This is a genomic window from Brevibacterium jeotgali (assembly GCF_900169175.1).
Taxonomy (GTDB): domain Bacteria; phylum Actinomycetota; class Actinomycetes; order Actinomycetales; family Brevibacteriaceae; genus Brevibacterium; species Brevibacterium jeotgali.
The window spans coordinates 171,372-286,714 of record NZ_FXZM01000002.1 but is presented as its reverse complement, the minus strand read 5'-3'; the positions used below and the strand labels follow the sequence as shown (position 1 = coordinate 286,714).

The window sequence follows — 115,343 nt, the reverse complement described above, 5'->3', positions numbered from 1 at the left end:
TCCGTGATCCGGCCGGCGAAGCGTGCGATCCGGCTGTTGGTCAGCTGCTCCACCGTCGGCAGCTCGAGCTTCTCGACCGGCTGGCGGGTGGCCTTCTCGATCTGGCGCAGCAGGTGGGTCTCGCGCGGTGTGACGAAGAGGATCGCCTCACCGGAGCGTCCCGCACGACCGGTGCGGCCGATGCGGTGGACGTAGGACTCGGTGTCGTGGGGGATGTCGTAGTTGACGACCAGTCCGATGCGCTCGACATCGAGTCCGCGGGCTGCGACGTCGGTGGCGACGAGGATGTCGATCTTGCCGCCGCGCAGCTGCTCGACGGTGCGCTCACGCGTCTGCTGAGGGACGTCGCCGTTGATGGCGGAGGCGGTGAACCCGCGTGCGCGCAGCTTGTCTGCGAGATCCTCCGTCGCCTGCTTCGTGCGGACGAACATGATGATCGCGTCGTACTCCTCGATCTCGAGCACCCGCGTGAGGGCGTCGAGCTTGTGGGAGTGCATGACGGTGAGGTAGCGCTGACGGATGTTCGGGCCGGTCGTCGTCTTCGACTCGACGCGGACCTCGACGGGGCTGTCGAGGTACTTCTTCGTGATCCGGTGGATGGACCCGGGCATCGTCGCGGAGAAGAGGGCGACCTGGCGCTGAGAGCCGGCCGTCGCGGCGAAGATCTCCTCGATGTCCTCCTGGAAGCCCATCTTGAGCATCTCGTCGGCCTCGTCCAGGACGAGGTGGCGGAGGGATCCCAGCTTGAGCGACCCCTTCTTGAGGTGGTCGATCACGCGGCCGGGAGTGCCGACGACGACCTGGGCGCCGCGACGGAGGCCCGCGAGCTGCGGACCGTATGCCTGTCCGCCGTAGATCGGGAGGACGGAGAAGTCCGACAGGTGCGTGGCATAGGACGTGAAGGCCTCGGCGACCTGGATCGCGAGTTCACGCGTGGGGGTCAGCACGAGGGCGTGCGGTCCGTCGGTGGCACGGCCGAGCTCCGCCATCGCGGAGAGAGTGGGGAGGGCGAACGCGGCAGTCTTGCCGGTGCCCGTCTGTGCGAGGCCGATGACGTCCCGACCTTCGAGGAGCGCGGGGATCGTCCTGTCCTGGATGGGCGACGGGGTCTCGTAGCCCAGGTCGTTCACGGCGGCCGCGACCGCGGGGTGGAGGGCCATCGCGGCGAAGCCGGTGGGGGCCTCGGCGGCTGTCGCGGTCGGCTCCTGGTCGTCGGGCTGGACCGCCGGGGTTTCGGCGTCGATGGTGTGGGGTGCTTCTGGCATGGTTGAGCTCATTCCTAAGACGTAGCGCGCGCACGACCGCAGAGGTCTTGGATGGCGGATGCGCGGGATTCGGCCGAAGGTGCTCGTCTCATGCACGGAGGCCGCGTGAGAATCCTACACGGGGTGCGGCGCCCGGGACGCACGCAGAGGCCACAATCGGTAGGGTTGTGTCCGATCGAACAGCAGCCAGCCGTTCACACCGACCCCCAAGAGGAGCACTTCAGTGGCATCGACCCTTGATTCCGTCATCACCCTGGCCAAGCGGCGCGGATTCGTCTTCCAGGCGGGTGAGATCTACGGAGGGTCCCGCTCCGCATGGGACTACGGTCCGCTGGGAGTGGAGCTCAAGGAGAACATCAAGGCACTCTGGTGGCAGAACTTCGTCCGCGGTCGCGAGGATATGGTCGGGCTCGACTCCTCCGTCATCCTCCCGCGCCGCGTCTGGGAGGCGTCCGGGCATGTCGAGACGTTCGTCGATCCGCTCGTCGAATCCCTCCACACGAACAAGCGCTACCGGTCCGACCACCTCATCGAGGCCTACGTCGCCAAGCACGGTCGCGAGCCGGCCAACGGTCTGGCCGACATCCGCGACCCGGAGACGGGCCAGGAGGGCAGGTGGACTGAGCCGCAGCAGTTCTCCGGACTCGTGAAGACCTACCTGGGCGCCGTCGACAACGAAGAGGGCCTGCACTACCTCCGCCCCGAGACTGCACAGGGCATCTTCGTGAACTTCAACAACGTCGTGACGGCGTCGCGGAAGAAGCCGCCCTTCGGCATCGGCCAGATCGGCAAGGCGTTCCGCAACGAGATCACCCCGGGCAACTTCATCTTCCGCACCCGTGAGTTCGAGCAGATGGAGATCGAGTTCTTCGTCCACCCCGAGGACGCGAAGCGGTTCTACGACGAGTGGGTCGAGGCCTGCTGGGACTGGTTCATCGACCTCGGCATCGATCCGGACAACCTGCGTCGCTTCGACGTGCCGGACGGCGAGCGCGCACACTACTCGGACGCCACGATCGACATCGAGTACAAGTTCGGATTCCAGGGGTCCGACTGGGGCGAGCTCATGGGCATCGCGAACCGCACCGATTACGACCTGGGCCGCCACACGGACGAGTCCGGGACGAAGCTCCAGTACTTCGACCAGGCGAGCGGCGACCGCTACACGCCGTACGTCATCGAGCCCAGCTTCGGTCTGACCCGCGCGATGATGGCCTTCCTCGTCGACGCGTACACGGAGGATGAGGCCCCCAACACCAAGGGCGGCACGGACACCCGCGCCTTCCTCAAGCTCGATCCGCGGCTGGCTCCGGTCAAGGCCGCGGTGCTGCCGCTGTCGCGCAACGAGAAGCTGAGCCCCAAGGCGCGCGAGCTGGCGGCGACCCTGCGCCAGAACTGGAACGTCGACTTCGACGACGCCGGTGCGATCGGCCGTCGCTACCGTCGCCAGGACGAGGTGGGCACACCGTTCTGCATCACGTACGACTTCGATTCGCTCGATGACGACGCGGTCACCATCCGCAAGCGCGACGACATGTCGCAGGAGCGCGTGGCGATCGCCGACGTTCCGGCCTACATCGCCGCAGGACTGCTCGGCGGGAGCTGACGCGGTCGGATACGTCCGGCATTCTCCGATCGGTCGGTCGGAGCAGCGGCCTCGTGCACTCACCGTGCGCGGGGCCGTTCTGCGTCCGGCCGGTCGGACGGTGAGGGTGCGGGCGGGCTGTCCGGTCGGGCGGTCCTGTCGGACTCAGACCGTGAGGGTGAGGGCGACGGCGACGCAGGCCGCGCTGACGGCGGAGAGGCCGACGGTCCAGAGGAGCACGGAGCGCTCGAGCGATTCACGCGTGTGCGCCGCGTCCGCCGGTGCTCCTGCGGGGCTCGGCTCCGCCGAGTGGGCCGAGTCCGGACCGTCGGAGGCGTCGGAATCATCTGCGGCCTCTCGAGCATCCGGGACATCGTGAGCATCGGGGGAGCGGTCCGCCGTCGGAAGCGCGGCGAGTGCCATCGTGACGGCGAGCGCCGCCCGTGCCGGGGAGGCTCCATTGGCGAGCCCCGACGATGCCATGCCGGCGGCGACCACCTGCAGGACCGGTGTGTCCGTGATGGACGCGATGGATCCGAACGTCGTCGCGAACATCGACAGGGAGCCCGTGATGGAGCCTGCGAGGATCGAGCCGACCATGCCGAGCGCGGGGACGGTCCACACGCCGAAGGCGGACAGCGCCTCTCCGATGCGAGTGCTCATGTCGAACACGGACAGCGACCAGCCCATCACCATGAACGATGCGGTCGCCACGCCGACGGGGACCCACGCGCGCACGCCTTCGCGCAGGATGGTTCCGGCGCCGGGTCCCCGGCTGAGCAGGCGCACGATCGCGGCGATGCAGCCGGCGGCCAGCCAGACCGGAGGGGACGTGAGCAGCGTCGTGACCGGGTGCGGCCAGACTGCGGCGATCGCGCTGCAGACCAGGAGCCCGACGGTGAGGACGCCGTAGGGGACGAGTGCGAGTGCGAGCTCGCGGTCGAAGGTCGCTCGTGCTCCGCCGATCCGGAAGACGAGCAGGAGGACGGCGACGACGAGCAGTGTGGCGAGGACACCGGCGAGCGGCGTGCCGATGAGTGAGTTGAAGCCCCAGAGCCCGATGCTCAGCACGGCACCGGCGATGAGGCTGTAGAGGAGCCCCGCGAGCCTGTCGCGCACGGCGAAGGTGAGCACGGCAGCGACGACGCACACCGGGAGGACGTTGTAGTGGGCCGTGGCGATGCCGAGCTCGGTGAGCGGGATGCCGAGGAGCCCGGACGCGACCTTCGCTCCCGGCGCCAGCCCGCCCCACGGTGCGGCGACCATGCCCAGCAGACCCAGGACGCTCGCCTTCCGGATGCCGAAGCCCAGGTGCACGAGGATCGGTATGCCGACGGTGATGCCGATGCCGAATCCCGTCACCGACTCGGCGAAGGGGACGATGCCGAACACGACGAGCACCGCCCCGGCCGTCGCCCCGGGTGACGCGGCAAGCACCCAGTCGCTGATCCGGGCCATCGCGCCGAGTGCTCCCAGGAGCCGTGCGAGCACCACGCCCGTGAGGAGGATGAGCGTCACCTCGACGACGACGGGGAGGAAGCCGAGGCCCTCGGCGGCGAAGGTCCCCACCGCGACGGGGAAGACGCCGATCCCCAGGCCCAGGGCGAGTGCCAGGCCCGCGAGTGAGGAGGTCACGGCGCCGCGGCCCAGCGCCAGCAGGGTGACGACGGCGAGCAGCGGCACGGCAGCCAGGAGGACGGACACGATCACGCGTCAACTCTGTCACCGGCATGTCCGTTTGTCAGCCGCACGGGGCGATCGCGAGACGGGTGGGGTGGGGACGGTTTGACCGATCGGAGACAATGATGCGGTGACTGCTGTGACCGAACCCCGAACCGATGCCTCTGCCCGCCCCGCACTGCGGATCGGCGACATCGAGCTGACCTCACCTGTCGTGCTCGCACCGATGGCCGGCATCACCAACACCGCCTTCCGCCGTCTGTGCCGTGAGTACGGCGGCGGCCTCTACGTGACGGAGATGGTGACGACCCGCGCCCTCGTCGAACGCAATGAGAAGACGATGCGGATCATCCACCACGAGCCGTTCGAGACTCCGCGGTCGGTGCAGCTCTACGGCGTCGACCCGGTCACGACGGGACAGGCAGTGCGGATGCTGGTCGAGGAGGATCGCGCCGACCACATCGACCTGAACTTCGGGTGCCCGGCGCCCAAGATCACGCGGAAGGGCGGCGGGTCGGCCCTGCCGTGGAAGTCGGACCTCTTCTCCTCGATCGTCCACACCGCCGTCCGCGAAGCCTCCCGGGGAGGCGTCCCGCTGACCATCAAGATGCGCAAGGGCATCGACGACGACCACCTCACGTACCTCGATGCGGCGCGCACCGCCGTCGATGCGGGCGTCTCTGCGATCACCCTCCACGGCAGGACGTGCGCACAGCTGTACTCCGGCACGGCGGACTGGACTGCTATAGCCACGCTCAAGGACGAGGTCGCACGGCTCGCGGGCGATTCGATCCCGGTGCTCGGCAACGGCGACATCTTCGCCGCGGAGGACGCGCTGTCGATGATGGAGCAGACCGGCTGCGACGGTGTGGTGGTGGGACGAGGCTGCCAGGGACGCCCCTGGCTCTTCGGCGACCTGGAGAACGCACTCTCGGGCAACCCCCTGCGCAACCAGCCGGACCTGGGCGGTGTCGCGGACGCAGTGCGCAGGCACGGGGAATACATGGTCGAGCACTACGAGGACGAGTTCATGGGGGTCCGCGACCTCAGGAAGCACATGGCCTGGTACTTCAAGGGGTATCCGGTGGGCGGTGACCTGCGCAGCCGCCTCGCGAAGGTGTCGTCGCTCGACGAGCTCGATGCCCTGCTGGGCGAACTGGACCCGACGCAGCCCTACCCCGGAGAGGCGGCCGAGGGCTCGCGCGGCCGGACCACTCGTGCGAAGCGCCCGCACCTGCCGGAGGGATGGCTCGACTCCCGGCAGATGGGCGACTCCTGGTATGCAGAGCTGGCCGAAGCCGAGCTCGACATCTCGGGGGGCTGACGTGGTGACCGGATACCTCTCGACTCCCGTGTTCGACTACGGCTCGAGCGACCGTGAACGCTGGGTCGACGAGCCGCCCAAGAACCCGCGGCGCACGGAGTTCCAGCGGGACCGCGCCCGCGTGCTCCACTCATCGGGCCTCCGACGCCTGGGGGCGAAGACCCAGGTGGTGTCCCCGGGCAGCGACGACTTCGTCCGCACGCGGCTGACCCACTCGCTCGAAGTGGCGCAGGTCGGTCGTGAGCTCGCCCGCTACCTGGGCTGCGATCCGGAGATCGTCGACACCGCGTGCCTCAGCCACGATCTCGGCCACCCGCCGTTCGGTCATAACGGGGAGACGGTCCTCGACGCGCTCGCGACGGATATCGGCGGCTTCGAGGGCAATGCTCAGACCCTTCGCGTGCTGACGCGCCTGGAGCCCAAGGTCGTCACGGACGCCGGCGGACCGGCGGGCCTCAACCTCACCCGCGCGACCCTCGACGCGTGCACGAAGTACCCCTGGCCGCGCAGCGACGCACCCGCAGGGCGGGAAGGCGCGCGGGTGCGGAAGTTCGGCGTCTACGAAGACGATCAGGAGGTCTTCGACTTCTACCGCGATGGTCATCCGAACGCGCAGCGGTGCCTCGAGGCCCAGATCATGGATCTCGCGGACGACATCTCCTACTCCGTCCACGATGTCGAGGACGCGATCGTCGCCGGGCACCTCCGCCTCGAGGAGTTCTCAGGAGACGACGCCATGGCGGGCCTCATCGACATCACCCGCGCCTGGTACCTGCCGGAGGCCCGCGACGAGGACATCGTCAGGGCGCTCGACCGGCTGCGGGCCGCCGCGTACTGGCCCGGGGACGAGTACAGCGGCAGCCGCCGCGACCAGGCGTCGCTGAAGCACATGACGAGCCAGCTGATCGGCCGTTTCGCCGCTGCCGCCGAGGCCGCGACGCGCGAGGAGTTCGGATGGGGTCCGCTGGGCCGGTACGCGGGAAGCCTCGTCGTGCCTGACGCGTCCATGCAGGAGATCGCAGTGCTGAAGGGGCTGGCGACCGTCACCGTCATGGTGGCCGAAGACCGGCTGCGGCTCCAGGAGATCCAGGCCGACGTGCTGCGGACGGTCGCGGAGTACTTCGGTGAGCATCCGGAGGCCATGGACCCCCTCTACACCGCGGATCACCGCGATGCGGACACGGACGCGCAGCGTCTGCGCGCCGTCGTCGATCAGCTGGCCTCCCTCACGGACCACTCGGCGTGGACGCACTACCACCGGCTGCGCGCGGGCCGGGCGGACCTGCTCTGATGGCGGGACTCATCAAGCGGGAGGACATCGACGAAGTCCGTTCCCGCACCCGGCTGGACGACGTCGTGGGCGAGTTCGTGTCGCTGCGCACCGCGGGAGTGGGCTCGCTCAAGGGACTCTGCCCGTTCCACGACGAGCGCACTCCGTCATTCCACGTCCGCACGCAGGTGGGCATGTACCACTGCTTCGGCTGCGGTGAGTCCGGCGATGTGTTCACGTTCCTCCAGAAGCTCGACGGAGTGACCTTCGCGGAGGCGGTCGAGCGACAGGCCGAGCGCGTCGGCGTGCAGCTGCGGTATGAGGAGGGCGAGGGCCCGCCGCGCGAAGAGGTCGGACGTCGCCAGCGACTCATCGAGATGCACCAGGTCGCAGAGGAGTACTACCGTCTCCAGCTGGGCGAGGCGGAGGCCCAGACCGCACGCGAGTACCTGGCGGCGCGCGGCTTCGACGCGGAGTCGCTCGACCGGTTCGGCGTCGGATACTCCCCGCGCGGCTGGGACAATCTGCTGCGGTTCGTGCGCGGGCGCGGTTTCACGACGGAGGAGATCACGGCCTCGGGCCTGGTGTCCGAAGGACGCCGCGGCATCTACGATCGCTTCCGCGGGCGCATCATGTGGCCCATCCGGGACGTCACCGGACGGACCATCGGATTCGGCGCCCGCAAGCTCTACGACGACGATCAGGGTCCCAAGTACCTCAACACCCCGGAGACTCCGCTCTATCGGAAGGCGCACGTCCTCTACGGACTCGACCTCGCGAAGCGGGAGATCGCCCGGACGAAGAGGGTCGTGGTCGTCGAGGGGTACACCGACGTCATGGCGGCGCACCTGGCGGGTGTGGGCCAGGCGGTCGCGACGTGCGGAACCGCCTTCGGAGAGGATCATGCGAAGGTCGTGAGTCGTCTGCTGGGTGACGAGGCCTCCGGATCCGGCGAGGTCGTCTTCACCTTCGACGGCGACGAGGCCGGACAGCGCGCTGCGCTCAAGGCCTTCGAACTCGAGCAGCGGTTCGTCGCCCAGACGTTCGTCGCGGTCGAGGCGGGAGGCCGAGACCCCTCGGACCTGCGGGCCGAGGAGGGCGACGCCGCAGTGCGCGACCTCGTCGACGGTCGACGGCCGCTCTTCGAGTTCGCGATCGCGCAGGCGATCTCCCGCTTCGACCTCTCGACGGTCGAAGGCCGCGTCGGGGCGATGCGCGCGGCGGCGCCCGTCGTCGCCTCCATCCGCGATGCAGCGATGCGGCCCGGCTATGAACGCCTCGTGGCGGGCCGACTGGGCGTCGGGATGGAGGAGGTCGCCGAGGCCGTCCGGCGCGCGAAGCCCGCGTCCGGCGGCCGTGGTCGCACGGGAGAGCGGCGGCCCGATTCGCCGTCGTCTGGCAGGGGCGGTCGGCAGGCCGGCCGGGGGGCTCAGCAGTCCGGGCCTCGGCAGTCCGGGGCTCAGCAGTCCGGAATTCAGCATTCCGGTCGAGGCGGCTGGGAGCGCTCGGCTCCGGCGCCTGCACAGGGTGTCGGATCACCCTCCAGCCCGTATGAGTCCGGCACCGCCGGACGGATCGAGGAGTACGCCGAACAGCTGGGCAGTGCAGCCTCGGCGGTCCCCGACTTCGACCCGGTGGCGGTCCGGATCGAACGAGGCGCGCTGCAGGTGGCCCTGCAGCAGCCGCAGTTCGTGAACGCGACGCTCTTCGACGGACTCAACGGCGAGGTGTTCACCCACCCCGATCTGCGGAACGTCCACGTCTGCATGCAGCAGTCGGGCGGCATCCGCGCGGGCCTCACGGATCCGGCCGGGTGGCCGGAGCGGGTGATGGAGACTGCGTCGGGTCGCGGAGACGAGCGGGTGCGGTCACTGGTGGGCGCACTGGCGGTGGAACCGCTGCCCGCTGAGGACGCAGCCGGTGTGGAGCGGTACTCCCGCGGCATCATCGCGCGCCTCTTCGATTCGGACATGGCCCGCATCGCCTCCGAACTGCACTCGCGCCTGCAGCGGACGGACCCCACGGACCTCGAGACGAGTTCCGCTCTGCTGAACCAGCTGCAGATCCTCGAACAGCAGAGGGCGCGCATCCGACAGCTCATGTAGGACTGTGCTCCGGACCACAGGGCGTGACGCATATCCTGCACTCACTGCACGTTTGCATTTGATGCAAGGATGCATACGGTGCAGAATCGTTGACTGTGAGTACAACGAGCTGTGTCCCCGGAGAAGGCGAGTCCCTGCGCGATCGCAAAGCGCGCCGGACCCGCGAGTCGATCCATCGCGCTGCAGTGCGGCTGTCCTGCGAACGCGGACTCGACGCGGCGACCGTCGCCCAGATCGCGGATGAGGCCGGCATCTCCCAGCGGACCTTCTTCAACTACTTCGCGAGCAAGGAGGACGCGATCATCGGGACGGCGACGAGCGGCCCCGATGAGCAGCTCGTCCGTGACGCCCTCGCGTCGACGGACTTCTCAGCCGGCGTGCTCGAGACGACGGCCGATCTGATCCGCGACATCCTCTCCCGCTCACTGGGCGACGAGGAGACCGAACGCATGCGCAGGGTCCTCTTCATGCGCAATCCCGCGCTCGTGCAGCGCAATGCCGATGCGGGCAGCGCCCTTGCCACGATGCTCATCGATGCGCTCACACCCAGACTCGCCGATGAGATCTCGGCCCTGGATCTGCCGGACGGGACCACTGCGCGGGACGTGGTGCGGATGATCGTCCTCATCGCGCTCGCTCCGCTGCGCCACTCGTTCGTGATCCCCACAGCCCCTCCCGCGCACGGCGATCCTGCCGACGACCCCGCCCCTCAGAACCTGCACGATCGGTTCGATCACTCCCTCACTCTGTTCCGCACAGTCCTGGAAGGCATCAGAATTTGAGACGCGCCCTCGCACTCGACGACTCGCCGAAGCCCGCTGCGGGACCACGATCGGACACTCCCGCCGGCGGCGAGGGATCCGGGACTCCGTCGACCGGGCAGATCGTCGCCCTGTTCGTCGGGCTGATGCTCGCGATGTTCATGTTCTCGCTGAATCAGACCGTGCTGGCCACCGCCCTGCCCACCATCGTGGGCGAGCTGAACGGTGTGGGCCAGATGCTGTGGGTGCAGACCGGCTTCATGCTGGCCTCCACCATCCTCATGCCCGCATACGGCCGACTGGGCGACCAGTTCGGACGCAAGGCCTTCTTCATCGCCGCCATCTCGATCTTCATCGGCGGCTCCTTCATCGGGTTCCTCGCGCCCACGATGGGATGGCTCATCGCCGGCCGGATCGTGCAGGGCGTGGGCGGCGGCGGGATGATGATCCTGTCGCAGGCGATCATCGCGGGCGTCGTGCCCGCCCGCCAGCGCGGCAAGTACATGGGCATCATGGGGTCCGTCTTCGCGGTCTCGTCCGTCGCGGGACCGCTGATCGGGGGCTGGCTCACGGAAGGTCCGGGATGGCGCTGGGCGTTCCTGCTGTCGCTGCCCCTGGGTGTGCTCGCGATCATCTCGACGATCTTCTTCTTCCGGGAGGACGCGAGCACCCGCACGGGAGAGCGCTCTGTGGACGTGCTCGGGCTCGCGCTCATCGCCGTGTTCACCAGCTCGGTCGTCCTCCTGTCCGCTTGGGGCGGCACCCAGTTCGCCTGGGCGTCCCCGGAGATCATCGGACTCATCAGCGCCGGGGTACTCGCGGCGGCGGCATTCGTCGTCGTGGAGCTGCGGGTGAAGGCGCCCATCATTCCGATGTGGCTCTTCAAGGACCGCAACTTCACGCTCGCCTCGATCGCCGGCATCAGCCTGTCCGTCGGGATGTTCGGAGTGATCTCCTACATGCCGACCTACCTGCAGATGACCCACGAGCTCTCACCCGCCAACGCGGGACTGTCCATGATCCCGCTCATGGCCACGATGCTCGTCGTCGGCACCAGCGTCGGCTTCCTCATCGCTCGGACCGGTCACTACAAGAGCTACCCGATCGCCGGCCTCTTCACCGCCACGGTGGGACTGGTGCTGCTGTCGACGGTCGAGCCCGGAACATCCGTCGGGGTCCTCATGGGCTTCCTCGCGGTGTTCGGCACCGGGCTGGGCCTGGCACTCCAGCAGCTGGTCCTCATCGTGCAGAACTCCTTCCCCGTCCGCATGGTCGGCACGGCGACCGCCTCGAACAACTACTTCCGGCAGGTGGGCGGCACGCTCGGCATGTCGCTCGTGGGGACGCTGTTCACCTCGCGGCTCATGGCCAACCTCGAATCGGGCCTCAGCGCTGTGCCCGGCGGTGCGGGGGACATCGGCTCCGCGAACAGCCTCACCCCGGATATCGTGGCGCATCTCCCGGCTCCGCTGTACGACATCGTCGTCACCGCGTACGACGACGCGCTCACACCTCTCTTCCTGTGGGTGGCGCCGCTCACACTGATCGGCGCAGTGATCGCGTGCTTCATCGACCCGAAGCCCCTTGCGACGACGATCGAGGCGGCGGAGGCGCCCCGGTCGACGGTGACGGCCGGCCCGCTCGATGGTGAGAGCGACCGCGACCCGACGACGCGCGGGTGAGAGGATGACGATATGACGATCCTCACCATCCTGACCAGCCCGGACAAGCCCCGACCCGCGGTCTTCGACCGGCTGAGCGCCGACGCCGAGGTCCGCTGGGTCGAGGCGGACACGCTCGCCTCAGCCCTGCCGGGTTCAGACGCACTGCTCATGTGGGACTTCTTCTCGACCGCGCTCGAAGACGCGCTGCCCGCCGCCGACAGGCTGTCGTGGGTCCACGCGGCGAGTGCCGGCGTCGATTCGCTGCGCTTCCGCGGGCTGGTCGACTCCGGCGCCACGGTCACGAATGCGCACGGCGTCTTCGACCAGGCGATCGCGGAGTACGTCCTGGGCGTCGTGCTCATGTTCGCGAAGAAGTCGGTGGAGAGCCTCGAACTCCAGCGGGACCACGTGTGGCACCGCCGCGAGACGGAGACGGTCGCGGGCACCCGTGCGCTCATCGTGGGGACCGGCGGCATCGGCAGACGCACAGCGCGGCTCCTGCGCGCGTTCGGCGTGGACGTCGTGGGGGCCGCGACCCGTGCGCGCCCGGGGGACGCTGACTTCTCCAAGATCATCGACTCCGCGCATCTGCGCGACCACCTGTCCGATGTCGACTGGCTGATCAACGCGGCACCGCTCACCGATGCGACCCGTGGGATGTTCGATGCCCCCGTGTTCGCGCAGCTGCCGAGCACCGCGCGCTTCGTGAGCATCGGACGGGGCGCGTCGACGCGTACGGACGATCTGCTGGCCGCGCTCACGGACGGCACGATCGCCGGTGCGGGCCTCGACGTCGTCGATCCCGAGCCGCTGCCGCCCGGTCACCCCCTGTGGGATGCCCCGAACACACTCATCACGGCGCACCTGTCGGGTGACACAGAGGGCTGGACCGACCGACTCGCACAGCAGTACCTCACCCACTGGGACGCCTGGATCGCGGGGGAGCCGTTCCCGCAGACGGTGGACCTGCGTGCCGGCTATGTGCCCAGCGATTCCTGAGGGGGCACCCAACCCAGGGACCGCTCGACCGCGGCCTCCCAGCGCGCACGACGATGCGCACGGTCCGGCTGGGGCATCGACGGCTCCCAGCGGCCCGTCTCCTCCCAGAGTGACTCCACGTCCTCCGTGCCGGAGTAGATGCCGCGGCCGATCCCGGCGGCGAAGGCCGCACCGATCCCCGTCGATTCGATCCCTCCGCGCACCACGGTGCAATCAGAGATGTCCGCCTGGAACTGCAGGAGGGCGTCGTTGACGGCCATCCCGCCATCCGCGCGGATCTCGTCGATCGCGAAGCCGGAATCGCGGCGCAGCGTCTCGATGACCTCGGTCGTCTGGAACACGGTCGATTCGAGCGCAGCACGGCTGATGTGGGCCTTCGTCGAATATCGCGTGAGCCCGACGATCGCTCCACGGGCGTCGGCGCGCCAGCGAGGGGCGTAGAGCCCCGAGAACGCGGGCACGAAGTAGACGTCCCCGGAATCCTCCACGGAATCCGCGAGCGCCTCGACCTCCGCGGAATCGCGGATGATCCCCAGGTTGTCCCTCAGCCACTGGACCAGGGAACCGGCGACGGCGATGGAGCCCTCCAGCGCGTACTGCGCCGGGAACCCGGTCTGCTGGAACGCCACGGTGGAGATGAGGCCGCCGCTGGCGCGCTCGATGACCGTGCCCGTGTTCGTGAGGAGGAAGCAACCTGTCCCGTACGTGTTCTTCGTAGCGCCGGCGGTGAAGGCGCACTGGCCGAACGCAGCCGCCTGCTGATCGCCCAGGACCCCCGTGATGGCCACGCCCCCCAGGAGGTGGCGCTCGTCGACCGTGCCGAAGTCCCCGATCGACGGGCGGATCTCCGGCAGGATGTCACGCGGTACGCCGGTGAGGGCGAGCATCTCCTCTGACCAGTCGAGCGTGGTGAGATCCATGAGCATCGTGCGCGACGCATTCGTCACGTCGGTCGCATGGAGCCCTCCGTCGACGCCCCCCGTGAGGTTCCAGATGAGCCACGAGTCGATCGTGCCGAACAGCAGGCGTCCCTGATCGACCGCGCGGCGGATCCCCTCATCGGACTCCAGCAGCCACAGCAGCTTCACCGCGGAGAAGTAGGTCGCCGGAGGCAGACCCGTGATCTCCGTGATCCGGTCCCCGGCGCGGTCCGCGAGGCGGGCGACGATCTCTTCGCCCCGGGTGTCCTGCCATACGATCGCAGGCGCCAGCGGACGTCCGGTCGTGGGATCCCAGACGACAGTGGTCTCCCGCTGGTCGGTGATGCCGATGCAGTCGACATCCGATGCGGTGAGCTGAGAGGTGCCGAGCACCTGTCCGATCATCTCGCGGGTGACCCGCCAGATCTCCAGCGCATCGTGCTCGACCCATCCGGGTCGCGGGAACGACTGACGGAACTCGCGCGAGGCAGAGGCGACCGTGCGGCCGCCCTCATCGAGGACGGCCGCACGGGTCGAGGTCGTGCCCTCATCGATCGCGAGGATGTGACCCACTGCGATGACCCCTCAGACGTTCAGATGCTCACGCGGACATGACGGGCAGCGACGGCATATCGAGCCCCGCCATCTGTGCGACGCAGCGGATGACCTGGCAGGAATAGCCGAACTCGTTGTCGTACCAGACGTAGACGACGGCGCGCTTCCCGTCGACGATCGTGGCGAGGCCGTCGACGATGCCTGCGCGCTTGGACCCGACGAAGTCCGTGGAGACGACCTCGGGGGAGTGGATGTAGTCGATCTGGTTGCGCAGAGAGGAGTTGAGCGATGTCTCCCGCAGGAACGCGTTGAGCTCGTCGACCGTCGTCTCGCGCTCGAGGTTGAGGTTGAGCACCGCCATCGACACATTCGGGGTGGGCACGCGGATCGCGTTGCCGGACAGCTTGCCCGCGAACTCCGGCAGCGCCTTCGAGACCGCCTTCGCCGCTCCCGTCTCCGTGAGCACCATGTTGAGGCCTGCAGCGCGGCCGCGACGCGAGCCCTTGTGGTAGTTGTCGATGAGGTTCTGGTCGTTCGTGAACGAGTGCACCGTCTCGACGTGGCCGTTCTGCACTCCGAACTCGTCGCCGATCACCTTGAGGACCGGAGTGATCGCGTTGGTCGTGCAGGAAGCTGCCGACACCACGGTGTCCTCGGGCAGGATCGCGTCCGAGTTCACGCCGTAGACGATGTTCTTCACGGAGCCCTTGCCGGGCGCCGTGAGGATGACCTTCGACGCGCCGGGGCAGGCGAGGTGCCTGCTCAGACCCTCGTCATCGCGCCAGATGCCGGTGTTGTCCACGACGATCGCGTCGTCGATGCCGTGCGCGGTGTAGTCCACCTGCGACGGATCGTTCGAGTAGATGACCTTGATGAGCGTCCCGTTCGCGAGGATCGTCTCGTTCTCCTCATCGACGACGATGTTGCCGTCGAACGTCCCGTGGACGGAGTCGCGGCGCAGCAGGGAGGCGCGCTTGACGATGTCGCCCTCGCCGCCCCGGCGCACGACGATCGCGCGAAGGCGCAGACCCGTGCCTCCGGCACGGTCGATGAGGATGCGGGCGAGCAGACGGCCGATCCGTCCGAAGCCGTAGAGGACCACGTCGCGGGGAGCATCGGAATCGCCCGCGGACTGTCCGAGCGCGGGTGCCAGCTGGTCCGCAAGCAGCACGGCGAGGTCGCCGCCGGTGCTGCGCTGGGCGGCCGCGAGCCGTCCGAGGTCGACCGTGCTGGGTCCCAGCTCCATCTCGCTCAGCTGCCGGGCGATCGCGAGGGTCTCTGCGAGGTCGAGCTCTGCGCCGTCGAAGTGGCGCGCATAGCGGTGGGCCTTGATGATCCCGGTGACGGACTTGTTGAGGAGACTGCGTCCGTACACCGTGAGCAGCACGTCGTTCTCGCGGTACAGGCGTCCGACGAGGGGCGTCAGCCCCTCTGCAGCGCTCTGCTTGGTCGCCCACGTCTGGGCGGCGGCCTGGATCTGGTCGGTCAAGAGACGAAACCTTTCACTCCACGGTGGTGTCCGGGTCATTGTACGCAGGTGGGGCAACCCGTCAGCGACGGCGGGAGGCGTCGTCTCCCCGGGACTGGTAGCGGTTGAAGCCGACGAGCGTCAGGCCGATGAGCGCGGAGGCCGTGAGGAGGGCTCCGATAGTCTCCGTCGGACGGTCCTCCGCGGAGACGACGCGCGCATCGGCCATCGGTGCGGGAGCGCTCGCGACGGTGTGGAACATCGAGTCGTCATCGGCAGTGCCCATCCACGCGGCCACCATGAGGATGATGCGAGCGACGATGTTCAGCGAGAGCATGATCGCGATGACCGGCCCGAACAGTGCTGCGGACGGCGACCCGGAGAACATGTCGATGAGGATCGTGGCGAACTGGACGACGAGCGCCAGCACGATGGCTCCGACGAAGGACCCCATCCGCTTCGTGCGGGGCGGGATCGGAGCGGAGGGCAGCAGGGTGAACACGAGGAACAGCAGCAGCCAGAACGTCGTGGCCATCACGACGAGCGGCACCAGCTGGAAGACCGGATCCATGAAGCCCGGGAGCTCGAGCCATGCCACGATCACGCTGCGCAGGCTCGTCGAGACGATCGAGAGGCTGACCGCGAGTCCCGCACCCACGAGGACGACGAGCAGCGTGACGGTGTTGTTGACGATGCGCGGGACGAATCCGTCCTGATCCTTCTGTACGCCGTCGTTCGACAGCTGGGACCGCACCGCGTCCTTGAGGTTCCCGATGAAGCCCTGTGCGGTGTACAGCGCGGAGACGATCGCGACGAGGCCGACCCCGCGCCAGCCGCTGAGGAACTGCTGGATCATATCGACGACTTCGGCGCTGCCACCCATCTCGGAGATCTGCTCGGTCGCGGCCGTCATGAGGTCCGGTCTCACGATCTCCAGGAAGAATCCCAGCGCGGAGAACGCGAACATGAGGATCGGGACGAGCGCGAGCACGAGGAAGTACGTGATCGCGGCGGCGAACTGATTTCCCAGTCTCTGCCCGTACCTCGTGAGGGTGTCGCGCAGGTGGGCGACGGCGGGTCGCCGCATCAGCCGCTGCGCGGTGCTGCGGCCCGCGGCACGCTTGGACGTCGTGAGGATGCGGTCGGCTGCGTTCGGGGTGGCAGTCATGTGTTTCATACTACGTGCGCGCCCGCTTCACGTGCAGGAACACCTGCCCCTCACCCTCACGAGACGCGCAGGCGGCGGTCGTATGCTTGCGCGCATGCCCGTGTCCCTCATCGCTCAGGTCCGCACTCCGGCGTCCTCCGTGGAGGCAGCCGCCCCGTCGCCCTCTCTCACTGACCGCTTCACGGAGTGGGTCGTGACGGTCATGGAGACCGTGGGCGCACCGGGTGTGGGGCTCCTCGTCGCCCTCGAGAACCTCTTCCCGCCGATCCCCAGCGAACTGATCCTCCCGCTGGCCGGGTTCACCGCCAGCCTGGGGGAGATGAGCCTCGTCTCCGCGATCGCCTGGGCGACGATCGGATCGGTGGTCGGTGCGCTCGCGCTCTACTGGGTGGGCCGTGCCTTCGGGCACGAGCGCATCTCACGCTGGGCGGGGATGCTGCCCCTCGTCGATCCCGACGATGTCGACCGTGCCGTGGAATGGTTCGGGCGCCACGGCCGCAGGGCCGTGTTCGTCGGTCGCATGATCCCGATCTTCCGGTCTCTGATCTCCATTCCTGCGGGCATCGAGCGCATGAGCCAGAGCTGGTTCCTGCTGCTGACGATGGCCGGCTCCCTCATCTGGAACACGGTGTTCGTGCTGCTGGGATTCTGGGTCGGCGAGAACTACACGGTGATCGAGGAGTATGCAGGCTGGTTCCAGCGCGTCGTCATCGTCCTGGTCATCGCGGTCGTCACGTGGTGGATCATCCGGCGAGTGCGCCGGAACCGGGCCCGCCGGCCCGGTGACGGTCCGGGCACACCGGCGACGGGCGCCTGAGCCGACTGACCGAGGCGCAGACTGCCCCAGACTGACTGAGGTCCCAGACTGACTGACGGACTCAGCCGGCCCAGGCGTCTGCGCTGTGCGCGTGGGGGACGACCTCGTCGGCAGGCGGCGGGCCCGGAGGGGTGCCCTCACCGAAGGGCTCGTCGTCCGCCAGCGCCTCCCGGCCGTGGTCCTCCAGCCATCCGGACAGGTCCGGGCCGGTCGGGACGACCCCCGTGGGATTGATGTCCTCGTGGACGATGTAGTAATGCTCCTTGATCTGCTGGAAGTCGACGGTGTCGCCGAACCCGGGGGTCTGGAACAGATCGCGGGCGTAGCCCCAGAGTGCGGGGAAGTCTGCGAGGCGCTGACGATTGCACTTGAAGTGCGAGTAGTAGACCGCGTCGAACCGGACGAGCGTCGTGAACAGTCGTACGTCCGCCTCTGTGATCCGGTCTCCCATGAGATAGCGGCGGGTCGTGAGGCGCTCCTCGATCGTGTCGAGTGCGGTGAAGAGGCGGTCGAACGCCTTCTCGTACGCAGCCTGTCCGCCTGCGAAGCCGCACCGGTACACGCCGTTGTTGATCTCCGTGTAGATCAGGCGCATGACGGGGTCCATCTGGTCGCGCAGCGACTCCGGGTACAGGACCGGGGCGCCTGCGCGGTGGAAGCGCGTCCACTGCGAGGAGAAGTCGAGGGTGATCTGCGGGAAGTCGTTCGTGACGACGGCTCCGGTGGGGACGTCCACCACGGCGGGCACGGTGATGCCGCGGGGATAGTCGGGGAAGCGTGCGAAGAACGCCTGCTGGAGGCGTTCGATCCCCAGCACGGGGTCGACTCCGCCGGGATCCAGGTCGAACGTCCACGAGCGTGCGTCGTGCGTGGGACCCGGCATGCCGAGTGAGATGGCGTCCTCGAGCCCCAGCAGACGCCGGACGATCATCGTGCGGTTCGCCCAGGGACAGGCCCGTGCTGCGACGAGCCGGTAGCGACCGGCCTCGACGGGCCAGTGGGCCTGCGGGTCATCGAGGATGCGGTCCTCGATGTACTGGGTGTCGCGGTTGAACTCCGCGCCCTGCTTCACGTAGTTGCCGCGGGTCGAATGGTCGTCAGCCATGATGCGCTCCTGATCCTGCTCGTGCTTCTGCTCGCTCACCGGCCCTGCTCCCGTGCGTCAGTCGCCGTAGATGTCGTCCAGCACCTCGGAGAAGTCGTCGAAGACGACATGGCGCTTCACCGACTGCTTCGCGGAGAGGTACCCGTTCTCCTCGCTCAGTGTCGCCGGGACGATCCTGAACTCACGGATCGACTCTGCGCGGGAGACCTTCTGATTGACGCGGTCCACGGCCTTCGACACGGCCTTCTGGACCGTCGGATGGGTCGCGGCGTCCTCGATGCTCAGTTCGCCGTGCGCCCCGTGGTTCGACAGCCAGCTCGGGAGCATCTCCTCATCGAGGAAGATCAGTGCGGCGATGAAGTTCCGGTTGTCGCCCACGACCATCGGCTGCCCGATGATGGGGTGGCGGCGCAGTTCGTCCTCGAGCGGTGCGGGCGCCACGTTCTTGCCCGACGACGTGACGATGAGCTCCTTCTTCCGGCCGGTGATGCGGAGGAAGCCGTCCGCGTCGATCTCACCGATGTCGCCTGTGCGCAGCCACTCGTCGTAGAAGGTGTCCGCGGTGGCCTCGTCGTTCTTCCAGTAGCCCTGGAAGACGCTCACGCCCTTCGCCAGGACCTCGCCGTCCGGTGCGATCGCGACCGCGCAGCCCGGCAGCGGCTTCCCGACAGAGCCCATGCGCGCATCGTCGGGGATGTTCACCGTGATGGGAGCAGTGGTCTCCGTGAGTCCGTACCCCTCGATGATGTTCACACCGATGCCGCGATAGAAGTGGCCCAGGTGCTCGCCCAGAGGCCCTCCGCCGGAGACCGCGTACTCGAGGCGGCCACCCATGACCGTGCGCAGCTTGCCGTAGACCAGCTTGTCGAACAGCGCGTGCTGGACCTTGAGGCTCAGCGAGGGACCGCCCTCGTCCAGAGCGCGGGAGTATGCGACCGCGGTCTTCTGCGCCGCGTCGAAGATCCTCCCCTTGCCCTCGGCCTCGGCCTTCGTGCGGGCGGAGTTGAACACCTTCTCGAAGACGCGGGGGACACCGAGGATGTAGGTGGGGCGCACCTCGGAGAGCGTGTCCGTGAGGCGTCCCAGGTCGGAGGTGTGGGCGAGCACGCTGCCGACGTTGATGGCGAGCATCTGGACGAAGCGCGCGAAGACGTGGGCCAGCGGCAGGAACAGGAGGCAGACCGAGCCGGGGGCGAAGACGGCGGGCACGTGCTGCTGCGCGGCGGCGACCGTCTGCACGAAGTTCCCGTGCGTGAGCACGCAGCCCTTCGAGCGGCCCGTCGTGCCGGAGGTGTAGATGAGGGTCGCCATCGTGTCGGCCGTGACGGCGGAGCGGCGGGATTCGAGCTCGTCATCGGTGATGTCCGCACCGAGCGCGCGGAGCTCGTCGAGGCCGTCATCCCCGAACACCCAGACGGGCACCGTGCCCGCCGCGATGCCCGCGTCCTGTGCACCGGAGCGCGCGCGATCCGCGTGCTCGCGCGTGTGGACGAGTCCGAACCCCACCCCGGCGTCCTCGATCATCCAGGCGAGCTGATCGCGTGACGAGGAGTCGTAGAAGGGGACCGTCACCCCACCGGCGAACCAGACGGCGTAGTCGCAGAGCGTCCACTCGTACGAGGTCGCGCCGAACAGTGCGACGCTGCCCTCCGGCTCCAGGCCGGCCGCGATGAGGCCCTTGGCGACGGAGGTGACGTCCTCGACGAACTGAGCGCCGCTCACGTCCTCCCACTCGCCGCGCGACGTCTCACGCAGCATGAGCGGGGCGGACGGCTCCGCACGGACCCGTTCGAGCAGGACGTCGGTGATGGAGGAACCGGTGCGGAAGTCGATCCCGTCGCCCGGCGTCTCGGTCTGCGGCATTGTCGTCGAGCCCATGGTGGTGCCTCTCTGCAGCGGGGGTGTGACACGCGGAACCTTCATGATACTGGGACGTAACCTCCGTCACGAAACGCGTGTGGTCTGCCGTCGTACCGGAGCCCGGCCGACAGCCCGGTCGGGCCGACAGGTCTAGGATGGGGTGGTCTCTACGCCTGCCTCCGGAAGGATCCCCGCTGATGACCGCACCATCCGATCAGTCGAGCCCCGTCGACCATCGGTACGACGCCGCTCTTGCGGATCGGATCGAGGAGAAGTGGCAGCGTCGCTGGGAGGAGGAGAAGACCTTCTCCGCCCCCAACCCGGTGGGAGACCTCGCGAGGACCGCGACCTCGGACGGCGCCGTCGAGGCGGGACGAGCCGACCGGGACCACGTCTATCTCATGGACATGTTCCCCTACCCGTCCGGCAGGGGACTGCACGTCGGCCATCCGCTGGGGTACCTCGCCACCGATGTCTACGCCCGGTACCACCGCATGCGCGGCCACAACGTCATGCATGCGCTCGGCTACGACGCCTTCGGCCTGCCGGCGGAGCAGTTCGCCGTCCAGACGGGCCAGCACCCGCGGGTGACGACGGAGGAGAACATCCGGAACATGCGGCGCCAGCTGTCGCGCCTGGGCCTGGGACACGACGTCGACCGCACCTTCGCGACCACGGACCCCGACTTCGTGCGCTGGACGCAGTGGATCTTCCTGCAGATCTTCAACAGCTGGTACGACCCGGAAGCCGCCGACGGCGCAGGTGCCGCACGTCCGATCGAGGCGCTCATCGGGCAGTTCGAGACCGGGCGCGCGACGGGACGTGACCGCGGATGGTCCGAACTCACCGCCGCAGAGCGCGAGGACGTCCTCCAGGAGCACCGCCTGGCGTACATCTCCGATTCGCCGGTGAACTGGTGCCCGGGCCTCGGCACGGTCCTGGCGAACGAGGAAGTCACTCCGGAGGGCCGCTCCGAGCGGGGCAACTTCCCCGTGTTCACCCGGCGCCTGCGCCAGTGGAACATGCGCATCACGGCGTACGCGGATCGGCTGGCCGATGATCTCGACCTCGTCGACTGGCCGGATGCGGTCAAGCAGATGCAGCGCAACTGGATCGGCCGGTCGACCGGCGCACTGCTGCGCTATCAGGCGGGCTCCTCAGTGATCGAGGTGTACACGACGCGGGCCGACACGCTGTTCGGCACGACGTATCTGGTGCTGTCGCCGGAGCACCCCCTGGTCGACGTGCTCACGCGTGATGCGTGGGACGCCGAGGTGCCGGACTCCTGGCGCGGCGATGCCGCGACCCCGCCCGAGGCCGTCGCCGCCTACCGGCGCACGGCCGCCGCGAAGACCTCGGTCGAGCGGCAGGAGGACCGGACCAAGACCGGTGTCTTCACAGGGACCTACGTCGAGAACCCGGCGACCGGCGCGCGCCTCCCCGTGTTCGTCGCCGACTACGTCCTCATGAACTACGGAACGGGCGCCGTCATGGGCGTGCCCGGCGAGGACGCGCGGGACTGGGACTTCGCGAAGGCCTTCGGGCTGCCCTACATCCGCACGGTGCAGCCGCCCGCCGACCACGACGAGGACACGGTCTTCACCGGCGACGGCGCGAAGATCAACTCCGCGAACGACGAGATCGACCTCAACGGCACGACCATCGGCGAGGCGAAGGACAGGACGCTCGCCTGGCTCGAGGGCAAGGGACTCGCTGAGGCATCGACACAGTACCGCCTGCGCGATTGGCTCTTCTCCCGCCAGCGCTACTGGGGCGAGCCGTTCCCGATCGTCTACGACGAGGACGGCGCGCCCCACGCCATCCCGGACGAACTGCTCCCGGTCGACCTGCCCGAGGTGCCCGACTTCTCGCCGCGCACCTTCGCCGCAGACGACGTGGACAGCGATCCGGAGGCACCGCTGAGCCGCAACCGCGACTGGGTCGAGGTGACTCTGGACCTGGGCGACGGGCCGCGCACCTACCGCCGCGACACGAACACCATGCCGAACTGGGCGGGCTCGTCCTGGTACCAGTTCCGCTATGCGGATCCGCACAATGCAGAAGCATTCGCGGCGCCGGAGAACGAATCGTACTGGCTGGGGCCGACCAGCGAGAAGCCGGCCGGCGGTGCGGACCTCTACGTCGGCGGCGTCGAGCATGCCGTGCTCCACCTCCTGTACTCCCGGTTCTGGCACAAGGTCCTCTTCGACCTGGGGCACTCCTCGTCGTTCGAACCGTTCCACCGACTCATCAACCAGGGGTACATCCAGGCCCACGCCTTCACAGACGCCCGTGGCACGTACGTCCCCGCGGAGGAGGTCGAGGAGAAGGTCGGAGACGACGGGACCTCGACCTGGTGGTTCGCCGGGGAGCAGGTCAGCCGCGAGTACGGCAAGATGGGCAAGTCGCTCAAGAACGTCGTGACTCCCGACGAGATGTACGAGCAGTACGGGGCGGACACCTTCCGCGTCTACGAGATGTCGATGGGCCCGCTCGAGGTGTCGCGCGCCTGGGAGACCCGTGCGGTCGTGGGCGCTCACCGCTTCCTCCAGCGCGTCTGGCGGCTCGTGGTCGATGAGGAGTCCGGCGCTCTGCGCGTGACGGACGATCCGGCTGATGCGGAGACCCTGCGGGTCCTGCACCAGACGATCGCCGGTGTGAGGGACGACTTCGAGAACTTCCGCAACAACACGGCCGTCTCCAAGCTCATCGTGCTCACGAATCACCTCACCAAGGCGGCGTCCGCACCATGTGAGGCCGTGGAACCGCTCACCCTCATGCTCGCCCCGCTCGCGCCTCACCTCGCGGAGGAGATCTGGGAGCTGCTGGGCCACGAGGAGACCCTCACCTACGCGGACTTCCCGCAGGCGGATCCGGCACACCTCGTGGCGGAGACCGTCACAGCCGTCGTGCAGGTGAAGGGCAAGGTCCGTGCGCGGCTCGAGGTCGCCCCCGATATCGGCGCGGACGACCTGGAGCGCCTGGCGCTCGAGGCTCCCGGAGCTGTACGGGCACTCAACGGCGCCGGTGTGCGGAAGGTGATCGTCAAGGCGCCCAAGCTCGTCAACATCGTGCCCGACGCCTGAACGGGTCGGTGCGGGGTCGGGTCTAGGCTGGTGGCATGAGCATCCCGACACCCGCCCAGATCCGCTCCGCACTGGGTGTGCGCCCGCAGCTCGACCCGCACACGGAGGTCGAGCGTCGGATCAGCTTCCTCGTGGAGTACGCACGGCGGACCGGATCCCGAGGATTCGTCCTCGGGATCTCCGGCGGCCAGGATTCCAGCCTCGCCGGTCGACTCTGCCAGTTGGCGGCCGAAGACCTCCGGCAGCAGGGGATGAAGGCCCGCTTCTGCGCGCTGCGCCTGCCGTACGGCTCGCAGCAGGACGCCGCCGACGCATCGCTCGCACTCGATTTCATCCGCCCGGATGACGTCGTCGAACTCGACGTGCGGCCTGCGACCGATGCTCTGGTCGGCACTCATGATGCGTCCACCGGGCGTCCGCTGGCGGATTTCCACCGCGGCAACGTGAAGGCGCGCATGCGCATGGTCGCGCAGTACGCAGTGGCAGGTTCGCGCGGGTCGCTGGTGGTGGGGACCGATCACGCGGCCGAGGCGCTGACCGGATTCTTCACGAAGTTCGGCGACGGCGCGGCGGACCTCGTCCCCCTCGCCGGACTGACGAAGCGGCAGGGGGCCGCGATGCTGCGTGCGCTCGGCAGCCCCGACCGTCTCTGGGAGAAGGTCCCCACAGCTGATCTGCTGGACGATGAGCCGGGACAGACGGACGAGAGCTCGCTGGGCGTGACTTACGACGAGATCGACGACTTCCTCGAGGGCCGCGACGTGCCCGCCGCTGTCACACGGACTCTCACGGAGAAGTTCTCCGTGTCCGAGCACAAGCGCCGCACCCCGCCGGGTCCGGACGACGACTGGTGGTGAGCGCCGGTCCCGGACAGTCCGCGATGCTCGCGGTCAGTCCTCGAGGAGCCGGTTCACGAGCACGACCCGGGAGAACTCCGACCGCGCCACCAGGAAGGCGTCCGCGTGCTCCTCTCCGGAGCGCTTGGCGTCGGCGAACGCCTGCCAGCCGCCCTCACGGGTGTCGCCGGGGACCAGGACCCGCTGGCCGTCGAACTGAGCGGTCTCCGTGCGGATCCACTGATCGAGGGCGCGGGCCGCGCGGTAGAGCGACATGAAGGCACGATGGACCTGGGGCTCGTCGAACCTCGTGTGCGAGTTGTCGGCGAGGAAGGTGGTCAGGGGAGCAGTGAGCTCCTCCGGGAAGTCGGTGACCTCCGCTTCGATCCGGAGTCTGCGGACGATGCCGTCGTCCTCCGGGAACCCGGCGACGATGTCCGCAGCGATCCTCGCGTCTGCTCGTGCCAGCTCCTCCTGAGGCGTCTGGCTCAGCTCGACCGGGATGTAGTCGTCGTGCGCTCCGGCGGATTCGGAGGCGAGCGCGTCGATCCGGTCCTGGAGATGGTTCCACGTGCGCGACCACCCGACGACGGCTCCGAGCACGACCAGGACCGCGAGCAGGAGAAGGACCCAGGCGATCGCGTGCAGCGGCGGGATGAGCGCGCAGACGAACAGGACCGCGGCCGCCGAGGACACGACGACGGCGGACGGAGTGTTCACGAGGAAGTCACCGATACGCTTCACTCCCTCAGAGTACCCGCGCGGTCGGTGTCGCCTAAGCTGAGGCGCGTACCGCGCGTCGCGCCGACGCGAGCATGACGAACGAAGGAGCACCATGACGACTGTGTCCGTGGTGGGTGTGGGATACCTCGGAGCCGTCCACGCGGCATCCATGGCCTCGATCGGTCACACGGTGATCGGAGTCGACGTCGATGAGCGGAAGCTCGCCGAGCTGTCGGCCGCCCGTGCGCCGTTCTTCGAGCCCGGGCTGCCGGAGCTGCTGGTCGAGACCCAGGACAGCGCCCGCCTGACCTTCACCTCGGACCCGTCCGCGGTCGCCGCGGCCACCGTCCACTTCGTCTGCGTGGGGACCCCGCAGAGCGCGGACGGCCTGCACGCAGACCTCACGTACGTCCACGCGGCGGTGGAGTCGATCCTTCCGCACATCGGTCCGGGGCACCTCGTGGTCGGCAAGTCGACGGTGCCCGTGGGCACAGCGGCGGAGCTCGCGGGCACGGTGCGCGCCACCGGTGCCGAACTCGCGTGGAACCCCGAGTTCCTCCGCGAGGGCAAGGCGGTGCAGGACACGCTGCGCCCCGACCGGCTCGTGTACGGGGTGCCGGACGGCGACGCCGGCGAGCAGGCGACGGAGCAGCTCGACGAGGTGTATGCGATCGTCCTCGACCGCGGGACTCCCCGCATCGTCGCGGACTACCCGACCGCGGAGCTCGTGAAGACTGCGGCGAACTCGTTCCTGGCGACGAAGATCTCCTTCATCAACGCGATGGCGGAGCTGTGCGAATCCGCGGGCGGCGACGTCACGGTGCTGGCGGATGCGATCGGGATCGACGACCGGATCGGCCGCAAGTTCCTGAACGCGGGACTGGGGTTCGGCGGCGGATGTCTGCCGAAGGACATCCGTGCCTTCATCGCTCGCGCTGACGACCTCGGCGCGGGGGAGGCCGTGAGCTTCCTCAGGGAGATCGACGCCATCAACCTCCGTCGTCGCGAGCGGATGGTCGAGCTGGCGCTCGGCGAATGCGGCGGCGACATCGACGGGGTGCGGGTGACCGTGCTGGGCGCGGCCTTCAAGCCGGACAGCGACGACACCCGCGACTCGCCGGCACTGGCGGTCGCAGCGGCGCTCCACGCACAGGGTGCGGTCGTCACGGTCACGGACCCGGAGGGACTTGAGAACGCACGTCGTCGCGAGCCGCAGCTCACGTACGAAGAGGACCTCACCACAGCGCTGACGGGAGCGGGCCTCGTCCTGCTGCTCACCGAATGGTCGGAGTACCGGCAGCTCGATCCCGTCACGGTGAAGCGGCTCGTGGAGCACCCGCGTCTGCTCGACGGGCGCAATGTGCTCGATCCCGCTGCATGGCGCGGCGCCGGCTGGACGTACCGCGCGCTCGGCCGACCATGACGGCGGCGGACGCGGCTCACCACGGACGGCCTCGGCGTCCCGGTGAGGATGACGGCGCGTCGGGGATCGGCCTGGTCGTCGATTCGACGGTGCTGCTCACGCCCGCCGAGCGCGCGCGGGTCTCGCGCGCGCTCGGCGGGCGGTTCGCCGTGGTTCCGCTGTCCGTGATCGTCGACGAGGTCGAGCACATCGACGGGGAGCTCGCGCCGTCCGCGCTCTGTGACGCGATGGTCGGCGGCGCACGCGTCAGCACCTCGATGCCCGCAGTCCACGCGTTCACGGACGCCTTCGAGCAGCTGCGCGAGCGCGGGAGCGACCACATCATCGTGCTGACGCTGTCGGCGGCACTGTCAGGGACCCACGGCACCGCGGAGTCCGCCGGACACGGGCTCGATGTGCCCCTCACCGTCATCGACACCCGGACGACGTCCGCCGCGGCCGGGGGAGCCGCCCTCGTCATCGCCGACGGCGTGGCGGAGGGCCGAGGCCCCGCAGCGCTGCGATCCGCAGCAGAGGACTACCTCCGGGATGAGACCTTCGTGGTCTTCTGCCCGGCGACCCTGGAGCACCTCGAACGCGGCGGTCGGATCGGCCGAGCCGCGTCCCTGCTGGGCCGTGCCCTCTCGATCGTGCCCGTCCTCGGCCTGCGCGATGGGCTCGTCGACGCCACCGCACGGGTCCGGACAGTGCGCAAAGCGCACGCGCGGATGATCGCGGATGCACTGGCCGCCGCTCGCGCGATGGGCTCCGTCGATGTGACGGTGCTCGTCTCGGAGGGGTCGCTCGACGATGCGGGTGATGCCGCGCGGGGGGTGCACGCGCAGATGGAGGCGGCGGCGCGCGCGGAAGGCTGGGGAATCAGCGCGGACGTGCTGTCCCCAGTGCTGACCGCGCACGTGGGCCCCGGCGCCGTGGGCATCGTCGTCCGAGGTCGCAGCTGAGTCACTCGCGGTCACAGGACGGTGGAGCGGCGCGGTTCCCACGCGTCGGTCATGCCGGGGATGTGCCGGTGTCCGTCCACCGGTGAGTGTGCGGGATGCGCGGCCGCAGGCGCGGAGGCGACAGTGGGCGCATGAGCCCATCACCCGCAGAGAGGTTCTCGTCGCTGCTGGCCCGCAGCGGCGAACGAGGATGGTCACCCGCAGACGACCTCGGCGACGGATCAGGGGATGTCGCCGGCGAACCCGGCGATGATGCGGCGGATCTCGACGACGGAACCGAGGAGGACGGCCACGCGGGGCCGGGAGCCCGGCCCGGACTGTCCCGGACGGTCCTGCTGTGCCTGCTGGGAGCTGCTCTGACGGGTGTGCTCGTCTTCGTCCTGGCCCCGTCGCTGCTGCGGGGCGAGAGCCCCCTCGCCGCCCAGAAGCATGCAGACACCTGGGAGGCCGCTCAGGCGGATGCGGAGGCCGCCGGGGACGGTGGTGGGAGCGCGGACGGGGGTGAGCGCACGACGGGTGGGGCGGCAGCCACCCCTGCTGCGCCGGTCGTCGTCCACGTCGTCGGTGCCGTGGTCACCCCCGGTGTCGTCGAACTGTCGCCGGGTGCGCGGGTGTCGGACGCACTCGCAGCCGTCGGCGGGGCCTCCGGGAGCGCCGACGTGGACGCGCTCAACCTCGCGCGCGTGCTCGTCGACGGTGAGCAGATCAGGGTGCCCGAGCCGGGGGACGAGACTGCCCTGGGCAGCGGTGGCGGCACGGAAGCGGGCAGCGCGCAGTCCGGTCCGGATCCTGCTGGTGCCGGATCGGGAGGGACGGGCGACGCACTCGTCGACCTCAACAGCGCAGACCTCGCGGCCCTCGAGACGCTGCCGGGTGTGGGGCCCGTGACAGCGCAGTCGATCCTCGACCACAGAGACGCGATCGGTCGCTTCACCACTGTGGACGAACTGCTCGACGTCAGCGGGATCGGAGACGCCACGCTCAGCAGGATCCGTGACAGCGTCACGGTCGGGTGAGGACCGCAGGACCGCGCTGTCCGCAGGCCCCGGCATGAGTGCGGCCCTGCGCGCGTGCGGCTCGCGGTGCGGCAGGATCCTCACAGCGAGGATCGGGACAGCGCGTGCCATCACGGCCGCCGCCGGTGCATGGGCGTCGATCACGTGGGCCGGGCGCCCCGCGATGGTCCTGGGTCTGTGCTGCGCCGTGCTGGGCGCAGTGCTCATCCTGGCGGGCCGACCGGCTGCGTGTGCCGGTCCCGCGAGGACGAGGAGGGCGGTGCGGCCGGCCGGGGCGGTCCTCGGCGGGGTCTTCGCAGCGCTCGGACTGTCCGGGCTCGTCGCGGGTGCGCACGCGCTCGCACTCGACGGGGCTCCGCAGCCTGGGGCCGCGATCGTTCGCGTCGTGACGGATCCTCAGGAGACCGAGTCTGGCCGCTTCCGGAGTGTCGTGACCGGTGAGGCCGGCAGGGTGACGGTCGTCGCCGAGGAGCCGCCCCCGCCTGCAGGGTCGCTGGTGCGCATGCAGCTGGAGTGGTGGGATGACGACCTCACGGGACTCGTGGGTGCCGAGGTGGTCGAGGAGCCCGGCGCGCGGTGGCGGATCCGTGCCGATCTGCGCGCGGGGCTGGCGAAGGTCTCCGGTGTCGGCACGCACGCGGGCGCAGATCTGCTGCCCGGCCTCGTGGTGGGCGACGTCGCCCACATCCGCACCGCGCTCGCAGATGCGATGCGCACGGTCTCCCTGACACACCTCACAGCGGTGTCCGGATCGAACATCCTCATCGTCGCGGGGGTCGTCGTGGCCCTGTGTGCCCGCCTGCGCAGTCCCTGGTGGACCCGCATCCTGCCGGCGGCGGCCGTGACGGCGGGCTACGTCTTCGTCGTCGGACCGGAGCCCAGCGTCATGCGGGCGACAGCGATGGCGGCTCTCGTGGCGGTCGGCATCCTGCGGCCCGCGGGCACACCCACGCTCGCGGTGCTCGCGACGGCCGTGACCGTGCTGCTCATCGGGCGTCCGCACCTGGCGTCGGAGATCGGGTTCGGACTGTCCGTGTGCGCGACGGCGGCTCTCGTCGTGCTCTCGCCGCCGCTCACCCGTGCACTCACCGACAGAGGGGTGCCTCGCCTCATCGCGGTCGCGCTCGCGGTGCCCGCGGCGGCGCAGGTCGGGTGCACCCCGCTGCTCGTCGTCCTCGACCCGACCGTCAGCCCCTGGGCGGTGCTCGCGAACGTCGCGGCCGCGCCGGCGGTCGCACCGGCGACCGTGCTGGGACTCGCCGGTCTCGCGCTCGAGGGAGCGGCGGGTGCGCTCCCTGAGACGCTCGGGACGCCGGCCCACCTGCTCGCACGCACGGCAGGTGCAGTCGGCGCGGCCTCGGCGTGGTGGATCACGGTCGTCGCCCATGGGTGCGCGGCGCTCCCCGGTGCCGCACTCGGCTGGACCGCGGGGCTCGGGGGAGTCGTCGTGGCTGCGGGGATGGTCGCAGGTCTGGCGTGCGCACTCCTGGGCCGGCGCAGCGTCCGCGCTGGCGGTGCGCTCGTGACGATCGTCTGCCTCCTGGCCGGTCTGGCGGTGCCGGTCGTGACCGCGACGGGTCGGGGCGCCTGGTCGGTCGTCGTGTGCGACGTCGGGCAGGGGAGCGCAGCACTCATCCGGAGTCGGGATGCGCCGCGGGACCACGCGCTGCTCGTGGACACCGGAGACGATCCCGCCCTGCTCGCCGCGTGCATGGAGGGTGCGGGCATCACTCGTCTCACGATCGCTCTGTCGCACTTCGACGCCGATCACGTCGCAGCGCTGCCCGCAGCGGTGGAAGCGGTGGACGAAGCCGTCGTCGTCCACCCCCTGGCCCTGGCCGACTCCCCGGACGCGACGAGGACCCGCGCTCTCGCGACGGTGGCTGCACCGGCGGTCGCAGGTGAGGAGCTGCCGGCTGACCTCCTGCCGGACGGGGTCACGGCGCGAGTCCTCTGGCCGCCCGTCGACGGGGGAGGCGTCCGTGACGGCAACGCGGCCTCGCTGGTCCTCCTCGTGCAGGTGGACGGCCTGAGCATCCTCCTGCCCGGTGATGTGGGTGCCGACCAGCAGCTGCGCATGGTCCCACAGATGGCGGTCTACGCGCCGGTCGACGTGCTCGTGGCCCCGCACCACGGCAGCGCGGACACGTCCGCCGCGTTCTTCCGGGCCGCACGTGCCCGTGTGGGGGTGGTCTCCGTCGGAGCCGGGAACACCTACGGTCACCCCGCACGGAAGGCCCTCGAAGCCTTCGGGTCCGTACCGGTGCTGCGCACCGACCAGTGCGGGAGCATCGCACTGACAGCGGAACTCGGGCTGCTGGGCGGCGCGATGGACTGCGGTGTCCCCGGCGGACGATAGTCTGGATCCGTGGCAGCGAAGAAGACGACAGTGGCGTGGCACCGGGCGGCTCCGGCACCCCTGGTGCTCCTGTCCGGCGGCGAGGACGTGCTCCTGCGCAACGCCCGGACCCGGATCGTGCAGGCGGTGAAGAAGAAGCACACGGATGTCGATCCGGTGAATCTCGACGCATCGTCCTATGAGGCCGGCTCCCTCTCCGCCTCCGCGGCTCCGTCGCTGTTCTCCGCCCACGGGCTCATCATCGTGAGTGATCTCGCGACGATGAACGACGATTTCCTGAAAGACGCTCTCGCCTACGCGGAGGATCCGAATCCCGACATGGTCGTGGTCCTCGAGCATCGGGGCGGGCAGCGCGGTGCGCGACTCCTCAAGGCCCTCGCAGCCGCGGGTGCGCCCACCGTCGACGTCGGAGTGCTCAAGAGCGAGGCCGATCGCGCGAAGTACGCACAGGACGCGTTCTCCCGGGCGAAGCGCACCCTCACGTCGGATGGCCTCGCCGCACTGATGAACGCGCTGGGTGCGAACCTGTCCGAGCTCGACGCGGGCGTGCGGCAGCTGCTGGCGGACACGGAGGGCACGGTCGGTGCGGAAGTCGTCGACGCGTACTACGGCGGCAGGATCGAGGCGACGGGCTTCAAGGTCGCAGACGCAGCCTGCACCGGCCGGACCGGGGAGGCGCTCTCACTGCTGCGCCACGCTCTGGCGACCGGGGCGGATCCCGTCCCGATCGTCGCCGCGGTCGCTCTCAAGCTGAGGAACCTGGCGAAGGTGGAGGGGCTGTCGGGATCACCGGGATCGCTCGCCGCAGAGCTGGGGATGGCGCCGTGGCAGGTCGACCGTGCACGGCGGGAATCGCGGGCATGGAATCCGGTGTCTCTGGGGCGCGCGATCCTCGCGGCTGCCGACGCCGATGCCGCGGTGAAGGGCGGAGGACGCGATCCGGTGTACGCCGTCGAATACCTCGTCGCCTACGTGTGCCGCCAATCGCGCGCACGGTGATCGTCGCACCGTGAGGACTGATCGTCGCACCCCCGTGCACGCCGCATCGAACACAGCACAAGGGCCGTCCCCCCGAAGGAGGACGGCCCTTGTCCGCGTGGAACGCGCTCAGAGGATCATGCTCAGAGAGCGTTGACCTTCTTCGCGAGATTCGACTTGCGGTTGGCTGCATTGTTCTTGTGCAGAACACCCTTCGACACGGCCTTGTCCAGAGTGCGCGAGGCATTCTGGAGAGCGGCCTGTGCGGAGGCGCTGTCGCCGGTCGCGAGCTGCTCGCGCACGGCGCGGACTGCGGTCTTCACTTCGCTGCGGACTTCGCGGTTGCGGAGTCGCGCCTTCTCGTTCGTGAGGTTCCGCTTGATCTGCGACTTGATGTTTGCCAACGTCAACACTCTTTCGTGTCAGTGATCATGGTCGTGAGGGCTCTCATCCGATCTGTGCCGGTCCGGCGGGGAAACACCAGCCGACGATCTTCCGAGGTGACGTCCGCCCGACCTGCGGGTGAGACACACCCAGACGGACGTACAGCAGATGATCGTACAGGATGCGCAGCGCTTCGAGCGAACCGCGGACGCCCCGCTCAGTCGGTTCCGCTCACACGGCGCGGACGGAATCGACGACGGTGGAGAATCGTTCCATCCGCATGATCGCGCCCTCGCGGCGGACGGCGGACGGCTCGATCCGGATGATCCGATCCAGGCGCACCTCCGAGGGCCTGCTCTGCGAATCCCAGTCGCCCGTGCCGATATTGATGTACGGGGTGCCGTGCTCGTCTGTACGGGTCTCGCCCACACCGCCGGGGACATTGTCCCTGCTCGTCAGCATGAGACCCAGCAGCCACCTGCCGTCGCGCCCGATGAGGAGGATCGGACGGTCCTTGCCCCGCGAGTGGTCCTCTTCGTAGGGGACCCACCCCCACACGACCTCGCCGGGGTCGGGGCTGCCGTCCAGGTCCGGCGCGTAGATGGGCTTGATCGGACCGCGGAAGTCACCCGGGTAGCCGCCGTCCGGGCGCTTCGGGAAGCGCTGAGCCGGCTTCGGACGAGCGGCGCGGCGCGAGCGGTCGTGTTCAGCGCGCTGGTCCGCTCCGGTCCGGCCTGCGCGGGCGCCTCCGGCAGTGCGGTGCTCTGCGCCGTCGCGGGGGCGTCCCCCGCGACGGCGGGAGCGGTCGGAGTCGGTCGAGGATCCGTCTCCGTTCCGCAGCAGGGAGTCGACGGCGCGCAGGGCGGACGAGTCCTTCCCTGACCTGCGCATGTAGCCGATTCCCTGCCGAACTCCGACACGTACGGCACGCTGAGCGAGGCTCTTCCAGTTCATGCCGTCAGCCTACTCGTCCGCCTTCCCATCTCAGGAGTGCCTGGACGGGGAAGTGATCGCTGGGGAAGCGTCCCCCGCGTGCGAAGGTGTTGGTCCCCACCGCAGTCGGTGTGAGTCCCGCAGAGTGCAGGATCCAGTCGATCCGCCGCCCGCTCCGCGTGACGCCGCGGTAGACGTGGAACGTGTCGACGTCTCCATCGCGCACGGATCCTTCGGGGGCACTCAGTGCGGCGTCTGCGATCGTTCCGTCCTGAGTGAGCATGCGGTGCAGGTCGTGGTCCTGGTCCGCGTTGAAGTCGCCGGTGACGACCACGTCCCGGCCCTCCTCGAGCGCCTGGTGAGCTTCGCCGAGCAGCATGCGCGCCGCATGCGGGCGTGCACGATTCGAACGATGGTCGACGTGGACGTTGAGCAGGCGGAAGCGGCGGCCGCCCACCCTGTCGCGGAAGTCGACGCGGGTGATCGTGCGGGGGTGGGACGACCCCCACGAGCGGGAGCCCGGGACATCGGGGGTCAGCGAGATCCAGCGGACGTCGACCGCTTCGGCGTCGAGTCGTCGGGTGTCGAAGACGACCGCGGTGAACTCCCCGTCGTTCCCGCCGGCGCGCCCTTCGCCGGTCCATGCGTAGTGGGCGGGGAGACGGTCTGCGAGTCCCTCGAGCTGGCCGAGGACCCCCTCCTGTGTCCCGATGACGTGCGGAGCCTCGTCGGACAGGAGTTCGGCCCACAGGGGGAGGCGCTCACTCCACGGGTGTCCGTCGCGGGCCGGGTACCGGAGGTTCGCCGTCATGACGGACAGGAGGCGACCGGACGGGGGCAGGAAGCTCATGCGTGCAGGGTAGCCGGACGGGCGCGAGGAGCGCGTGCGCGCGCATCGCCGTGGGCCGCAGCAGTTCGCGGAGGGTGGCTGATCGTGGAAGAATGAAGTTTTGACACGAATGAGAGGACGTCGGAAGACACATGGCACCTCAGGTGAGCGCTGAATCGCGGAAGCGGATCGACGTCGCAGCGACCCCGCCGGAACTGCTCCGGAACTTCTGCATCATCGCCCACATCGATCATGGGAAGTCGACGCTGGCGGACAGGATGCTCCAGATCACCGGAGCCGTGCAGCCTCGCAACATGCGGGCGCAGTACCTCGATCGCATGGACATCGAACGCGAGCGCGGCATCACGATCAAGTCGCAGGCCGTCCGCATGCCGTGGGAGGTGGACGGCACGCCGTACGCCCTCAACATGATCGATACTCCGGGCCACGTCGACTTCACGTACGAGGTCTCACGGTCGCTGGCCGCCTGCGAAGGCGCACTGCTGCTGGTGGACGCGTCTCAGGGGATCGAAGCGCAGACCCTCGCGAACCTCTACCTGGCCATGGAGCACGACCTCACGATCATCCCGATCCTCAACAAGATCGACCTGCCGTCCGCGCAGCCGGAGAAGTACGCCGAGGAGATCGCGAACCTCATCGGCGTGGATCCGGACGATGTCCTCCGGGTGTCGGGGAAGACCGGCGAAGGCGTGGAGGACGTGCTCGACCGCATCGTGGAGCAGATCGACGCGCCCGTCGGTGACGCAGACGCCCCGTCCCGTGCGATGATCTTCGACTCCGTCTACGACACCTACCGCGGCGTCGTCACGTACGTGCGAGTCGTCGACGGACGGTTCTCCCCCCGCGAGAAGGTCGAGATGATGTCGACCGGCACCGCGTACGAACTCCAGGAGATCGGCGTCTCCTCCCCGGAGCCCGTCCCTTCGGAGGGACTCGGCGTGGGCGAGGTCGGATACCTGATCACCGGCGTCAAGGACGTGCGCCAGTCGAAGGTCGGTGACACGGTCACGAACTCCCGCAGGCCCGCGGAGCAGTCCGTGCCCGGGTACGCGGAGCCCAAGCCGATGGTCTTCTCCGGCCTGTTCCCGATCGACGGCTCCGACTATCCGGTCCTGCGCGACGCGCTCGACAAGCTCAAGCTCAACGACGCCTCACTGGCCTACGAACCGGAGACCTCGACGGCCCTCGGCTTCGGCTTCCGGTGCGGCTTCCTGGGACTCCTGCACCTCGAGATCATCCGTGAGCGGCTCGAGCGGGAGTTCGACCTCTCGCTCATCTCCACCGCACCCTCTGTGGTGTACCGGGTCGTCATGGAGGACGGCACGGAGCACACGGTGACGAACCCGTCGGAGTACCCGGAGGGCAAGATCAAAGAGGTCCACGAGCCGATGGTGCGGGGGACGATCCTCACGCCCAGCGACTTCGTGGGCGCCGTCATGGAGCTGTGTCAGGGAAAGCGCGGCCAGATGCTCGGGATGGACTACCTGTCCGAGGACCGGGTGGAGCTGCGCTACCGACTGCCGCTGGCAGAGATCGTCTTCGACTTCTTCGACGCGCTCAAGTCGCGGACGAAGGGGTATGCCTCCCTCGACTACCAGGACGACGGCGAGGCATCGTCGGACCTCGTGAAGGTCGACATCCTCCTGCACGGCGATCACGTCGACGCGTTCTCCGCGATCGTCCACAAGGACAAGGCCTACTCGTACGGGGTGTCGATGGCGGGCAAGCTCCGCGCGCTCATCCCGCGCCAGCAGTTCGAAGTGCCCATCCAGGCGGCCGTCGGTTCGCGGATCATCGCCCGGGAGACCATCCGCGCCATCCGCAAGGACGTGCTCTCCAAGTGCTACGGCGGCGATATCAGCCGCAAGCGCAAGCTGCTGGAGAAGCAGAAGGCGGGTAAGAAGCGCATGAAGATGGTGGGCAACGTCGAGGTCCCGCAGGAGGCCTTCATCGCGGCGCTGTCATCCGACGGCTCCGCGCCCGACAAGAAGTCGGACAAGAAGTAGGAGTGCCTGCTCAGCCGGACGGGGACGTCCCACCACTGGACGGCGGGCTGCCGGCGGCCGCGATCGCACGCGCGGGCCGCGACACCTTCAGCGCCTACGTCCACGTCCCGTACTGCCGTGTGCGGTGCGGGTACTGCGACTTCAACACCTACACCGCGGACGAACTGGGCCCGGGTGCGAACCGCGCCGATTACCGGGATCAGCTCTCTCACGAGATCGCGCTCTCCCGTGACGTGGTCGCAGGCACGGGGCTGGAGGGCCGTGCGTTCGACACCGTCTTCTTCGGAGGCGGCACTCCGACCCTCCTGCCCGCGCAGACGCTCGCGGGCGTGCTCGGTGACCTCCGCGCGGGAATCGGTCTCGCCGCCGGTGCCGAAGTCACGACCGAGGCGAACCCGGACAGCGTGGACGCCGAGTATCTGCAGATGCTCGCCGATGCGGGCTTCACCCGCGTGTCGTTCGGCATGCAGTCCGCCGTTCCCCACGTGCTGCGCACACTGGACCGGACGCACGATCCTGCGCGCATCGGCGAGGTGGTCCAGGCCGCACGGGCCGCAGGGCTGGGTGTGAGCCTCGACCTGATCTACGGCACTCCGGGGGAGTCGCTGTCCGATTGGCGCACGAGCCTCGAGTCGGTGCTCGAGCATCGGCCGGACCACGTCTCCGCCTACTCGCTCATCGTGGAGCCGGGGACGCGGATGGGCATGCAGGTCCGCCGCGGAGAGCTGCCGATGCCCGACGAGGACGATCTCGCGGAGAAATACGAGCTCGCAGACGAGATCCTCGCCGAGGCCGGACTCGGCTGGTACGAGGTGAGCAATTTCTCGACCGGGGACGGCACGCGCTGCGAGCACAATCTCGCCTACTGGCGGAACGCCGACTGGTGGGGCTACGGTCCCGGTGCCCATTCGCATGTGGGCGGGGTGCGCTGGTGGAATGCGAAGCATCCCAGGGCCTGGGCGGATCGTCTGGGTCGAGGCGCTTCGCCTGCTGTGGGGCGCGAACTGCTCGACGACGACACCCGCGCGCTCGAGGACCTGATGCTCGCCGCACGCATCGATGGCGAGTTCCCGCTCGACCGCCTGCAGGAGTCGGCGCGCCCGCACATCAGCCGGATGCTGGCGGACGGGCTGCTCGCGCCCCGGACGCTGGTGGAGAAGCGGATCCACCTCACCCTGCGGGGACGGCTGCTCGCGGACGGGATCGTGCGGACCCTGTCCGATCACCTGGTGTGAGAATGCGACCCGACTGGCTCAGCAGGCCCGGCTGGGGCAGCAGAGACAGTCGGGGCAGCAGAGGCAGTCGGGTCAGCAGACCCGATCGGATCACTTGATGATGTCGATGACGAAGGGAATCCGGTACATCTCTCCCCTGTAGGCCTTGACCGCTGCGATGATCTGGAAGACCCAGCCGGTGACGATGACGAGCGGCAGCAGGATGAAGCCGATGAGCACCATCATCAGAAGGCTGGAGACGAATCCTGCGATGAGAAGCATGATCTGCAGGTTCAGCGACTGACGCGTGTGCTCGCGGATGAACGGCGAGTCGTCCTTCTTCAGGAGGAAGACGATGAGCGGGACGAGTGCGCTCACCAGCAGCGCGCCGAGGTGCGACAGCAGCGCGAGCGTCTTATCGTCCTGCGACGCCCTCCAGTAGCCGGCGGAGCCGTCTCGAAACGCTGAGTCGGGGTGGGGACCGCGCAGGGGCGGGGCTGCGGGTGCGCCGGATCCACCCGCCCCTGGCTGTGAGCCGTATGCGTGCGGGTGGTCTTCGGGGGTGCTGAATGGCGTGCTCATGGGGGGCTCCTCGGTCTGCCGTGCGGGCCGGCCGGTGCGAGCCCGTCTGCACCAGCATCTCATCCGCATCCGGCCTCGGCGAGCGCTGGGAGCGTGCTCGAGCGAACTGCGCATGCCGCCGACGGGGGACCGCCCACCGTCCGCTGCGTGACCGAGGCGATGCCGACCTGGTCCGCCCCAGTGTCAGCGTCGGCCGACTGTCAGTGTCGGTTGACTGTCAGTGTCGGTTGACGGTGACGAAGTCGATGAGCTCTTCGACGCGGCCGGACAGGGCCGGTTCGACATCGGCGATCGTGCTGACGGACCGCAGGATCCGGGCCCAGGCGCGGGCGACGTCCCGGTGGTCTGCGTGGTCCCAGCCGATCCGGCGCAGCACGCCCGTCTTCCATTCCTCGCCGCGCGGGACGTCTGGCCATCCAGCGATGCCGATGAGGGAGGGCCGGACCGCCTGCCAGACATCGACGAAGGGATGACCGATCACGCGCACGTTCCCGGTCCAGGCCGGGTCCTGCATGACCCGGTCGGCCAGGCGCATCTCCTTGGTCCCCCGGATCATGTGATCGGCGAGGACGCCCACCCGGTGGTCCGCATCGGGGCCGAACTCCGCGATCTGCTCCGGCAGATCGTCGAGGCCGCCCAGCGGTTCGACGACGACGCCCTCGATCCGCAGATCCTCGCCCCAGATCCGCTCGACGAGTTCCGCGTCGTGCTTCCCCTCGACCCAGATCCGCGAACCGCGCGCCACCCGGGCACGGGCGCCGGCGACCGCGCGGGATCCGCTCGCGGTCCGTCCCGTCGCAGGTCCGCGCCGCGGGCCCGACCCGCCTGCCTCGCTCCCGGAGTCTGCGTGCCGCGAGCGCGGGTCCGGACGAACGATCGAACACGGTCTGCCGTCGACGAGGTAGCCGGGGCCCAGGGGGAACGAGGCGCGCCTGCCCCGCCGGTCCTCGAGCACCATCGCGATCCCGCCCGGCGCCTTCTCCACGCGGATGACGGCTCCGACGTAGCCGGTCTCCGCGACCTCGACGACGAGCCCCGGGTCGGCGGGGATCTGGGGGAGTGACGGGCGTCGGTGCGTCCGGCCGCCGGACAGCACGTCGGGCCCATAGCGATCGTGGAAGGGCATCGGCTCAGGCTAGCGAGACGGCGCAGGTGCACGGCGAAGGCGCGCCGGAGCCTGAGCGCACGACGTTCCTCACATGCCCTCCCGGTGGAGGACGACAGCTTCAGCGAGTACGATTGGCACTCGTAGATCTCGAGTGCCAGACGCGCATGTCCGGAGTCGCACCAGCACCACCGGGCGGGAAGGAGGGGAAGTGAACGACGACCGTCGAGCACGGGTCCTCCGCGCGATCGTCGAAGACTACGTCTCGACCAACGAGCCGGTCGGCTCGAAGGCTCTCGTCGACCGCTACCGGCTGGGCGTCTCCTCGGCGACCATCCGCAACGACATGGCGGCGCTGGAGCAGGACGGACTCATCGCCCAGCCGCACACGTCGGCCGGTCGGATCCCCACCGACAAGGGCTACCGCGCGTTCGTCGACCGGATCGACGAGATCAAGCCGCTCTCCGCTGCGGAGAAGCGCGCGGTGGCGCGGGTCCTCGAGCACCCCGTGGACGTCGATGACATCCTGGACAGGACTGTGAGACTCCTCTCGCAGCTCACCCACCAGGTGGCCCTGGTGCAGTACCCGCGCCTCTCGCGGGCCAGCGTCCGGCACATCGAGCTCGTCGACATCGGGCCGTCCCGCCTCCTGGTGGTGCTCATCACCGATGCGGGTCAGGTCGAGCAGCGCCTCGTCGACACCGGCGCGCTGGTCACGGAGGAGGAGGTGGCGGTCCTCAGATCGCTCTTCCTCGCTGCTCTGTCCGGTGCGGCTGTGGCCGACGTCCCACGGTTCGTGGGTTCGATCGAGGCACGTCCCGAGCTGCGGGGGCCCGCGACCGCAGTAGGCTCGGTGCTCGCGGACCTCTCGCGCGGCTTCCGCACGGAGCGGCTCGTCATGGCCGGCACGGCGAACCTCGCCCGCGCCGGTCGAGACCTGGGCGAGCACATGGGGCCGCTGCTGGAGGCGTTCGAGGAGCAGGTGGTCCTGCTGCGCCTGCTGTCGGCCATGGCCGCCGACGGCCCGGACGTCGCCGTGAGCATCGGCACCGAGAACCCCCTCGACTCCTTCGCCTCGACATCCGTCGTCGCGACCAACTACGTTGCGGAAGGTGTCGAAGCGCGCATGGCGATCGTCGGACCCACCCGGATGGACTACCCCACGACGATGGCGGCGCTGCGCGCAGTCGCGAAGTACATCTCGACGATCCTGAGCGACTGACCCACCACGACATAATCGACCGCGCCCCTGCGGCGCACTAGGAGAACCGACACCGGTGAGCGATCACTACGAAACCCTGGGCGTGTCACGCGACGCGAGCGCAGCGGACATCAAGAAGGCGTACCGGAAGCTGGCGCGAGAGCTCCACCCGGACGTGAATCCGGGCCGTGAGGACGACTTCAAGGCGGTCTCCCTCGCCTACGACGTGCTGTCCGACGACTCCAAGCGGAGGAACTACGACCTCGGGGGCGGTGACAACGGCCAGGCCGGTGCCGGCGCCGGATTCGGCGGCTTCTCCGATCTGTTCGAGACGTTCTTCGGCGGCGGTGCGGGCGGCGGCCGGCCCCAGCCGGCCTCGCGCACCCGCCGCGGCAAGGACGCGCTCGTCGCCCTGCGGGTCGACCTGCGCACCGCGGCGTTCGGCGGCACCGCGGAGGTGGAGGTCGTCACGGCCGATGTGTGCGGCACCTGCGACGGCGAGGGTGCTCGTGAGGGCACTCAGGTCCGCACCTGCACCCTGTGCGACGGCCACGGCTCGGTCCAGCAGATGACGCGCACGCTGCTCGGACAGATGGTGACGAACCAGACCTGCCCCCAGTGCGGCGGATACGGCACCGTCATCGAGGACCCCTGCCAGAGCTGCCACGGCGACGGTCGGGTCAGGGCCGAGGAGACCATCACGGTGAAGGTCCCCGCCGGCGTGCGCGACGGCAACCGCATCCAGCTGTCCGGCCGCGGCGAGGTGGGCCCCGGCGGCGGCCCGCGCGGCGACCTGTACCTCGAGGTGATCGTCGAGGACCACGCCGTCTTCACCCGGGACGGCTCGGACCTGCGGTGCACGCTCACGATCCCGATGACGGCAGCGGCGCTGGGCGCGACCATCCCGCTCGAGACCTTCGACGGCGAGCAGGGCGTGGAGGTGCGTGCCGGTGCGCAGACGGGCGACACGATCCGTCTGAAGGGCCTGGGCGCACAGCAGCTGCGTCGTGACGGCCGCGGCGACATCTTCGTGACGCTCGCGGTGGAGACGCCCACGGCGCTCACGGCCGAGCAGCGAGACCTGCTGGAGCAGCTCGCCGAGGCCCGTGACGAGACGGCGCCCACCGGCAGCGCCGGTGAGACGCGCCACGGACCGTTCTCCCGTCTGCGGGAACGCCTGGCCGGTCGATGACCCGCTCGGTCTTCCTCGACCGGGACCTGCCCGAGGCGGAGGCCGGGGCCGAGGTCCCGGTCGCCTCCGGCGTCGCACACCACATCCGGGTGTCCCGGATCGCGGCGGACGAGGAGTTCGACCTCGTCGACGGCGAGGGCCGCAGACTGCGGGTCGTGCTCGCCGCATCGGAGGGGCCGGACGCGCGCCAGGGAGCCGAGCGCGCGGGCCCGCGCTCCGGGAGGCGGAGGTCCCGCACCGACGCGGCCGGGCCGCTGGCGGTGCGGGTCGTCGACGTCGCCCACGAGCAGACCGGAGCCCCAGAGCTCGTCCTCGTCCAGGCGCTCGCGAAGGCCGACCGCGACGAACAGGCGATCGAGTCCGCGACGGAGATCGGCGTCGACCGGGTCGTGCCCTGGGCCGCCGCCCGCTCGATCGCCGCGTGGCCGGCGCACAAGGAGGAGAAGCAGGCCTCCCGGTGGCAGGCGCTGCTGGACTCCGCGACGCAGCAGTCGAGACGGGCCCGAGCGCCCCGACTCGAGCCGTTGGCGCGCGGGCGGCGGGTGCGTGAGACCCTGCGGGACGACGACCTCGTCCTCGTGCTGCACGAGGACGCGACCGAACACCTCGCCGATGTGCTCGAGTCGATCGGCTCGCAGGCGCTGGGAGACCGCGTGGGCCGGATCGTGCTGGTGGTGGGTCCCGAAGGCGGCATCTCCCCGGAAGAGCTCGATGGCTTCCGTTCTGCGGGCGCCCGGCTCGTCCTCCTGGGGCCCACGGTGCTGCGTGCATCCTCCGCCGGTCCTGCGGGGCTGGCACTGGTGCAGGTCGCTCTGGGCCGTTGGCGTTCGAAGGCGTCCCCGCGTCGGTAGAATCGGGATCGGTGCCGCGCCCCGCGGTGCCGCGCGATCGGAAGGACACCCCCTGGAACCCACGCCACAGCAGACGACCGTGCGCCTCGCACTGCCCGAGGACCTCGACCTCGTCGCCTTCTTCGGCCCCGCAGAGGCGAACCTCGAGGCGCTGGAGCAGCTCGCGCCCGGTGTCGACGTGCACGTGCGCGACCGCGACATGACCCTGACGGGCGACGAGGACTCCGTCTCGGCCCTCGTGAGGATCATCGGGGAGCTCAAGCGCCTGCTGGCGGCCGGGGCCCTCATCGACCCGGACACCGTCGCCCGGGTCGGCGCGCTCGACTCGGAGGACACGTCCGCCGCGGACGTGCTCGGGACCAGCATCCTGTCGACACGCGGCAGGACGGTGCGGCCGAAGACGTTCGGACAGCACGAGTACGTGCGGGCGATCCGCAACCACACCATCACGTTCGGGCTCGGTCCGGCGGGCACCGGCAAGACGTACCTCGCGATGGCGATGGCGGTGAACGCACTGCAGCGTCGCGAGGTGTCCCGCATCATCCTCACCCGACCGGCGGTCGAGGCCGGTGAGCGGCTGGGGTTCCTGCCGGGCAGCCTCAACGAGAAGATCGATCCCTACGTGAGGCCGCTCTACGATGCGCTGCACGACATGCTGGACCCCGAACGCATCCCGCGCCTCATGGAGTCCGGCATGATCGAGGTCGCCCCGCTGGCGTACATGCGCGGCAGGACCCTCAACGACGCCTTCGTGATCCTGGACGAGGCCCAGAACTCCACGGCAGAGCAGATGAAGATGTTCCTCACACGGCTGGGCTTCGGATCGCGCATGGTCGTCACCGGGGACACGAGCCAGGTGGACCTGCCGACGGGGACGACCAGTGGGCTCCGCATCGTGCGGGGCATCCTCGAGGGCGTGGACGACATCGCGTTCGAAGCGCTCACGAGCAAGGACGTCGTCCGGCACTCGCTGGTCTCCGCGATCGTGGACGCGTATGACCTGTGGTCGGCATCGGAGCAGACGGCGGAGCCCGTCCGCCATCGGCACGGGCGATCGGACAGGAAGGGCGGGCACCGCCCCGCGGGAGGACAGCCCTCATGAGCATCGAGATCGTCGACGAATCGGGTGCGGGCATCGACCTCGACGCCGTCAAGCGACTGGCGACGCACGTGTACGAGCAGATGCGGATCCATGCGGAGGCGGACGTGTACGTGCGCTTCGTGGAGCCCGGCCCGATGGAGGAGCTCCACCTCGAGTGGATGGACCTCTCAGGCCCCACTGACGTCATGTCGTTCCCCATGGACGAGCTGAAGCCGGGCGAAGACGCCGAACCCGGCGTTCTGGGCGACATCGTCGTGTGCTCCGACGTCGCGGCGGAGCAGGCTCGAGCCGCCGGGCACAGCACGATGGACGAGGTCCTGCTCCTCGTCACCCACGGCCTGCTCCACCTGATGGGATACGACCACGGAGACGACGAGGAGAAGGCGGAGATGTTCGGCCTGCAGCGCCGCCTGCTGCTCACCTACTTCGCGGCCCGCGAACCGGGCCGCACTCGGATCCCGCAGCCGACGGAGGACTGACGTGGCCATCATGGGCTTCTTCGCCGCGGCACTCGCATGCCTTGCGATCGCCGCCGTCTTCGTGGCCGCGGACTCCGCCTTCGCGACCGTCTCCCGGTCGGAGGTCGCGGACGCGGCGGACGAGGGGCGCCGCGGCGCGCGGAAGGTCCTGCGGGTCTTCGCGGACCCGCTCGTCCACACCTACGTCCTGACCTTCATCCGGCAGCTGGCGGAGGCCTCGGCGACCGTCTTCATCGCGTTCGCCTACCTGCAGGTGTTCGACGTGGGGTGGGAGGCCGTCGTCTGCACGGTCGTCACGGCCTCGGTCGCCGTGTTCGTCGTCGCGGGAGTCTCCCCGCGCTCGGTCGCCCGGCACTACCCGCTGCAGACCTCGCTGCTGCTGGGCGGCCTGGTCTCCGGGCTCCGCGCAGCGCTGGGCCCCGTCGCGCTGGTCCTCGTGTGGCTCGGCAACATGCTGACACCGACGAAGGTGAGCGGAGCCGGTGCGCCCCTGTCGGAGTCCCAGCTGCTCGACTACGTCGATCGGGCGCAGGCCTCGGACGTCATCGAGGACGACGAGCGCGACATGATCGCGAACGTCATCTCCCTGGGGGACACACGCGTCTGGAAGATCATGGTCCCGCGCACCGACCTCGTGACGGTGCGAGCGGGCACGTCGCTCGACGAGGCGATGGTGCTCTTCCTCCGCTCCGGCTTCTCCCGCGTCCCGGTCACGGGTGAGGACATCGACGACGTGCGGGGCTTCCTCTACCTCAAGGACATCGCCAGACAGCTGCACATGCGCCCTGAGCTCAGTGTCGAGGCCATCGACGGGTTCGCCCGCGACGCCCGCTTCGTGCCGGACACGAAGCTCGTCGACGATCTGCTCCACGAGATGCAGGCGCGCAACACCCACGTCGCCGTCGTGGTCGACGAGTACGGCGGGACCGCCGGCATCGTCACCATCGAGGACATCGTGGAGGAGATCGTCGGCGAGATCGACGACGAATACGATGTGAGCGACGATGCGATGATCGGCGCGGACGGAGCGGCGGTCGTGAGCGCACGCCTGGACATCGACGACCTGGCCGACCTCTTCGACGTCCGGATCGAGGACGATGACGTCTCCAGCGTCGGCGGGCTGCTGCAGAAGCTCGTGGGCAGCGTGCCGATCGCAGGATCGCAGGCACAGATCGCAGGACTGAGGCTCGAAGCGCTTCCGGGCGAGGGCAGAAGACACAGGATCACCCGCGTGCACGTGTGCCGGGTCGAGACGATGAACACGCAGGAGGACTGACCATGGACCAGGACACGGCGGGGGACGGCCCCGAGGCAGCACTGGACGACAAGATCGCCGCGGCACTGGGGGAGAGCGGCTTCCGCACCGATGTGCCGGAGGACTACCGTGCCGGGTTCGCCTGCCTCGTCGGGCGGCCGAACACGGGCAAGTCGACTCTCGCGAACGCGCTCGTGGGCGAGAAGATCGCGATCACCTCGGCGAAGCCGCAGACCACGCGGCACACCGTCCGGGGAATCGTCCATCGCGAGGACCACCAGCTGATCCTCGTCGACACACCGGGCCTCCACCGGCCGCGGACCCTGCTGGGCGAGAGGTTGAACGACCTCGTGGCCGGCACCCTCGCCGAGGTCGATGTCATCGGCTTCTGCATCCCGGCGGATGAGCTGCCGGGACCCGGCGACCGGTACATCGCGGAGCAGCTCGCCCAGTTCTCGGGACGCACGCCGGTCGTCGCCCTCGTGACGAAGACCGACCTCGTCTCGAAGGACGAGGTCGGAGCGGCTCTGCTGCGCACTTCCCAGCTGGGTGATTTCGCGGACGTGGTGCCCGTGTCCGCGGGCGCCGGGTTCCAGGTCGACATCGTCGACGAGGTCCTGGCCGGCCACCTCCCGCTGTCGCCGCCCCTCTATCCGGACGGGGACCTGACCGACCAGCCCGAGGCCGTGATGGTCGCGGAGCTGGTCCGCGAGGCCGCGCTGGAGGATGTGCGCGACGAGCTCCCGCACTCGCTCGCCGTGCAGATCGAGGAGATGAATCCGCGGGAGGACCGCCCCGAGGACCGCCCCCTCTGGGACGTCCATGTGAATATCTACGTCGAGCGCGACAGCCAGAAGGCGATCATCATCGGACGCGGCGGTTCACGGCTCAAGCAGATCGGTTCCCGTGCACGGAAGGGGATCGAGGCGCTCCTGGGGACACCCGTCTACCTGGACATCCATGTGAAGGTGCTCAAGGACTGGCAGCGCGATCCGAAGTCGCTCGGCCGGTTGGGCTTCGACTTCTCCTGACCGCGGCGCGTCTCGTATCCCGCGAGTGCCCTGTGCGATCTCTGGGAATCTGTAGACTTGGCGCTCGTGAGCACCGCCCAGATCATCCACCTCTCAGAAGCCGATCCGCGCATCTCCCCGGACGAGCTGATCGACGGCCTTGTGCCGCCGCCGCAGTTCGAGGACGTGTCGTTCGGAAGCTACCGCCCCGACCCCGCCCAGCCCACGCAGACGCAGGCCCGGGACACGCTGAATGACTTCGTGTCGTCCGGAGGGGGCTCCTCCCGCCTGCTCGGGCGGCTGTTCGGAGGAGGACGGCGCAGCAAGGCGAAGGGCGTCTACCTGGACGGCGGATACGGCGTCGGCAAGACCCACCTGCTCGCCTCCACGTGGCACGCGAGCGAGAAGCCCGCCACCTTCGGGACGTTCGTCGAGTACACGAACCTCATCGGCGCACTGGGCTTCGTCCGGGCGCGCGACGAGCTGTCGCAGATGCGCCTGGTCTGCATCGACGAGTTCGAGCTCGACGATCCGGGGGACACCGTCATGATGTCGCGCCTCATGCGCGAACTCACCGACGCGGGCGTCAAGATCGTCGCGACCTCCAACACCCTTCCCGGATCGCTGGGACAGGGCCGCTTCGCCGCACAGGACTTCCTGCGGGAGATCCAGGCGCTGTCGGAGCAGTTCACGATCGTCTCGATCGACGGCGACGACTATCGCAGCCGTGGTCTGCCGGAGCCGCCTGCGCCGCAGACGACCGAAGAGCTGGACGCCGTGCTCGCGGAGGCGACCGGAACGGTGGCTCGGGACCGATTCGACGTCGCGGTCGAGCACCTGTCGACGATCCACCCGTCGCGCTATGGACGGATGCTCGACCAAGTCGACACCATCGTGTGGGACGAGGTCAGGACCATCGAGAACGAGGGAGTCGCACTGCGCTTCGTCGCTCTCGTGGACCGCATGTACGACCGTGATGTCGCCGTCCACGCCAGCGGTGTGAAGCTGGATGACGTCTTCACCGACGAGATGATCGCCGGCGGCTACCGCAAGAAGTACCTGCGCTGCCTGTCACGGCTCACGGCGCTCGCGCACAAGGCCCGGTCGTGACCGGCGGCGGGGACTCGCGCGGGCCGATCACGGACCCTGCGGGAGTCGCCGCCCTGCTGCGGTTCAGCCGGCAGAGGGGCTTCGCGGGGGTCGCCGCGGATTCGACGCCGGGATTCTCGGGCAAGAAGGCCGATGGCCGTCGTGCGCAGGACGACGACGCGGGGCTCATCCGCAGCGCGCAGGAGCGCCTCCACGCCCATGCTCTGCGTCCGGAAGGAGGCAGGCGCGCACTCATCCTGGTCCTGCAGGGCAGGGACGCCTCCGGCAAGGGCGGCATCATCCGCCACCTGTCCGGGGCCGTGGGCCCGCACGGACTGCAGACGTGGGCGTTCGGCGTCCCGACGGAGGAGGAGGCGGCGCACCACTTCCTCTGGCGGATCCAGCGCCGAGTGCCCGCGTGGGGCCGCATCGCAGCGTTCGACCGGTCCCAGTACGAGGACATCCTCGCCGTGCGCATGCACGGACTGGCCCCCCGTTCGGTGTGGGAGGGGCGCTACGACACGATCATCGACTTCGAGAACGGGCTCGCAGCCAGCGGCGTGGACGTCGTCAAGGTGATGCTGACGGTCTCGCAGGAGGAGCAGGCCGAGCGGCTGCGCGAGCGGATCACGCGGCCGGACAAGGCATGGAAGCATGCGGCCTCCGACCTCGCCGACCGCCGCCGCTGGCACGAGTACACGCAGGCCTTCGAGGACGTGCTCGTCCGCACGGACAGTGATGCGTCGCCGTGGTACGTGGTGCCGTCTGATCGCAAGTGGTACGCCCGCTGGGCGGTCGGCAGGATCCTTCTCCACCACCTCGAGTCGATGGACCTCGACTGGCCCGCGGCGGACTTCGATCCGATGGCGGCGGAGGCGGAGCTCGACGCGGCGACCGCGCTCATCGCCTGCGACTGACACGCACAGCCGGCAGGCGTGCGCGTCACCGGTCAGCGCAGTCCGGTCCAGAGCGGCACCCAGTCGCGGGGCACCCATCCGGGGAGACCCAGCCACAGCAGGACCAGCCACACCACGCCGATGACGACCGCGCACGACAGGAGAGCCAAGCTCGTCCCGATGGTCCAGTGGCTCGCCGTGACCCACTGCGTCCATGCCGTGAGCTTCTCCCGCGCGAAGCGCAGGAGCCTGCGCGCGAACGAGAATTCGGAGGCGATGATCGCCACTCCGGTGAGGACGATGAGCCAGCCCGGACCGGGAAGCGGAACGAGGACGAGGCCCAGGACGACGACGGTCGCACCCACGAAGCCGACGGTGACGCGGTAGGCCTGCGCCGTGCGGGGGCGCGAATCGAGGCGCAGGCGCCAGCGCATGTAGCCCAGCCGACCCCGTCGGTACCAGGGCCGCCCCTGCTTATGGCTGCGCGACAGCCAACCCTCCGGTCGCTTCCCGTTCACACTGGAATTCTAGGCTGTCGCCATCTGTGATCAGGGCCACACCAGATCGATTGGACGTGGGCTCGGACGGCGTGTAGATTTATCTCTCGTTGCCCGGGAAATACGGGGAGCGAAGAGCGGAAGCTCATGCGGATGTGGCTCAGCTGGTAGAGCATCACCTTGCCAAGGTGAGGGTCGCGGGTTCGAATCCCGTCATCCGCTCGGAGACAGGTCAACCGTCTCGCGGTGGAGTGGCCGAGTGGCGAGGCAGCGGCCTGCAAAGCCGTATACGGGGGTTCGAATCCCCTCTCCACCTCAGCCCGGCCCTTCGGCGGGCAGGGCGCGATTGGCGCAGCGGTAGCGCGCTTCCTTCACACGGAAGAGGTCACTGGTTCGATCCCAGTATCGCGCACAGCGGGATCCCCCGCACGCATCGGCTCCGATGCACGCACACAGCAGAATAGCCTGTACGACGGGCGCGATTGGCGCAGCGGTAGCGCGCTTCCCTGACACGGAAGAGGTCACTGGTTCGATCCCAGTATCGCGCACAGATGAAGCCGGAGAACGCGGAAGCGCTCTCCGGCTTCCTGCATTCAACGGCGGCTTCCTGCGTTCAGCAGCAGAGCCTCCTCCGGGGCTCCTCCGCAGCAGGTGGCGGTCCCCGGGCGCATCCGCGTTAGACTCGCACGTGGCGCGGGACCCGGTACGTCCCGCCACAGCACACATCGAAGGAGCAGACCGTGGCCCAGAGCATCACCCTCGAAGGACAGTCGCACGCGTTCGAGGAGGGGATGACGGCTGCGCAGCTGTTCGAGGGCCGGCGCGACGTCGTCGCGATCCGTCTCAATGGAGCACCCGCCGACCTGGACCGGGATCTGGTGCCGGGCGATGACATCGCACCGATCACGCTCGCGGACCAGGACGGCCTCGACATCCTCCGCCACTCCGCGGGGCACGTCGTCGCACAGGCGGTCCAGGAGCTCTTCCCGGGCACCACACTGGGCATCGGACCGTTCATCACCGACGGCTTCTACTTCGATTTCGGCGATGTGTCGCCCTTCACCCCAGAGGATCTCACGTCGATCGAGAAGCGGGCGAAGCAGATCATCAAGGAGGGGCAGACCTTCCACCGGGTCGTCGTGTCCGAGGAGGATGCGCTCGCTCGGATGGCGTCGGAGCCGTTGAAGTCCGAGCTCATCACCACCCGCTTCTCCTCGGGCGGCGATGAAGAATCGGCCGTCGAGGTCGCTGCCGGCGACCTCACCGTCTACGAGAACCGCAATCGTCGGGGAGAGGTCGTGTGGCAGGACCTCTGCCGCGGCCCGCATCTGCCCTCGACGAAGCTGATCGGCCAGGGCTTCGCGGTCACCCGCGCTTCTGCCGCGTACTGGCGCGGAGACCAGTCCCGCGACTCGCTCCAGCGCGTCTACGGCACCGCCTGGGCGAGCAAGGACGACCTGAGAGCGCATCAGGAGCGGCTGGCGGAGGCTGAGCGCCGCGACCACCGCAGGCTGGGCGTGGAGCTCGACCTCTTCTCATTCCCCGAGGAGCTGGGCTCCGGACTCCCGGTGTTCCATCCCAAGGGCGGCGTCATCAAGCGGGAGATGGAGGACTACGTCCGCACCCGCCACATCGAGGCCGGCTTCGAGTACGTGGGCACCCCCCACATCTCGAAGGAGGAGCTGTTCCACACCTCCGGCCACCTGCCGTACTACGCGGACGGGATGTTCCCGCCGCTGGCGGTCGATGAGGTCCGTGACGCCGATGGCAAGATCATCAAGCCGGGGCACCCCTACCGCCTCAAGGCGATGAACTGCCCCATGCACAACCTCATCTACCGGTCCCGCGGGAGGTCGTACCGTGAGCTGCCGCTGCGGTTGTTCGAGTTCGGCTCCGTGTACCGCGACGAGCCCTCCGGTGTGATCCACGGCCTCACGCGCGTGCGCGGCTTCGCGCAGGACGACTCCCATTCCTACGTCACGCAGGAGAGCGCCGCTGACGAGATCCGGCACCTGCTCCAGTTCGTCCTCGAGCTGCTGCGCGACTTCGGCCTGGGCGATTTCTACCTGGAGCTGTCGACCCGCGATGACGGGAAGAAGAAGGACAAGTTCATCGGCTCGGACGAGCAGTGGCAGACTGCGACGGCGGTGCTCGAGGAGGTGGGCCGGGAGACCGGCCTGGAACTCGTGCCGGATCCGGGCGGTGCGGCCTACTACGGACCGAAGATCTCCGTCCAGGCCCGCGACGCGATCGGCCGCACCTGGCAGATGTCGACCGTGCAGTACGACTTCAACCAGCCCGAGCGGTTCGACCTGGAGTACCAGGCCTCCGACGGCAGCCGGAAGCGCCCGGTCATGATCCACTCCGCGAAGTTCGGATCGATCGAGCGCTTCATGGGTGTCCTCACGGAGCACTACGCGGGGGCCTTCCCGGCGTGGCTCGCACCTGTGCAGGTGGTGGGCGTGCCCGTCGCCGATGCGTTCGTCCCGTACCTCGAGGAGATCAGAGGCAGGCTCACAGCGCGCGGTGTACGGGTCGAGATCGACGATTCGACGGATCGGATGCCGAAGAAGATCCGCACGGCCACCAAGCAGAAGGTGCCGTTCATCCTCATCGCAGGCGGCGAGGACCAGGAGGCGGGGGCCGTGTCGTTCCGCTTCCGCGACGGGACCCAGCGCAACGGAGTGCCGGTCGACGAGGCGATCGAGACGATCATGAGCTCGATCGAGACCAAGGCACAGGTATGACCACCGGAGACGGCCACGGAATCGGACCGGAAGCGGAGGACGCTGCGAGCTTCCCCCGTCAGACGGACGGGTTCGAGCGCCTCTGGACGCCGCACCGGATGGTCTACGTCGCGGGTCCGGCGAAGCCCACGGACGACGGGAACGCCGACTGCCCGTTCTGCGCTGCTCCGAGTCGGGAGGATTCCGAGGGGCTCATCGTGGCGCGCGGGGAGTCCGTCTTCGCGGTCCTCAACCTGTACCCCTACAATCCGGGGCACCTGCTCATCTGCCCGTATCGTCACGTTGCGGACTACACGGATCTCACTGCGGATGAGGCGCAGGAGCTCGGCGCCTTCACGCAGGAGGCGATGCGGACCATCCGGCGAGTGTCCGGTCCGGCCGGTTTCAACCTCGGGATGAATCAGGGTGCCGTGGCCGGCGCCGGCATCGCCGCGCATCTGCACCAGCACGTCGTCCCGCGGTTCAGCGGGGACGCGAACTTCCTCCCGATCATCGCCCAGACGAAGGCACTGCCGCAGGTGCACGACGAGGTCCGCAGGCTCGTGGCCGAGGCATGGGGTGGGGATGCCTGACGCGCACGCACTCGTGAGTTCCCTCCACACCCTCGGCCGCCCGGTGCTCGACGGCGACCGGGTCCTCTTCGAGATGACGCGTCCGGATGCGGTCTCCGACAGCTGCACGACCCGATTCCACACGGCGGCACTCGCGCCGGAGCCGTCCGCTCCGCGCGCAGCGCAGCGCATCTCATCCGGCTGGTCGGATAGGGCATTCACCCGCGCGGGGTCGGTCACCGCCCACCTCCGGGCGCCGCGCTCACAGCCGGCGCAGCTGTGGGTCACGGGAGAGGACGGGATGGGCCGTGCCGTGACTGACCTGCCGCTCGGTGCCACAGAATTCGTCCTCACGCCCGACGGGACGCAGGCCTACCTCGTCGCCCGCGACCCGGAGCCCGGCCGCTACGGGACGGATCCCGCCGTGAGCGCCGAGGCGGAGCCTCCCCGCAGGATCACGACGCTCACCTATCAGTCGAACGGTGTGGGCTACGTCCTCGATCGGCCCGCGCGCCTCGTGCGCGTGCCGCTGGCAGCCGAATCCGAGCCGGCACCGGCCGGCGAGATCCCGCTGCCGGATGTCCACGAGGTCCTCCGCCTCGACGGGGATGTCCGCGATGTGCGTGCACAGCACGGCAGGGTCTCCGTCCTCGGCCACGCGTCGGCCCCGGGCACCCGGGCCGATCTGCGGTCGACGGTGTGGATCGTCGAGGACGGGGAGCCGCGCGCGGTCGCCGTGGGAGATCTCAGCGTCCAGGCCCACGCCTGGATCGATGGTGACCGGATCGCACTGCTGGCGATCGATGTGGGCCCCAGCCGCTCGGACTTCGTCGCGCAGGTGGCGGGCCTCCACATCCACGACGTGCGCGATGGATCCACGCTCCGACTCACGCCCCGCGACCGAGGTGAGCTGGGAGGCGACCTCCGGATCGTGGGGGGTGAGGCGCTGTGCCTCATGACCGACGACGGTGCCGAACGCCTCGTGGCGGTGGACCTCGCCGACGGTGCGGCGGCCGATCAGCGGATCCGGGCGCTGACACCGGCGACGTGGACAGTCACCGGCTTCGATGCGGCGGCGGACGCGTCCGCAGTCGTCACCGCGGCCACTCCGCGCAGCTGCGGGGAGGTCTTCCGCGTCGATATCTCAGATCAGCAGTCTGCGCCGGTCCAGCTGACCGAGCTCGATCCGCGGGACTGGTACGCGGCGCACTCGGTGACGGCGGTGACCGCTGGGGGAGATGTGCACGGTTGGTGCGCGATCCCGCCGGGGCCGGGCCCTCATCCCGTCGTCCTCTCGATCCACGGCGGTCCGTTCGCGCAGTACACTGCGGCTGCCTTCGACGAGGTGCAGTCGCTGCTCGACGCGGGCGTCGCCGTCGTCTGGTCGAATCCGCGCGGCTCCGCCGGCCGCGGTCGTGCGTGGGGCGAGGCAGTGCGCGGCGATTTCGCGGCCCCGGCCGCCGATGACGTGCTCGCGGTCCTCGACGCCGCACTGTCGACCCACCCCGGGCTCGACGCAGAGCGCCTGGGAGTGCAGGGCGGGTCCTATGGCGGATACCTCACGGCGATGGTGATCGCCCGGGACCACCGCTTCGCGGGCGCGATCGTCGAACGGGGCCTCCTCGATCCGGTCGCCTTCGCAGGCACGAGCGACATCGGCGGGTTCTTCGGCCGCGAATACCTCGGCACGGACGCCGACGCCGTGGCACGGCAGTCTCCGCTCGCGCACGTGGAGGACATCCGCACACCCTGTCTGGTCGTCCACTCCGAGCAGGATCTCCGGTGCCCGCTCGAACAGGCCCAGCAGTTCTACGCGGGACTCCTGCGTCACGGTGTGGAAGCGGAGATGCTCGTCTTCCCGGGGGAGGACCACGAACTCTCCCGCAGCGGACGGCCGCTGCACCGCATCAGCCGGTTCGAAGCGATCAACGACTGGTGGTCCCGGCGCTTCGGCCTACCGGTCGCTCGCAGGCACGCGCAGGACGGCTGATGCTCAATTCGATCGCGCGTGCGGCCTTCACCCGGCTCTTCACTCCGCCGGCGCGCGGACTGCTGCGCATCGGGATCTCCCCGGACGCGGTGACGGTGATCGGGACGACCGGCGTGTGCATCGGCGCCCTCGTCGCGTATCCGCTCGGCCACCTGTTCTGGGGCACGGTCGTCATCACGGTGTTCGTGCTGGCCGACATGCTCGATGGGATCATGGCCAGGCTCTCCGGCGCCTCGTCGGCCTGGGGCGCGTTCCTCGACTCGACCCTCGACCGCATCGCCGACTCCGCGGTGTTCGTCGGACTGGCGCTGTGGTTCTTCCTGGGCGCCGACGACCCGCTCACGGCGCTGCTCGCACTCGTGTGCCTGGTGACCGGTTCGCTCGTGTCCTACGTGCGTGCCCGGGGCGAGGCGCTGGGGGTGCAGGCCGCCGGCGGGATCGCCGAGCGAGCGGACCGGCTGCTCGTCACGCTCGTCGTCACGGGCATCGTCGGCCTGGGTGTTCCGGTCGTGGTGCTCACCCTCGCGCTGGGGGTCCTCAGTCTGCTGTGCATCGTGACGGTCGTGCAGCGGATGGCGGCGGTGCGGTCCCAGCTGGGGGGACGGCCGACTGTAGAATGACGTGTCACTCGACACGCAGCAAGAGACACGCATCGGATCCGTAAGGAGAACACGTGGCAGGCCACTCCAAGTGGGCGACGACCAAGCACAAGAAGGCCGCGATCGACGCGAAGCGCGCCAAGCTCTTCGCCAAGATGATCAAGAACATCGAAGTGGCGGCGCGCAACGGCGGCCCCGACCTCGAAGGCAATCCCACGCTGTTCGACGCAGTGCAGCGGGCCAAGAAGCTCTCCGTCCCCAGCGACAACATCGATCGTGCGGTCAAGCGCGGCGGCGGCCTGGACGGCGGCGGCGTCGACTACGAGACGATCCTGTACGAGGGCTACGGCGCCGGCGGAGTCGCCCTCCTCATCGAATGCCTCACGGACAACCGCAACCGCGCAGCCTCCGACGTCCGCGTGGCGGTCACGCGGAACAACGGCTCGATGGGAGACCCCGGGTCCGTCGCCTACAACTTCAATCGCAAGGGCGTCGTCACGGTGCTGAAGTCGTCGGCTGACGAGGACGCGATCCTCGAGGCCACACTCGAGGCCGGGGCAGAAGAGGTCAAGGACGCGGGCGAGCAGTGGGAGATCGTGTCCGAGGCCACTGACCTCGTCGCCGTCCGCACCGCTCTCCAGGACTCGGGGCTCGAGTACGAGTCCGCGGAGGCGGCGTTCGTGGCGCACGTCGAGATGCCCGTGGACGCCGACGCGGCACGGAAGGTGTTCGGCCTCATCGAAGCGCTGGAGGATCTCGACGACGTGCAGAACGTGTACACGAACCTCGACGTGTCCGACGAGGTGCTCGCCGAACTCGACGAGGGCTGACCCGTGCGCGTCCTGGGTGTCGACCCCGGGCTCACCCGACTGGGCCTGGGCGTGGTCGAATCGGGTCGGCCCACACAGCCGGAGCTCGTCGCGGTGGGAGTCGTCCGGACACCGTCGGACGAGTCGGTCGATGTCCGGCTGGGACGCATCGCGGAGTCGTTCGACAGCTGGATCGACGAGCACCGGCCGGACGTCGTCGCGGTCGAGCGGGTCTTCGCACGGTCGGACGTCTCCACGATCATCGGGACCGCACAGGTCTCCGGACTCACGATGGGGCTGGCGGCGCGCCGGGGGATCCCCGTGGCGATGCACACGCCCTCCGAGGTGAAGGCGGCCGTCACCGGCAGCGGACGAGCCGACAAGAAGCAGGTGACGCACATGGTCGCCCGCATCCTTCGTCTGGACGCCCCGCCGAAGCCGGCGGACGCTGCGGATGCGCTCGCACTCGCGATCACCCACCTGTGGCGCGGCGCGACCGCCGGCGCGTCGACGCCCGGGAAGAACAAGGACGTGCTCAACCGGCGTGCCGCGGGCAGACAGGGTTCCGGCCTCACCGCTGCTCAGGAGCAGTGGGCGCGGGCGCTGCGCGCGGCGCAGTCGTGAACCCACCGCCGGATCGCTAGACTGACAATCGCACACGTGTTCGATAGCAGTCCCTGGTCGACTGCACCCCCAGGAGGAGAGCGCCGTTGATCGCGTACCTGTCCGGCACCGCCCGTTCCGCAGCAGCGGACTCCGTCATCCTCGTGTCCGGGGGAGTCGGAAGACTCGTCACCGTCACGCCGGCCCACGCCGCACGACTGCGCGACGGCATGGAGGTCGACCTGCACACCGAGCTCGTCGTCCGTGAGGATTCGCTCACCCTGTACGGCTTCGAAGCCGCAGACGAACGATCCGTGTTCCGCGTGCTGCTCACGGTGTCCGGAGTGGGGCCGAAGCTTGCGATGGCGGTGCTCGCCGTGCTCGGCTCCGATGGCGTGCGGGCGGCCGTCGCCGCCGAGGACCAGGCGGCTCTCACCACCGTCCCGGGGATCGGGAAGAAGGGCGCCGCACGGATGCTCCTCGAACTCACCGGCAAGCTGCCGGCAGGGGGAGTCGGACTCCCGGGGACTGATGCCGCTCCCGCCGTCGCCCCGGGCGACCAGGTCGTGGACGCGCTCATCGGTCTGGGGTGGAAGCAGATGCAGGCGGAGAACGCGGTCGCGCAGGCACGCGAGGCGACTCCCGATGCCGCCGTTCCCGCGCTGCTGCGCGATGCGCTGCGCACATTGGGCGGTCGCCTGTGACGGATCGCTCCTACGAAGTAGACGTCGACGACGACGGACCCACCGGCGCAGAGGAGGAGCAGCTCACCCGCGCCGGCGCGGGCGACCCCGAACGCGCTGCGGAGGCCGCGCTGCGTCCGCGCGGACTGGGCGACTTCGTCGGCCAGCCGCAGGTGCGAGAACAGCTCTCGCTGGTCCTCGATGCCGCGCAGGCCCGGGGCCGCGCACCGGATCATGTGCTGCTGTCCGGTCCTCCGGGCCTCGGCAAGACGACGCTCGCGATGATCATCGCCCATGAGATCGACAAGCCGCTCCGGGTCACGTCCGGGCCCGCGATCCAGCACGCGGGTGACCTCGCTGCGATCCTCTCCTCCCTGGAGGAGGGCGAAGTGCTCTTCGTCGATGAGATCCACCGGATGTCGCGGGCCGCGGAGGAGATGCTCTACGTCGCGATGGAGGACTTCCGGGTCGACGTGATCGTCGGGAAGGGGCCGGGCGCGACTGCGATCCCGCTGGAGCTGCCCTCCTTCACCCTGGTCGGGGCGACGACCCGCTCGGGTCTGCTGCCCGCGCCGCTGCGCGATCGCTTCGGCTTCACCGGACACCTCGACTTCTACTCCACGGAGGATCTGCACCGGGTCCTCGTCCGATCGGCGGGGAAGCTGGAGATCGCAGCGGATTCTGCCGGCCTGCAGGAGATCGCCTCCCGCTCGCGGGGCACACCGCGCATCGCGAACCGGCTCCTGCGGCGCGTGCGCGACTGGGCGCAGGTGCGGGGAGACGGCACCATCCACGAGGATGCCGCCCGCGCGGCGCTGCGCGTCTACGAGGTGGACGAGCTGGGCCTCGACCGACTCGACCGGTCCGTGCTGCAGGCCCTCTGCCGTCGCTTCCGGGGCGGCCCCGTCGGCCTCAGCACCCTCGCCGTGTCCGTGGCGGAGGAGGCGGAGACGGTCGAAGAGGTCGCGGAGCCGTTCCTCGTGCGAGAGGGCCTCATCACGCGTACCCCGCGCGGTCGCATCGTGACGGACGCCGGCTGGCGGCACCTCGGCTATGAGCCTCCCGAAGCGCCGTTCTGAGCACTCGGAGGCCCTGATGTGAGAGACTCGTGCGGTCGCACTAGACTGACACGCGGTCTACTCGACTCCACTGACGAAAGGCGGCTCCGGCCCCATGGAAATGATCCTGATCCTCGGATTCGGCGCTCTGCTCATCTTCTTCATGATGAACTCGCGGAAGAAGCAGCGGCAGCAGCAGGAGAAGCTGTCCTCCGGACTCGTCGTCGGCGCACGGGTCATGACGACCTTCGGTGTGTTCGGCACGGTCGTCGACGTCCTGCCCGAGGAGAACAAGGTGACGATCGAGGCGGGCCCCGGCACAGTGCTCACCGTCCACCGCCAGGCGATCGGCCAGATCGACGAGCCGGTCGACGCGGGCCTGCACGACGCCGGCGCGGACACGGATTCCGACCGGGTCGACGCCGATCTCGGTGACACGCAGATCCCGGACGACCTGTCCTCTCTCACCCCCACCGACGCGCATGATGACGAGCACGGCACCGCAGGGGCCCCGATCGACGGGGATGCGGACGTCGATGAGCGGGCGGACGCGGACGACTCGCGCGCAGATGCGGCAGACGGCTCCTCGCGTGAGACGTCCGACCCCGATGCCGATGATGCGGAGGACGTCGACGACGTGGACTCCGACGGCGACCGCCGCTGACTCGCACACCCTCCCCCTCCCGAAAGCGATAACGTGGCCGCACCCTCGAACAAACCGCGCCCGGTCCTGTCCTTCGTCTGGCTCGGCGTCGTCGCCGTGGCACTCACCGTGCTCATCGGCGCCGGCGCGATCTGGTCGAGCGCGACCTGGGCTCCGAAGCTCGCACTCGACCTCGAGGGCGGCACATCGATCATCCTGGAGCCCCAGGTCGACGAGGACACGGCGATCTCACAGGAGCAGCTGGAACAGGCCGTCGCGATCATCCGGCAGCGCGTCGACTCCACAGGCGTGTCGGAGGCGGAGATCTCGACGCAGGGCGACCGCAACATCGTCGTGAACCTCCCGGGCAATCCGGATGAGGAGACGCGCAACCTCGTGAGGTCGTCCGCGCAGCTCGCATTCCGGCGCGTCGCATTCGTGGGTGCGCCCGCGGCCGCCGATCAGCAGCAGGGGGAGCCTGCTCCGGAGGAGACGGAGGATCCGAACGCTGACCTCAGCGATGAGGATCGCCAGCGGCTCGAAGAGCTGCTGGGCGACGAGGCCGCTGCGGAGGGCAGTGCCGAGGACGCTCCCCAGGGCGGCGGCGCGGTCACTCCCGACGAGCAGGCGGGCCCGCAGGCGGGGGGAGGGGCTGAGGCCTCCGCTGACCAGGCCCAGGCCCCCGCCGGTGAAGGCGGCGAAGCGGACGGCACGGTACCGCGCTTCGACCCGCAGTCCGACATGTCGTGGGCCGATGACGAGGTCATGGCGCGGTTCGCGGAACTCGACTGCACGGACCCGGCGAACCGCACGGGCGGGACGACCGCCGACTCTGACGAGATGTTCGTGTCGTGCGCCCAGGACGGCAGCGCGAAGTACATTCTGGGGCCCGTCGAGCTGGACGGCTCGCACGTGGCGGACGCGGACCACGGCTTCGAGACGTCCTCGACCGGTACCCAGACGAACCGCGTGGCCGTCACGCTGGAGTTCGACAGTGTCGGACGCGAGGTGTTCGGCCAGATCACCACGGCGATCACCGGCCAGCAGCAGCCGTACGACCAGTTCGCCATCGTGCTCGACGGACTGGTCCTGTCCGCGCCGCAGTCGCAGACCCCCGTGACGGACGGCAACGCGCAGATCACAGGCGCCTTCACCATGGACGAGGGCGAGACGCTCGCCAACCAGCTGAAGAACGGCGCCCTGCCGATCAGCTTCCAGGTGCAGAGCGAGCAGCAGATCTCGCCGACGCTGGGCTCTGACTACTTGGCCAAGGGCATGCTCGCGGGCGCGATCGGCCTGGGCCTCGTCGTCATCTACTCGCTCGTGCAGTACCGCGTGCTCGGCACGGTCACCGTCTCGAGCCTCGCGGTCGCCGGCGGGCTCACCTATCTGCTCCTGCTGCTGGTGACCTGGCGGTACGGCTATCGCCTCTCGCTGGCGGGCGTGGCAGGCCTCATCGTCGGCATCGGTGCGGCAGCCGACTCGTTCATCGTGTACTTCGAACGCATCCGAGACGAGCTGCGGGGTGGTCGCAAGCTGACGTCCGCGGTCGAGATCGGCTGGTACCGCGCGAAGCGCACGATCTTCGCGTCCAAGGCAGTGAACCTGCTCGCTGCGGTGATCCTCTACCTGCTCGCGGTCGGAAGCGTCCGCGGCTTCGCCTTCACCCTGGGTCTCACCGTGGTCGTCGACCTGCTCGTGACAGTGCTGTTCACGCACCCGATCCTGCAGCTCCTCGCGCAGACCCGCTTCTTCGGCGACGGGCATCGGATGTCCGGCATGGATCCCCGCCAGCTGGGGGTCTCCCGGGCCAGCTACCGCGGCGCCCTCAACATCGACCTGGACCGCGCGAAGCGGGACGGGACGAAGAAGGGGTCCCACAAGGAGGCCGCGCGCCGACAGAAGGACGTCGACAAGCGCGAGGAGAGGGCCGGTGCGGGGCTGAGCCTCGCGGAGAGGAAGGCCCGCGCGCAGCGCGACGCGGAGGAATCCGGCCGCGATGCGACGCCGGTCGCGACCGACGAACCGACAGGAGGCGCACGATGAGGAAGTTCCTGTCGTGGGGCAATGATCTGCACAGTGGGCGCACGTCCATCCCCTTCGTGGGCAGGGCGAAGCTCTGGCTCATGATCGCCGCGGGACTGGGCCTCGTCTCCCTCGCCGTCCCGCTGATCTTCGGCTTCAATCTGGGCATCGCGTTCAAGGGCGGCTCGGAGTTCAAGGTCGACAACGTGTCCTCGGCGGAATCGCAGGTCGCGATGGACGCGGTCGGGTCCGTCGTGGGTGAGGCGGGGACGAACGTCGTCCCGACGTCCGACACGTCGGTGGACGTGACGACCCGACAGCTGACCGACGCGCAGATGCAGGAGGTCCGCGATGCGCTCGTGAGCTCCTACTCGATCGATGCGGAGGATGTCACCTCGAACTTCGTGGGCCCGGAGTGGGGGCAGGACGTCACGGACAAGATGGTGCGTGCGCTCGTGATCTTCCTGGGACTCGCGATGCTCTTCATGGCGATCTACTTCCGCACGTGGAAGATGTCGCTGGCGGCGATCATCGGCCTGTTCGCCGTCATGGTGGTGACCGTCGGCATCTACTCGGCTACCGGATTCGAGATCACACCGGCGGCCATCATCGGCTTCCTCACGGTGCTGAGCTTCTCGCTCTACGACACGGTCGTGGTGTTCGACAAGATCAGGGAGAACACCCAGGGCTTCGAGGACAACGTCCACATGAAGTTCTCCGAGCTGGTGAACCTGGGTGTGAATCAGACCACCGTGCGCTCGATCAACACGTCTGTCATCGCCGTGCTGCCGATCGGTGCGATCCTCTTCATCGGCGTGTTCCTCCTGGGTGCGGGCACGCTGACGGACATCTCCCTGTCCCTGTTCGTGGGCACGATCGTCGCGGCGCTGTCCACGCTGTTCGTCGCATCGCCCCTGTACGGACTGCTGCGCAGTCGCGAGGCGGCGGTGCAGGAGCAGGAGGCGGCGGTCGACGAGCGCCGGCGCGACAAGGACCTCCCGGATCGTGCTCCGGTGCTGGGCGATGAGGTGCCGGTGAGCGCCGGCCTCTGAGCGCGCGCCGGTCAGCGTTCGCCGCCGAGCGGCGGACGCTGGGCCCGCCTGGCGGCTCCCGCACCGTTTCGCCCGTACCATGGTGAGACGGCGGGAACGCACCGCCGCACTGAAGGGAGGCCCGCGTGGCACACGTCGACGAGACCGCCGGTTCGAAGCGGCGGGGTCTGGGCCGCCTCGCGTTCTGGACCGCACGCGCCCAGCAGGATCCGGCACGCCCCAAGGCCCTGGGTCCCCTCCTGCAGGCGCTCGAGGTCAACCACCCGCGCAGCGACACGGGCCTCGTGCTGCGCGCCTACCGGGTCGCGGAGCGCGCGCACGCGGGCCAGACGCGCAGAAGCGGCGACCCGTACATCACGCACCCGGTCGCGGTCGCGACGATCCTGGCAGAGATCGGGATGACGTCGACGACGCTGGCCGCAGCGCTGCTCCACGACACGGTGGAGGACACGGACTACTCGCTCGATCAGCTTCGCGAGGACTTCGGCGAGGAGATCGCCGTCATGGTCGATGGCGTGACGAAGCTCGACAAGATCGAGTACGGCGAAGCCGCTCAGTCCGAGACCGTGCGGAAGATGATCGTCGCGATGAGCCGCGACATCCGCGTCCTCGTCATCAAGCTCTCCGACCGCCTGCACAATGCGCGGACGTGGAAGTACGTCGCGGCCTCCTCCAGCGGGAGGAAGGCGAAGGAGACTCTCGAGATCTTCGCCCCGCTCGCGCACCGTCTGGGCATGAACACGATCAAGTGGGAGCTGGAGGACCTGTCCTTCCAGGTGCTCTATCCCAAGGTGTACGAGGAGATCGTCCGCCTCGTCGCGGAACGCGCTCCCGAACGTGAGAAGTACCTCGGCATCGTGTCGAAGGAGCTCGGTGATGAGCTCGTCGAGTCGAGCATCGACGGCTCGATCTCCGGGCGTCCGAAGCACTACTACTCGATCTACCAGAAGATGGTGGTCCGCGGCCACGAGTTCGCGGACATCTACGATCTGGTGGGTGCACGCGTCCTGGTGGAGACGGTCCGGGAGTGCTATGCGGTGCTGGGCATCGTCCACGCGCGCTGGTCGCCCGTGGCAGGTCGCTTCAAGGACTACATCGCGATGCCGAAGTTCAACATGTACCAGAGCCTGCACACGACCGTCATCGGACCCTACGGCCGCCCGGTCGAGATCCAGATCCGGACGCGCGAGATGCACCGGCGCGCGGAGTTCGGCGTCGCCGCCCACTGGAAGTACAAGGACCGCGGCGGCGCACGGGTCGGTGGCCGCACGGCGACGGTGGGGGATACGGGGAGCGTCGATGACGTGGCCTGGCTGCGTCAGCTGCTCGACTGGCAGAAGGAGGTGTCCGACCCGGAGGAGTTCCTGGACGGACTCCGCTACGAGGTGAATTCCCAGGAGGTCTACGCCTTCACGCCGAAGGGCGACATCATGGCACTGCCCGCGGGTTCGACGACGGTCGACTTCGCGTACGCGGTGCACACAGAGGTCGGGCACCGCACCATGGGTGCGCGTGTGAACGGCCGCCTCGTCGCGCTGGAGTCAGAGCTTGCGAACGGCGACGTCGTGGAGGTCTTCACGTCGAAGGACGAGACGGCCGGGCCCAGCCGCGACTGGCTGTCCTTCGTCCAGTCCCCCCGCGCGCGGAACAAGATCCGGCAGTGGTTCAGCAAGGAGCGGCGCGAAGAGGCGATCGAGAACGGGCGGCAGCAGCTGGCGCGCGCCATGCGGAGGCATCAGCTGTCCGCGGAGCGACTCATGTCCGCGGAGGGCCTCCTCAAGGTCGCGGAGGAACTGCGCCTGGCGGACGTGTCCGCCGTCTACGCCGCGATCGGCAACGGCACGACGTCCGCGCCCCATGTGGTCGACCTGCTCGCGAAGGCCACAGGGGCGGAGGACGAGAAGCCGGTCGTGCTCGGTCCCACGAACCGGACCGGACGTTCGAGCGGACATCATTCGACGGCCGATGGTGTGCGGGTCAAGGGCTCTGACGGGCTCCTCATCAAACTCGCCCGCTGCTGCACGCCCGTGCCGGGCGACACGATCGTGGGGTTCGTGACGCGTGGCGCCGGGGTGTCGGTCCACCGCGACGACTGCTCGAACCTCGAGCAGATGCGCACCCAGCCGGAGCGCTTCGTGGAGGTGGAGTGGACCGGCCGGACACGGGGACTCTACCTCGTGAACATCCAGGTCGAGGCGCTCGACCGCTCCGGACTGCTGTCAGACATCACTCGTGTGCTCTCCGAGCTCCACGTGAACATCCTGTCCGCCTCCGTCGCGACATCGCGGGCGCGCGTGGCGCAGTCGCGGTTCGTGTTCGAACTGGGCGACGGTACGCACCTGGACAATGTGCTGGCCGCAGTCCGGCGCATAGAGGGGGTCTTCGACGCCTACCGCGTGAGCGTCTGAGGTCCCGCGGCCGGCCGCCGCACCGCGGCGAACGCCAGCGCACGCGTGCGCGCGATGAAGGGCCGCCTCTCGATCCGGTCCAGCCACGCGAGGAATGCGTGCCTGTCCGCGTCGGGGACCCGGGCGAACGCACTGCGAGCCGCAGGGAGGGGATCCGCCATAGTGGTCGTACCGCGGAGGAGGTCGAAGAGGGTCCTCTCCGGTGACGTCACCCAGGTCCCGGACACATCCACCCGCTCCGACGGGGGCACGTCGCGTTCGTAGACCGTCCAGCTGCTCCTCGCAGCGCGCATGCGGCGGCGTGCGAGGGTCGTGTACTCGTTGAGCGCGGGTGCCCTGCCCGTCACGGAGCCCCACCAGACCCAGTGTGCGGTCCGGTGGGAGAGCGCCAGGCGGGGCCGCGGGGGTTCTCCCAGCGCGGTCGTGCGCAGCAGCGGGTCGGCGACTGTCCCGCGGGGGATCCACACGTCATGGGTGACGCGCTGGAGCAGCCCGTCGTACTCGAGTGCGAGCAGCCCTGAGAGCGGGAGGGGCGCATCGAGACGGTGGAACCCGGTCATGCTGACACTCTCGTGTCACACGGCCCCAGCCGCAAGGGGATCCGCCTGCCTGTGGACGACTGTCAGCGCACAGGCTGCGGGGTGTGACCGCGAGTGTCGCGACCTGCAGGCGAATGATCCTGCGGGCGAACGATCCTGCGGCGCCGCAGATCAGGCGAGCTCGTCAGCGGTCTGCCGCAGCTGCGCGAACCAGGACCGGCGGGCCTCCAGCGCCTCTTCAGCCGCGGCGACCCTCCGGGAGTCACCGGACTCGCGGGCCTTCACCACGTCGTCCTCGAGCTCTGCGATCGAGTCCTCGAGCTGCGCGAGCACGCCGGACGTGCGGGCGCGCGTCTCCGGGTTCGTGCGCTCCCATTCCGACGCCTCAGCGTCCGCGAGGGCCTTCTCCACCTCGCGGAGGCCGCCCTCGATCCGCGAGAGGTCCGCACGGGGGACCCGGCCGGCGTCCTCCCAGCGATCCTGGATGCCGCGCAGAGCCGTCTTCGTGGCGTCGATGTCCTTCACCGGCAGGAGGGCACGGGCCTCGTCGAGGAGCGCCTCCTTGACCGTGAGGTTGCCCCGGTACTCGTCGTCGATGCGAGCATTCTCCGCTGTGCGCGCGTCGAAGAAGACGTCCTGGGCGGCCCGGAATCGAGCCCACAGAGCGTCGTCGTCACGGCGTCCGGCCCGCGGAGCCGCCTTCCACTCGTCCATGAGGCCGCGGTACTTCGCAGCCGTGTCGCGCCACTCCGTCGAACCGGACAGCTCCTCCGCCCGGACGATCAGCTTCTCCTTGACCCGCTTGCCTTCTGACGAGCGCGCATCGAGCTGCGCGAAGTGCGCCTTGCGGCCGCGGTCGAAGGTGCTGCGAGCGGCGGAGAACCGTCCCCACAGCTCCTGGTCCTCGGCACGGGGAAGCCGTGGGTACTGGCCCTGGATGCTCTTCCAGGCGTCGAACAGCTCACGCATCCGCGCGGCGGACTGCTTCCACTGCGTGCGTTCGGGATCCTGCGCGGCCACGGACTCCGCCTCGGTGACGATCTGCGTGCGCTTCGCACGACCCTCGTCCAGTCGCTCAGCACGGTCTGCGCGCGCCTGCTCCTGCGCCGCATCAGTCCGTTCGATGAGTGCCGTGAGCTGTGCGGTGAGGGCAGTCATGTCGCCGATGGCGGCAAGCTCCGGGAGCTCTTCGAGGTGGGTGCGGGCCGAGGAGCGGACCTGAGCCGCGTCTGCACCGGCGGCCAGTCGCTGCTCGAGCAGATCGGCCTGGTCGACCGCATCGATGAAGCGGCCTGCGAAGTACTCCAGCGCTGCCTGCGGCTCGGCATCCGGATACTGTCCCACCTCGCGTTCGCCCTCCGGCGTGAGGAGGAAGACTCTCAGGTCGTCGTCGATGCGACCGTGAGCAGTGGCCGCGGCAACGGCCGCTGCCCGGTCAGCATCGCTGCGGGTGGGGGCGGCGACGGGTGCTGCTGCGGGACGTCGCTGGGGGCCGGGTCCCGGGACCGGCCTGGGGCCGGGGACGGGTGGCTGGTGCGGCGTGGGCTTGCTCATCGTGATCCTCGTGGCTGACCCCCGACCATGCGGCGGAGGGGTGCGGATGGGCCGCCGACACGGGTGCCGACGCTGACCGCACCAGCATATCCGCCGCACCGGGCGATGATCCTGCCGGTCTAGACTCGTGGACATGGAGATCACCGGAGTGCGTGCGCAGCTGCTCGACGTCAACTGCTATGCCGTGGCCGCGGGAGACGGGGCGGAAGGCTCGCCCTGCCTGCTCGTCGACGCGGGATACGACTGCGCCGACGACCTCGCCGACGTGCTGTCAGAGCGCGGATGGCGCCCCGCAGGGATCCTGCTGACCCACGGGCACGCCGACCACGTGCTCGGCCTGCCGCACCTGCTGGAGCGCTTCGCCGTGCCGGTGCACCTGGGGCGCCCGGATCTGTACCGGCTGGATGATCCCGCCGGCGGTGTGTCTCCGCAGTTCGCGCAGGCGCTCGCACCACTCGCCCAGGGGTGGGCGGCGCCGGATGCGCGTGCCGTGGACGACGGCGACGTGCTCGAGGTCGCGGGCCTGACGATCACCGCGACGCTCGCGCCGGGTCATACCGAGGGATCGATGCTGTACGCGATCGACGATCCGTCCTCGGCCGGCGACGGTCCCGCGTCAGTGCTCATGAGCGGTGACGTCCTGTTCGCCGGCAGCATCGGTCGGACGGATCTCCCCGGAGGCGACCCCGTCGCGATGGAGGCGTCACTCGCCGCTCTGCGCGACCGTCCCGACACCCCGGTGCTGCCGGGCCACGGCCCCGGGACCCGGCTGTCCCACGAACTCACGACGAATCCCTTCTTCTGAGGCATTCGCAGACTCATACCCCCGCAGGGACGCTCCGGCGCCCCGCCCACCGACCAGGAGTACCCATGGCACGTGCCGCCAGACTGTCCGGCTTCCCCGAATGGCTGCCCTCCGACCGCATCGTCGAGGAGAGGGTCATCGACCTCCTCAAGCATGTCTTCGAGCTCAACGGATTCGGCGCCATCCACACGCGGGCGATGGAGCCGATCAGCGCCCTCGCCAAGGACGGCGAGATCGACAAGGAGGTGTTCGCGGTGTCGCGGCTGCACGGTGAGCAGCACGACGCGAAGAACCCTCTGGGGCTGCACTTCGATCTCACCGTGCCGTTCGCCCGCTACGTGGTCGAGCACGCGGGCCACCTGGCGTTCCCCTTCAAGCGCTATCAGATCCAGCCCGTGTGGCGCGGCGAGAGGCCGCAGGACGGTCGCTTCCGCGAATTCGTGCAGGCGGACATCGACGTCGTGGGGGAGGACTCGCTGCCCCACCACTTCGAGGTCGAGGTGCCGCTGGTCATGGCAGCCGCGTTCGACGCCCTCCGTGAGCTCGGCGTGCCGCCCGTGAGGATCCTCGCGAACGATCGTCGCCTCATCGAGGGCTTCGCACGGGGAGCGGGTCTGGACGACATCCCCGCCGTGCTCCGCAGCATCGACAAGCTCGACAAGATCGGCGAGGAGGCCGTGGCCCGTCTGCTCGCCGAGCACGCGGGGGCGGACACTCGCCAGCAGGAGCTCTGCCTGGCACTCGCGCGGATCGAGAGCGCCGATACCGGATTCGCCGACGAGGTCGTCGCGCTCGGGGTGAGCCACCCGCTGCTGGACGAGGGTCTCGCGTCGCTGACCCGCATCCTCGAGGCCGCGCACCGTCGTGCGCCGGGAACCGTGTGGGCGCAGCTGAAGATCGCTCGGGGACTCGACTACTACACGGGCGCGGTGTACGAGACCCAGCTGGTGGGGCACGAGGACCTGGGATCGGTGGCCTCCGGCGGCCGGTACGACGCGCTCGCGTCCAACGGGCGGAGGACCTATCCCGGGGTCGGGATGTCCGTGGGCGTCTCCCGCCTCATGTCCCGCCTGGTCGGTGCGGACCGGATGGTCGCCGCGAGCCGTCCTGTCCCCACTGCGGTGCTCGTGTCGGTCACGGACGAGGAGCGGCGTGACGAGTCCGATCGGGTCGCCGAGGTGCTGCGTGCCCGCGGGATCCCCTCCGATGTGGCACCGGCGGCGGCGAAGTTCGGCAAGCAGATCCGCTATGCCGATCGCCGGGGCATCCCGTTCGTCTGGTTCGTCGACGGGGAGACGGGGCACGAGGTGAAGGACATCCGCTCCGGTGAGCAGCAGACGGCCGACCCCGAGGTGTGGACGCCGGCGGCGGAGGACCTCTGGCCGCGCGTCGAGCGGATCTCGGGCGACTGAGGCCTCAGCGGCGCGTGCGCCGCTGAGGCCTGCGCTCCGCGGGATCGGGGGCGAGCGAGCCGTCGGGGGCGATGTGCTCGAAGATCTCCTCGACCATCGCCACGACGTGGGGGTCGTCGACCGTGTAGATGATGCGGCGCCCCTCTCTGCGGGAGCTCACCAGTCCGGCCAGTCGGAGCTTCGCGAGGTGCTGCGAGACGGCCTGGACACTCACGTCAGCGAGCGTCGCGAGGGACGTCACATCGTGCTCCGCGTCCACGAGGATCCGTACGATGAGGAGTCGGGTCGACGACGACAGCATGCGGAAGGTCTCCGCCGCGACGTCGACCTGCGCTGACGTGGGCAGCGAGTCCTCATATGCCGCGTCCGTGTCCATGAGCGCCTCCTGGCTGTCCGTTCTGTGCGGTCCGCTGTGACTATCATGGACCTGCATCCCTCCCCAGACCTATCCGAGGAGTCCTCTTCGTGTTACGCACCCACTCGGCCGGAGCCCTCCGCGCCTCCGACGCCGGAACCACCGTCACCCTCGCAGGATGGGTGGACCGGCGCCGTGACCACGGCGGTGTGGCGTTCATCGACCTGCGCGACGCGACGGGGATCGTCCAGGTCGTCGTCCGCGAACAGGTCGCGGATCAGCTGCGGAACGAGACCGTCGTGTCGGTGACCGGCACCGTGTCGGTCCGGCCCGCGGGCAACGAGAACACCGGACTGCCGACGGGCGAGATCGAGGTCGTCGACACGGACGTGACGATCCTGTCCCAGTCCGCCGCCCTGCCGTTCCAGGTCTCCGACCACGCCGAGGACTCCGGTCAGGTGGGGGAGGAGACCCGCCTGCGACACCGGTACCTGGATCTGCGTCGGTCCGGACCCGCGAAGACGATGCGACTGCGGTCGGATGTCAACAGGGCGGCACGCGCGGTCCTCGACTCGCATTCCTTCGTCGAGGTCGAGACGCCGACTCTGACCCGCTCCACGCCCGAGGGCGCACGCGACTTCCTGGTCCCGGCGCGCCTGCGCCCCGGCTCCTGGTACGCCCTGCCGCAGTCGCCGCAGCTGTTCAAGCAGCTGCTCCAGGTCGGCGGCATCGAGCGCTACTACCAGATCGCGCGCTGCTACCGCGATGAGGACTTCCGCGCGGATCGCCAGCCGGAATTCACCCAGCTGGACATCGAGGCGTCGTTCGTCGAGCAGGACGATGTGATCCGGCTGGCCGAGGAGATCCTCCGTTCGCTGTGGAAGCTCATCGACGTCGACATCGCAGGTCCGATCCGTCGGATGACCTACCGCGAGGCGATGGCGCGGTACGGCTCCGACAAGCCCGACCTGCGGTTCGACATCGAGCTCGTCGAGCTCACCGAGTACTTCGCGAAGACCCCGTTCCGCGTCTTCCGCGCACCGTACGTGGGCGCTGTCGTGTACCCCGGCGGTTCCGCGCTGCCCCGGCGACAGCTCGACGGATGGCAGGAGTGGGCGAAGCAGCGCGGGGCGAAGGGCCTCGCCTACGTCCTCGTGCAGCCGGACGGAGAACTGACCGGACCGGTCGCGAAGAACCTCTCCGAGGACGAACGCGCCGGTCTCGCCGCAGCGACGGGTGCGGCTCCCGGCGACGCGATCTTCTTCGCCGCGTCGGATGCGCCCTCCGCGCGAGCGCTGCTGGGTGCTGCGCGCAAGGAGATCGCCGTGCGGGAGGGCCTGTTCGACGAGGACGAGTGGTCCTTCGTCTGGATCGTGGATGCGCCGATGTTCGAACCCGCCGCAGCCGCCGAGGCGGCCGGCGATGTGGCGGTGGGCAGCAGCGCCTGGACCGCCGTCCACCACGCTTTCACGTCTCCCCGGCCGGAGTTCCTCGAGACCTTCGACCAGGACCCCGGCGAAGCGCTGGCCTACGCATACGACATCGTGTGCAACGGCAATGAGATCGGCGGGGGATCGATCCGCATCCACTCCCGCGACGTGCAGGAGCGGGTCTTCAGCGTCATGGGCATCTCCCCGCAGGACGCGCAGGAGAAGTTCGGCTTCCTCCTGGAGGCGTTCAAGTACGGCGCGCCCCCGCACGGCGGCATCGCGTTCGGCTGGGACCGCATCGTCGCACTCCTGGCGGGTGCCGACTCGATCCGCGACGTCATCGCCTTCCCGAAGTCCGGCGGCGGCTACGACCCGCTCACCGATGCGCCCGCACCGATCACCTCGCAGCAGCGCGCGGAGGCCGGCGTGGACCACGAGCCGGAGGAAGAGGAGGACTGACCTGACGGCAGACCTCTTCAGCGACGCGCCGGACGCGGGTCGGGCACTCGACCCGCTCGCCGTCCGGATGCGTCCTCGCGCCCTCGACGAGGTGGTGGGCCAGGACCACCTCACGTTCCCGGGGTCACCCCTGCGCCAGCTGGTCGAAGCCAGCTCCGACGCGACCACCGGCCCGGCGTCCGTCATGCTGTGGGGCCCGCCCGGCGTCGGCAAGACGACGCTGGCCCACGTCATCTCCCACGCGGAGGGACGCAGCTTCGTCGAGCTGTCGGCCATCACCGCGGGAGTCCGGGACGTGCGCCAGGTGGTCGAGTCGGCACGGCAGGAGCGAGAGCTCCACGGGCGGACGACGGTCCTCTTCCTCGATGAGATCCACCGGTTCACCAAGGCGCAGCAGGACGCGCTCCTGCCGGCGGTGGAGAACCGGCTCGTCGTGCTCGTGGCGGCGACGACGGAGAATCCCAGCTTCTCCGTCATCGCCCCGCTGCTGTCGCGCTCGCTCCTGCTGACGCTGCGGCCCCTCGACGATGCGGCCGTCTCGGGACTCCTGGAGCGGGCGATCGACGACCCGCGGGGGCTGGCGGGCGAGTTCGCGCTCACGGACGACGCGCGCGACATGATCGTGCGGGTCTCGGGTGCGGATGCACGACGCTCGCTCACGATCCTCGAGGCGGCGGCCGGGATCGCCCGCGCCCGCACCGCGGCAGGGGCGGGCGACCCGTCCGAGGCCGCAGCGGACGCCTTCGCCGCGCGCTCCGACGGACGCCTCACGGTGACGGAGGACGATGTCTCGGAGGCGAGTGCGGAGGCGGTGATCCGCTACGACCGCGACGGTGATCAGCATTACGATGTGGTGTCCGCCTTCATCAAGTCGATCCGAGGGTCCGACCCGGATGCAGCGCTGCACTACCTCGCACGGATGATCGTGGCGGGCGAGGACCCGCGCTTCATCTGCCGACGGGTGGTGATCTCCGCCTCGGAGGATATCGGCATGGCCGACCCGCACGCCCTCACGATCGCGGTCTCCGCCCACCAGGCGGTCGAGCGGATCGGGATGCCGGAGGGCAGGATCCCGCTGGCGCAGGCGGTCGTCTACCTCGCGACCGCGCCCAAGTCGAATGCGTCGTACAGGGCGCTCGATGCCGCGATCGCAGATGTGAAGCAGGGACGTGCCGGGCAGGTGCCGTTCCACCTGCGGGATGCGCACTACCCCGGAGCCCAGGCGCTGGGCCATGGCGAGGGCTACCTCTACTCGCACGACTGGCCCTACGGGGTCTCGCCGCAGAGCTATCTTCCGGAGTCCCTCACCGGCAGCGTCTACTACCGTCCCACCCCGAACGGGGCGGAAGCGCGCATGGCGGATCGGCTCGGCTCGCTCGAGGCGCTGCGTCGGGACGGCCGGGACCCGCAGGGGTGAGCCGCCGGCACCGCGCGTGATAAGGTCGTGTGTTGCTGTGCCTCATCGAGAGGCGGTCGGGCGGAACCGGACTCGCGGATCCGCCCCTCTTTCCCGTACGGAGGGAAACAGCAGTCCGGCCCCCAGCGGGTCCACTGGCCCGGACGGCACTCACGAAGAAAGGCATTCCATGACTGCTCCCGCACGTCATCGTCGCCAGGTGCGCCTCTCGCGCGCACTCGGCATCCCGCTCACACCGAAGGCTGAGAAGTACTTCGAGCGTCGCCCGTACCCCCCGGGCGAGCACGGCCGCGCACGCCGCCGCAACGACTCGGACTACTCGGTCCGCCTCAAGGAGAAGCAGCGTCTCCGCGCGCAGTACGGCATCCGCGAGGTCCAGATGCTGAACACCTACAAGGAGGCGAAGCGCCTCTCGGGCATGACCGGTGAGAACCTCGTCGAGATGCTGGAGATGCGACTCGACGCACTCGTCCTGCGCTCCGGTTTCGCCCGGACGATCGCGCAGGCGCGCCAGTTCGTCGTGCACCGCCACATCATGGTCGACGGACAGCTCGTGGACCGCCCGTCCTTCCGCGTGAAGGAGGGGCAGATGATCCACGTGAAGCCGCGTTCGGCTGAGACCGATCCGTTCCAGGTCGCCGCCGCAGGTGCGCACCGCGACGTGCTCCCCGCCGTTCCGGGCTACCTGAAGGTCGAGCTCGAGGCTCTCCAGTCGACGCTGCTGCGTCGTCCGAAGCGCGTCGAGGTCCCCGTGACGGCCGACGTCCAGCTGGTCGTCGAGCACTACTCGCGCTGATCGGTCCTCAAGGACCCTGAGCGCATGCGGGCCGCCGCACACCACACAGGTGTGCGGCGGCCCGCTCGTACTCCCCCTCCACTATGCTGTGAGGCGGTTCGCCGACCTGCGGCGAACGGCCGTGAGAAAGGATGCCACCCGGATGAGGACTGCAGAGATCAGGAAGCGCTGGCTCACGTTCTTCGAGGAGAACGGCCACACCGTGGTCCCGTCCGCATCGGTCATCAGCGACGACCCGTCGATCCTCTTCAACATCGCGGGGATGGTCCAGTTCATCCCGTATCTCACGGGCCGCGAGCCCGCCCCGTTCGCGCGGGCGACGAGTGTCCAGAAGTGCGTGCGCACCCAGGACATCGAAGAGGTCGGCAAGACGACCCGTCACGGCACGTTCTTCCAGATGAACGGCAACTTCTCCTTCGGCGATTACTTCAAGGCGGAGGCGATCCGCTTCGCATGGCAGCTGCTCACGCACCCGGAGTCCGCCGGAGGTCTCGGATTCGATCCGGACCGGCTCTGGGCCACCGTCCACCACGACGATGCGGAGACGGTCGACCTGTGGCTGGCGGAGACGTCGGTCCCGCGTGAGCGCATCCAGTTCCGCGGCAGCGATGACAACTTCTGGCACACGGGCGGGCCCGGCCCCGGAGGCTACTGCTCAGAGATCTACTACGATCGCGGACCGGGCTACGGGGTCGAAGGGGGACCGGAGGCCGACGAGGACCGCTACATCGAGATCTGGAACCTCGTGTTCATGGAGTTCGAGCTGTCCGCTGTGCGTTCGAAGACGGATTTCGACATCGCGGGCGATCTGCCGGCCAAGAACATCGACACCGGCATGGGACTGGAGCGCGTCGCGTTCCTCAAGCAGGGTGTCGAGAACATGTACGAGATCGACGAGGTGTTCCCCGTCCTCGGTGCCGCGAGCCGTCTCTCCGGACGGACGTACGGCGCTGTCGAGGTCGACGACGTCCGCATGCGCGTCGTCGCCGACCACGTGCGCTCGGCACTCGTCATCATCGGCGATGGCGTCCGCCCGGCGAACGAGGGGCGGGGCTATATCCTCCGCCGGCTCCTGCGCCGCGCTGTGCGTGCGATGCGCCTGCTCGGCGTGACGGAGCCCGTGCTGCCCCACCTGCTCCCTCTGTCGATGGAGGTCATGAAGGCCTCCTACCCGGACCTCGAGACGGACTTCGAGCGGATCTCCCGCGTCGCCTACGCGGAGGAGACGGCATTCCTCCGGACGCTGGAGTCCGGCACCCAGCTGCTCGCCGGCGCAGTCGACCGGGTGGGCGCCGGCGGCGACATCTCCGGGGACATCGCCTTCGCCCTCCACGACACGCACGGCTTCCCGATCGACCTCACACTCGAGATGGCCGCCGAGCACGGCGTGTCCGTCGATGAAGAGGGCTTCCGGGGCCTCATGCAGGAGCAGCGTGAGCGCGCACGCGCGGACGCGAAGTCGAAGAAGGGCGGCGGCGCCGACCTCAGCGCGTATTCGCAGCTGCTGGACGAGGGCGCATCCGAGTTCGTCGGCTACGACGGACTCACATCGGACGCCCGCATCCGCGGTCTGGTGGCGGACGGCGGCGCCGTCGACCGTGCAGCAGCGGGTGACACCCTCGACCTCGTGCTCGACGTCACCCCCTTCTACGCCGAAGCGGGCGGACAGCGCGCTGACCGCGGGATCGTCCGCGGTGACGGCTTCACAGCGCGCGTGCTCGATGTCCAGGCACCCGTCAAGGGCCTCTCCGCACACAGGATCGAGGTCCTCGAGGGAGAACTGACCCGCGGGGCCGACGTGTTCGCGGAGGTGGATCCGGATCACCGCTTCGCGGCGGCGCAGGCCCACTCCGCGACCCACCTCGTCCACTCCGCGCTGCGCACCGTGCTCGGTCCGCACGCGGTGCAGGCGGGTTCGCTCAACCAGCCCGGCTACATGCGGTTCGACTATGCCTACCCGGACGCCCTCACCCCCGCCATGCGAGCCGAGATCGAGGACGCGGCGAACGTGGCGGTCCGCGATGACCTCGCGGTCAGCTACGAGTACCTGCCGCTCGATGATGCGAAGCGCTCCGGTGCGCTCGCGCTGTTCGGGGAGAAGTACCCGTCCGTGGTGCGGGTCGTCGACATCGGCGGTCCGTTCTCCCGCGAACTGTGCGGCGGCACCCACATCGGCCGCACCAGCCAGGTCGGCCCGATCTCGCTGCTGTCGGAGGCCTCGGTGGGCTCCGGCACCCGTCGCGTGGAGGCCTCCGTCGGACTCGATGCGTTCCGCGGTCTGGCCCGGGAGCGGACGATCCTCCGATCGCTGTCGGAGATGCTCAAGGTGCCGGGGACGGATGTGCCCGGCCGCGTCGAGTCCCTGCTCGAGCGGCTCAAGGACGCCGAGCGCAGGATCGCGGAGATGGGGCGGGACCGCGTGCTCGCAGCGTCTGCAGAGGCGGTCGCCTCCGCTCGGGACCTTCGCGGCGTGCGGTACTCCGCGACCGACCTGGGCGATGTGGCGGACGCCGGCGATGTGCGCAGCTTCGTCACCGACGTGCGGAACCGGATCGATGCGTCCGCAGTGGTCGTCGCTGCGGCGGCCACGGTGGGCGGCAAGCCCAGCGTCGTCGTCGCCGCGGATGCGGGAGCCCAGGCGCGCGGCCTGCGCGCGGGTGACCTCGTGAAGCGCGCGTGCGGCGAACTGGGCGGCGGCGGCGGCGGAAAGCCTGACCTCGCACAGGGCGGTGGGCAGGATCCCGCCCGGATCCCACAGGCGCTCGACGCCATCGCCGCCGTGATCTCGACCTCATGACCGGCTTCCGGAGAGGCCGCAGGATCGCGCTGGACGTCGGCAGCGTGCGCGTGGGCGTCGCCTCGTGCGATCCCGACGGGATCCTGGCGACCCCGCTCGACGTCGTCCGGCGCGATGACGACGCGGCTGCGGCGGCGAGGATCGCCGAGCTCGTCGCGGAGCAGTCCGCACTGGAGATCGTCGCCGGTCGACCCCGCTCCCTCGACGGGAGCGATCGCGCCGCGGTCGGGGCGGCGGAGGAGTTCCTCCGGGCGGTCGCCTCAGCGGTCGACGTGCCGATCAGGCTGGTCGATGAGAGGTTCACCACGGTGCAGGCGCACGGAGTCCTGCAGTCTGCGGGCCGGAATTCCAAGCAGCGTCGTGAGATCGTCGACGCAGTCGCAGCCGTCCTGATCCTGCAGGCGGCTCTCGATACGGAGAAGAGCGGCGGCAGCCCCGCGGGCACGCCCCTGAACGAGTAGGAGTACGCCCCCATGCACGACGTGGACGACTTGGGCATCGACGACCAGCTCACGCGGTCTGAGCTCAAGGCACGCCGACGGCGGCGGATGCTCAGACGACGGCGCACGACGATCATCGTCGTCGCGGCGCTGCTGGTGCTCGGCATCGGCGGGATCGTGGCCGTGAGCGTCACCACCGGTGCCGTGCAGGAGGTGCTCGACCGCTCCGACGACTACGAGGGCGAAGGCGGCGAACCCGTCGTCGTCGAGGTGCTGCCGGGCACCTCCACGACCCAGATCGCCAATCAGCTCGTCGAGCAGGACGTCATCAAGGCCTCGCGCCCGTTCATCCGGGAGGCGGAGGAGCGGGAGGTGTCGTTCCAGGCGCGGACCTACTCGATGCGCTCGCAGATGAGCGCTGCCGCTGCGGTCGAGGCGATGGTGAATCCCCTATCGGCCCCGCAGGTGGTGATCCCGGAGGGCCTGGCGCTCGTCGACATCCGGGCGCGGATGGTCGAAGCCGGGATGGCGGAGGACGACGTGGCGGCGGCGATCGACGAGCAGACGCCGGCGGACTACGGCCTCGACGTCGACGCTCCGAATCTGGAGGGCTACCTGTTCCCCGCGACGTACGACGTGCGACCGGGGGCCACGGCGGAGGCCCTCGTCCAGGAGATGGTCGAGCGGACGGCGCACGAACTGGACGACGCGGACATCGCCCTGGACGAGGCGCACGAGCTGCTCACCCTCGCGAGCCTCGTGGAGATCGAATCGCCCGCGGATCCGGAGGTCCGTCGCCAGGTGGCACGGGTGTTCCTCAACCGCACGGGCGACGACTCGAGGACGAGCGGACTCCTCCAGTCAGACGCGACGATCGCCTACATCCACGGGGCGCGGGACGACCTCACGACGACGGCGGACGAGCGCGCGGACGACAACCCGTACAACACGTACATGCACCCCGGCCTGCCGCCCGGACCGGTCAACTCCCCGGGTCGCGCAGCGGTCGACGCCGCGATGGACCCCGCCGACGGCGACTGGCAGTTCTTCGTCGCAGTCGATCCCGACACGGGGGAGACCCGCTTCGCCGAGACCTACGACGAGCACCTCGAGAACGTCGAGGAGTACCGCGAATGGCTGCGAGAACGCAGCGGGGGAGGGGAGTCCGATGGGTGAGTTCGCGGTTCTCGGATCGCCGATCGCCCACTCGCTCTCGCCTCAGCTGCACAGCGCCGCCGCAGCCGCTGTCGGTCTCACCGACTTCCGGTACGGCCGCATCGAGATGGCGGAGGCGGGACTGGAGGGCTTCCTCGACGCACGCCCCTCATTCGTGGGCCTCTCCCTCACGATGCCGCTGAAGCGCCGCCTCGTCGACCTGGCCGGTGAACATGAGTGGCAGGTCGATCCGGACGCCCTGTCGACGGGGGGCGGCAATACGCTCCTGCGCCCTCCGGGCGGGCCGGTCGAAGTGCTCAACACTGATGTGACGGGCATCGTCGAGGCGATCACGGAGTCGCTTCGCGCACGCAGCTTCGCAGCGGTGCCGTGGTCCGACGAGGCGGACATCCTGGGCGCCGGCGCCACTGCCGGCTCGGCGCTCGTGGCGGCTGCGCGTCTTGGGGTCTCGCACGTGCGCCTCTTCGTCCGCGACCGTACGCGGGCCGGCGGCGCGCGCTCGGTCGTCGAATCGCTCGGGCTCACGGCGACGGTCTGCGATCTGCCGGACTGGGTGCCGGGGGAGCGGGGGCTGACGCTCTCGACCCTGCCGGCCGGGGCACTCGATGCCCGGCGGCTGCCCTATCGTGCGAGCCTCGAAGGCCTCTTCTTCGATGCCGCCTACGCCGCATCCGCGGCCCCCGTCCATCGCGCTCTCGCGGATCGCGGGGCGATCGTGGTCGACGGCGGACGGATGCTGCTCCACCAGGCGGTCGAGCAGCACGTGCGGTTCGCCCGCCTCGCAGGGCTCCGTGCGGCCGATGCCGAGCACGCCCGCCCCTGCATCCGCGATGCGATGGACGCAGTGCTCCGGAACCGCTGATGGCCGCCCTCGCGACGATCGTCGCCGCCGTGGTCGCGGCGACGACGGTGGCCTGCGTCCTCGTCATGAGGCTTCCGTGGTTCATCGCGGACGAGGCGGGGGTCCGGCTGCTGCGGCCCGGGGGGCGGTCGCGCTGGTTCGAAGGCCTCCTCGTCGCTGCGGGAGCGGCCACTGCTGTCATCGCCCCTGCCGCGCTGCGCCTCCTCGCGCCCGCGGCCGCCTCTCCGACCGCCGCGTCGGTGCTCACCGCGCTCTGCCTGGGCCTTGCGGTGGGGGCCGCCGCGGGCGCGACCCCGTTCCTCCTGTGGATCGATCTGCGCATCCGCCGGCTTCCGGACCGGATCGTCCTGCCGCTCATCGCGCTCACGACGGCGGGTCTGCTCAGTGCGTGGGCGACGGGGGCGTCGACCCCGGTCGTGGGCGGCCACAGTCCACTCGGCGCTGTCGTGGTCGGAGCTGGCAGCGGTCTCCTCGTGCTGGTCGTGTCGGTGCTCGGCGGTCGCGGACGCGGCCTCGCGATCGGCCTGGGAGACGTGAAGCTCGCCGTGGTGCTCGGGTCACTCACCGCCCTGGTCGGGACGGGTGCCGTGCTCGCGGCGTTCGTCGTCGCGCAGCTGTGCGCGCTGGCCGAGGCCGCCGTCCGGGTGGCGGTGCTGGGGCAGGGGATGGCGACCCGGATCGCCTACGGCCCCCACCTGCTCGTCGGAATGTGGACCGGGCCGCTGGCGTACGCCGCGCTTCGGTAGACTCGGGAGAATGTTGCGTTGGCTTACTGCAGGCGAGTCCCATGGTGAGGAGCTCGTCGGAATCATCGAGGGCCTCCCCGCCCACATACCGATCACCCGCGACCAGGTGTCCGCGGCGCTCGCGCGCAGGCGCCTGGGCTACGGCCGAGGTGCCCGCATGAAGTTCGAGGCGGACGAGATCCGGTTCCTCGGCGGCGTGCGCCACGGTTTCACGATGGGTGGTCCCGTCGCGATCGAGATCGGGAACACCGAATGGCCCAAGTGGGAGCGGGTCATGAGCGCGGACCCCGTGGACCCGGACGAGCTCGAGGGGATGGCGCGTGCGGCGAAGCTCACGCGTCCCCGTCCGGGCCACGCGGACTTCGTCGGCATGCAGAAGTACGCGTTCGACGAGTCCCGGCCCGTGCTGGAGCGCGCCTCCGCCCGTGAGACGGCGACGCGCGTCGCGCTCGGCACCGTCGCCCAGGCGCTGCTGGCCGAACTCGGGATCCGTATGGTCTCCCACACCGTCGCGATCGGTCCGGTCGAGGGCGAGCGGGACGCTGTCATCCCATCGGCCGACGACGTCGAAGCACTCGACGCGGACCCGATGCGCTGCTTCGACTCCGAGCTGTCCGCACGGATGGTCGCTGAGGTCGACGATGCGCGTCGTGCCGGTGACACGCTGGGCGGGGTCGTCGAGGTCATCGCGGACGGGCTGCCGCCCGGCCTGGGGTCATTCGTCCACGGCGACCGCCGCCTGGACTCCCGACTCGCGGGGGCGCTCATGGGCATCCAGGCGATCAAGGGCGTCGAACTGGGTGACGGATTCGAAACGACCCGTCGGCGCGGCTCCGCAGCCCACGACGAGATGGAGCCGGCACCCGGCGGCGTCCGTCGTCTGAGCGACCGGTCAGGCGGCGTCGAGGGCGGCATGTCGACCGGCGGACCCCTGCGCGTGCGCGCCGGGATGAAGCCCATCGCCACCGTCCCGCGTGCGCTGAAGACCGTGGACGTCGCCACCGGCGAAGCCTCGAGCGCACACCACCAGCGCTCCGATGTGTGCGCCGTTCCGGCGGCGGGCGTGGTCGCCGAGTCGATGGTCGCGCTGGTCCTCGCGCAGGCGGTGCTGGAGAAGTTCGGCGGCGATTCCGTCGCGGAGGTGGACCGCAATATCCGCACCTACCGTGATGCGCTGCCGCTGAGCGCGGAATGAGGTGCGGTCAGTGATGGTGCCGGAGGAGGCTCCGCTTCCCCGCCCGGCCCCACCGCTCGACCCAGCTCCCGCGTCCGGCGCCCGGATCGTGCTGATCGGGCCCCCTGCGGCCGGGAAGTCGACCATCGGACGGCTGCTCGGAGCCCGGCTCGGACTGCCGCTGTACGACACCGACGCCCAGATCGTCTCGGCCCACGGCCCGATCCCGGAGATCTTCGCTGATCGCGGCGAACCGCGGTTCCGGGAGATCGAGCGCGAGGTCGTCAGACGGACGCTGCGCCGACTGCTGGACGAACCCGCGGTCGTGTCGCTGGGCGGCGGCGCGATCCTCAACAGCGGCACCCGCGCGCAGCTGCGGCATCCTGCACTCAAGGTCATCGGGATCGAGATCGACGACGAGACCGCGGCGCTGCGATTGGGCGGCTCGAGCCGCCCGCTGCTGGCCGGCGACGACGATCCCGTGGCACGGTGGCGGGCGATCGTCGATGACCGGAGACCCCTCTACGATGAGGTCGCGACCGCACAGGTGGCGGCCTCCCACGGGCCCCCGTCGACGGTCGTCAACCGGATCGTCGACGTGCTCACAGGTCTGCAGCGGGCAGAGGAGTACGCCCGCTACCAGGACACCCCTCCACACGAGGGAACCGAACACGGCCCCGACGGGGCCGACAGGAGGACAGAGGCATGACCGAACGCACCACCCTGGAGATCACGGGGGAGACGGGCACCTCCATCGTGTTCGGCCGCGGGCTCCTGGGAGAGCTCCCCGCCCTGCTCGGGGGCCGCACGCACCGCGTGCTGGTCATCCATCCCCGTGCGCTGCGCAGCACGGGGGAGGTCGTCCGCGATGAGCTCTCCGAAGCCGGCTTCGAAGCCGTCAGTGCGGAGATCCCGGACGCTGAAGAGGCGAAGCACCTGCAGGTGGCAGGCTTCTGCTGGCAGATCCTCGGGCAGTCGGACTTCACGCGGACGGATGCGATCGTGAATGTCGGCGGCGGGGCCGTGACGGACGTCGGCGGATTCGTCGCCGCCACCTGGCTGCGCGGCATCAAGTACATCAACATCCCGACGACCGTGCTCGGCATGATCGATGCCGCTGTGGGCGGCAAGACCGCGATCAACACCTCGGAGGGGAAGAACCTCGTCGGCGCCTTCCACTCTCCGTCGGCGGTCCTCATCGACACGGACACCCTCCAGACGCTGCCGGAGAACGAACTCTTCACGGGGCTCGCGGAAGCGGTGAAGTGCGGCTTCATCGCGGACCCGGCGATCCTCGATCTCATCGAGACCCACCCGCGGGACGAGCTCGCACGTCACGACTCCCCGGTCCTGCGCGAGGTGATCGAGCGGGCGGTGCGGGTCAAGGCCGCCGTCGTGTCCGAGGACTTCCGGGAGTCAGGACGCCGGGAGATCCTCAACTACGGACACACGCTCGCCCACGCGATCGAGCGCAATGAGCGCTACCAGTGGCGCCATGGCGCTGCAGTGGCTGTGGGGATGGTGTTCGCGGCCGAACTGTCCGCGATGCTGCGCAGCCTGGACTCCGAGGTCGTGGACCGTCATCGGAGCGTGCTCGCGAAGCTCGGACTGCCCGTCGGGTACCGGGGCGATCGCTGGCCCCAGCTGCTCGAGACGATGCGCCGGGACAAGAAGGCCCGCGGGACGATCCTCCGGTTCGTCCTGCTCGACGATGTGAGCGAGCCGGTCGTGGCCGAAGTCCCGGACGACGCGATCCTCTTCGCCGCCTACCAGGAGATCGGCGAGCAGTCGCCCACCACCACACTGGGGCCCGTCTCGCTCTGACCGGCTCCCCGCACGGAGGGCGCCGCCCGCCTTGCTACACTCGATCCGCGCACGCGCGCGGCTCACGCACTCAACGCAAAGGACACGATCTGTGGCAACGACCAACGACCTGAAGAACGGCATGGTGCTCAACCTCGAGGGACAGCTCTGGCAGGTCCAGGAGTTCCTCCACGTGAAGCCCGGCAAGGGCCCGGCGTTCGTGCGCACGAAGATCAAGAACGTCATGAGCGGCAAGACCATCGACAAGACCTTCAACGCGGGCACCAAGGTCGAGACCGCGAACGTGGACCGCCGCGACATGCAGTACCTCTACCACGACGGCACCGACTACGTGTTCATGGATTCGTCCGACTACGAGCAGGTCATGCTCTCCCCGCAGCTCGTGGGCGATGCGTCGAACTACATCCTCGAGAACCAGCAGCTCCAGGTCGCCTTCCACGACGGCACCCCGCTGTACGTCGAGCTGCCCCCGGCTGTCGAGATGACCATCACCCACACGGAGCCGGGACTGCAGGGCGACCGCTCGTCCGGAGGCACGAAGCCGGCGACGGTGGAGACGGGACTGGAGATCCAGGTTCCGCTGTTCCTCGACGAGGGCGTGAGGGTCCGCGTCGACACCCGCAACGGTGACTACCTGGGCCGCGTCAAGGAGTGAGTGCACGCACCCGCGCCCGCCGCCGGGCGCTCGAACTGCTCTTCGAGTCGGAGGCGCGCAGCATCGAGATCGGCGATCTCGTGCCGCTTCGCTCCAGCGATCCCGACTACCCGATGAAGGCGTATGCCGTGGAGATCGTCGATGGTGTGAGTGCGCACCGCGACGAGATCGACGACCTGATCCGCACCTACGCGCGCGGCTGGACGCTCGAGCGGATGCCCGCGGTCGACCGCGCGATCCTCAGGCTCGCGTCATGGGAGATCCTGCACAACGCGGACATCGACTCCCCGGTGGCGATCAGTGAGGCCCAAGCGCTCGCACGGGACTTCTCCACGGACGAATCGGCCACCTACGTGTCCGGCGTCCTGTCCCGCATCGCAGGGCTAGACTCGTAGGGCGTCCACAGCGAATCCTTTAACGCCGTCCGGAGAGACGGGGAAGGAACACAGATGAAGCAGCGAACCGTGCTCGATGGGCCTGAGATCCATCGCGCGCTCACCCGCATCGCGCACGAAGTGCTCGAGGCGAACAAGGGGCCCGGAGGCCTCGTGCTCCTCGGCGTCCCGACCCGCGGCGTGCCACTGGCCGCTCGCCTCGCAGAGGCGATCGCCCGTATCGAGCCGAACGCCGACGCGTCCGCCCTCGCCGGTGCGCTCGACATCACGATGCACCGCGATGATCTGCGGTCGGGGCGTCTGCGGTCCGCGGAACCCACGCACATCCCCGGCGGCACCATCGACGGACGGACGGTCGTCCTCGTCGACGACGTCCTGTTCTCCGGCCGCTCCGTCCGTGCGGCGCTCGATGCGGTCTCTGCGATCGGCCGCCCGGAGGCGGTGCGCCTCGCAGTGCTCGTGGACCGCGGTCATCGGCGGCTGCCGATCCGCGCAGACCACGTCGGGAAGAACATCCCCAGCGCGCTCGACGAACGGGTGGGCGTGCGCGTGCGCGAGATCGACGGCGCGGACGCCGTGACGATCACCGGTCCGGACACGGACGGGACGTCGGGCGACTCCGCGCAGGGGGAGGCACCATGAAGCACCTGCTGTCCACCGCAGACCTCTCGCGCATCGAGGCGATCGAGCTGCTCGACACAGCGGAGGAGATGAGCCTCGTCTCCACGCGTGAGGTGAAGAAGCTGCCGGTGCTCCGGGGCCTCACAGTGGTCAACCTCTTCTTCGAGGACTCGACCCGGACCCGGATCTCCTTCGAAGCCGCGGCGAAGCGCCTGTCAGCCGATGTCATCACCTTCTCCGCGAAGGGCTCGTCCGTGTCCAAGGGGGAGAGCCTCCAGGACACCGCTCAGACGCTCTCTGCGATGGGAGCGGACGGAGTCGTCATCCGTCACAGCGGGTCGGGGGCACCCCACCGGCTGGCCACCTCCGGCTGGATCGACGCCCCCGTGGTGAACGCGGGTGACGGGACGCATGAGCACCCGACGCAGGCGCTCCTCGACGCCTTCACCCTTCGCCGGGTGCTCGCCGGACTCCCCGCATCGGGTCCGGCGGACGGCGCTCGGGGTCTGGCGCTGGACGGCGCGGTCGTGGGGATCGTCGGAGACATCCTCCACTCACGCGTCGCACGCTCCAACGTGCATCTGCTCACGACCCTGGGAGCGCGCGTCGTGCTCATCGCCCCGCCCACCCTGCTCCCCATCGGGGCGGACACCTGGCAGTGCGACATCGCGTACGACCTCGACGCGGCCATCGCAGAGCACTCCTTCGACGTGGTCATGATGCTTCGCGTGCAGCAGGAGCGCATGCAGCAGGCGTTCTTCCCCACGGCACGGGAGTACGCCCGCAGGTGGGGGCTCACGGACACCCGGGCCCGCGCGCTCCCGGCGCACTGCGCGATCATGCACCCGGGCCCCATGAACCGGGGATTCGAGATCGGTGCGGCAGCCGCTGATTCCCCACGGGCGGTCGTGCTCGACCAGGTCGCGAACGGCGTGAGCGTGCGCATGAGCGTGCTCTACCGCCTCCTCACCGGACAGTCGGCCGCCGCAGGCGGTCGGGAAGGACAGTCGTGAACTCCACACTCATCCGTGCCGCACGGATGCCGGACGGCACCCGCGGCGACATCGCGATCGTCGACGGGCTCTTCGCCGACCCCGCCGATGCGGTGTCCCCCTCCACGGTGATCGATGCCGACGGACTGCTCGCGCTGCCCGGCCTCGTCGACATGCACACGCACCTGCGAGAGCCGGGGCGGGAGGACGCGGAGACCGTCCTCACCGGCTCCCGCGCAGCGGCTGCGGGCGGCTACACGGCTGTCCACGCGATGGCGAACACCTCGCCCGTCGCAGACACCGCAGGAGTCGTCGAACAGGTCCACAGGCTGGGTCGCGCCGCGGGCTTCACCCAGGTCGTCCCCGTCGGCGCGGTGACCGTCGGGCTCGAGGGCTCGACGCTCGCGGAGCTCGGTGCGATGGCCGACTCCGGGGCCCGGGTGCGGATGTTCTCCGATGACGGGCACTGCGTCTGGGACCCCCTCGTCATGCGGCGGGCCCTCGAGTACGTGAAGGCGTTCGACGGGATCATCGCGCAGCATGCGCAGGAACCGCGTCTGACGGAGGGCGCGCAGATGAACGAGGGCGCCGTGAGCGCGCAGCTCGGACTCCCCGGCTGGCCCGCGGTGGCGGAGGAATCGATCATCGCCCGCGACGTCCTGCTCGCTGAACACGTCGGGTCGCGCCTGCACGTCTGCCACGTCTCGACCGCCGGCAGCGTCGAACTCATCCGCTGGGCGAAGGCCCGCGGGATCCGGGTCACGGCTGAGGTGACCCCGCACCACCTGATCCTCACGGATGAGGAGGTGCGCAGCTACGACCCCGTCTTCAAGGTGAACCCCCCGCTGCGCACGGAGGAGGACGTCCACGCACTGCGTGCCGCACTGGCCGACGGGACGATCGACGTCGTGGGCACCGACCACGCCCCGCATCCGGCGGAGCACAAGTGCGTGGAATGGACCGCCGCAGCCATGGGGATGGTCGGCATGGAGACCGCCCTGCCCGTCGTCGCGCACGCGATGGCGGACCTCGACTTCTCCGCCTCCGACCTCGCTCGGGTCATGAGTGCCCGCCCTGCTCAGATCGCCGGACTCACGCATCACGGCTCGCTGCAGATCGGCACCGGGGCCAACCTGGTGCTCGTCGAACAGGACGCGGCACACACCGTCGATCCGGACCTGCACGCGACGATGGGGCGGAACAGCCCGTTCCGCGGACGGACACTGGGGACGCGGATCGTGGACACGTTCCTCTTCGGCCAGCGCGTGTATGCGGCGGGGGCGCTCGGCGCACCACTGGCGTTCACGGAGGCGGGACCATGGAACGACTGATCCCAGCGCTCGCGCTCCTGCTCGTCGTCGTCGTCGTCTTCCTGCTCATGCGGCGAGGATGGGCGCAGAGGACGGCGGCCCAGGCAGGGGTCCCCGCGCCCGCACGCCCTCTCGAGGGCACCCCCGTCATCCACGGACCGGTCGACGGCATGTACGTCGCGACCACCGCCGCCGGTGACCCGTACGATCGCATCGCCGTGCACGGCCTGGGCCTGCGGACCTCCGCAGACGTCGTCGTGACCGATGCGGGCATCGTCATCGATCGTGCCGGCACCGGCGACCTCCTCATCCCCTGGGCGGACGTCACCGGCGTCCGCAGCTCGCAGGGGATGATCGGCAAATTCGTCGAACCCGACGGCCTCGTGGTCATCGGCTGGACGCTCGGCGGCACAGCCCTCGAATCGGGCTTCCGCACACGCGCCGCCGACGCCCGCACGCCACTCATCACTTCCATCCGCCGCCAGATCGAGGAGGACTGACATGTCCCTGCTCTCACGTCCACCCGCCGTGCTCGTACTCGAGGACGGCCGAACCTTCCGGGGCCGTGCATACGGTGCGACTGGCCGAACCGTGGGCGAAGCCGTCTTCGCCACAGGTATGACCGGTTACCAGGAGACGCTCACCGACCCGTCCTACTACGGTCAGATCGTCGTCCAGACCGCACCCCACATCGGCAACACCGGGGTCAACGACGAGGACGACGAGTCGGACGGGTACTGGGTGAGCGGATACGTCGTCCGCGACGCCTCCCGACGCGTCTCCAGCTGGCGCGCGACGGAGAGCCTGGAGGACCGACTGAGTCGCCGCGGGATCGTCGGCATCAGCGGCGTCGACACTCGTGCCCTCACGCGCCATCTGCGCGATCGGGGAGCGATGCGCGCCGGGATCTTCTCCGGCGACGAGCTCCAGCTGGACGATGCCGCGCGGCTCGCCGCGGTGCGCGGCACAGCGCCCATGGCGGGGTCCCGACTCGTCGACAGGGTCACGACCGCCGAGGCCTACACCGTCCCGGCCGTGGGGGAGAAGCGGCTCACAGTGGTCGCGTACGACCTCGGCATCAAGTCGTCGACTCCCGAGCTGCTCGCGGAACGGGGGATCGAGGTGCACGTCGTGCCCGCCGCGACCCCGTTCGACGAGGTCGCGGCGATGGACCCCGACGGGGTGTTCTTCTCCAACGGGCCCGGCGACCCCGCAGCCTCCGACCATGAGGTCGACGTCATCCGCCGCGTGCTCGGCGCCGGGATCCCGTTCTTCGGCATCTGCTTCGGCAATCAGCTGCTGGGCAGAGCACTGGGCTTCGGCACCTACAAGCTCACATTCGGCCACCGCGGCGCCAACCAGCCGGTGCTGGACGTCGCCACCGGCAGAGTCGAGATCACGTCCCAGAACCACGGCTTCGCCGTCGACGCACCCGTCGGCGATCCGGTCACCGCTCCACAGGAGTCGTTCGGTCGCGTCCAGGTCAGCCACATCGGCCTCAACGACCGCGTCGTCGAGGGCCTCGTATGCCTCGACATCCCGGCGTTCTCCGTCCAGTTCCACCCCGAATCCGCCGCCGGTCCCCATGATTCGCGAGGTCTGTTCGACCGCTTCGCGGACATGATGGCCGTCCGCCGGACCGCAACCCGCGCCTGAGACGCACAAGGAGACCCAAGAAGTGCCCATCAGAGACGACCTCACATCAGTACTCGTCATCGGCTCAGGACCCATCGTCATCGGCCAGGCATGCGAGTTCGACTACTCCGGGACGCAGGCCTGCCGCGTCCTGACCAGCGAGGGGCTCCGCGTCATCCTCGTGAACTCCAACCCCGCGACGATCATGACCGACCCGGAGATCGCTGACGCCACGTACGTCGAGCCGATCGATCCCGACGTCATCGAGTCGATCATCGCGAAGGAGAGGCCGGACGCGCTGCTGCCGACCCTCGGCGGGCAGACCGCGCTCAATGCCGCGATCGCCCTCCACGAATCGGGTGTCCTCGAGAAGTACGGCGTCGAGCTCATCGGCGCCGACGTCGAGGCGATCCAGCGCGGCGAGGACCGCCAGAAGTTCAAGGACGTCGTCGAATCCGTCGGCGGCGAATCCGCCCGCTCGCTGATCTGCCAGTCCATGGACGAGGTCATCGCGGGTGCGGAGGAGCTCGGCTACCCGCTCGTGGTCCGCCCGTCCTTCACGATGGGCGGTCTGGGCTCGGGACTCGCCTACAACGAGGCCGACCTCCACCGCATCGCGGGCGACGGTCTGCACGACTCCATCACCAACGAGGTGCTGCTCGAGGAGAGCATCCTCGGGTGGAAGGAGTACGAACTCGAGCTCATGCGCGACCGCAACGACAACGTCGTGGTCATCTGTTCGATCGAGAACGTCGACCCGGTCGGCGTGCACACCGGCGACTCGATCACCGTGGCCCCGTCCCTCACCCTCACGGACCGCGAATACCAGCAGATGCGGGACATCGGCATCGCCGTCATCCGCGAGGTCGGCGTCGAGACGGGCGGCTGCAACATCCAGTACGCGGTCGATCCCAGGACGGGTCGGATCATCGTCATCGAGATGAACCCGCGCGTCTCCCGCTCATCGGCGCTGGCCTCCAAGGCGACAGGCTTCCCGATCGCCAAGATCGCCGCGAAGCTCGCCGTCGGATACACGCTGGACGAGATCCCCAACGACATCACCGAAGTCACCCCGGCGTCGTTCGAGCCCGCACTCGACTACGTCGTCGTGAAGATCCCGCGCTTCGCATTCGAGAAGTTCCCCGCGGCGGACCCCACGCTGACGACGACCATGAAGAGCGTCGGGGAAGTCATGGCGCTGGGCCGCAACTTCGGCCAGGCGCTGCTCAAGGCCATGCGGTCGCTCGAGCAGTCGGCAGCCGAATTCGACTTCTCTGCCCGCGTGGACCTGTCCGATGAGCAGGTGCGCGAGGACATCATCGCGAGACTCGCCCACCCCACCGCGGACCGCATCCACTCGGTCCGCCTGGCACTGGCCTCGGGGATGTCCATCGAAGACGTGTTCGAGGCCAGCTGGATCGACCCCTGGTACCTCGACCAGATCCTCCAGCTCCAGGAGGTCGCCGACGAGGTCGCGGGCGCGGGCTCGCTCACGCAGGAGCTCCTGGTGCTCGCGAAGGAGACCGGGCTCTCGGATCATCAGATCGCCGTGCTCCGCTCGATGGATGAGACGGTCGTCCGCGGCGTGCGCCACGCTCTGGCCGTGCGCCCCGTCTACAAGACGGTCGATACGTGTGCCGGCGAGTTCGAGGCCCGCACTCCGTACCACTACTCGAGCTACGAGGAGGAGTCGGAGGTGCTGCCCCGCGAGCGCGAGGCCGTCATCATCCTGGGCTCCGGCCCCAACCGGATCGGTCAGGGGATCGAGTTCGACTACTCGTGCGTCCACGCGACGATGGCACTGGGCGAGGCCGGCTACGAGACGGTCATGGTGAACTGCAACCCGGAGACCGTCTCGACGGACTACGACACCGCTGACCGCCTGTACTTCGAACCGCTCACGTTCGAGGACGTGATGGAGGTCTACGCCGCGGAATCGGCCGCGGGTCCCGTCGCGGGGGTCGTGTGCACCCTGGGCGGCCAGACGCCCCTGGGACTGGCCGCGGACCTCAAGGCCGCGGGAGTGCCGGTGCTCGGCACACAGCCCGAGGCCATCGATCTGGCAGAGGATCGCGGTGAGTTCGGCCAGGTGCTCGCCGCGGCCGGCCTGCAGGCCCCGCAGCACGGCACGGCCACGACGTACGCGGAGGCGGTGGAGACCGCGGACCGCATCGGCTATCCGGTGCTGGTGCGCCCCTCGTACGTCCTCGGCGGTCGGGGCATGCAGATCGTCTACGACGCGGAGCAGCTGCTCGGATACATGGAGACCGCGACAGAGGTCTCGATCGACAGGCCGGTGCTCGTCGACCGCTTCCTCGAGGACGCGATCGAGATCGACGTCGATGCCCTGTACGACGGCGAAGAGGTGTTCATCGGCGGCATCATGGAGCACATCGAGGAGGCCGGCATCCACTCCGGTGACTCCGCGTGCGTCCTGCCGCCGCTGACGCTGGGCGAGGCGGTGCTCGAACGTGTGCGCGCTGCCACGGCCGGGATCGCCGACGGCACCGGCGTGCGCGGACTGCTGAACATCCAGTTCGCCCTCGCGGCGGACGTGCTCTACGTCATCGAGGCGAACCCTCGCGCGTCGCGGACCGTGCCCTTCATCTCCAAGGGGACCGGCACGCAGCTCGCGAAGGCCGCGGCGCTCGTCGCTGTGGGCCGGACCATCGCCGATATGCGCGGCACCCTGCTCCCGCTCGAGGGCGACGGATCCCGGCTGCCCCCGGACCACCCCATCGCGGTGAAGGAGGCGGTCCTCCCGTTCCGCCGCTTCCGCACGGTCGACGGCCGGTCGATCGACTCGATCCTCGGACCGGAGATGCGATCGACGGGTGAGGTCATGGGAATCGACCGGGACTTCCCGCGCGCGTTCGCCAAGGCGATGCTCGGCGCATCCACCGCTCTGCCCACGTCCGGCACCGTCTTCGTGTCCGTGGCCGATCGGGACAAGCGGGCGCTGATCTTGCCCGTCAAGCTGCTCACCGACATGGGCTTCACGATCGTCGCGACGGCCGGCACGGCCGCGGTCCTGTCGCGGTACGGCATCGCCGCGGAGACGGTCCGCAAGCACTTCGAGACCGCGGGCGACGAGAAGTCGGCGCTCGACCGGATCGTGGAGCGCGAGTTCGACCTCGTGGTCAACGTGCCGGGAGGTCGGGAAGAGCGCGCGGACGGCTATGAGATCCGTGCCGCCGCCACCGTGTCGAACACGCCTCTGCTCACAACGGCCGACGAGCTGTCTGCCGCGGTGTCCGCGATCGAATCGCTCCAGACGGAGACGACGGATGTCCGCTCTCTGCAGGACTGGGCGTGACATCGGTCCCTGACCGGCTGAGCGCCGCACTCGCGGGGAGCCCGCTCTGCGTGGGGATCGATCCCCACGCGGGCGAGCTCGCGGCGTGGGGCCTCGAGGACACGGCAGCGGGTGCTCGCGCCTTCGCCGACCGGGTCCTCACCGCCGTCGCAGCCTCCCCGGCACGCATCGTGAAGCCGCAGGTCGCTCTCTTCGAGCGGTTCGGGTCCGCGGGCTTCGCGGTCCTCGAAGAGGTCCTGGCCGACGCCCGGGGCGCCGGACTGTTCACCATCGCGGATGCGAAGCGCGGGGACATCGGCTCGACGATGTCGGGCTACGCCTCCGCGTGGGTGCGACGCGGATCGCCGCTGCGGGCGGATGCGGTGACGGTCTCGCCCTACCTGGGCTTCGGCTCGCTCGCACCTGTGCTCGACCTGCTCGACGACGAGGACGCGATGGCCTTCGTGCTGGCGCTGACGTCGAATCCCTCCGGCCCGGACGTCCAGCACGCCCGCGGTGCGGACGGAGAATCCGTGGGCGGCGCGATCCTGCGGGACGCGGCAGAGGCGTCTGCGACACGCCCGGGACGCATCGGAGCCGTCGTCGGCGCGACGATCGGATCCGCCGCGGACGACCTCGGCATCGACCTCGGATCGTTCCCCGGGCCCATCCTCACGCCGGGGTACGGCGCGCAGGGAGCGGGTGCAGCGGACCTGCTCGCGCTCTTCGGTCCGATCGCCCGAGATCGCCGTCTCCTCGTGAACGCGTCGCGCGGAGTGAGCTCCGCAGGTCCGTCCACCGAGGCCCTGACCGGGAGGATCGCGGAACTCACAGGTGAACTCCTGGGGGGCCTCGGCGTAGACTGAGCCGACGAGAGCCTCCAGGCGGAGGCTCACCGGACCCCCGGACGAGGAGACACTGCCGTGGCACTTCCGCAGCTGACCCCGCAGGAGAGGGAAGCCGCCCTCGACAAGGCGTTCGCAGCCAGACAGGCGCGCGCCGAGGTCAAGGCGGCCCTGAAGAACGGTGAGACGACTCTTGCCGCTGTGCTCGAGAGAGCAGCGGCAGACGAATCTCTCAGCAAGATGAAGGTCCACGACCTCCTGCGCTCCCTTCCGGGTGTGGGCGACCGTCGTGCGACAGCACTCATGGAGGAGTTCGGCATCGCAGCCTCACGTCGCATCAAGGGGCTGGGTGTGCACCAGCGCGCCGCTCTGCTGGACCGCTTCGCCGGATGAGCCGCCTCACCGTCCTCGCGGGTCCGACCGCCGTCGGCAAGGGCACCGTGAGTGCGCGTGTCCGCGAGGCGTTCCCGGACGTCTGGTTCTCCGTGTCGGCGACGACACGCGCCCCACGCCCGGGGGAGGTCGACGGCGTGCACTACCGATTCGTGAGCGATGAGCAGTTCGACCGGATGATCGCCGAGGGCGAGCTGCTCGAGTACGCGGTGGTCCACGGACGCAACCGCTACGGCACGCCGCGCGGTCCCGTCGATGAGCAGATCGCGGCCGGGGGCTCGCCCCTTCTCGAGATCGACCTCCAGGGAGCACGGCAGGTGCGTGAGGCGATGCCCGACGCCCTGTTCGTGTTCCTGGCACCGCCCACATGGGACGAGCTGGTGCGCCGTCTCGTGGGACGGGGAACGGAATCGACGGTGGAGCAGCAGCGCAGGCTCGCGACCGCGGAGCAGGAGCTCGCCGCCGAGGCCGAGTTCGATGTCACCATCGTCAACCACGATGTGCATCGAGCCGCGGAGGAGCTAGTAGACTTGATGGGAGTCTCCCGACCCGCCTAGGGTCGGCACACCCATTCACCGCACGGCCCGACGGTCGTGCGCGCACCCGAACCAGAGGGAGAGTCAGTGGTACACACACCCGAGGGAATCACCTTCCCGCCGATCGACGACCTGCTCGCCGTGACGGATTCGAAGTACGAGCTCGTGGTCCAGAGCTCGCGCCGCGCCCGCCAGATCAACTCGTACTACGCACAGCTGCAGGAGGGCCTGCTCGAGAACGTGGGGCCGCTCGTCACGCCTGAGGCGAACGAGAAGTCGCTGTCGATCGCACTGCGCGAGATCCACGAGGGCAAGCTCATCATGCGTGAGCCCACGGAGGCCGACTTCGCTCCGGTGGCGGACATCGAGCACCCCCACAACTTCGCCTACGACGAGGCGTTCGGCGCCGACGCGTTCGCGTCTCCGATCTCTGAGGAGCCCGCACCGGAGGCCGGCACGGAATGAGGGTCGTCCTCGGTGTGACCGGGGGCATCGCGGCGTACAAGGCCGCACATGTGCTCCGGGGCCTGCGCGAGCGCGGCCATGCCGTGCGCGTGGTGCCGACCGAGGCCGCGCTCCGCTTCGTGGGTGCTCCCACGTGGGAGGCACTGAGCGGCGAACCCGTCTCCACCACCGTGTTCGAGGGCGTCGAGAACGTGGAGCACGTGCGGATCGGGCACGAGGCGGATCTGGTCGTCGTCGCCCCGGCGACCGCGGATCTGCTGGCCCGCGCACGCGGAGGCATGGCCGATGACCTCCTCACCGCCACACTTCTCACGGCCACGTGTCCCGTGGTCGTCGCGCCCGCCATGCATACGGAGATGTGGTTCAACGCCGCGACGGTCGACAACGTGGCAGCGCTGCGCGCCCGCGGGTGGACTGTCATCGAACCGGCCTCCGGCCGTCTCACGGGTGCGGACACCGGTCCCGGTCGGCTGCCGGAGCCCGATGACATCATCCGGACGGCCCTCGCGGCGACCGGACGGTCTGCGGCACCCGGGCCGCAGGACTCTCCCAGCGCTCACGGCCCACTCGCAGGCGCTGCGGTCGTCGTGAGCGCGGGCGGAACGCGCGAACCGCTCGATCCCGTCCGCTTCCTGGGCAACCGCTCCTCCGGGAAGCAGGGGGCGGCACTGGTCGCGGCGGCCGCGGCGGCCGGCGCACAGGCGACCCTCATCGCTGCGAACGTCGATTCCGGCGTGCTCGCAGAGCTCCCCGCCGCTGTGGCGGTCGAGCAGGTGAACACCACAGCAGAGCTCGAGGCGGCGTGCGCGGCGCATGCATCCCACGCCGATGTGATCATCATGGCCGCCGCAGTCGCCGATTACCGGCCCGCCGCAGCAGCAGAGCACAAGATGAAGAAGTCGGGTGACGACCTCACGATCGCCCTGGTCGAGAACCCTGACATCCTCCGCGGCCTCGTCGAGCTCCGCGATGCCGGACGCGCCCGCACGGGTCAGCTGCTCGTGGGCTTCGCGGCAGAGACCGGTTCGCACGACGGCTCAGCGGAGTCGCTCGCGCAGGCGAAGCTGCTCCGGAAGGGCTGTGACCTCCTCGTCTTCAACGACGTCTCCGGAGACCGCGCCTTCGGCAGGGACGACAACGCCGTGGTCGTCTACCGCGCCGGCACCGGCGGTGCGGAGGAAGTGACACGCAGCGAGGGGTCGAAGGCGGACGTGTCGAAGGATGTCATCGCCGCAGTCGCGGCCGAACGCAGTCGATAGGATCACCAGGTGACTTCTCCCCAGCTCCGCCACTTCACGTCCGAATCCGTCACCGAGGGCCATCCCGACAAGATCTGCGATCAGATCAGCGATGCGGTCCTCGACGAGCTCCTCCGGCAGGATCCGACCTCGAAGGTCGCCGTGGAGACTCTCGTGACGACGGGGCTCGTCCACGTCGCGGGTGAGGTGACCTCCTCCGCGTACGCGGACGTGGCGAACATCGTGAGGGACACGATCACCGGCATCGGGTACGACTCCTCCGACAAGGGCTTCGACGGCCACAGCTGCGGTGTCTCCGTCTCGATCGGTGCGCAGTCCTCGGACATCAGTGCGGGGATCACGACCTCCTACGAACGTCGTTCGGGCACGTCTGACGACACCGACCACGGCACGTCCCTGGGCGCCGGTGACCAGGGCCTCATGTTCGGGTATGCGGACGATTCCACGGACGTGCTCATGCCGCTGCCCATCCACCTCGCACACCGCCTCTCGGAGCAGCTGTCCCAGGTCCGCAAGCAGGGTGTGCTGCCCCACCTGCGGCCCGACGGCAAGACACAGGTGACGATCGGCTACGACGGCGAATCGGCGGTGTCCCTCGAAGCAGTGGTGGTCTCCACCCAGCACGCCCGGGACTACACGCACGCCCAGCTGAGCGCGGACATGCATGAGGCGGTGATCGGCCCCGTGCTCGCAGACTTCTCGCTCGACGCCTCCGGGACGGAGTACTTCATCAACCCGGCGGGCGACTTCGTGATCGGCGGCCCGATGGGCGACGCCGGCCTGACCGGTCGCAAGATCATCGTCGACACATACGGCGGGTTCGCCCGACACGGAGGCGGCGCGTTCTCCGGCAAGGACCCGTCGAAGGTCGACCGCTCCGCCGCGTACGCGATGCGCTGGGTGGCGAAGAACGTCGTGGCCGCAGGCCTCGCGAAGCGCGCGGAGGTCCAGGTCGCGTACGCGATCGGCCGCAGCGAGCCGGTGGGCCTCTACGTCGAGACCTTCGGCACGGAGCAGGCGGATCCGGAGCGGATCGCCTCCGCCATCCGCGAGGTCTTCCCCCTGCGTCCTGCAGAGATCATCCGCGCACTCGATCTCATCCGCCCCATCTACTCGCAGACAGCGACGTACGGGCACTTCGGCCGCACGGGCGACGCGTTCACGTGGGAGCGCACCGACAAGGCGGAGGCTCTCGCGGCGCTCGTCGGCTGATGGACTCCCAGCCGTCGCTCCTGGGCGAGGGGGAGCCCGCATCGGACGGCACGGGAATCAGGCTGCGGGGCGGAGCGTCCCCAGCCGCGGCGCGCCCCGTCGCGCGCGTCCTGCTCGAGACCGCCGTCCCGCACCTCGCGCGCCCCTTCGACTACGGCGTGACACAGGCACAGGACGCCGAGGCCGTCCCCGGCGTGCGTGTCCGCGTCCGCTTCTCCGGTCGTCTCGTCTCCGGCTTCCTCCTGGCGCGTGCTGCGGACACGGACGTGGCGGGGGAGATCGCTCCGCTCGAGCGCGTGGTCTCGCCGCTGCCGGTGGCTGACGACCGGCTCATGCCGCTGGTGCGCGAGGTCGCGGACCGCTGGGCGGGGTCGCTGCCGGATGTCCTGCGGCTCGCAGTGCCGCCCCGCCATGCAGCCGGGGAGCGCACGGCGCTCACCGCCGTCGCCCATCACCACGAGGAGCCTCCGCCGGTGCCGGGACCCGACGAGTTCCCGGTGCCGTCCGGAGCGCCCGCGTCGTATGAGGTCTATCTCGCGGCACTGTCGGAGTGGCTCAGCCCGACAGCCGTCGACACGGACCAGGACGACACGGTCCAGGACGACACGGACCAGGACGGCCCCCGCGCCGCGTACGCGCTGACTCCGGGGGGCGAGCCGGGCACCGGGTGGATCAGTGCGGGGCTGCGGGCAGCGGCGATCGCGGTGGCCGCGGGCCGGTCAGTCCTCTGGCTGGTGCCCGACCACCGCGAGCTCGACGCGCTGTCCGCCCGGCTCGGACCCCTGGCGCCCCATACCGTCCGCCTGTCGGCGGATCAGGGGCCGCAGGCACGATGGTCCGCGTGGGTCCGGGCCCACGGCGGCGCGGCCCGCCTGGTGATCGGCACGCGTGCCGCCGCCTTCGCGCCCCTCGACGATCTGGCGCTCGTCCTCCTCATGGATGACGGCAGCGACCACTACGCCGAGCAGCGCGCGCCCTACCCGCATGCCCGCGAGACCTGCCTCGTGCGCGTGCGCCAGACCGGTGCGGCGCTGCTCCTGCTCGACCACACGCGCACCGTCGAAGTGCAGCGCCTGGTCGAGTCCGGCTGGGTGGGGTCGATCGACATGGCCCGCGAGGACCGCAGGATGACGGCCCCGCTCGTCCTGCTGCCCCACGCCGACGGGGCTCCAGAGCGTATGCCGCCGGAGGCGTTCGAGGTGCTGCGGGGGGCGCTGGGACGCAGCAGGCGTGAGACCGCTCACGGCCCGGTGCTCGTCCAGGTGCCGCGTGCCGGCTACCTCCCCGTCGTCGCCTGCGCACGGTGCGGTGATCTGCTGGACTGTCCGCAGTGCGGTCGGAAGCTGTCCGCCGCCGGGGCCGGAGGGCCGTTCGCGTGCGCCGGGTGCGGTCTGCGCGAGGAACGCTGCCCGTGCCAGCGCTGCGGAGCGACCCGGGTGCGCGCGGTCGTCCGCGGCCTCGAGCGCACGGTGGAGGAACTGCAGCGCGCGTTCGCCGACGTGCCGGTCATCCGCTCCGGCGGAGAGGACATCGTGGGGTCGGTCGGCCCTCAGCAGGCCGTCGTCGTCGCGACGACGGGGGCGGAGCCGTATGCGGAGGGGGGCTACGCCGCGGCGGTGCTGCTCGACTCCCTCTGGCCCGGGCCCGGCCTGGACGGGGTGGGACGCGCCATCGCGCGCCGACTGCGGGCCCTCGCACTGGTCCGGGCGTCCGCGGACGGCGGCCGCGCGCTGGTGCTCGACGACACGGACATCGTCGTGCGCGTGCTCCAGACCTTCGACCCGGTCCGCTTCGCACACGCCGAGCTCGCGGACCGACGCTCGACACGGCTGCCTCCGGTCGTGCGGACCCTGCGCCTCACCGGTCCGCGCCGCGAGGTCCTCGACGTGCTCGGCCGGCTGACCGCAGAGCTCGGAGAGGGCATCCTCTCACCGCTGCTCGTCGAGGACGGCGAGGACGACGCGCACACGCGTCTGCTCGCCTTCGGGCTGACGGACTCCACCGCGGTCTCCGCAGCGCTGCGGACGATCGCCGTGCACCGGTCCGCGACCGGTGCGGACGTGGTCCGGCACGTCCTGGACCCGGTCAGCGCGCTCTGAGACTGCCGCGGCCCTAGACTGTCCGTCGTGAGAATCGTCTTCGCCGGTACCCCGCCCGCCGCAGTCCCGTCCCTTGATGCCCTGCATGCCGACCACGAGATCGTGAGCGTGCTGACCCGGCCGGACGCTCCCGTCGGGCGCAGGCGCGTCCTGACGCCCAGCCCCGTCAAGCACCGGGCCCAGGAGCTCGGCCTGCCGATCCTGGAGGCGGCGCGCCTGCGCGGCGACGTGCTGGAGCGGCTCGAAGAGCTCCATGCCGATGCCGTAGCCGTCGTCGCATTCGGCGCGATCGCCGGTCCCCGCGCTCTGGCGACGTCCCGGCTCGGCTGGTTCAACCTGCACTTCTCGCTGCTGCCGCAGTATCGCGGTGCGGCACCCGTGCAGCGCGCCCTCATGGACGGACGCACGCACTCCGGGCTCACCGTCTTCCAGATCGATGAGGGGATGGACACCGGACCCGTGCTTCTGCAGCGCTCCCTCGACCTGCCGGCCGCCGATGCGGGCTCCGTGCTCGCCTCCTATGCGGAACAGGGCGCAGGACTCCTCCGGTCTGCGTTCAGCCGCCTCGCGACGGGGGATTTCCACCTGACCCCGCAGGCCGGCGACGCGAGCCACGCGGCGAAGATCGATCCCGATGAGGCTCGGCTCGACCTGTCCCGCCCGGCCGCAGAGGTCCTGGGCCGCTTCCGGGGCGTGTCGCCCTCTCCCGGTGCCTGGGCGACGATCGAGGGCCGGCGGACCAAGATCGCGGGACTCTCGGAGGCCCGACCCGGGGACATCGCGCCCCGCCCGGGCGAGATCGCCGCGACCGAGGACGGAGTCGTCCTGGGCACGGGCGACGGGGCCGTGCGGGTGGCCGGCATCCAGCCCTTCGGCAGGCCGATGATGGACGCCTCCGATTTCCTGCGCGGCAGACCGGACGCCGTCTTCGACCTCGGCGACGACGATGAGCAGAGCGGGAGGCCATGATGAGTGAGCGCAGGAGCGGGAAGCAGAGCAGAGCCGGAGGGGGACCTCGGCGACGGGAGCCTGAGCGGCGATCGGCACGGGACGTGGCCCTGGGCGTCCTGACCGAAGTCGATGAGGCGGACGCGTACGCGAACCTCCTGCTGCCCGCGCGCCTGCGGGACGCGGGACTGGACCCACGGGACGCGTCTCTCGCGACCGAACTGACGTACGGGACGCTGCGCGGCCTCGGCCTCTACGATGCGGTCGCGGAGGCGGCGGCGGACAGACATCCCGCCGATCTCGACCCGCGCACCGCCTCGGCCGTCCGCATGGGCGTCCACCAGCTGCTGAACATGCGGGTGGCCGACCACGCGGCCGTCTCCGAGACCGTGGACGCGCTGCGACGGGCGGGCGGCGGACGCTCGAGCGGCCTCGTGAACGCCGTGCTGCGCCGTGTGTCCGCCCACGACGCGGACACCTGGATCGAGCGATTGACGGCCGACCGCGGCGCGGATGAGGCCCTCGCACTGCGGACCTCCCACCCCGCGTGGATCGTGCGCGCGCTGCGGATCGCCCTGCGCGGACACGGACGCGGGGGAGACGGACTGGAGGGGGCGCTGCAGGACGTGCTCGAGGCGGACAACGCTCCGGCGAAGGTCAGCCTCGCAGCGCTGCCGGGCCTCGCGGACCGGGACGGACTGACCGCGGTGGACGATCTGCCGGTGGCGCGTGCGGACCTGTCGCCGATCGGACTGGTGCTCGAAGCAGGCGACCCGCGGGACGTCCCCGGCGTCGCAGACGCGCACGTGCGGGTCCAGGACCAGGGCTCACAGCTCGTCGCCCTCGCACTCACCGCCGCAGACACCACTGCGGAACCGACCTGGCTCGACCTCTGTGCGGGACCGGGCGGCAAGACCGCAGTGCTGGGAGCAGTCGCCGCCGGTCGCGGAGGCCGTGTGCGCGCTGTCGACTCCTCCGAGCACCGGACGCGGCTCGTGCGCGAGTCCACCGCCGGCACTGCGGGCATCGTCGAGGCGGTCCACGCCGACGGCAGGACGGTCGGACGCGACCAGGCCGGGACGTTCTCCGGCGTGCTGGTCGACGTGCCCTGCACGGGCCTCGGTGCCCTGCGGCGCCGCCCGGAGGCGCGGTGGCGCAGGCGGCCCGACGACGTGGCGGCCCTGGCGCCCCTCCAGACGGAGCTGCTGCACTCGGCCATCGCGGCGGCGCGGCCCGGTGGGATCATCGCGTACTCGACCTGCTCACCGCACTGGGCGGAGACCGCGGGGATCGTCGATGACGTGCTCGGCGACGGTGAGGTGGAGCTGCTCGATGCGCCGGCGATCCTGTCGGAGCTCACCGGACGCTCGGCGGAGACCTTCGCATCGGCTGCGCGCGGAGGGGGCCGCTTCGCCCAGCTGTGGCCCGACGTCCACGGCACGGACGCCATGTTCCTCGCCCTGCTGGCGCGGCGCTAGGGTGGGTCCGTGGGCATTCACATCAATCCGAGCATCCTCTCCGCCGACTTCGCCGACCTCGCAGGTGAGCTGAGCCGCATCAGCAGCGCGGACATGGCGCACGTCGACGTCATGGACAACCACTTCGTGCCGAACCTCACGTTCGGCCCGCCGGTCGTCGAACGCATCCGGGACGTGTCGCCCATCCCGCTGGACGCGCACCTCATGATCGAGGACCCCGACACGTGGGCCCCCGTGTACGCGGAGATCGGGTGCGAGTCCGTCACGTTCCACGCGGAGGCCGCCGCCGCACCCGTGCGCCTGGCACGTGAACTGCGTCGGCTGGGCGCCCGGGCCAGCATCGCCGTGCGTCCGGGGACGCCGATCGAACCGCTCATCGATCTCCTGCCGGAGTTCGATCAGGTGCTCGTCATGACCGTTGAACCGGGATTCGGCGGTCAGAAGTTCCTCGACGTCTGCCTCCCGAAGATCCGCCGGATGCGCAACGCGATCAGCGAGGCGGGGCTCGACGTCATGCTCCAGGTGGACGGCGGAGTGTCGGCCTCGACGATCGATCGCGCGGTCGACGCCGGCGCGAACGTGCTCGTCGCGGGCTCCGCCGTCTACGGCGCGGACGACGCGGACGCAGCGATCGCCTCGCTGAGGACAGCGGCCGAACGCGCGCAGCGGGACTGACGCGTGGAGCTCCTCGACCTCCTCAACACGCCGGTGTTCACGCTGGCGGGGGTGCCGGTCCCGTGGTCGGACCTCATCGGCAACATCTGCGCGATCGCGACGGTGTTCCTGGCGCTGCGTCGATCGATCCTGTCCTGGCCCGTCCAGATCACCGGTTCGATCCTCCTGCTGAGCGCGAGCATCGGTGCGGGGCTGGGCGGCAACGCATCCCGTCAGGTCGTCATCATCGCCGCCGCGGTCTGGGGCTGGACCCGGTGGCGGCAGGCGAAGCAGGAGTCCGGAGAGATCAGGGTCCGCTGGGGCACGTGGACGGAGCGCGGCCTGCTGCTCGGGTTCCTCATCCTCGGCACCGCGGTCTTCGGCACCGTGCTCGCATGGGGCGGCTGGTCGTGGAACCCGTATCCGGATGCGTACATCTTCGTGGGATCGCTGGCGGCGATGGCCGCCCAGGGGCGCGCGATCGTCGAGTTCTGGTTCGTGTGGCTGCTCGTCGACCTGGTCGGCATCCCCCTCGCGCTCATGGGCGGACTGGTCTTCTCCGGAGCCGTCTACTTCGTGTTCCTGGTCATGGTCGTCGTGGGCATCATCGACTGGAGCAGGCGCTCACGGCAGCGGATCGCCTCGCCGTCCGACTTCTCCCCCGACGTCTCACGTGCGGACCCCGCATGACCGCCGACGCAGGACTGGACTACCCTGAACCTGTGAAGGACTTCGAGACCCTGTTCGCGGAACTGACCCAGAAGGCACAGACACGTCCGGCCGGTTCGTCCACCGTGGCGGAACTGGACGCGGGCATCCATCAGATCGGGAAGAAGATCGTGGAGGAGGCGGCCGAAGTGTGGATGGCCGCCGAATACCAGAGCGACGACGAACTCGCCGAGGAGATCTCACAGGCGATCTACCACCTGCAGGTCATGATGATCGCCCGCGGCCTCGCTCCGACGGACGTCTACCGACATCTCTGAGCGGTCGTCCCGCACCCAGCCGCCGCCGGTCATCCCACACCCAGGAGCCCCATACCCATGCTTCGCATCGCGGTGCCCAACAAGGGCACCCTCTCCGAATCCGCCACCACCATGCTGCGCGAGGCGGGCTACCAGCTGCGCACGAACTCGAAGACGCTGGTCAGCCGCGACGACACGAACGGCATCGAGTTCTTCTACCTGCGTCCCCGCGACATCGCGGTGTACATCGGCGAGGGGATCCTCGACCTCGGCGTCACGGGGCGCGACCTGCTCCTCGAGTCAGAGGCGGGCGCACTCGAGATCCTGCCGCTGGGCTTCGGCCGCTCGCGGTTCCACTACGCGAGCCCGGCCGGGACGTTCACGGACGTCGCGGAGCTCGCCGGCCGACGCATCGCGACGAGCTACCCCATCCTCGTGAAGAAGGACCTCGAGGACCGCGGGATCGATGCGCGGACCGTCAGCCTCGACGGGGCCGTCGAGGTGTCGATCGAGCTGGGCGTCGCGGACGCCATCGCGGACGTCGTCGAGACGGGCACGACGCTGCGCCAGGCGGGGCTGGAGACGTTCGGCGAACCGCTCATGCGCTCCGAGGGGGTCCTCGTCGCACCGCAGGACCGCCCGCAGCTGTCGGAGGCGGCTCAGGTCGTGGTCCGACGGCTCGAGAGCGTCATGGTCGCCCGCAGCTACGTGATGCTGGACTACGACGTGCCGGTGGAGAAGCTGTCCGCCGCAGTGGCGGTGACCCCGGGCTTCGAGAGCCCGACCGTCTCACCCATGCGGGACCCCGAGTGGGTCGCCGTGCGCGCGATGGTGTCCGCGGACGCCCAGCACACGGTGATGGACCAGCTGTACACGGCCGGAGCCCGCGCGATCCTGGTGACGAATATTGCAGCCTGCCGCGTCTGACCCCGTCGAGGTCGTGTTCCGCCCGCGGATGGTCCGTATTGTCGGGCTGGTCCTCGCTCCTATCATCGTCGTCAGTTTCACGGCGATGGCGGTATTCATCATCCAAGATGACTGGCCTGGCTGGAAACCTAGTCCTGAGGCGTACGCAATGTGGCTGATCGGGATAGGCGTCCTGTTCGGCCTCGTGCTCCTGCGCTTCGCCTCGATCTGCGCGAAGGCGAGCCCCGCAGGGCTCTTCGTCCGCAACATCGTCGCCACGCACCGCTATGAGTGGAGCCAGATCGTCAGCGTCTCGTACTCCGAGGCCCTGGGCGACTCGTGGGCCACTCTCAGCCTCTCCGACGGCACCACGTCCGCGGTCATGGCGATCCAGGCGGCGGACGGTCCGCGGGCGCGGGAGGCGACAGACCGATTGCGTATCCTCGTAGACGAGCACACCCCACCCGGAGGCACCACGTGAACATCCCCCACACCCCCCGCACCGCCGGCCCTCTCGCGGGAAGCGTCGTCGTCGACCTGTCCCGCGCGCTGGCAGGCCCCCACGCAGGTCAGATGCTCGGAGACCTGGGCGCCCGCGTCATCAAGGTCGAGAACCCCGGAGCGGGAGACGACTCCCGCAGCTGGGGCCCTCCCTTCGCGGGTCCGGAGGACGACCCCCAGTCGACCTACTACCTCTCCTGCAACCGGAACAAGGAATCGATCGCGCTCGACCTCAAGAGCGATGACGGTGCGGAGACCCTCCGCCGCCTCATCTCTCGCGCGGACGTCCTCATCGAGAACTTCCGCTCCGGTGTGCTCGACCGCCTGGGCTTCTCGACGACCGCGATGACGGAGCTCAACCCCCGCCTCGTGGTCCTGTCGATCACCGGGTTCGGCCACGACGGACCGGAGGCGAGCCGCGCGGGCTACGACCAGATCGCCCAGGGCGAGGGCGGCCTCATGTCGCTCACCGGATCCGGTCCCGACGACATGCAGAGGGTCGGCGTGCCGATCGCGGACCTGCTCGCAGGCATCCACGGCGCCTACGGCGTGCTCGCGGCACTGCTCGAGCGCGAGCGCACGGGCCGCGGGAAGGTCGTCCGCACCTCGCTCATCGCGGGCATGGTGGGCGTCCACGCGTTCCAGGGCACCCGCGCGACCATCGGAGGCATGGAGCCGCTGCCCGGCGGCAACCACCACGCGACGCTCGCACCGTACGGACTCTTCGAGTGCCAGGACGGTGCGGTCCAGATCTCCGTGGGCAACGAGCGGATGTGGCTGCGCTTCTGCGAGGAGTTCGGCATCGACTCCGCCGACCCCCGCTTCGCGACCAACGGCGACCGCTTCGCGAACCGCGACGCGCTCATCGCGGCCATCGAGGACGCGTTCTCCGCGTACACCCCCGAACCGTTGCTTCAGAAGCTCTCCGAAGCCGGCATCCCCGCGGGAGTCGTGCGGACGCTCCCGGAGGTCTACGCCTGGGAGCAGGCGCTGTCGCAGGGCCTCAAGATCTCCGCGCCGCACCCGACGATCGGCGACATCGACCTGCCGGGTCCGCCGCTGCGGTTCTTCGACGCGGACGCGTCCGGGGAGACGGAGACGACGGTGACCGAGCACCTGGCTCCACCGCGCCTCTCCGAGCAGGAGGCGACCATCCGCGAGTGGCTGGAGGGCTGAGGTGGCGAAGCGACTGAGCGCCCGTGAGCTCATCGAACGGGTCGTCGACGCCGGCAGCTTCACATCGTGGGACACGACGCCCCTCGTCCCGGCCGGCGGGATCGATGAGGCCTATGCGGCCGAGCTCGCGGCCGCCCGGGAGAAGTCCGGGGTCGACGAGGCCGTCATCACCGGCGAGGGCCTCATCCACGGCCGCCGCGTCGCGATCGTCGCGTGCGAGTTCCGGTTCCTCGCCGGGTCGATCGGCGTCGCGGCCGCCCACCGTCTGGTCGAAGCGCTGGAGCGCGCGACGCTCGAGGGCCTCCCGGTGCTCGCCGGACCCTCGTCCGGAGGCACGCGGATGCAGGAGGGGACCGTCGCGTTCCTCTCCATGGTGAAGATCACCGCGGCGGTCGTCGCGCACAAGGCGGCGGGGCTGCCCTTCCTCGTCTACCTCCGCCACCCCACGACCGGCGGCGTCTTCGCCTCGTGGGGCTCACTGGGGCACGTGACCGTCGCGGAGCCGGACTCCCTCATCGGATTCCTGGGCCCGCGCGTCTTCGAGCAGATCTACGACCGTGAGTTCCCCGCCGGGGTGCAGTCGGGGGAGAACCTCCAGCGCCACGGCATCATCGATGCGGTCCTGGGGCCGGACCGCATCCACGACACGGTGGCACGCGTCCTCGACGTCCTCATGGGCGCCCGGGAGGTCCCGGAGCGCGTCTGCGACCCCGAGTCGCGCCCGTCCGAAGCCGACGAGCGCTCGGCCTGGGACGTCATCACGGCCTCCCGCAGGCCGGAGCGCCCGGGCGTTAGGGACCTGCTGCGACACGGCGCGACCCACGTCCTCCCCCTGCGCGGCACCGGCCAGGGCGAGAAGGACCCCGGACTGCTGCTCGCGATCGCGAAGTTCGGGTCGGCCCCCTGCATCGTGCTCGGACAGGACCGCTACCGCCAGCACGCCCGTGAGCCCATGGGACCCGCGGCCCTCCGCGAGGCGCGCCGCGGGATGAGGCTGTCGGAGGAGCTCGGACTGCCCCTGGTCACGATCATCGACACGCCGGGCGCCGCACTGTCCAAGGAGGCGGAGGAGGGAGGCCTCGCGGGCGAGATCGCCCGCAGCCTCGCAGACCTCATCGCACTGACGTCTCCCAGCGTCTCCGTCATCATGGGCGAGGGCTCCGGCGGTGGCGCACTCGCGCTGATCCCCGCCGATCGCGTCCTGTCCGCCCAGAACGGGTGGCTCTCACCGCTGCCGCCCGAAGGCGCATCCGCGATCGTGCACCGGGACACGGACCACGCTCCGGAGATGGCGCAGGCGCAGCGGGTCCAGTCGGCGCAGCTGATGGCCGGCGGCGTCGTCGACCGCGTCATCGGGGAGCCCGTCGACGCGTCGGACGACCCGTCGAGCTTCATCACCGCGCTGTCCGCGACTCTCGAGCACGAGATCATCGAGCTCATGCGCACTCCCGCGTACCTGCGGGAGGGAGCGCGCGTGGCTCGCTACAGGAGGTTGGGTCTGTGAGCACTGCCGTGCGGGTCATCCCGTGCCTCGACGTCGACGCCGGACGCGTCGTCAAGGGCGTGAACTTCGCCGACCTGCGCGACGCGGGGGATCCCGTCGAACTCGCGCACCGCTACGACGCGCAGGGCGCCGACGAGCTCACGTTCCTCGACGTGACCGCGACGACGGGCGACCGCTCGACGACCTATGACATGGTCACCCGCTGCGCCGAGCAGCTCTTCATCCCGCTCACCGTCGGCGGCGGTGTGCGATCCGTCGAGGACGTCGACCGGCTGCTGCGCAGCGGAGCGGACAAGGTGGGGGTCAACAGCGCGGCCGTGGCACGGCCCGCACTGATCGGCGAGATCGCGCAGCGCTTCGGCAGCCAGGTCCTCGTCCTGTCCGTGGACGCCCGGCGGGTGCCCGAGGGCCAGGCCCCGACCGCCTCGGGCTATGAGGTCACGACCCATGGCGGCCGGCGCGGGACAGGCGTCTGCGCCGTCGCGTGGGCCGCACAGGCCGCGGAGTCCGGCGCCGGTGAGATCCTGCTCAACAGCATCGACGCGGACGGGACGCGGGCGGGCTTCGACCTGCCGATGCTGCGCGACGTCCGGGCGGCGGTGAGCGTCCCGCTCATCGCCTCCGGCGGTGCCGGTGCCCCCGAGCACTTCCCACCCGCCGTGGACGCCGGAGCGGATGCCGTGCTCGCCGCGAGCATCCTGCACTTCGGCGACACGACGATCGGAGCGATCAAGGAGGAGCTGGCCCGTGCCGGACACGAAGTGCGCTGAGAAGAGCCCTGCGACCCCCCTCGTCTTCGACGAGCGCGGACTGCTCCCCGTCGTGGTCCAGGAGGCCGCGACGAAGGACGTCCTCATGCTCGCGTGGGCGAACGCCGAGGCCGTCGACCGCACGCTGCAGACCGGTCGTGCGACGTACTGGTCACGATCCCGCGGAGAGCTGTGGGTGAAGGGCGAGACATCCGGCAATGCCCAGCGGGTGGTCTCCGTCGCGACGGACTGCGACGGCGACACCCTCCTCTACTCGGTCGAGCAGACCGGGCCCGCATGCCATACGGGCACGCAGACCTGCTTCACAGGACGGGAGCTGTCATGAGGCTCACACCGACCCGCGAGGAGTTCCGCGCCCGCGGCGCCCACCATCGGATCGTCCCCGTGCACACGACCGTGCTGGCAGACACGGAGACACCGCTCACCCTCTACCGTCGGCTCGCAGAGGGGCGACCCGGCGGGTTCCTCCTCGAATCGGCGTCGCAGGACAGGTGGAGCAGGTACTCGTTCGTGGGACGCGGACCGGTCGCAACACTCACGGAGGTCGACGGCGAGGCGGTCTGGCTGGGCACTCCGCCCGCGGGCCTGCCGACGGGCGGGGATCCCCACGCCGCGCTGGCGGAAGCCCTCCGCGTGCTCGCGACGGGTCGGAACGACAGCGGCCTGCCGCCCATGGTGTCGTCGTTCGTCGGCTACCTGGGGTGGGACTCAGTGCGGCGGTTCGAGAACCTCGGTCCGGGTCCGCTGCCGGAGCACCCGGTGCCGGAGCTCAGCATGTCCATCCCCGGCGATGTCGCGATCCTCGATCACTTCACCTCCCGCCTCACACTCGTGGCGAACGCCGTGAATGTCGATGGTCGTCCGGACGGGATCGACGCCGCGTACGACGCGGCCGTCGCCCGCATCGAGGGGATGCTCGAGGACCTCTCCGCTCCGCTCGTCCCGTCGCTCGCAGTGCACGACAAGCCGGAGCCGGAGGTGAAGGCGCGCACCCACCCCGATGACTACCTCGAGGCGGTCGCCGCAGCGAAGCGCGACATCGTCGACGGCGAGATCTTCCAGGTCGTGCTCGGCCAGCGCTTCGACGCCCAGATCGACGCCTCCGCCACGGACGTCTACCGCATGCTGCGGGCGTCGAACCCCAGCCCGTACATGTACCTCCTCGATGTTCCGGTGGCCGAAGGATCGCCGCTGACGATCATCGGGTCGTCCCCCGAGGCTCTCGTGACGGTCTCCGAGGAGACGGTCACGACGCATCCGATCGCCGGCACCCGACCGCGCGGCGCCACCGCCGACGAGGACCGCGCACTCGCCGCCGACCTGCTCGCGGACCAGAAGGAGCGCGCCGAACACCTCATGCTCGTCGACCTCGCCCGCAACGACGTGGCGAAGGTCAGCGCCCCGGGTTCCGTGGACGTCGCCGAGTTCATGGAGATCGAGCTCTACAGCCACGTCATGCACATCGTGTCGACCGTGACCGGTCGGCTGCGAGAGGGCGTCGACGGGCTCGACGTCCTGCGGGCGACGTTCCCCGCGGGAACGCTCTCCGGTGCTCCGAAGCCGCGTGCGCTGCAGATCATCGATCGGCTGGAGCCGACCGCGCGCGGCGTGTACGGGGGAGTGGTCGGCTACCTCTCGTTCACCGGCGACCTCGACGTCGCGATCGCGATCCGCACGGGGATCCTGCGCGACGGGCTCCTCACGGTGTCCGCCGGTGCGGGGATCGTGGCCGATTCCGATCCGCAGGCGGAGCTCGACGAATGCCACCGGAAGGCCGCCGCGGTGCTGCGTGCCGCCGCCGCGGCCCACACACTCCGGTCGCCGCTGGACGCGGCGTCCGCGGAGGACGGCTCGGGAGGATCCGCGTGACGAAGGGCAGAGCCGTCGTGGTCCTGCTGGTGCTCGCGGGCGCCGTCTGGATCCTCGCCACCCTTCCCTGGGGCGTCGAGGCGCCCGGCGCCGGCACGGGTCCGTCCGGGGTCGCGGAGGTGGCGGGGGAGGACGGGAGCGGTTCCCACCCCCTGCTGAGCGCGAGTGCGGCTGTCCTGGCCGTCGCGGCACTGCTGCTGGCGATGCTCGGCCGGATCGGACGCATCGTCGTGTGCGTCCTGATCGGCGCGGTGGGGGTGGGCGTGGTGCTCACCGCAGTCTCCTCGCAGGCTCCCGCCACGACGCTCGTGCCGACGATCGCAGCGGGCGCCGGCGTGCTCGTCGCCGCGGTGTGGTCCGCCGTCGCGAGCCTCGGATGGCGGGTCTCCGGCCGCTACGACCGCCAGACGGACACTGCCGCTCCGCAAGCGGACGACGACGACCCCGCAGCCGCGTGGGACGCCCTGTCGCGGGGCGAGGACCCCAGCTGAGCCGCGCGTCGCGACATGCGATAATGCACCCATAGGATCTCCAGGATCTCGAAACCCAAGCCGTGCGGGCCCACCCCCGCCAGATGAGGAGTGACATGTCATCGACAGTCCACAGCGGAGCCCCCGACCTCGACCGCGACGCGATCGACTACGAGAAGATCAAGGACCCCGGCCACGGCAACACTCCGGCGGCCTGGACCGGCGTGTTCCTCATGCTGCTCGGAGGCACGATCCTCTCGATCGGCTTCGTCATGGGAATCGACATCATCACGTACGTGGGCCTCGCGGTCTTCGTCGCCGGTCCGATCGTCGGCCTGATCATGCGCGCGGCCGGAAAGGGCAAGCCGCGTTCGTGACGGTCCTCGACGACATCATCACGGGTGTCCGCGAGGACCTCGGCGATCGCCGCCGGACACGGACGCTGGCCGATGTCCGCAGTGCGGCCGCGGACGCCCCACCGGCGCGCCCCTTCCCACCGGATTCCGACTTCGGACTCATCTGCGAGGTGAAGCGCTCGTCCCCGTCGAAGGGCGCGCTCGCGGACATCGCCGACCCCGCGGCCCTGGCCGCCGCCTATGCGGACGGCGGAGCCGCCGCGATCAGCGTGCTGACGGAGCGCCGTCGGTTCGGCGGCTCACTCGCAGACCTCGACGCGGTGCGCGCGGCAGTGGACATCCCGGTGCTGCGCAAGGACTTCATGGTCGACGAGTACCAGTTCTACGAAGCGCGCGCGCACGGTGCGGACATCGTCCTCATCATCGTCGCCGCACTCGACGACGCGCAGCTGCAGGACCAGCTGGCGCTGGCCTCCGAGCTGGGCATGGCGGCGCTCGTGGAGACCCACACCGTCGACGAACTGGCACGCGCGAGCGCGGTCGGGGCGAGTCTCGTGGGCGTGAACACCCGCAACCTCAAGGACCTGAGCGTCGATCCCGCACGGTTCGCCGCACTCGCGCCGCATGCCCCGTCCGGGGCCGTGCTGGTCGCGGAATCGGGCGTGAGCGATGCGGAGACCGTCGCCCAATACGCGCGCGCCGGGGCTCACCTGGGCCTCGTCGGCGAGGCGCTCGTCATCGGCGGCGACCCCCGGACCGCAGTCGCCGCATTCACCGAAGCAGGGCGGGCGGCGCGTCCGTGAGACGCGCGTGAGCGCCCGCCCGCACCACGCCACGAGGAGCGACCACATGATCGAGCAGTTCTCCCGTCCCGACTCCAAGCTCCCGCAGGGGCCGCGATTCGGCGAGTTCGGGGGGCGGTACATCCCCGAAGCACTCGTCCCCGCGTGCGAGGAGATCGAGGAGGCGTTCGGGAAGGCGGTCCTCGATCAGGAGTTCCGGGCCGAGTACCGCCGGCTGCTCGACGAGTACGTCGGTCGCCCCAGCCTGCTGAGCGAGGCCGCGCGGTTCTCCGAGCATGCGGGCGGCGCCCGCATCCTGCTCAAGCGCGAGGACCTCAACCACACCGGCAGCCACAAGATCAACAACGCCCTGGGCCAGGCGCTGCTCGCGAAGAGGCTGGGCAAGACCCGTCTCATCGCGGAGACCGGCGCGGGTCAGCACGGCGTCGCCACCGCGACCGCCGCCGCCCTCATGGGCATGGAGTGCCGGATCTACATGGGGGCCGTCGACGTCGAGCGCCAGGCTCTCAACGTCGCCCGGATGAACCTGCTGGGTGCTGAGGTGACCGCGGTCGAGGCCGGGTCCCGCACCCTCAAGGACGCGATCAACGAGACGTTCCGCGACTGGGTCGCGTCCGTGGAGAGCACGCACTACGTGTTCGGCACGGTCGCGGGACCGCACCCGTTCCCCGTCCTGGTGCGCGAGTTCCAGCGCATCATCGGGCTGGAGGCCCGCGGTCAGGTGATCGAGCGGACCGGAAGCCTTCCCGACGCCGTCGTCGCATGCGTGGGCGGCGGATCCAACGCCATCGGCGCATTCCACGCATTCATCCCGGACGAGGACGTGCGACTGGTCGGCTGCGAGGCGGCCGGTGAGGGCATCGAGACGCCCAGGCACGCCGCGACGCTGACGAAGGGCACCGTCGGAGTCCTCCACGGTGCGAAGTCCTACCAGCTGCAGGACGAGGACGGCCAGACGCAGGAGAGCCATTCGATCTCAGCGGGGCTGGACTACTCCGGGGTGGGCCCCGAGCACGCGTGGCTGCACGCGAGCGGTCGCGGGGACTACCGCCCCGTCACCGACGCGCAGGCGATGGATGCGTTCCGTCTGCTCTGCCGCACCGAGGGGATCATCCCTGCGATCGAGAGCTCGCACGCACTCGCAGGCGCCCTCGAACTGGGTCGAGAGCTGGGACCGGACGCGACGATCCTCGTCTGCCTGTCCGGTCGCGGCGACAAGGACGTGACGACCGCCGGACGCTGGTTCGGCTACCTGGACTCGGAGGGGGAGACGGCATGAGCACGACGACGCGAGAGGACCGCGGCAGCGCGGCAGCACTGGCCGCGTGCAGGTCGGAGGGCCGCTCCGCGCTGATCGGGTACCTCCCCGTGGGCTATCCGGACGTCCCCGGTTCGGTCGAGGCCGTCCGCGCGCTGGTGGCCGGCGGCGCGGACGTGGTCGAGATCGGCATGCCCTACACGGATCCGGGACTGGACGGTCCGGTCATCGAAGCGGCCAGCGTCAAGGCCCTGAGCGGCGGAGTCCGCGTGCGTGACGTGTTCACCGCCGTGCAGGCGGCGGCGGACGCGGGGGCCACGCCCGTCGTCATGAGCTACTGGAACCTCATCCTGCAGTACGGCGTCGACGCCTATGCGCGCGACCTCGCCGCAGCCGGCGGCGTCGGCATCGTCACTCCCGACCTCATCCCGGACGAGGCAGACGAATGGATCGCCGCCTCGGACGCCCACGACCTCGATCGGATCTTCCTCGTGGCTCCGTCCTCGTCCCCGGATCGGATCTCCGCAGTCGTCGAGGCCGGTCGCGGGTTCGTCTACGCCGCCTCGACGATGGGCGTGACGGGCACGCGCGCGGAGGTCGGCGGGAAGGCCGCGGGCCTCGTGGCCGACACGCGCGCCGCGGGTGCGCAGAACGTGTGCGTGGGCCTCGGCGTCTCGACTCGCGAGCACGCGGCGGAGGTCGCCTCCTACGCCGACGGCGTGATCGTCGGCTCGGCGTTCGTCCGTGCGCTGAGCGAGGGCGGCCCGGCCGCCGTCGCCCGTGCGGCAGAGCAGTTCGCGGAGGGCGTGCGTGACTGATCTCCTCGCATCCATCCCGTCACCCGCATGGAGCGGGTTCGACATCGGACCGCTGCGCATCCACGCCTACGCACTGTGCATCCTCGTGGGCATCGTGCTGGCACTGTGGCTCACGAACCGGCGCTGGCAGGCACGGGGCGGGACCGAGGACGACCTCTGGACCCTCGCCGTGTGGGCGATCCCGTCGGGCATCATCGGCGGTCGGATCTACCACGTCTTCTCGACGCCGGCACCGTACTTCGGGCCAGGCGGCGACCCTGTCGCCGCCCTCTACATCTGGAACGGCGGCCTCGGCATCTGGGGAGCCGTCGCGCTGGGTGTGCTCGTGGTCCTGCTCGTGTGCCGCAGGCACGGTTTCCGATTCACCTCGTTCCTCGACGCGGCCGCTCCCGGACTCATCCTCGCCCAGGCCGCGGGGCGGTGGGGCAACTGGTTCAACCAGGAGCTCTTCGGCGCACCCACCGATCTGCCGTGGGGGCTGGAGATCGACCGGACCAGCCCGACCTGGCCGGACCCCTCGCTTCCGGCGGACACGCTCTTCCACCCGACCTTCCTCTACGAATCGCTGTGGAACGTGGTCGGCTGCTTCGTGCTGCTGTGGGCCGGGCGCCGCTTCTCGCTGTGGCGCGGCCAGGTCTTCTTCCTCTACCTCGCTTACTACACGCTGGGACGCGTGTGGATCGAGGCACTGCGCATCGATGATGCGGAGCACATCCTCGGTCTGCGCCTCAACGTGTGGACCTCGATCGTGATCTTCGTCCTGGGCGCCGTGCTGCTGACGGTGTCCCGCAGGCGCCACGGCGGCGGGGAGGACTCGGCGTACACCGATGACCGACCACGACCGGAGGCGGATTCCACCGAGGCCGGCACGGATCCGGGCGCGCCGGAGCCCGCCGAACGCACTGACGACGACGGCGAGCAGCCGGCCCGCCGCGGCGGATTCGGATTCTTCGGTGCCGTGACCTCGGCGATCTCCATCGTTCCCCAGCTCACCGGACGGACTGATCGGGAGTCCGGTCAGGACACGGCGGACACGAACGACGCGCAGGGTATGAAGGATTCGCAGGACTCGGGGGATTCGCAGGGCACGAACACGCAGGGCCAAAACGCGCGGGGCCAAAACGCGCGGGGCACGACCGAGCCGTAGAGACAGGTCGTGCCCGGCCGGCGGGGCCTCTGTGAGAGAGGTCTCGCACGAGGACGCTGCGCGAGTGTCCGCACCGCGGTCCGATGCAGGTGGGGGACGCCGCCGGTCGACTAGGCTGACGGCATGAGGCATGCCAAGATCGTTGCGACACTCGGACCTGCACAGACTTCCTACGAAGACATGCGCGCGCTCCTCGATGAGGGGATGAACGTCGCGCGCTTCAACATGAGCCACGGCTCCCATGCAGACCACGAGCAGAGGCTCGCATGGCTGCGCCAGGCGTCGGAGGACGCCGCCCGTCCCGTCGCGGTGCTCGTCGACCTGCAGGGCCCGAAGATCCGCGTCGGCACATTCGCCGACGGGCAGAAGCCGACCCTGGTCGCCGGGGAGCAGTTCACCATCACCACCCGTCCGGTCGACGGCACGGACCGGATCGTGAGCACGTCGTACGCGGGCCTGCCCGGGGACGTGCAGCCGGGCGACCCGCTCCTCGTCGACGACGGACGCATCCAGCTGCGCGCCCGCGAGGTGACGGAGACGGACATCATCACGGAGGTGGAGATCCCCGGCCGGATCTCCGACCACAAGGGGATCAACCTCCCCGGCGTGGCCGTCTCCGTCCCCGCGATGACGGAGAAGGACCTCGAGGACCTCCGCTGGGGCCTGCGCGCGGGCGCGGACTGGGTCGCACTGAGCTTCGTCCGCGGGCCGGAGGACGTGCTCGACGTGCGCCGCATCATGGACGAGGAGGGCATCCGCGTCCCCGTCATGGCGAAGCTCGAGAAGCCGCAGGCCGTCGATCGTCTGCGCGACATCGTGGCGGCGTTCGACGGAATCATGGTCGCCCGTGGCGACCTGGGCGTCGAGCTGCCGCTGGAGCACGTGCCGCTCGTGCAGAAGCGGGCGATCGAGATCGCGCGCCGCCAGGCCAAGCCCGTCATCGTCGCGACCCAGATGCTCGAATCGATGATCGAGGCGCCCCGGCCCACCCGGGCGGAGGCCAGCGACTGCGCGAATGCCGTGCTCGACGGCGCAGACGCCCTCATGCTGTCGGGGGAGTCGTCCGTGGGCGCGTACTGGCTGGACTCGGTGCGCACCATGGCGCGGATCATCGAATCGACGGAGCGCGAGGGGCTCGATCGCATCCCCTCCCTGGGCAGCACGCCGCACACCCGCGGCGGTGCGATCACGGCGGCCGCGGCGCAGATCGCAGAGCAGCTGAACATCGACCTGCTGTGCACGTTCACGCAGTCGGGCGACTCCGTGAGGCGGATGTCGCGACTGCGCCAGCGCCGCCCGATCATCGCCTTCACCCCGGACCCCAGGGTGCGGAACCAGATGGAGCTCAGCTGGGGGGTCCGCAGCCACCTCGTGCGCTCCGTGCACCACACGGACCAGATGGCGCGCCAGGTCGACAAGGTGCTCCTGAGCTTCGGCGAGGGGGAGGACGGTCAGCTCTGCGTGATCGTCGCGGGCTCGCCTCCCGGGATCGTCGGATCGACGAATGCGCTGCGGGTGCACGTGCTCGGCGATGCCCTGCGCGGCACTGCGGCGGCGTACCGCGACGAGGTCGACGACGAAGGAGTCTGAGCAGCGCGGGCCCGTCCCACCGGGGAGCGCACCACGACGACGGCGAGGCGGTCGGTCCACATCTGCGGGATGTGGACCGACCGCCTCGCTGTGTGAGACACCGCACACTGAGACACCGCACACGGAGTCAGTGGTGCCGGATGAGGGACTCGAACCCTCACACCCGAAGGCGGCGCATTTTGAGTGCGCTGCGTCTACCGATTCCGCCAATCCGGCCCAAGGGAAGTGTAGACGACGGACACGCGCCCCGCGCGTCGAGGACGCCATCCGGAGCCACCGATCGTGCTCCCGCGGGCGACCGGCGGTACGATGGGGCGCGTGACCGATAACGAAGAGACCCCCAGCACCGAACAGGGACCCGTCCGGCGCGTCGTCGTGGCGGAGGACGAGGCCGTCATCCGGCTCGACATCGTGGAGATGCTCCGCGAAGTCGGCTACGACGTGGTCGGTGAGGCCGCGGACGGCGAATCAGCGATCCGCCTCGCGGAGGAGCTGCGTCCCGACCTCGTGGTGATGGACATCAAGATGCCCGTGCTCGACGGCATCTCCGCCGCAGAGCGGATCGCGAAGGCGCGGATCGCGCCCGTCGTCCTCCTGACCGCCTTCTCGCAGAAGGAGCTCGTCGAGCGCGCGCGCGACGCCGGTGCGATGGCGTACGTCGTGAAGCCCTTCAGCGCGAACGACCTGCTGCCGGCACTCGAGATCGCGCTGTCCCGCCACGCGGAGATCACGGCCCTCGAATCGGAGATCTCCGATCTCACGGATCGGTTCGAGACCCGCAAGCTCGTCGAGCGTGCGAAGGGCCTCCTCATCTCGTCGATGGGGCTCACGGAGCCGGAGGCGTTCCGCTGGATCCAGAAGACGTCGATGGACCGCCGGCTCACCATGCGCGAAGTCGCGGAGACGGTGC

103 protein-coding genes and 5 tRNA genes (2 of these 108 cut by a window edge) are annotated in these 115,343 nt (G+C 69.8%); 90 read left to right on the top strand and 18 right to left on the bottom strand.

Going from position 1 to position 115,343, the window contains the following annotated elements:
* Window positions 1-1,265, bottom strand: the 5' portion of a protein-coding gene (locus BJEO58_RS03165; RefSeq protein ID WP_101587660.1) for a DEAD/DEAH box helicase. Its footprint begins 574 nt before the window's first position; 1,265 of the gene's 1,839 nt are visible here — the first part of the coding sequence; its start codon is at window positions 1,263-1,265; its stop codon lies beyond the left edge, outside the window.
* A gap of 223 nt (window positions 1,266-1,488) precedes the next feature.
* Between BJEO58_RS03165 and BJEO58_RS03160 the strand changes: the two genes are divergently transcribed.
* A complete protein-coding gene (locus BJEO58_RS03160; RefSeq protein ID WP_101587658.1) occupies window positions 1,489-2,871 on the top strand; it encodes a glycine--tRNA ligase in 1,383 nt (460 codons plus the stop codon).
* Between the two features lie 144 nt (window positions 2,872-3,015).
* Here BJEO58_RS03160 and BJEO58_RS03155 read toward each other — a convergent pair whose 3' ends face one another.
* Window positions 3,016-4,560, bottom strand: coding sequence for an L-lactate permease (locus BJEO58_RS03155; protein WP_101587656.1), 1,545 nt, complete (start codon window positions 4,558-4,560; stop codon window positions 3,016-3,018).
* A gap of 100 nt (window positions 4,561-4,660) precedes the next feature.
* On the opposite strand from BJEO58_RS03155, the gene dusB reads away from it, so the two are divergent.
* From dusB to BJEO58_RS03125, 6 genes are all read left to right on the top strand, one after another.
* Window positions 4,661-5,854, top strand: a complete 1,194-nt coding sequence (gene dusB, locus BJEO58_RS03150) for a tRNA dihydrouridine synthase DusB (protein ID WP_101587654.1) — start codon at window positions 4,661-4,663, stop codon at window positions 5,852-5,854.
* Window position 5,855: 1 nt separating this feature from the next.
* Complete coding sequence (locus BJEO58_RS03145) at window positions 5,856-7,145, top strand: deoxyguanosinetriphosphate triphosphohydrolase (RefSeq protein WP_257904196.1); 1,290 nt, start codon at window positions 5,856-5,858, stop codon at window positions 7,143-7,145.
* Window positions 7,145-9,229, top strand: a complete 2,085-nt coding sequence (gene dnaG / locus BJEO58_RS03140; protein ID WP_101587651.1) for a DNA primase — start codon at window positions 7,145-7,147, stop codon at window positions 9,227-9,229. The genes BJEO58_RS03145 and dnaG overlap by 1 nt, the downstream gene beginning before the upstream one ends.
* Before the next feature lie 95 nt (window positions 9,230-9,324).
* Window positions 9,325-10,011, top strand: coding sequence for a TetR/AcrR family transcriptional regulator (locus BJEO58_RS03135; RefSeq protein ID WP_101587650.1), 687 nt, complete (start codon window positions 9,325-9,327; stop codon window positions 10,009-10,011).
* Window positions 10,008-11,672 carry an MDR family MFS transporter gene (locus BJEO58_RS03130; protein WP_246076008.1) on the top strand — a complete coding sequence of 555 codons (1,665 nt, stop codon included), beginning with the start codon at window positions 10,008-10,010 and terminating at the stop codon, window positions 11,670-11,672. Before BJEO58_RS03135 ends, BJEO58_RS03130 begins: the two co-directional genes overlap by 4 nt.
* 12 nt (window positions 11,673-11,684) lie before the next feature.
* Window positions 11,685-12,653 (top strand): D-2-hydroxyacid dehydrogenase, encoded by a 969-nt coding sequence (locus tag BJEO58_RS03125; protein ID WP_101587648.1) that lies wholly within the window; start codon window positions 11,685-11,687, stop codon window positions 12,651-12,653.
* On the opposite strand, the gene glpK is transcribed toward BJEO58_RS03125, so the two are convergent.
* The 3 genes from glpK to BJEO58_RS03110 form a co-directional block, all read right to left on the bottom strand.
* Window positions 12,632-14,146, bottom strand: a complete 1,515-nt coding sequence (glpK, locus tag BJEO58_RS03120; protein WP_101587646.1) for a glycerol kinase GlpK — start codon at window positions 14,144-14,146, stop codon at window positions 12,632-12,634. The genes BJEO58_RS03125 and glpK overlap by 22 nt on opposite strands.
* Before the next feature lie 28 nt (window positions 14,147-14,174).
* A complete protein-coding gene (locus BJEO58_RS03115) occupies window positions 14,175-15,617 on the bottom strand; it encodes a glyceraldehyde-3-phosphate dehydrogenase (protein WP_246076007.1) in 1,443 nt (480 codons plus the stop codon).
* 61 nt (window positions 15,618-15,678) lie between these two features.
* The gene (locus BJEO58_RS03110; RefSeq protein ID WP_180951803.1) at window positions 15,679-16,764 is read right to left on the bottom strand and encodes a YhjD/YihY/BrkB family envelope integrity protein; all 1,086 of its coding nucleotides are present in this window, start codon (window positions 16,762-16,764) and stop codon (window positions 15,679-15,681) included.
* A gap of 94 nt (window positions 16,765-16,858) precedes the next feature.
* Here BJEO58_RS03110 and BJEO58_RS03105 point away from each other — a divergent pair, with 94 nt between their 5' ends.
* Complete coding sequence (locus BJEO58_RS03105; protein ID WP_246076006.1) at window positions 16,859-17,581, top strand: DedA family protein; 723 nt, start codon at window positions 16,859-16,861, stop codon at window positions 17,579-17,581.
* A 61-nt stretch (window positions 17,582-17,642) separates the two neighbouring features.
* Here the strand turns inward: BJEO58_RS03105 and BJEO58_RS03100 are convergent, their stop codons facing one another.
* Together BJEO58_RS03100 and BJEO58_RS03095 are read right to left on the bottom strand one after the other, a co-directional pair.
* Window positions 17,643-18,686, bottom strand: a complete 1,044-nt coding sequence (locus tag BJEO58_RS03100; protein ID WP_101587802.1) for a glutathione S-transferase family protein — start codon at window positions 18,684-18,686, stop codon at window positions 17,643-17,645.
* 57 nt (window positions 18,687-18,743) lie between these two features.
* Window positions 18,744-20,564 carry an AMP-dependent synthetase/ligase gene (locus BJEO58_RS03095; protein WP_101587800.1) on the bottom strand — a complete coding sequence of 607 codons (1,821 nt, stop codon included), beginning with the start codon at window positions 20,562-20,564 and terminating at the stop codon, window positions 18,744-18,746.
* 179 nt (window positions 20,565-20,743) lie between these two features.
* Here BJEO58_RS03095 and leuS point away from each other — a divergent pair, with 179 nt between their 5' ends.
* Together leuS and nadE are read left to right on the top strand one after the other, a co-directional pair.
* On the top strand, window positions 20,744-23,632 hold the full coding sequence (leuS, locus tag BJEO58_RS03090) for a leucine--tRNA ligase (protein WP_101587639.1): 2,889 nt from the start codon (window positions 20,744-20,746) through the stop codon (window positions 23,630-23,632).
* Window positions 23,633-23,667: 35 nt separating this feature from the next.
* Window positions 23,668-24,489, top strand: a complete 822-nt coding sequence (gene nadE, locus BJEO58_RS03085) for an NAD(+) synthase (RefSeq protein WP_101587637.1) — start codon at window positions 23,668-23,670, stop codon at window positions 24,487-24,489.
* A 33-nt stretch (window positions 24,490-24,522) separates the two neighbouring features.
* Here the strand turns inward: nadE and BJEO58_RS03080 are convergent, their stop codons facing one another.
* A complete protein-coding gene (locus tag BJEO58_RS03080) occupies window positions 24,523-25,212 on the bottom strand; it encodes a hypothetical protein (protein WP_101587635.1) in 690 nt (229 codons plus the stop codon).
* 91 nt (window positions 25,213-25,303) lie between these two features.
* Here BJEO58_RS03080 and BJEO58_RS03075 point away from each other — a divergent pair, with 91 nt between their 5' ends.
* The 5 genes from BJEO58_RS03075 (at window position 25,304) to holA (ending at window position 31,929) form a co-directional block, all read left to right on the top strand.
* The gene (locus tag BJEO58_RS03075) at window positions 25,304-26,614 is read left to right on the top strand and encodes a UDP-glucose dehydrogenase family protein (RefSeq protein ID WP_101587634.1); all 1,311 of its coding nucleotides are present in this window, start codon (window positions 25,304-25,306) and stop codon (window positions 26,612-26,614) included.
* A complete protein-coding gene (locus tag BJEO58_RS03070) occupies window positions 26,611-27,555 on the top strand; it encodes a DegV family protein (RefSeq protein WP_180951802.1) in 945 nt (314 codons plus the stop codon). The genes BJEO58_RS03075 and BJEO58_RS03070 overlap by 4 nt, the downstream gene beginning before the upstream one ends.
* 131 nt (window positions 27,556-27,686) lie before the next feature.
* A complete protein-coding gene (locus tag BJEO58_RS03065) occupies window positions 27,687-28,571 on the top strand; it encodes a helix-hairpin-helix domain-containing protein (RefSeq protein ID WP_219617054.1) in 885 nt (294 codons plus the stop codon).
* Entirely contained in the window at window positions 28,549-30,930 is a 2,382-nt protein-coding gene (locus tag BJEO58_RS03060; protein WP_101587631.1) for a ComEC/Rec2 family competence protein, read from the top strand. The genes BJEO58_RS03065 and BJEO58_RS03060 overlap by 23 nt, the downstream gene beginning before the upstream one ends.
* Before the next feature lie 9 nt (window positions 30,931-30,939).
* The gene (gene holA / locus BJEO58_RS03055) at window positions 30,940-31,929 is read left to right on the top strand and encodes a DNA polymerase III subunit delta (RefSeq protein WP_101587629.1); all 990 of its coding nucleotides are present in this window, start codon (window positions 30,940-30,942) and stop codon (window positions 31,927-31,929) included.
* Between the two features lie 122 nt (window positions 31,930-32,051).
* Here holA and rpsT read toward each other — a convergent pair whose 3' ends face one another.
* The 3 genes from rpsT to BJEO58_RS03040 all read right to left on the bottom strand — a co-directional run bounded on the left by rpsT (window position 32,052) and on the right by BJEO58_RS03040 (window position 34,075).
* Complete coding sequence (gene rpsT / locus BJEO58_RS03050) at window positions 32,052-32,312, bottom strand: 30S ribosomal protein S20 (protein WP_101587628.1); 261 nt, start codon at window positions 32,310-32,312, stop codon at window positions 32,052-32,054.
* A gap of 211 nt (window positions 32,313-32,523) precedes the next feature.
* Window positions 32,524-33,183: a hypothetical protein gene (locus BJEO58_RS03045; protein WP_373270399.1), complete on the bottom strand. Its 660-nt coding sequence runs from the start codon at window positions 33,181-33,183 to the stop codon at window positions 32,524-32,526.
* Window positions 33,184-33,250: 67 nt separating this feature from the next.
* The gene (locus BJEO58_RS03040; protein ID WP_101587624.1) at window positions 33,251-34,075 is read right to left on the bottom strand and encodes an endonuclease/exonuclease/phosphatase family protein; all 825 of its coding nucleotides are present in this window, start codon (window positions 34,073-34,075) and stop codon (window positions 33,251-33,253) included.
* Window positions 34,076-34,206: 131 nt separating this feature from the next.
* Between BJEO58_RS03040 and lepA the strand changes: the two genes are divergently transcribed.
* Window positions 34,207-36,081 carry a translation elongation factor 4 gene (gene lepA / locus BJEO58_RS03035; protein ID WP_101587622.1) on the top strand — a complete coding sequence of 625 codons (1,875 nt, stop codon included), beginning with the start codon at window positions 34,207-34,209 and terminating at the stop codon, window positions 36,079-36,081.
* Between the two features lie 2 nt (window positions 36,082-36,083).
* Complete coding sequence (hemW, locus tag BJEO58_RS03030) at window positions 36,084-37,316, top strand: radical SAM family heme chaperone HemW (protein WP_101587620.1); 1,233 nt, start codon at window positions 36,084-36,086, stop codon at window positions 37,314-37,316.
* A gap of 90 nt (window positions 37,317-37,406) precedes the next feature.
* Here hemW and BJEO58_RS03025 read toward each other — a convergent pair whose 3' ends face one another.
* The gene (locus BJEO58_RS03025) at window positions 37,407-37,877 is read right to left on the bottom strand and encodes a DUF4870 domain-containing protein (protein ID WP_180951801.1); all 471 of its coding nucleotides are present in this window, start codon (window positions 37,875-37,877) and stop codon (window positions 37,407-37,409) included.
* A 217-nt stretch (window positions 37,878-38,094) separates the two neighbouring features.
* Window positions 38,095-39,003, bottom strand: coding sequence for a DUF3097 family protein (locus BJEO58_RS03020; RefSeq protein ID WP_101587616.1), 909 nt, complete (start codon window positions 39,001-39,003; stop codon window positions 38,095-38,097).
* A 190-nt stretch (window positions 39,004-39,193) separates the two neighbouring features.
* Here BJEO58_RS03020 and hrcA point away from each other — a divergent pair, with 190 nt between their 5' ends.
* The 9 genes from hrcA (at window position 39,194) to BJEO58_RS02975 (ending at window position 48,078) form a co-directional block, all read left to right on the top strand.
* Window positions 39,194-40,204: a heat-inducible transcriptional repressor HrcA gene (gene hrcA, locus BJEO58_RS03015; protein WP_101587614.1), complete on the top strand. Its 1,011-nt coding sequence runs from the start codon at window positions 39,194-39,196 to the stop codon at window positions 40,202-40,204.
* Window positions 40,205-40,259: 55 nt separating this feature from the next.
* On the top strand, window positions 40,260-41,375 hold the full coding sequence (gene dnaJ, locus BJEO58_RS03010) for a molecular chaperone DnaJ (RefSeq protein ID WP_101587612.1): 1,116 nt from the start codon (window positions 40,260-40,262) through the stop codon (window positions 41,373-41,375).
* Window positions 41,372-42,226 (top strand): 16S rRNA (uracil(1498)-N(3))-methyltransferase, encoded by an 855-nt coding sequence (locus BJEO58_RS03005; protein ID WP_101587611.1) that lies wholly within the window; start codon window positions 41,372-41,374, stop codon window positions 42,224-42,226. Before dnaJ ends, BJEO58_RS03005 begins: the two co-directional genes overlap by 4 nt.
* Before the next feature lie 79 nt (window positions 42,227-42,305).
* Entirely contained in the window at window positions 42,306-43,328 is a 1,023-nt protein-coding gene (locus BJEO58_RS03000; RefSeq protein ID WP_101587608.1) for a PhoH family protein, read from the top strand.
* Window positions 43,325-43,807 (top strand): rRNA maturation RNase YbeY, encoded by a 483-nt coding sequence (ybeY, locus tag BJEO58_RS02995; RefSeq protein WP_101587606.1) that lies wholly within the window; start codon window positions 43,325-43,327, stop codon window positions 43,805-43,807. The genes BJEO58_RS03000 and ybeY overlap by 4 nt, the downstream gene beginning before the upstream one ends.
* A gap of 10 nt (window positions 43,808-43,817) precedes the next feature.
* On the top strand, window positions 43,818-45,083 hold the full coding sequence (locus BJEO58_RS02990; protein WP_101587796.1) for a hemolysin family protein: 1,266 nt from the start codon (window positions 43,818-43,820) through the stop codon (window positions 45,081-45,083).
* Between the two features lie 2 nt (window positions 45,084-45,085).
* Complete coding sequence (era, locus tag BJEO58_RS02985; protein ID WP_101587604.1) at window positions 45,086-46,093, top strand: GTPase Era; 1,008 nt, start codon at window positions 45,086-45,088, stop codon at window positions 46,091-46,093.
* 66 nt (window positions 46,094-46,159) lie between these two features.
* Window positions 46,160-47,182, top strand: coding sequence for a cell division protein ZapE (gene zapE / locus BJEO58_RS02980; protein WP_101587794.1), 1,023 nt, complete (start codon window positions 46,160-46,162; stop codon window positions 47,180-47,182).
* Complete coding sequence (locus tag BJEO58_RS02975) at window positions 47,179-48,078, top strand: PPK2 family polyphosphate kinase (RefSeq protein WP_101587602.1); 900 nt, start codon at window positions 47,179-47,181, stop codon at window positions 48,076-48,078. The genes zapE and BJEO58_RS02975 overlap by 4 nt, the downstream gene beginning before the upstream one ends.
* A gap of 32 nt (window positions 48,079-48,110) precedes the next feature.
* Here BJEO58_RS02975 and BJEO58_RS02970 read toward each other — a convergent pair whose 3' ends face one another.
* Window positions 48,111-48,575: a TIGR02611 family protein gene (locus tag BJEO58_RS02970; RefSeq protein ID WP_246076005.1), complete on the bottom strand. Its 465-nt coding sequence runs from the start codon at window positions 48,573-48,575 to the stop codon at window positions 48,111-48,113.
* A 128-nt stretch (window positions 48,576-48,703) separates the two neighbouring features.
* Between BJEO58_RS02970 and BJEO58_RS02965 the strand changes: the two genes are divergently transcribed.
* The 16 genes from BJEO58_RS02965 to BJEO58_RS02890 all read left to right on the top strand — a co-directional run bounded on the left by BJEO58_RS02965 (window position 48,704) and on the right by BJEO58_RS02890 (window position 63,722).
* Window positions 48,704-48,776: transfer RNA gene (locus tag BJEO58_RS02965), tRNA-Gly, on the top strand.
* 23 nt (window positions 48,777-48,799) lie between these two features.
* Window positions 48,800-48,870: transfer RNA gene (locus tag BJEO58_RS02960), tRNA-Cys, on the top strand.
* A 24-nt stretch (window positions 48,871-48,894) separates the two neighbouring features.
* Window positions 48,895-48,966, top strand: a tRNA-Val gene (locus tag BJEO58_RS02955).
* A gap of 64 nt (window positions 48,967-49,030) precedes the next feature.
* A tRNA-Val gene (locus BJEO58_RS02950) sits at window positions 49,031-49,102 on the top strand.
* A gap of 192 nt (window positions 49,103-49,294) precedes the next feature.
* Window positions 49,295-51,301, top strand: coding sequence for a threonine--tRNA ligase (gene thrS / locus BJEO58_RS02945; protein ID WP_101587599.1), 2,007 nt, complete (start codon window positions 49,295-49,297; stop codon window positions 51,299-51,301).
* Window positions 51,298-51,873: an HIT family protein gene (locus BJEO58_RS02940; protein WP_101587597.1), complete on the top strand. Its 576-nt coding sequence runs from the start codon at window positions 51,298-51,300 to the stop codon at window positions 51,871-51,873. Before thrS ends, BJEO58_RS02940 begins: the two co-directional genes overlap by 4 nt.
* Window positions 51,866-53,842 (top strand): alpha/beta hydrolase family protein, encoded by a 1,977-nt coding sequence (locus BJEO58_RS02935; RefSeq protein ID WP_101587596.1) that lies wholly within the window; start codon window positions 51,866-51,868, stop codon window positions 53,840-53,842. Before BJEO58_RS02940 ends, BJEO58_RS02935 begins: the two co-directional genes overlap by 8 nt.
* Window positions 53,842-54,462, top strand: a complete 621-nt coding sequence (pgsA, locus tag BJEO58_RS02930; RefSeq protein ID WP_101587594.1) for a phosphatidylinositol phosphate synthase — start codon at window positions 53,842-53,844, stop codon at window positions 54,460-54,462. Before BJEO58_RS02935 ends, pgsA begins: the two co-directional genes overlap by 1 nt.
* 53 nt (window positions 54,463-54,515) lie before the next feature.
* A complete protein-coding gene (locus BJEO58_RS02925) occupies window positions 54,516-55,271 on the top strand; it encodes a YebC/PmpR family DNA-binding transcriptional regulator (RefSeq protein ID WP_101587592.1) in 756 nt (251 codons plus the stop codon).
* Window positions 55,272-55,274: 3 nt separating this feature from the next.
* Complete coding sequence (ruvC, locus tag BJEO58_RS02920) at window positions 55,275-55,874, top strand: crossover junction endodeoxyribonuclease RuvC (protein WP_101587590.1); 600 nt, start codon at window positions 55,275-55,277, stop codon at window positions 55,872-55,874.
* 86 nt (window positions 55,875-55,960) lie between these two features.
* A complete protein-coding gene (ruvA, locus tag BJEO58_RS02915) occupies window positions 55,961-56,557 on the top strand; it encodes a Holliday junction branch migration protein RuvA (RefSeq protein WP_101587588.1) in 597 nt (198 codons plus the stop codon).
* Complete coding sequence (gene ruvB / locus BJEO58_RS02910; protein ID WP_101587586.1) at window positions 56,554-57,615, top strand: Holliday junction branch migration DNA helicase RuvB; 1,062 nt, start codon at window positions 56,554-56,556, stop codon at window positions 57,613-57,615. Before ruvA ends, ruvB begins: the two co-directional genes overlap by 4 nt.
* Window positions 57,616-57,709: 94 nt before the next feature.
* On the top strand, window positions 57,710-58,258 hold the full coding sequence (gene yajC, locus BJEO58_RS15300; RefSeq protein WP_281284824.1) for a preprotein translocase subunit YajC: 549 nt from the start codon (window positions 57,710-57,712) through the stop codon (window positions 58,256-58,258).
* Between the two features lie 33 nt (window positions 58,259-58,291).
* Entirely contained in the window at window positions 58,292-60,283 is a 1,992-nt protein-coding gene (secD, locus tag BJEO58_RS02900) for a protein translocase subunit SecD (RefSeq protein WP_101587582.1), read from the top strand.
* Complete coding sequence (gene secF / locus BJEO58_RS02895) at window positions 60,280-61,314, top strand: protein translocase subunit SecF (protein ID WP_101587580.1); 1,035 nt, start codon at window positions 60,280-60,282, stop codon at window positions 61,312-61,314. Before secD ends, secF begins: the two co-directional genes overlap by 4 nt.
* A 125-nt stretch (window positions 61,315-61,439) precedes the next feature.
* Window positions 61,440-63,722 (top strand): RelA/SpoT family protein, encoded by a 2,283-nt coding sequence (locus BJEO58_RS02890; protein WP_101587579.1) that lies wholly within the window; start codon window positions 61,440-61,442, stop codon window positions 63,720-63,722.
* Here BJEO58_RS02890 and BJEO58_RS02885 read toward each other — a convergent pair.
* Window positions 63,704-64,282: a hypothetical protein gene (locus BJEO58_RS02885; RefSeq protein WP_101587578.1), complete on the bottom strand. Its 579-nt coding sequence runs from the start codon at window positions 64,280-64,282 to the stop codon at window positions 63,704-63,706. The two genes, BJEO58_RS02890 and BJEO58_RS02885, sit on opposite strands and share 19 nt — an antisense overlap.
* Before the next feature lie 150 nt (window positions 64,283-64,432).
* The gene (locus BJEO58_RS02880) at window positions 64,433-65,815 is read right to left on the bottom strand and encodes a DUF349 domain-containing protein (RefSeq protein WP_101587576.1); all 1,383 of its coding nucleotides are present in this window, start codon (window positions 65,813-65,815) and stop codon (window positions 64,433-64,435) included.
* A 133-nt stretch (window positions 65,816-65,948) separates the two neighbouring features.
* Here BJEO58_RS02880 and BJEO58_RS02875 point away from each other — a divergent pair, with 133 nt between their 5' ends.
* Together BJEO58_RS02875 and hisS are read left to right on the top strand one after the other, a co-directional pair.
* Window positions 65,949-66,620, top strand: a complete 672-nt coding sequence (locus BJEO58_RS02875; RefSeq protein ID WP_101587575.1) for an MBL fold metallo-hydrolase — start codon at window positions 65,949-65,951, stop codon at window positions 66,618-66,620.
* A gap of 65 nt (window positions 66,621-66,685) precedes the next feature.
* On the top strand, window positions 66,686-68,032 hold the full coding sequence (gene hisS, locus BJEO58_RS02870; protein ID WP_101587573.1) for a histidine--tRNA ligase: 1,347 nt from the start codon (window positions 66,686-66,688) through the stop codon (window positions 68,030-68,032).
* A 4-nt stretch (window positions 68,033-68,036) separates the two neighbouring features.
* Here hisS and BJEO58_RS02865 read toward each other — a convergent pair whose 3' ends face one another.
* The gene (locus tag BJEO58_RS02865; RefSeq protein ID WP_101587571.1) at window positions 68,037-68,408 is read right to left on the bottom strand and encodes an ArsR/SmtB family transcription factor; all 372 of its coding nucleotides are present in this window, start codon (window positions 68,406-68,408) and stop codon (window positions 68,037-68,039) included.
* 89 nt (window positions 68,409-68,497) lie between these two features.
* Here BJEO58_RS02865 and aspS point away from each other — a divergent pair, with 89 nt between their 5' ends.
* The 45 genes from aspS to pyk all read left to right on the top strand — a co-directional run bounded on the left by aspS (window position 68,498) and on the right by pyk (window position 114,433).
* Complete coding sequence (gene aspS / locus BJEO58_RS02860) at window positions 68,498-70,276, top strand: aspartate--tRNA ligase (protein ID WP_101587570.1); 1,779 nt, start codon at window positions 68,498-68,500, stop codon at window positions 70,274-70,276.
* Window positions 70,277-70,343: 67 nt separating this feature from the next.
* Window positions 70,344-71,693, top strand: coding sequence for a replication-associated recombination protein A (locus BJEO58_RS02855; RefSeq protein WP_246076004.1), 1,350 nt, complete (start codon window positions 70,344-70,346; stop codon window positions 71,691-71,693).
* 169 nt (window positions 71,694-71,862) lie between these two features.
* Window positions 71,863-72,489, top strand: a complete 627-nt coding sequence (gene rpsD, locus BJEO58_RS02850; protein ID WP_101587566.1) for a 30S ribosomal protein S4 — start codon at window positions 71,863-71,865, stop codon at window positions 72,487-72,489.
* Between the two features lie 142 nt (window positions 72,490-72,631).
* Window positions 72,632-75,286, top strand: a complete 2,655-nt coding sequence (gene alaS / locus BJEO58_RS02845) for an alanine--tRNA ligase (protein ID WP_101587564.1) — start codon at window positions 72,632-72,634, stop codon at window positions 75,284-75,286.
* Complete coding sequence (gene ruvX, locus BJEO58_RS02840; RefSeq protein ID WP_101587563.1) at window positions 75,283-75,747, top strand: Holliday junction resolvase RuvX; 465 nt, start codon at window positions 75,283-75,285, stop codon at window positions 75,745-75,747. Before alaS ends, ruvX begins: the two co-directional genes overlap by 4 nt.
* Before the next feature lie 12 nt (window positions 75,748-75,759).
* Window positions 75,760-76,902: an endolytic transglycosylase MltG gene (mltG, locus tag BJEO58_RS02835; protein ID WP_101587561.1), complete on the top strand. Its 1,143-nt coding sequence runs from the start codon at window positions 75,760-75,762 to the stop codon at window positions 76,900-76,902.
* Entirely contained in the window at window positions 76,895-77,764 is an 870-nt protein-coding gene (locus tag BJEO58_RS02830; protein WP_101587560.1) for a shikimate dehydrogenase family protein, read from the top strand. Before mltG ends, BJEO58_RS02830 begins: the two co-directional genes overlap by 8 nt.
* Window positions 77,764-78,510 (top strand): prepilin peptidase, encoded by a 747-nt coding sequence (locus tag BJEO58_RS02825; protein ID WP_101587558.1) that lies wholly within the window; start codon window positions 77,764-77,766, stop codon window positions 78,508-78,510. The genes BJEO58_RS02830 and BJEO58_RS02825 overlap by 1 nt, the downstream gene beginning before the upstream one ends.
* Window positions 78,511-78,520: 10 nt before the next feature.
* Complete coding sequence (gene aroC / locus BJEO58_RS02820) at window positions 78,521-79,705, top strand: chorismate synthase (protein ID WP_101587556.1); 1,185 nt, start codon at window positions 78,521-78,523, stop codon at window positions 79,703-79,705.
* 13 nt (window positions 79,706-79,718) lie between these two features.
* Window positions 79,719-80,393: a shikimate kinase gene (locus tag BJEO58_RS02815; protein WP_101587555.1), complete on the top strand. Its 675-nt coding sequence runs from the start codon at window positions 79,719-79,721 to the stop codon at window positions 80,391-80,393.
* Complete coding sequence (aroB, locus tag BJEO58_RS02810; protein WP_101587553.1) at window positions 80,390-81,508, top strand: 3-dehydroquinate synthase; 1,119 nt, start codon at window positions 80,390-80,392, stop codon at window positions 81,506-81,508. The genes BJEO58_RS02815 and aroB overlap by 4 nt, the downstream gene beginning before the upstream one ends.
* 91 nt (window positions 81,509-81,599) lie before the next feature.
* Window positions 81,600-82,163: an elongation factor P gene (gene efp / locus BJEO58_RS02805; RefSeq protein WP_101587551.1), complete on the top strand. Its 564-nt coding sequence runs from the start codon at window positions 81,600-81,602 to the stop codon at window positions 82,161-82,163.
* Window positions 82,160-82,558 (top strand): transcription antitermination factor NusB, encoded by a 399-nt coding sequence (gene nusB / locus BJEO58_RS02800; protein ID WP_101587549.1) that lies wholly within the window; start codon window positions 82,160-82,162, stop codon window positions 82,556-82,558. The genes efp and nusB overlap by 4 nt, the downstream gene beginning before the upstream one ends.
* Window positions 82,559-82,612: 54 nt before the next feature.
* Window positions 82,613-83,200 carry a bifunctional pyr operon transcriptional regulator/uracil phosphoribosyltransferase PyrR gene (gene pyrR, locus BJEO58_RS02795; protein ID WP_101587547.1) on the top strand — a complete coding sequence of 196 codons (588 nt, stop codon included), beginning with the start codon at window positions 82,613-82,615 and terminating at the stop codon, window positions 83,198-83,200.
* Complete coding sequence (locus BJEO58_RS02790; RefSeq protein ID WP_101587546.1) at window positions 83,197-84,192, top strand: aspartate carbamoyltransferase catalytic subunit; 996 nt, start codon at window positions 83,197-83,199, stop codon at window positions 84,190-84,192. The genes pyrR and BJEO58_RS02790 overlap by 4 nt, the downstream gene beginning before the upstream one ends.
* Entirely contained in the window at window positions 84,189-85,502 is a 1,314-nt protein-coding gene (locus BJEO58_RS02785) for a dihydroorotase (protein ID WP_101587544.1), read from the top strand. The genes BJEO58_RS02790 and BJEO58_RS02785 overlap by 4 nt, the downstream gene beginning before the upstream one ends.
* Complete coding sequence (locus BJEO58_RS02780; RefSeq protein ID WP_101587542.1) at window positions 85,490-85,981, top strand: PH-like domain-containing protein; 492 nt, start codon at window positions 85,490-85,492, stop codon at window positions 85,979-85,981. Before BJEO58_RS02785 ends, BJEO58_RS02780 begins: the two co-directional genes overlap by 13 nt.
* 1 nt (window position 85,982) lies before the next feature.
* Window positions 85,983-87,137, top strand: a complete 1,155-nt coding sequence (carA, locus tag BJEO58_RS02775; RefSeq protein WP_101587541.1) for a glutamine-hydrolyzing carbamoyl-phosphate synthase small subunit — start codon at window positions 85,983-85,985, stop codon at window positions 87,135-87,137.
* Between the two features lie 22 nt (window positions 87,138-87,159).
* Window positions 87,160-90,432, top strand: a complete 3,273-nt coding sequence (gene carB, locus BJEO58_RS02770) for a carbamoyl-phosphate synthase large subunit (RefSeq protein WP_101587539.1) — start codon at window positions 87,160-87,162, stop codon at window positions 90,430-90,432.
* The gene (gene pyrF, locus BJEO58_RS02765; protein ID WP_101587537.1) at window positions 90,429-91,277 is read left to right on the top strand and encodes an orotidine-5'-phosphate decarboxylase; all 849 of its coding nucleotides are present in this window, start codon (window positions 90,429-90,431) and stop codon (window positions 91,275-91,277) included. Before carB ends, pyrF begins: the two co-directional genes overlap by 4 nt.
* 57 nt (window positions 91,278-91,334) lie before the next feature.
* Window positions 91,335-91,649, top strand: coding sequence for an integration host factor, actinobacterial type (gene mihF, locus BJEO58_RS02760; RefSeq protein ID WP_101587536.1), 315 nt, complete (start codon window positions 91,335-91,337; stop codon window positions 91,647-91,649).
* Window positions 91,646-92,206, top strand: coding sequence for a guanylate kinase (gmk, locus tag BJEO58_RS02755; RefSeq protein ID WP_101587534.1), 561 nt, complete (start codon window positions 91,646-91,648; stop codon window positions 92,204-92,206). Before mihF ends, gmk begins: the two co-directional genes overlap by 4 nt.
* 66 nt (window positions 92,207-92,272) lie before the next feature.
* Window positions 92,273-92,650 carry a DNA-directed RNA polymerase subunit omega gene (gene rpoZ, locus BJEO58_RS02750; protein WP_101587533.1) on the top strand — a complete coding sequence of 126 codons (378 nt, stop codon included), beginning with the start codon at window positions 92,273-92,275 and terminating at the stop codon, window positions 92,648-92,650.
* Entirely contained in the window at window positions 92,647-93,909 is a 1,263-nt protein-coding gene (gene coaBC / locus BJEO58_RS02745) for a bifunctional phosphopantothenoylcysteine decarboxylase/phosphopantothenate--cysteine ligase CoaBC (protein WP_101587531.1), read from the top strand. Before rpoZ ends, coaBC begins: the two co-directional genes overlap by 4 nt.
* A 9-nt stretch (window positions 93,910-93,918) precedes the next feature.
* Window positions 93,919-95,121: a methionine adenosyltransferase gene (gene metK / locus BJEO58_RS02740; RefSeq protein ID WP_101587529.1), complete on the top strand. Its 1,203-nt coding sequence runs from the start codon at window positions 93,919-93,921 to the stop codon at window positions 95,119-95,121.
* On the top strand, window positions 95,121-97,220 hold the full coding sequence (locus BJEO58_RS02735) for a primosomal protein N' family DNA-binding protein (protein ID WP_101587528.1): 2,100 nt from the start codon (window positions 95,121-95,123) through the stop codon (window positions 97,218-97,220). Before metK ends, BJEO58_RS02735 begins: the two co-directional genes overlap by 1 nt.
* A gap of 27 nt (window positions 97,221-97,247) precedes the next feature.
* The gene (gene fmt / locus BJEO58_RS02730) at window positions 97,248-98,189 is read left to right on the top strand and encodes a methionyl-tRNA formyltransferase (protein ID WP_101587526.1); all 942 of its coding nucleotides are present in this window, start codon (window positions 97,248-97,250) and stop codon (window positions 98,187-98,189) included.
* Window positions 98,190-98,272: 83 nt separating this feature from the next.
* A complete protein-coding gene (locus tag BJEO58_RS02725) occupies window positions 98,273-99,646 on the top strand; it encodes an RsmB/NOP family class I SAM-dependent RNA methyltransferase (RefSeq protein ID WP_257904195.1) in 1,374 nt (457 codons plus the stop codon).
* Between the two features lie 9 nt (window positions 99,647-99,655).
* A complete protein-coding gene (rpe, locus tag BJEO58_RS02720; RefSeq protein WP_101587523.1) occupies window positions 99,656-100,321 on the top strand; it encodes a ribulose-phosphate 3-epimerase in 666 nt (221 codons plus the stop codon).
* Between the two features lie 3 nt (window positions 100,322-100,324).
* Window positions 100,325-100,990, top strand: coding sequence for a nicotinamide mononucleotide transporter family protein (locus BJEO58_RS02715; protein WP_101587522.1), 666 nt, complete (start codon window positions 100,325-100,327; stop codon window positions 100,988-100,990).
* 32 nt (window positions 100,991-101,022) lie between these two features.
* Entirely contained in the window at window positions 101,023-101,286 is a 264-nt protein-coding gene (locus BJEO58_RS02710; RefSeq protein WP_101587793.1) for a phosphoribosyl-ATP diphosphatase, read from the top strand.
* Window positions 101,287-101,343: 57 nt separating this feature from the next.
* Window positions 101,344-102,192 (top strand): ATP phosphoribosyltransferase, encoded by an 849-nt coding sequence (hisG, locus tag BJEO58_RS02705; protein ID WP_101587520.1) that lies wholly within the window; start codon window positions 101,344-101,346, stop codon window positions 102,190-102,192.
* Window positions 102,193-102,340: 148 nt separating this feature from the next.
* Window positions 102,341-102,652 carry a PH domain-containing protein gene (locus tag BJEO58_RS02700; protein ID WP_180951800.1) on the top strand — a complete coding sequence of 104 codons (312 nt, stop codon included), beginning with the start codon at window positions 102,341-102,343 and terminating at the stop codon, window positions 102,650-102,652.
* Complete coding sequence (locus BJEO58_RS02695; protein ID WP_101587517.1) at window positions 102,649-103,848, top strand: CaiB/BaiF CoA transferase family protein; 1,200 nt, start codon at window positions 102,649-102,651, stop codon at window positions 103,846-103,848. Before BJEO58_RS02700 ends, BJEO58_RS02695 begins: the two co-directional genes overlap by 4 nt.
* Window position 103,849: 1 nt before the next feature.
* The gene (locus tag BJEO58_RS02690) at window positions 103,850-105,352 is read left to right on the top strand and encodes a carboxyl transferase domain-containing protein (RefSeq protein ID WP_101587515.1); all 1,503 of its coding nucleotides are present in this window, start codon (window positions 103,850-103,852) and stop codon (window positions 105,350-105,352) included.
* A complete protein-coding gene (gene hisF, locus BJEO58_RS02685) occupies window positions 105,349-106,122 on the top strand; it encodes an imidazole glycerol phosphate synthase subunit HisF (RefSeq protein WP_101587513.1) in 774 nt (257 codons plus the stop codon). Before BJEO58_RS02690 ends, hisF begins: the two co-directional genes overlap by 4 nt.
* Window positions 106,100-106,447: a phosphoribosyl-AMP cyclohydrolase gene (gene hisI / locus BJEO58_RS02680; RefSeq protein WP_246076003.1), complete on the top strand. Its 348-nt coding sequence runs from the start codon at window positions 106,100-106,102 to the stop codon at window positions 106,445-106,447. The genes hisF and hisI overlap by 23 nt, the downstream gene beginning before the upstream one ends.
* Window positions 106,444-107,991 (top strand): anthranilate synthase component I, encoded by a 1,548-nt coding sequence (locus BJEO58_RS02675; RefSeq protein ID WP_101587509.1) that lies wholly within the window; start codon window positions 106,444-106,446, stop codon window positions 107,989-107,991. Before hisI ends, BJEO58_RS02675 begins: the two co-directional genes overlap by 4 nt.
* Window positions 107,988-108,482 carry a Trp biosynthesis-associated membrane protein gene (locus BJEO58_RS02670; protein WP_144573829.1) on the top strand — a complete coding sequence of 165 codons (495 nt, stop codon included), beginning with the start codon at window positions 107,988-107,990 and terminating at the stop codon, window positions 108,480-108,482. Before BJEO58_RS02675 ends, BJEO58_RS02670 begins: the two co-directional genes overlap by 4 nt.
* A gap of 95 nt (window positions 108,483-108,577) precedes the next feature.
* Complete coding sequence (locus BJEO58_RS02665) at window positions 108,578-108,838, top strand: HGxxPAAW family protein (RefSeq protein ID WP_101587506.1); 261 nt, start codon at window positions 108,578-108,580, stop codon at window positions 108,836-108,838.
* A complete protein-coding gene (trpC, locus tag BJEO58_RS02660) occupies window positions 108,835-109,620 on the top strand; it encodes an indole-3-glycerol phosphate synthase TrpC (RefSeq protein WP_101587504.1) in 786 nt (261 codons plus the stop codon). Before BJEO58_RS02665 ends, trpC begins: the two co-directional genes overlap by 4 nt.
* 46 nt (window positions 109,621-109,666) lie before the next feature.
* A complete protein-coding gene (gene trpB / locus BJEO58_RS02655; RefSeq protein ID WP_101587502.1) occupies window positions 109,667-110,899 on the top strand; it encodes a tryptophan synthase subunit beta in 1,233 nt (410 codons plus the stop codon).
* On the top strand, window positions 110,896-111,696 hold the full coding sequence (gene trpA / locus BJEO58_RS02650; protein WP_101587501.1) for a tryptophan synthase subunit alpha: 801 nt from the start codon (window positions 110,896-110,898) through the stop codon (window positions 111,694-111,696). The genes trpB and trpA overlap by 4 nt, the downstream gene beginning before the upstream one ends.
* On the top strand, window positions 111,689-112,843 hold the full coding sequence (gene lgt, locus BJEO58_RS02645) for a prolipoprotein diacylglyceryl transferase (RefSeq protein ID WP_101587499.1): 1,155 nt from the start codon (window positions 111,689-111,691) through the stop codon (window positions 112,841-112,843). The genes trpA and lgt overlap by 8 nt, the downstream gene beginning before the upstream one ends.
* Before the next feature lie 123 nt (window positions 112,844-112,966).
* Window positions 112,967-114,433, top strand: a complete 1,467-nt coding sequence (gene pyk / locus BJEO58_RS02640) for a pyruvate kinase (RefSeq protein WP_087007317.1) — start codon at window positions 112,967-112,969, stop codon at window positions 114,431-114,433.
* 131 nt (window positions 114,434-114,564) lie between these two features.
* Here the strand turns inward: pyk and BJEO58_RS02635 are convergent.
* A tRNA-Leu gene (locus BJEO58_RS02635) sits at window positions 114,565-114,649 on the bottom strand.
* Between the two features lie 93 nt (window positions 114,650-114,742).
* Here BJEO58_RS02635 and BJEO58_RS02630 point away from each other — a divergent pair.
* Window positions 114,743-115,343, top strand: partial view of an ANTAR domain-containing response regulator gene (locus tag BJEO58_RS02630; protein WP_373270398.1) — the 5' portion only. Its footprint extends 29 nt past the window's final position; the window shows 601 of its 630 coding nt (coding positions 1-601); the start codon lies at window positions 114,743-114,745; its stop codon lies off the right edge, out of view.

What these genes read in the sequence shown, in the direction of transcription:
- dnaG (WP_101587651.1), top strand. Translation starts at nt 7,145, where the DNA reads ATGGCGGGACTCATCAAGCGGGAGGACATCGACGAAGTCCGTTCCCGC.
- BJEO58_RS03125 (WP_101587648.1), top strand. Translation starts at nt 11,685, where the DNA reads ATGACGATCCTCACCATCCTGACCAGCCCGGACAAGCCCCGACCCGCG.
- BJEO58_RS03110 (WP_180951803.1), bottom strand. Translation starts at nt 16,764, where the DNA reads ATGACTGCCACCCCGAACGCAGCCGACCGCATCCTCACGACGTCCAAG.
- BJEO58_RS03105 (WP_246076006.1), top strand. Translation starts at nt 16,859, where the DNA reads ATGCCCGTGTCCCTCATCGCTCAGGTCCGCACTCCGGCGTCCTCCGTG.
- BJEO58_RS03100 (WP_101587802.1), bottom strand. Translation starts at nt 18,686, where the DNA reads ATGGCTGACGACCATTCGACCCGCGGCAACTACGTGAAGCAGGGCGCG.
- BJEO58_RS03095 (WP_101587800.1), bottom strand. Translation starts at nt 20,564, where the DNA reads ATGGGCTCGACGACAATGCCGCAGACCGAGACGCCGGGCGACGGGATC.
- leuS (WP_101587639.1), top strand. Translation starts at nt 20,744, where the DNA reads ATGACCGCACCATCCGATCAGTCGAGCCCCGTCGACCATCGGTACGAC.
- nadE (WP_101587637.1), top strand. Translation starts at nt 23,668, where the DNA reads ATGAGCATCCCGACACCCGCCCAGATCCGCTCCGCACTGGGTGTGCGC.
- BJEO58_RS03075 (WP_101587634.1), top strand. Translation starts at nt 25,304, where the DNA reads ATGACGACTGTGTCCGTGGTGGGTGTGGGATACCTCGGAGCCGTCCAC.
- BJEO58_RS03070 (WP_180951802.1), top strand. Translation starts at nt 26,611, where the DNA reads ATGACGGCGGCGGACGCGGCTCACCACGGACGGCCTCGGCGTCCCGGT.
- BJEO58_RS03065 (WP_219617054.1), top strand. Translation starts at nt 27,687, where the DNA reads ATGAGCCCATCACCCGCAGAGAGGTTCTCGTCGCTGCTGGCCCGCAGC.
- BJEO58_RS03045 (WP_373270399.1), bottom strand. Translation starts at nt 33,183, where the DNA reads ATGCGCAGGTCAGGGAAGGACTCGTCCGCCCTGCGCGCCGTCGACTCC.
- BJEO58_RS03040 (WP_101587624.1), bottom strand. Translation starts at nt 34,075, where the DNA reads ATGAGCTTCCTGCCCCCGTCCGGTCGCCTCCTGTCCGTCATGACGGCG.
- lepA (WP_101587622.1), top strand. Translation starts at nt 34,207, where the DNA reads ATGGCACCTCAGGTGAGCGCTGAATCGCGGAAGCGGATCGACGTCGCA.
- BJEO58_RS03025 (WP_180951801.1), bottom strand. Translation starts at nt 37,877, where the DNA reads ATGAGCACGCCATTCAGCACCCCCGAAGACCACCCGCACGCATACGGC.
- BJEO58_RS03020 (WP_101587616.1), bottom strand. Translation starts at nt 39,003, where the DNA reads ATGCCCTTCCACGATCGCTATGGGCCCGACGTGCTGTCCGGCGGCCGG.
- BJEO58_RS03005 (WP_101587611.1), top strand. Translation starts at nt 41,372, where the DNA reads ATGACCCGCTCGGTCTTCCTCGACCGGGACCTGCCCGAGGCGGAGGCC.
- ybeY (WP_101587606.1), top strand. Translation starts at nt 43,325, where the DNA reads ATGAGCATCGAGATCGTCGACGAATCGGGTGCGGGCATCGACCTCGAC.
- BJEO58_RS02990 (WP_101587796.1), top strand. Translation starts at nt 43,818, where the DNA reads ATGGGCTTCTTCGCCGCGGCACTCGCATGCCTTGCGATCGCCGCCGTC.
- era (WP_101587604.1), top strand. Translation starts at nt 45,086, where the DNA reads ATGGACCAGGACACGGCGGGGGACGGCCCCGAGGCAGCACTGGACGAC.
- BJEO58_RS02940 (WP_101587597.1), top strand. Translation starts at nt 51,298, where the DNA reads ATGACCACCGGAGACGGCCACGGAATCGGACCGGAAGCGGAGGACGCT.
- BJEO58_RS02935 (WP_101587596.1), top strand. Translation starts at nt 51,866, where the DNA reads ATGCCTGACGCGCACGCACTCGTGAGTTCCCTCCACACCCTCGGCCGC.
- pgsA (WP_101587594.1), top strand. Translation starts at nt 53,842, where the DNA reads ATGCTCAATTCGATCGCGCGTGCGGCCTTCACCCGGCTCTTCACTCCG.
- yajC (WP_281284824.1), top strand. Translation starts at nt 57,710, where the DNA reads ATGGAAATGATCCTGATCCTCGGATTCGGCGCTCTGCTCATCTTCTTC.
- secF (WP_101587580.1), top strand. Translation starts at nt 60,280, where the DNA reads ATGAGGAAGTTCCTGTCGTGGGGCAATGATCTGCACAGTGGGCGCACG.
- BJEO58_RS02885 (WP_101587578.1), bottom strand. Translation starts at nt 64,282, where the DNA reads ATGACCGGGTTCCACCGTCTCGATGCGCCCCTCCCGCTCTCAGGGCTG.
- BJEO58_RS02880 (WP_101587576.1), bottom strand. Translation starts at nt 65,815, where the DNA reads ATGAGCAAGCCCACGCCGCACCAGCCACCCGTCCCCGGCCCCAGGCCG.
- BJEO58_RS02875 (WP_101587575.1), top strand. Translation starts at nt 65,949, where the DNA reads ATGGAGATCACCGGAGTGCGTGCGCAGCTGCTCGACGTCAACTGCTAT.
- hisS (WP_101587573.1), top strand. Translation starts at nt 66,686, where the DNA reads ATGGCACGTGCCGCCAGACTGTCCGGCTTCCCCGAATGGCTGCCCTCC.
- BJEO58_RS02865 (WP_101587571.1), bottom strand. Translation starts at nt 68,408, where the DNA reads ATGGACACGGACGCGGCATATGAGGACTCGCTGCCCACGTCAGCGCAG.
- BJEO58_RS02855 (WP_246076004.1), top strand. Translation starts at nt 70,344, where the DNA reads ATGCGTCCTCGCGCCCTCGACGAGGTGGTGGGCCAGGACCACCTCACG.
- rpsD (WP_101587566.1), top strand. Translation starts at nt 71,863, where the DNA reads ATGACTGCTCCCGCACGTCATCGTCGCCAGGTGCGCCTCTCGCGCGCA.
- alaS (WP_101587564.1), top strand. Translation starts at nt 72,632, where the DNA reads ATGAGGACTGCAGAGATCAGGAAGCGCTGGCTCACGTTCTTCGAGGAG.
- ruvX (WP_101587563.1), top strand. Translation starts at nt 75,283, where the DNA reads ATGACCGGCTTCCGGAGAGGCCGCAGGATCGCGCTGGACGTCGGCAGC.
- mltG (WP_101587561.1), top strand. Translation starts at nt 75,760, where the DNA reads ATGCACGACGTGGACGACTTGGGCATCGACGACCAGCTCACGCGGTCT.
- BJEO58_RS02830 (WP_101587560.1), top strand. Translation starts at nt 76,895, where the DNA reads ATGGGTGAGTTCGCGGTTCTCGGATCGCCGATCGCCCACTCGCTCTCG.
- BJEO58_RS02825 (WP_101587558.1), top strand. Translation starts at nt 77,764, where the DNA reads ATGGCCGCCCTCGCGACGATCGTCGCCGCCGTGGTCGCGGCGACGACG.
- aroC (WP_101587556.1), top strand. Translation starts at nt 78,521, where the DNA reads ATGTTGCGTTGGCTTACTGCAGGCGAGTCCCATGGTGAGGAGCTCGTC.
- BJEO58_RS02815 (WP_101587555.1), top strand. Translation starts at nt 79,719, where the DNA reads ATGGTGCCGGAGGAGGCTCCGCTTCCCCGCCCGGCCCCACCGCTCGAC.
- aroB (WP_101587553.1), top strand. Translation starts at nt 80,390, where the DNA reads ATGACCGAACGCACCACCCTGGAGATCACGGGGGAGACGGGCACCTCC.
- pyrR (WP_101587547.1), top strand. Translation starts at nt 82,613, where the DNA reads ATGAAGCAGCGAACCGTGCTCGATGGGCCTGAGATCCATCGCGCGCTC.
- BJEO58_RS02790 (WP_101587546.1), top strand. Translation starts at nt 83,197, where the DNA reads ATGAAGCACCTGCTGTCCACCGCAGACCTCTCGCGCATCGAGGCGATC.
- BJEO58_RS02780 (WP_101587542.1), top strand. Translation starts at nt 85,490, where the DNA reads ATGGAACGACTGATCCCAGCGCTCGCGCTCCTGCTCGTCGTCGTCGTC.
- carA (WP_101587541.1), top strand. Translation starts at nt 85,983, where the DNA reads ATGTCCCTGCTCTCACGTCCACCCGCCGTGCTCGTACTCGAGGACGGC.
- gmk (WP_101587534.1), top strand. Translation starts at nt 91,646, where the DNA reads ATGAGCCGCCTCACCGTCCTCGCGGGTCCGACCGCCGTCGGCAAGGGC.
- coaBC (WP_101587531.1), top strand. Translation starts at nt 92,647, where the DNA reads ATGAGGGTCGTCCTCGGTGTGACCGGGGGCATCGCGGCGTACAAGGCC.
- BJEO58_RS02735 (WP_101587528.1), top strand. Translation starts at nt 95,121, where the DNA reads ATGGACTCCCAGCCGTCGCTCCTGGGCGAGGGGGAGCCCGCATCGGAC.
- hisG (WP_101587520.1), top strand. Translation starts at nt 101,344, where the DNA reads ATGCTTCGCATCGCGGTGCCCAACAAGGGCACCCTCTCCGAATCCGCC.
- BJEO58_RS02700 (WP_180951800.1), top strand. Translation starts at nt 102,341, where the DNA reads ATGTGGCTGATCGGGATAGGCGTCCTGTTCGGCCTCGTGCTCCTGCGC.
- BJEO58_RS02675 (WP_101587509.1), top strand. Translation starts at nt 106,444, where the DNA reads ATGAGGCTCACACCGACCCGCGAGGAGTTCCGCGCCCGCGGCGCCCAC.
- BJEO58_RS02665 (WP_101587506.1), top strand. Translation starts at nt 108,578, where the DNA reads ATGTCATCGACAGTCCACAGCGGAGCCCCCGACCTCGACCGCGACGCG.
- trpB (WP_101587502.1), top strand. Translation starts at nt 109,667, where the DNA reads ATGATCGAGCAGTTCTCCCGTCCCGACTCCAAGCTCCCGCAGGGGCCG.
- trpA (WP_101587501.1), top strand. Translation starts at nt 110,896, where the DNA reads ATGAGCACGACGACGCGAGAGGACCGCGGCAGCGCGGCAGCACTGGCC.
- pyk (WP_087007317.1), top strand. Translation starts at nt 112,967, where the DNA reads ATGAGGCATGCCAAGATCGTTGCGACACTCGGACCTGCACAGACTTCC.